The sequence below is a fragment of the uncultured Parasphingorhabdus sp. genome (genome assembly GCF_963975735.1).
Lineage (GTDB): Bacteria > Pseudomonadota > Alphaproteobacteria > Sphingomonadales > Sphingomonadaceae > Parasphingorhabdus.
In genome coordinates this window covers 56803-155000 of the sequence record NZ_CAXBIA010000005.1, presented here as the reverse complement: position 1 = coordinate 155000, position 98198 = coordinate 56803, and the positions used below count along the sequence as shown (strand labels likewise).

Below are 98198 nucleotides of genomic sequence, written 5' to 3'. Positions count from 1 at the left end.
AGCCGCGTCGTCCTGATGAAATGTCCTCTAGATGGATGAACTGATTCGGTCAACAGCGCTGACGCAAAATAATCATTCTTCTTTTCTCGCTCTGCCTGGCGGGGGACTCTCACCTCTGCCAGGACTGACAAAACGAACTTGAGTGCAGCAGAATTCCGCCGTTTGCAAAAGTCTGTTGTGAAGAAGAGATCGCCCTGTGCTGCGGGGCCAAAGTCACAGGACGAAAGATTGAAAGCACATCCCCTGCCCTAGACTCCGAGCCGATCATCACCGCCGTGACGTTGAAGCTCGCGACTCACGAAAGCGATGGAGCCGGCACACCTATCCCGATTCACCCGGAAGGAAAGTAACCGGGCACCCCAAGGCGTTGCTCCATGAATCGAATGGCCAGCTTTGCCGGATGCCCTCCATTGATCAAATCCATTCTCTCATTCCGCGATTTCAGTTGCAGAACCATTGATTTGCTATAATCGTAGTATTTACTATCTTATAAGGGAGGGGAGTGAAATGCGCGGGTTACTAACAGCGGTTCTGTTGCTGTCAGCATGCGGTTCCAACACCGGAGACAGTTCTTCAGGCGGAGCGGGTGTTAAAGCGGTTGATCTTACACCCAGCGCAGAGCAGATCCACTTTGCCCGTACCGCGGTTCCGGCAGACAGCAATCTGGCCGCAAAATATGAACGGTCCTGCCGGACCTGTCACAGCGCGGTCGATGCTGCAGCGCCGTTAACCGGTCACAAGGAAGCGTGGACCGGCAGGTTAAGCGAAAGAGGGAAAGCGGGTCTGCTTGCACACACGAAAACTGGATTTAATGCGATGCCGGCCATGGGTCTCTGCAATGATTGTAGCGACGAGGACCTGAACGCGATGATTGAATTCATGTCGGGGAGGACAGAATAATGTCAATGTCACGCAGAGCGGTTTTACTGGGGGGCGGTGTTGCAGCCGCAGCTGTAGCTATTCCGGTCGGTAGCCATCTGGTCTGGCGTTCAAAAGAATTCCAGCGTCCCGATTTCAATCCAGACTGGCCCACGGCACCTGCCGGCGAGCGGTCCTGGATGAATTGGTCGGGGATCGAACGTGCCACGCCGAAACAGATTGCCGCTCCGACCAGCGTCGACGAGATTATCGAGGTTCTGAAGTCTTCGCCCGCCCCCATCCGTGCGGTCGGAAGCGGGCACAGTTTTTCCGCCCTTGTTCCATCCGAAGGTACTATATTGGATATTGGCGCGATTGCCGGTCTGCAAAAATATGACATCGCCGCGCAGACAGCATCTTTCGGTGCCGGCACCCGTCTTCAGCACGCTGCTCGCGCGCTGAGCGAACATGGCCTCGGGTTCGAGAATATGCCGGATATCGACATACCGACCTTCGCCGGAGCCTGTTCGACCGGCACCCATGGTACCGGCTATGATATGACGGCTATTCATGATTATGTCGAAGGCTTCCAACTGATTACCGCCTCTGGCGAGATCAAGGAAGTCAGTCGCAGCAGCGATCCCGATCTTTTCGCAGCAGGCAAGGTTTCGCTGGGCGCTTTGGGCATTATCACGCGTTATGACCTTAAGGTTTCAAAGGAGGTAAATTTACGCAGAAAGGTAACCGTCCTACCCATCGGTGAATTGCTGGAGCAGTTTGAAGACAATTTCAAAAAGCACAGGAATTTCGAATTTTATTATCTGCCGAACACCGGCATGGCTGCCACGATCGTCCTCGATTTGCACGAAGGCGAAATTACCGGACGCGCACCCACTCAAGATGATGATACGCTGGAACAGCTACAGTCTCTCCGCGATAATTTTGGATGGGCACCGTGGCTGCGATCAAAAATCGCACAAAGCGCTCTCAAGCCCGGGGTTTTCGAGGATGAAAGCGACAAGAGCTGGAAATTGCTTTCTACCGCACGGCCCACCAAGTTCAATGAAATGGAATATCATATTCCACTGGATGAAGGCTTGAAAGCCGTCCGAAAAGTGATCGAGATGGCCGACGCACGGAACTTCTTCTTCTTCCCGATCGAAGTCAGGGTCACGGCACCCGACGATGCCTGGCTGAGCCCGTTTAATGATGGACGGAGGGTTTCGATTTCCATTCATGCTGCACGCAACGAAGAATATGATTATTTCTTCTCTGATTTCGAACCTATGTTTCTGGAAACGGGAGGCAGACCGCATTGGGGAAAATTGCACAGCCTGGAGGCCAGGCAACTGGCAGGCATCTATCCCAAGTTCGAACAATTTGCCGAACTACGCCGCGATCTGGATCCCGGCGGCAAGTTTGCCACCCCCTATATGAGAAAAATCTGGGGCATTGCATGATCAGTCACTGGAGGGTGTTACGATGGGAATGAAAATCACGAGAAGAAAAATACTCGCAGGCAGCGCTGCACTGGTCACCGCGGCGATTATCGTGAACCGGCCTGCTGATGCCAGCGGTCCGCGAGATCCGTATTTTCTGGATATGCAAAAGGCATTAAAAGCTGCAGATATTGCGCAACCGACGCTGGTTGTGGATCGTGCACGGCTGAATGCGAATATCGATCAGCTGATGTCGGACCTCCCTCCCGGCATGGGTTATAGAATAGTTGCGAAGTCCCTGCCCTCCACCGAACTGCTCCAGCACGTCCGGACCCGGACCAAAACGGATCGGTTGATGACGTTCAATTTGCCGATGCTGATGACATTGTCGGAAACAATGCCCACAGCAAGCCAGTTGATCGGAAAACCGTTCCCCGCTCAGGCGGCGCAAAATTATCTGGAAAAATTGCCCGTCGAATATGCCGAGGCCACGCAGAATGTCCAATGGCTGATCGACACGCCGGAGCGTCTCGCGAAATATCAGGCGATTGGCGAAGCCGCCGGTTCTATCATGCCGATCAATATCGAACTGGACGTCGGCCTGCACCGGGGGGGTATGAAGCCGGGTTCGGAACTCGACGCGATGCTCAAAACAATAAAGGCCTCGAACAATCTCAAATTTGCCGGCTTCATGGGCTATGAACCCCATGTCGCGAAAATACCGGTGATAATGGGCTGGCAAGCACGCGTTAAAAATGAAGCCTGGAATATTTATCGCGCCGCGATCAACAATGCCCAGTCGGTATTTGGCCAAGATGTTCCTGAAACGATGACCCGCAACGCTGCTGGAAGTCCGACCTACCGCCTTTATAAGGACACCGGCATTGCAAATGAAATTTCAGCCGGCTCTGCTCTGGTCAAGCCTGTGGATTTCGACACCGAGTTGCTTCGCGATTTTCAGCCAGCCTCCTTTGTCGCAACCCCGGTTATAAAGAGTAGCAAGGATATGCAAACAGCGGGTCTGGAATTCGCCGATGGGCTGAAAAATGCATATGATCCGAATCTGGCGCAATCAGTCTTCATCCATGGCGGACACTGGCTTGCCGCTCCGGTCGATCCTCCAGGCCTGCGGCTGAACAGCACTTTCGGAAGATCCAGCAATCAGGAATTGTTAAACGCCGGGGCCTCTGCTGATATTGCGCCGGACGATTTTGTCTTCCTGAGACCAACCCAGAGCGAAGCGGTGTTTCTGCAATTTGGCGATATTGCTGTTTATGAAAATGGTCAAATTGTCGAAAAATGGTCGGTATTTCCGGCATCGGCATAGAATTGCAAAGGACCTTTCGACGGGCGAGTATTCTCCTCGATCGCCACGTCCAGGTTGGCTGATATCTTTACCCTGAAAGCGAAACAACCAGAAGGTAAGCATGCCCAAATCTACAAACCAGAAGACAGTTCCGGTGCAGGCGCGCGCCAGAGAAACTTACGAGCTACTGCTGACCTCCGCCCAGGAAATATTGGATGAATTGGGTTTCGAAGCTCTCAATTCGAATATTGTCTGTCAGCGCGCGGAGTTGACGCCGCCGGCATTTTACAGATATTTCAGCGATAAATATGATATTTTGGCTATCCTCGGCAACAGGCTGATGGATGTGCAAAATGCTGTTCTGGAAGCTGGAGACGATAGCATTTCTTTTACCAGGGAGAGCTTTATCAAGCGATCCATCGCGGCCCAACATGCGACAATAGCGGTGACGAAAGAATTTATGGGTGCCTATCCGCTGCTGGTGTCGATGCGCGCCATTCCCGAACTGCGTCCGGTTCGTATAAATTCACACGATAAAATGTCTGCTGTTGTTGCTGCGCAGCTCCACGCACAGGGGGCCCAAGGGGGATTCACCGAGTTGCAGGCAAAATGCCGGCTTGGGATTGAAATGGGATATGCATCGCTGGAGATGCTTTTTGAAACGGATTTCGAAAATCAGGAAATGGTCATACTTGGTACAGCCAACGCGTTGTTTGGAATAATCGATATGGCTTAAGCGTTCCGCAATGCTCCGAGCCGCCCGCCAGCCGACAACGCCGTGGCGGCGACTAACCTCGCAATTGCTGTAGGGACCAAGTTGACCGCTTCGGTTAAATCCTGCATCGATTGGTGATAATATCGGAAAGGTCCACGATGCCTGACATTCTGTTTCATCAATATGATAGCTCGCCCTTTTCAGAGAAAGTGCGCGTTTGCCTGGGCATCAAGAATCTCGCCTGGGCCGCAGTTGATCAACCGGTCATCATGCCCAAACCCGAACTTGTCGCGCTGACGGGCGGCTATCGCCGTATTCCGGTCATGCAGATCGGTGCAGATATTTACTGCGACAGCCAGCTCATCGTCAGGGAGCTTGAGCGACGTTCTCCCGAACCATCTCTGTTTCCGCAGGGCGACCACGGTCTGGCACACGCCAATGCGATGTGGTCGGACCGCGCGCTATTCCAGACAGCGGTCGCGATCATCTTCGGTGGGCTCGGCGACAAAGTCCCGGCAGCTTTTATAAACGACCGCGCAGCCCTGTCCGGACGTCCGTTTGATCCGGCTGCGATGCAGGCGGCTGTCCCCCATATGGAAGCGCAGTTGCGGGCACATGTCGCCTTGCTGTCCGACCAGCTTGCGGACGGGCGCAGGTTCCTGACCGGTGACCGCGCCGGACTGGTTGACGCGAACGCCTATTACAACCTCTGGTTCATCCGGTCTGCCTATCCGCCAGCGACAAGCCTGTTCGAGAGCATGGCTCAAGTCCCGGAATGGTTGGAACGGGTACGGGCGATTGGTCATGGCGAGCGATCAGCGGTTAGCCGCGAGGACGCGCTCGATATTGCGCGGACATCCGAGCCGGTGCCCGGCACAGTTGCGCCCCGGGACGCCGAACTCGAAGGCAAGCGAGTGACCGTTGCCGCCGACGACTATGGGCGCGACGCGGTCACCGGCCTGCTTGTCGGCTCGTCCGAACATCATGTCTCGATCAGCCGCGAAGATCCCCGGGCCGGCCAGGTCTTTGTCCATTTCCCGCGCATAGGATTCTCCGTGCAGAGTTAACGCAGCGTACTGCGTGAAGAATTCGCGGCTGCCGGTTTCCAAGACCGGCGCCAAAACCGTCCATTTTTTTCATGGACTTCCGCGCTTGTTATCAATTTGACCAGATATCTAAGATAACCGACCGAGGCTCTCGTGAGGTCGAAAGAAAGCCTTCACGCGAGCATTGCTGCGTAAATTGAATCCATCCCAGCTAGCGCCCCCTTCTTCGACTTTGATTTCGGGGTACGACAAATCACGGTTTATACATAGATCCGGACATTATTTCTGCCCGTTCAGCACCAGCACCCAGTCTTTCCCGCGACCTCTGGATGGCGGAACAAAGCTCTGGATACCCTGGCTCTGCTCGGTCCGGAAAGCATAGCTTACGCCGTAGCGCGGATCGAACCACGCCTGGCTGTGCATATTGTCCTTCCCCGGGGTCAATGCGCCAAGATCGAGCGTGAACGGCTCCCCGCGCGGAGTATAAACCAGAATGGTGGATCCGCCATTGGTGGTCGCGGCGCGTATCTTGGCCGGACCGTCTCTGGGGCCGTCCTTGATCAGATCCTGCCGGGGCTCCATTGTCTCAAAGTGATTTTCCTCCATCAGCCGCCGCAGATAGCCCATCTGCCGCGCACCGGGATCATCGAGCGCAACATACCACGGACGGTTCGCGCCGATTGCGGGATCACGCCCCGGCTGCCACATCTGCCAGATATTGTTGTTGCCATAGCTATGGCCGGCGGCACCGGCCAGAACGGCCCACCATGCAGCCTGACGCACGTCGTCGTCGTCGAAGCGAAGGCGCGGGTCATGGCCCTGATTGTAAAAACCTACTGCTATGCCTTCGTAGCGCGGCTCGCCGTCGATTACCGGACGCTTCGGCTGCACTGCACGGTCATGTTCCACATAGAGCCCGGTATCGAGGTCCGCTGCGGCATGGGACGACTGGTTCATATAAAAATCCAGCCATGGCGCATCGCTCACCTGAACCGATGACATCCCGGGACCGCGCGGGTGGAAGGTGATCAGATGCTTCCCTCCGTCACCGCTTCGCAGGCCGTTGGCCAAGGCATCGATAATCGCGCGCTCGTTCTTGGAGCGGATGTTGGAATCGCCGCCAAGAATCCAGATCACGTCGGCGTCGCGGTAGCGCTGGCCCAGAAACCGGCCATAGGTTTCGGCATTTTTGGTATCAAAAATCTGCGTCTCGCCATCGCGCCAATAGCGGCCCCAGGACGGCAGGAAACCGACGACCAGGCCCAGCTCGTTGGCGCGCCGGACCACATGATCGACATGGGCGAAATAGGCTTCATTCGGCTTTGACGGATTCAGGTCTGCCAGAGGCAGGTCGCCATATGCGTTCGGTTCGACCAAGCCGTTCAGTTCGGACAGCGCTACCGCCTGAATAACGCTGAACCCCTTTTCGGCGCGGTCCCTGAGATAGCGATCCGCTTGCTCCCGATCGAGACGGTGGAACAAGGCCCAGGCGGTGTCCGCCATATAGAAGAAGGGACGTCCGTCCGCCCGCTCGAGATGTCGCATATCTTTCGATATTCTGATCGCTTCCTGCGACTTTTGCGCCGACACCGGCGTCGCGGATATGATCGCTGCAGCCAGCGTAAGAGCGGCGATAAAACCAGTCAGGGTGGGCCTCATTCACTATCTCCCGAGAAGTGTCGTTTTAGGTAACCAGTGTCAAAATATCCGGTCCCGGATTGTCTCCGGACTAGTTAAGCAGATTGGGCAGCGCCATCGACAGCGAAGGAATATAGCTGATCAACATGAGCGCCAATATCAGCGTCAGATAGAAGGGCCAGATCGTCCGAACGGTTTCCTCGACCGATATCTTGCCGACCGCCGCACCGACGAAAAGCACCGACCCAACCGGAGGTGTCACCAGACCGATGCCGAGGTTCAGCATCATGATCACGCCAAAATGCACCGGATCGATACCGAGCGCACTGACAATCGGCAGGAAAATCGGCGTCGTGATCACGATCAGCGGCGACATGTCCATGAAGGTCCCGAGCAGCAGCAATATGATATTGATGATCAGCAGGACCAGTATCGGATTGTCGGTCGCCGAATTTATCAGGCTCGCCAGATCCGCAGGCACCTCCAGAATCGCCAGCACATAGCCGAAACTGCCGGCAGCACCGATGATCAACAGCACCATCGAGGTGATCCGGATCGACGAAATCGCCGATTCGACAAATTTCCGGTAGCCGATCGTGCGATATACGAGCACGCCGACCATTATCGTGTAGAGCACCGCGACTGCCGAGGATTCGGTCGCCGTGAAAATCCCGCTCAATATACCGCCAATGATGATGACCGCCGTCAGCAGGCCCGGCAGCGCGAATGTTACCGCGCGCAGAAACGGCCGCCATCCGGGAAAGATGCCTGCCGGATAGCCGCGTTTTGTGGCGACCAGCCACGCTACCACCATCAACATGGCGCCAGTGACAATGCCGGGGATGATGCCGGCGAGAAACAGGTCGCCGATCGAGACACCCGTCCCCGAAGCGGCGGCGTATATGATCATATTGTGCGAAGGCGGGATCAGAAGCCCGACGATGGCCGCCGTGATATTCACATTGGCGGCATAGTCGCGATCATAGCCTCTTTTCTCCATCAGTGGGGAGATGGTCGAGCCCATGGCCGACACATTGGCGATGGCGGAACCCGATACCGCACCGAACAGCATCGACGCGCCGATATTGACTTGCCCGAGCCCGCCTCTGGCCCGGCCCAGCGAGGCCTCGGCGATATCGACAAGTCGTCCGGCGATGCCGGACCGGTACATCAGGTCGCCGGCGAAGATGAAGAAAGGGATCGCCATCAGCGAGAATACGCTGATCCCGGCGACCATTCTCTGGAGAGACACGGCGAGCGGAATATCGAGCGCAAGCAAGGCCGCGGCGCTTGCCGTCAGCAAGGCAAAGGCGACCGGTACGCCCAGCGCCAGCAACAGGAGAAGAACCCCGAGCAAAATGACCAGTTCCATCATATATCTCCCGCGTCTGCCAGAACGGCCTCGATCGGTTTCTCCGCGGTCCAGCCGGGCCTCAGCAATTCCCCGGCAAATCTTGTGGTGCAGAACAAGATGATCGCGGCGCCGGCAAGCGGCAGTGGCAGATAGGCCCATGAGCGGGAGATCCCGAGCGAGGGAATCACATGGCTTGAGATGATATCGGTCAGCTCGACCCCCCAGATCAGCATCATGAAACCGCAGGCGATGACCACCAGCTCGGCGGCCAGCCGCATGAGCCGGGCAATCTTTTCCGACATCGCATTTTGCAGTGCCAGGATACGGATATGAAAGCCCTCGTTAAATCCGGCGGCAGACGCGAGCACGGCGTACCAGGTCATCAACAGGAGCGCCGTCTGTTCCGACCAGCTTGGACTGGCGTTGAGAATATAGCGGGCATAAACCTGCCAGCCGACAATCAACGTCATCGCGACGAGACCGGCGGCGGCTATCCACAAAATCACCTGGCTTAGTCGTGCGTTGAATGCCGTAATTTGATCAAGCATGATCCACTCCCATTTCCGCGATTTCGTCGACGAGCTTTTGCTCCGCCGGCGTTTTTATATATTCGCTCCACACCGGCTGCACCCGATCAACAAAGGCCTGCTGGTCGTCGACTTCGTTGACCTCTACCCCGCTGGCGCGGACCGCCTTTTCCGCATCGAGCGTTTTTAAATCCCATAATTTGCGCATATAGGGGACCGATTCATCGGCAGATTTTCGTACAATTTCCTGTTCGGATGCCGACAGCTTTTCCCACCGCTGCCTCGACATGACCAGCAGTTCCGGAGCGATAACATGCTGGGTCAGGCTGTAATATTTCGCGGCCTCGAAATGTCGTCCCTCGAAATAGGACGGCCAGTTATTCTCCGCCCCGTCGATCACGCCCTGCACCAGCGACTGGTAAACTTCTCCCAGCGGCATCGGCGTCGGATTCCCGCCCAGCTCCTGAATCAGCGAAACGAACAGATCGCTGTTCTGGACGCGCAATTTCATGCCCTTCATATCTTCGGGCTTTCGGATCGGGCGTTTGGTATTGTAGAAAGATCGCGCCCCGGAATCATAAAAGCACAAACCGATCAAGCCATGCGGCTCGAGCGAGCGCAGGACTTGGCGTCCGGGCGCTCCATCCATCGCGTCGCGCATATGCGCCACATTTTTGAAGATGAAGGGTAGGCCGGGAATATTGGTCATCGGCTCTATCGAATTGAGCGGGCCTAAGCTGACGCGGTTCATGTCGATCCCGCCGAAGGTGGTCATCTCGAGCGTATCGCGTTCCTCACCCAGCTGACCGCCGGCATAGAGTTTCATCGAAAGCTTGCCGTCAGAATAGCCTTCGATCAGCCGCCCCATTTCAGTAATCGCCATGGATGTCGGATAATTTGAGGGATGGATTTCGGCGACCCGGAAGGTCGTTCCCGATGCCTTGCTGCACCCGGCCAGAAGCATGGCGGAAAGCCCGCTCGCGATCATCTGCCGCCGCGAGAGACCGGGTTGCGGGAATGAAGCCAGACCCCTTCCCCTTCTTATAATCCTGTCGCCCATCAGTCCCTCTCCCTCGATCACACCGCTGCGTTTTTTAACGCTATTCGGCAGTATTTATCACCGTTGCACGCGCCCCGAACCATCTCCGCCCATCAGCTTTTCCACTTCATCCACAGAGACCCGGTTGAAATCGCCGAGAATGGAATGTTTCAGACAGCTCGCGGCGACCGCAAATTCCAGCGATTGCTGCCTGTCGTCATAGGCATTGAGACCATAGATGAAGGCTGAAGCAAAACTGTCGCCGCCGCCGACCCGGTCGACAATATCGGTCATCTCATAATGGCGCGAAAGCTTGAACCCTTGTTCGCGGTCGCGCAGACAGGCGGACCAGCCGTTACGGTCGGCGCTGTGGCTTTCCCGCAATGTGATCCCGATCGTGCTCATGTCGGAATAAAGTTCGAGAACTTTCTCAGACAAGGCTTCATATTTGCTGGTGTCCAGCTCGCCGGTCTCCACATCGACGTCGACGCTGATGCCGAGCGACTTCTGGCAGTCTTCTTCATTGGCTATGCCGACATCGACATATTTGACCAGCTCGGTCATTACCTCCGGCGCGGTCTTGCCATATTTCCAGAGCTTGCCACGGTAATTGAAATCGCAGGACACGGTAACGCCCGCCTTTTTCGCTTCCTTCAGACATTCGAGGCTGAGATCGGCGGCAGACTGGCTGAGCGCAGGCGTGATGCCAGTGATATGCAGCCACTTGGCGCCTTTGAAGATTGTCGGCCAGTCGAAATCACCGGGGCCGCATTCGCAGATTGATGACGCCGCGCGGTCATAGATGACCTTCGACGGCCGCTGGTTCGCGCCTGATTCCAGATAATAGATACCGACCCGGTCGCCGCTTCGACGGATCAGCGAGGTGTCGACACCAAAGCGGCGCACTTCATTGATCGCATGCTGGCCGATATCATTATCGGGCAAGGCGGTGACAAAGCCCGACGACAGGCCGTAATTGCTCAGCGCCACCGCGACATTGGCCTCGCCTCCGCCAAATGTCGCTTCAAAAGCGGGCGACTGGAAAAACCGCTCGTGCCCGGGTGTTTTCAGACGAAGCATGATTTCCCCGAATGACAGAAATTCCGCCATGACTATTCCTCTCCTTATGGTCGCGCGGCGCGGGCCAGTTCGACGGCCTCGCGCGCAAGTTTTGTTATCTGTTCAAAATCGCCAGCGGCGATCGCATCCTTCGGCGTCAACCAGCTGCCGCCGCAAGCCACCACAGACGGAAGCGCAAGAAACTCGCCAAGATTATCCGCAGATACGCCGCCGGTTGGCATGAACTTCATCTCGCGGAACACCGAAGAGAAAGCCTTCAGCATCGGCACGCCGCCGGCAAGTTTTGCCGGGAAAAATTTCACGCTGCGCAGGCCAAGCGCATAGGCGCGCTGCACTTCGCCCGCGGTCATGGTGCCGGCGAAAAAAGGCAGGTTCTTGTCGATGCAAAAACGCGCGACATCGTCGACAAGCCCGGGGGAGACGACAAATTGGGCACCCCGCTCCGCTACCGCTTTGGCTTGCTCTACCGTCAAAACGGTGCCTGCTCCCACAATGATGCCCGATGTTTCCTGAACGATCGCCGCCATGCAGTCGAGCGCGGCATCGGTGCGCAGAACGACCTCGACCACGTCGAGCCCGCCCGCTTGCAGCGCATTTGCAATGCGCACAGCCGTCGCCGGATCATCTGCCTCAATAAGCGGCACGACCGGTGCTGCCAGGAATTTTGCCGCCAATTCTGCAGCAATATCGTCGGTCATTTCATATTTCCCTTTCCAGAATATCTGCGTCGAGACAGTTTGCTATCATGCTGATGCTTCGTTCGTCAGCCACCCAATATGCCGCAAAAATACCGCTCCGTCCGAATAGGCTCGTCACAATTCCCTCATGGCCGACATTCCGCCACAGGGCCGCAAATTTTTCCGCCATCGGGTCGTCGACAATATCCCGGTCGCCGCGAATATGGATGATCCAGGCTGCCAGTGCCTCCAAAATTGCGGGGCAGATTCTTCTGGCAGCCTGATGGAAGGACAATGTTTCAAGCCAGCGTTGCGGGATTTTCTGGCTTCCGTCCATCGCGATCTGGATCAGCCTGTGTTGCAGGGCATGGTTGCCGAAGCGCACCAGCAAATCATCGGCATATCCCTGCAGATTCTGCCCTGGAGCAGCGCTCACACTCGGCGCCGCTTCGTCACGCATGATCCGCTCGACGACAGGCCGTATATGGCGATCAGCGACGGCCTCGTGCACGAATATGTGGCCGTGCAACAGGCCCAGATAAGCGAGCGCGGAATGGGCTCCGTTGAGCATCCGGAGCTTCGCCGTTTCGTACGGCGCAACATCGGATACAAACTCCGCGCCACCCATTTCCCAGCGGGGACGGGGACCGGCGAAATTGTCTTCGATCACCCACTGGCTGAATGGCTCGGTAAAAACGCAAGCTTCGTCGCGGCTTCCGGTCAGCCTCTCTACTTCGTGCCGATCAGCTTCGGTGGTAGCCGGAACGATCCGGTCGACCATGGAAGACGGGAAGGCGCAATTCTCCGATATCCATCGCAACAATATTGGATCACGATCAGCAAGATATCCGCCCAATAAATGTTCGAGCTGGGAACCATTATCGGCCAGATTATCGCAGCTGAGCAAGGTTACGCCGCTCTGCCCTTCGTCCATCCGCTTTTTCAGGCCTGCAGCAAGATAGGCGTAGATGCTGTCACCATCTGCCTTTTCGCTAGCAAGTGATCCGTCGTCGGCGCGGCAATAACCTTTTTCGGTAACGGTGAAGCTGATGATCTTCGTGTCAGGATGGGCAACGGCCTCGACGACCGTATCTCCGTCTCTCCTGGCAACAAGCACTCGCGATTCAGAACCGATCAGCCGGATGGTGGTCCGGTCGCCATCACGGGTGACGACATTATATAATCCGTCTTGCGGATTCATCTGCATAGCAACATTGTCCAAGCGCAAAGAAACTCCGGTTATCCGCCAGTCCCTGTCGCCTGCATTCATTGCGTCATCCGTGTAGACCGCCTGATGCGCCCGGTGAAAAGCACCGATACCGAAATGGACGATGCCGCAAGCCTGTGCTGCCGGACCATATTCCGGGATTTGAACGCTGGCGGGCAGCCGGGATCGCTCGTTCAGCCTCATAATTTATAGGCCGCTTTGGCGAGATTATAGGCAAGGTCGACGGCAAGCTCTGCCGCCTCCCATTCTTCAATCCGGTGCTCCGCGACCAGCTGTGCCAGAAAACCACAGTCGATGCGGCGTGCGACATCATGGCGCGCCGGGATCGACAGAAACGCCCGCGTATCATCGTTGAACCCGACGGTATTGTAGAAGCCCGCCGTTTCCGTAACCTGCGAGCGGTAGCGCCGCATGCCTTCCGGACTATCATGGAACCACCAGGCCGGGCCGAGTTTCAGAGCCGGATAATGACCGGCGAGCGGTGCCAGTTCGCGTGAATAGCTGGTTTCGTCGAGCGTGAAGAGAATGATAGCGAGATTCGGCTCGTTGCCATATCTGTTCAATAAGGGCCGCAACGCATGGACATATTCTGTTTGTACCGGAATATCGGCGCCCTTGTCCCGACCGAAACGTTCGAACAATTTGCGATTATGATTGCGGAACGCCCCGGGGTGGATTTGCATCACCAAGCCGTCATCCAGGCTCATCCCCGCCATTTCCGTCAGCATCTGGGCGCGGAAGAGTTCTGCGTCTTGCGGAGCGACATCATCCGCGATCACCCGCTTGAACAAAGCTTCAGCTTCGCCGGCCGACAGATCAGCGGTCGCCGCACTGGGGTGACCGTGATCGGTCGAGGTTGCGCCCATGCTGGCGAAATAGTCGCGGCGTTTGCGATGCGCCGCAAGATAGCCCTGCCAGCTGAATATGTCCTCCCCCGTGAGATCGCCGAACTTCTGCAGATTGTCCTGAAATCCTTCGAATTCCGGGTCGACCACCGGGTCGGGTCGATATGCGGTGATGACTCGCCCGCCCCACTCCCCGCTCTCGTTGGCAGCGCGGATTTTCGCGTGATGCTCGAGACTGTCGAGCGGCGACTCTGTTGTCGCTATGGCCTCGATATTGAAACGATCAAATAAAGCTCGTGGCCGGAAATCATCCGTCTCCAATGTAGCGCTGATATGGTCATAATGGTGATCCGAGCTGTCAGCCGAGAGCGGCTGCTCCAGACCGAAAACCTCGGCAAAAACCCAATCGAGCCACATGCGAGAAGGAGTGCCGCGAAACAGATGATAGCGCTCGGCAAACAGCCGCCAGCTTTCGCGCGGATCGGCTGCTCCGCCGCCCTCGCCGATCCCCAAGGCCTCCATCGACACACCCTGCGAATAGAGCATGCGGAAGACATAATGGTCAGGGTGCAGCAAGAGCTCGGCGGCGTTACCGAAATTCTCGTTGTCCGCAAACCAGACCGGATCGGTATGGCCGTGCGGACTGATGATCGGGAGCCCGGACACTTCTGCGTAAAGCCGGCGCGCGATAGCACGCTGAGCGGGATCGCTCGGCAATAACCGGTCCGGGTGCATTAGCGGCATCGCGTCAGGTTGCCCTGACTTTGACGACCACTTCAAGTTCTTCGCCAAAACAGGCCTTGACCGTCTGCCCGCCCGTAACCTCGTGAACTCCGGTGATTGCACCGGCGGAAACCCATGTCCCGGGAGCAGCTTCTATGCCCCTTCGTCTGAGTTCTTTGAGAAGAAACACCACCGAGCCAAATGGCCCGTCGAGCATGTTGCTCATCCTGTCTGCACCGACCGTGCTGCCGTCTATCTGCAAACTGACAGGCATCGAAAGAAGATCGGCATGGCGCCAGTCTGGCACCGCGGGACCGAGAACAATCCCCTTGTTATTACCAAAATCCGATACCGTTACTGCCGCGCCAAATTTATTGATTCCGGGAAAAGGCGAGCTGGCAATTTCCACCCCGACACGGACATCATCAATATGATCGGTGATCGTATCGAGGCTGATCTCGCCATCCGGGACCGAAGCAATGCGCAGCAATATTTCCGCCTCTGCCGCAGCAAAGCCTTTTCCGAAAATGGGCATGACCGGGACATGCCCGTCCACGGCATCGACTATTTCATCGACAAATATCGGGCCCGCCAGTCGCTTTGCATTATATTTTGCAACCTGTTCCCCGGGTATGCGGCCGACTTTCCATCCGCCGACCCTTCGCCCGTCGAGCGCTATAGCCAGATCCTGAATGACATAGCCCTCTTCCATCGTCTGAGGAATTTCGCCGGGGTATGAATGCAAGATAGTGCTGGCCTTTCGTGCTTCAACGAAAGCCGCCGCAATATGTTGATGACCGGATTTTGTCCTCATGACTCTAATTTTCCTTATCCTTGAAATTCCCTAATAGACACCGGTGTCAAAAACAAGTTTATTTCTCTGGAGGCCATTGCTTTTTTGCTGTCGGCAGGCCAATAATGAAAGCCAGCGGACCTGCATCAACAACCAAGGCTGTTTGTGTGTGCAACATTGGAAAACGAACGGACATAATCCTGATGCCCCAAAAAACTGACCGTTCCTCGTCCAAGCAGCCCACCATCAACGATGTTGCCGCACTCGCCGGTGTTTCAAAGAAAACGGTCAGCCGGGTCATCAACAACTCCGCTCTGATCAGCGACAAGACCCGGAAGAATGTTCAAGAGGTTATTGCCAGTCTCGGATTTGTCCCAAATCCACAGGCGCGGGCCCTTGCGTTCCGGCGCAATTTCCTGATCGCGCTTCTGCACGACAATCCGAATGCCCAGACGGTGCTGAATTTTCAAAATGGTGTGCTGGATGCAATCAAGGACAGCGACCTTGCGCTGCTGGTCCGCCCGATTGACCGGGGGAGCCCGGACATGCTGGAGGATGTCCGCATCTTCCTCGAAAAACAGAGGCCGATTGGCGCATTATTATTGCCACCAATATCCGAAAATGACGATTTGACCGCATTGTGCCAGTCACTGGGCGTCCGTTATGTCCGGATCGGTTCAACCGCGCTCGATGAACCCGGAAAATGCGTATCATCAAATGACCGGGAAGTGGTCGCCGAAGCATGCCGTAAATTGATCGAAATGGGGCATCGACGGATCGGATTTGTGCGCGGGCCGGAGGGATTCCGGTCAGCCAGAGAACGCGAGCTGGGATTTCTGGATGCATTGCATAGCGCCGATCTGACGCTGGCAGACGAACTTTGTGTCAAAGGCAATTATCGCATAGATTCCGGCACCGAGGCTGCCCACAAATTATTGTCGCTTGCGAACCGGCCAACGGCGATATTCGCGAGCAATGACGAGATGGCAGCCGGCGTGATGCAAGTCGCGCTCGGACTGGGAATCAAGGTTCCGGAGCAGCTTTCGATTATTGGCTTTGATGACTCACCCACCGCCACGCATATCTGGCCGAGACTTACCACAGTACGCTGGCCGATAAGAGAAATGGGTTCTCACTCCGCCCACATGCTGGTTTCCGATTTCCTGCCGCCGGTCGAGGGTATCGATGAGCCTGAATATGCCATGCTTCGCTCCCGCTTTATCGAACGCCAATCGGTGGCGCCGCCCGAAACCGACAAGGGTGAATGACCGGCTCGCCTGCGATGGACCATGATCCAGCGGCAGCGCCTCTGGCTCTGCAAATTTACGAATCCGATAATGTCGCGACGATGCTCGCGGATGGCCGGACGGGAGACACGGTTTTTCTCGCCGGCGGGCAGATAGGCTTGCGCTCGGACGTTGCTAAGGGTCACAAGCTTGCTATCCGCCCTATCACTGCCGGGACGAACATAATCAAATATGGCTTTCCGATTGGACTCGCCACCGCCGATATTGCAGCGGGCGAGCATGTTCACAGTCACAATCTGAAAAGCGGACTATCGGCGACCGGAAGCTATGAATATCGCCCGGCTTCTGCCGCGAAGCCTGCGCCGGCGGAAAACCTACCGGTGTTTCGCGGATATCAGCGCGCCGACGGCCGGGTTGGCACACGAAACGAGATATGGATCATTCCTAGCGTTGGCTGTGTCGGCAATCTGGCGGAGCGGATCGCCCGCAAGGCAGAAGTCCGATATGCGGGGAAAGTCGACGCGGTTCGGGCGTTCAAACATCCTTTCGGCTGTTCGCAACTGGGGAAAGACCTGTCACGCACCAGCAAGATACTGGCATCGCTGGCACAGCATCCCAACGCTGGCGGTGTGCTGATGCTCGGGCTCGGCTGCGAGAGCAACCAGCTTGCCAAAATGCTCGAAATGATTCCCGAAGCCCGGCGCGCCACCATCCGTTCGATGACAGCCCAGGCCGAAGCCGATGAAATGGAAAGCGCACTCGCTCTGGTCGATGAACTGGTACAAGCAGCATCCGCCTGTCAGCGAACCGAAGTCCCGCTTTCCAAACTGGTACTGGGCGTCAAATGTGGCGGCTCGGACGGCTTCTCCGGCCTGACCGCCAACCCGCTCGTCGGCCGAATGGCAGACCGCGTCGGCGAAGCCGGAGGCAAGGTGATATTGACGGAAATTCCGGAGATATTCGGAGCGGAACAATTGCTGATGAATCGCGCGACGAACGAAGATATATTCCGGCGCACGGTTGATCTGATCAATGATTTCAAGGCCTATTTCACCCGCCATGGCGAGGGGCTGAGCGACAATCCCTCGCCCGGCAATATCGCCGGCGGGATCACCACGCTGGAAGAAAAGTCGCTCGGTGCCGTGCAAAAGGGTGGGCATGTGCCAGTGGTCGATGTGAAGCTATACGGGGAACAGGCAGACCGCCCCGGCCTGACCTTGCTCGAGGCACCGGGCAATGATGCGGTCTCGTCGACCGCGCTGACGGCTGCCGGAGCAACCATGATATTGTTCACCACCGGGCGCGGGACGCCACTCGGCTTTCCCGCTCCGACCATCAAAATCGCCTCGAACAGCGAATTGGCGCGGCGCAAAAAGAACTGGATCGATTTCGATGCCGGTCAGGTTCTCGCCACAGGTTTTGATAAGGCTTCGGATGATTTACTGGCAAAGATTTGCGCGGTGGCTTCCGGCGAGGAAACCGCTGCCGAGCGCAATGGCGAACATGACATCGCGATCTGGAAAACCGGCGTGACGCTTTAGGTCTATAGCGCCCGGTAAGTAAAGTTGCGAAAGCGCACCTCGCCATCGCCTGCGGCATATAGCGCTGGACGCAGCGACAGAAAATCATAGGCGACATTGTGATGATAGCCGGACAATTCCATCTGCACATCGAATTTCTGCCAGGTCGCGCGTTGATCTCTGCTGGTGTGGATGGTCAGAATATTATGGTCGTTGGTCAGCCGGATGCTCAGCTTCGAAATCGCCTCGGCCTCCGGTTCGATCTGGCCGGGTATGGCCCCGCGCGGTCGTTGCAATCCATAGCGGTGCATCATCAGTCCGTCAGCGCCGAAGCCCAGTCCGGCATAAAGACGGCGGTTGTAGAATAACAGCATTCCCCCTTCGGCTCCGGGTTCAACCTCGATATCGGCGCTGACTTGATAGGCTTGATCGCCAGTGATACAGCATAGCGGCGAACAATCGGAAGGCGTCATTCCTTTTGCCTTGATGATTAGCGCGCCCTTGTCACGGCTGACACGCTTCGCTTCACCCGGGCCGGGATCATAAAAGGCCCATGTTGTTCCCATCCGGTCGGTGGAGAAATCGTCGGACAATGGCATTCCATGCGGTTGCGCTTCTAGCTCGATCGGCTTGTCCATCGGCTTGGACAGATCACCACCCTGTGGAACCGGCCAGCCATCATCACCCCAGACCACGGGCTCGAGCAGCGCCTGCCGGCCGAGCGTCCAATAGCCGTTTTCATAGCCATGATAGAGCATCCACCAATTGCCGCCCGGCCCTTCAAATAATGTAGCGTGGCCGCGCGACCACCATTTTTCGCGCGCTGACCCTGTGCGGATAAGAGGGTTTCTGGGACAATCCTCCCACGGGCCGCCTAGCGATTTGCTGCGCGCCATGATCACCATATGTCCGGTGGGCGGGCCGGCGGTTCCGCCGACCGCCGTGGTCATGTACCAATAGTCGCCGCGTTGGACGATTTTCGGACCTTCGGGCGCAAATGTTTCGACCACCCACTCTTCGGGATAACGCCACGGATCGTAGACATGTTCGACGTCCCCCTCTATTCGCAAGCCATCGGCCGACAGACGGACCCTGTCGCCGCCGGAAAGGAAAAGCCAGCGTCGCCCCTCTTCGTCAACGACATGCTCGGGATCAATATGCAGGGGCAGGTCGAGATCGACCGGATCACTCCACGGGCCTTCGATATGCTCCGCCGATATCACATAAATCGAGCGCTTTTCAGCATTGCGCGCGGGGATATAACAAAAGAACCGGCCTTCATGTTTTGCCAGTCCGGGTGCCCATACCGACCCTATCGGCTGGCTAAGTGCAGCAGTCACGGGCCGCCAGTTGACCAGATCACGGCTGTGCCAGATCAGCAGACCCGGATAGGCATCAAAACTGGAAAAAGTCAGATAATAGTCATCGCCATCCCGGAGAATCGCGGGATCGGGATGGTCACCGGCAAAGACCGGGTTGAGGAAAGTTCCATCGCCAAGATCGGCCTTGCGTTGTCCTTCGAAGCCGCGACTCCATTGCATTTCGCCATAAGGATCAAGCGAAGACGTTGCTGCCGAACCCTGAGCCAATAATCGCGTCGGAAACAAAGCCGCGACGGCTGCGATTTTCAATGTGTGGCGGCGATCAATCATATGCGCTCTGCTTCTTTGAAAAAAAGGACCGACTCCCTGGAGATTGGAAATCGGTCCTTCGTTTGCGACCCTGTCGACGAAATTACTAAACTAGAGCTCACATTTTATAGCGCGCACCAAACATGAAGGTCCGGCCATAATGGTTGTTTTCATAATTACGGTTTGCTTCGAGATCGGTGAAACGATAGCGATAATCGTCAGTCAAATTGCTACCCTCGACCGAGAGCTCGAGATTGTCGGTCAACTGATAGCGGATCGATGCATCCACGTTGAGCGAACTACCATAGCCCTCAAACACATTGTTGTTGCCGCTCGTGCTATCATTATAACCGCTACGATAGGCGACCGACGATCGTACGGAGAATTTGCCGTCATCATAATATGCCGTCGCATTCCAGGCTCGCTTGGCAAGACCCAATAACGGCTGGGTATAGTCACCATTTGGTTGAGCAACGAGGCGATTTGTCCCGGGATCATAAGCCAGCGGCCCCGCAACGCTGTAGTCGACGTCGCTTTTTACCAAAGTCAGATTGCCCAGCACGCCGAAATATTTCAACGATTCCGAAAATACGGAGAATGGCAATTGCAGCGAGATTTCCATACCCTTGAGATTTGCTCCAGGGCCGTTGCCGGTCGTCCGGAATTCAAACTGACGATTTGGATCTGTTCCCGTAACAATCGCGTCATAAGCTGGCGTTCCTGGTGTCAGCAGCGAAGTCGGCAGGCCACTCGATGCGTAGGTTCCCTGTAACGATGTCGAGATCGGGAAGCTGACGATATCTTTCGAGAAAAGTGCGATTGAAGCAATCGCCCCCGGAGCAAAATACCATTCCGCCGCCACATCATAGGTCGTTGCCCGATACGGTTCCAGGAAAGGATTGCCCGAAGTGATCCGGAAGTTGAACGGATCGATCGTCCCCCCTGGTGTCAGGCTGCCAAGCGTTGGCCGCGTAATGACCTTGGCGATCGCACCGCGCAGGATGATATTGTCCGCGGGAAAGAAATTGACGTTGAAAGATGGCAACCAGTCATCATAGCTGCGTTTCACAGTCACGAAGGTGCCGTCGGTAAAACCGGACGATGACTGGTTCGTCTTCGCATAGCGTACGCCGGCATTACCGGTCATTCTCATCCCGAAGACACTGCTTTCGAAATTGGTCATGAACCAGCCACCTTTGGTTTTTTCGGTGACAGAACGCTGCTCGCCCTGCTGAAGAACCCCGGGAATATTGTACAGATCGATAAATGCCGTCCCTGCCGCCAGATCCGGAACGATCCAGCTATTGGTATTTCCGGCCGGCTGACCAGCATCACCCAGGTTGAACATCTCGGAAAGTGCAGCCGTCACCGGCGCACCATAAGCACCGGGTGCGCAGGTGAATGCCGAGCAATACTGGTTGTCCCGGCGGAAACCGATCGTCTCGAAATCGAACTGACGATAGAAACCGCCAGCCAGAAGCTGAAAGCCTTCCGTTACATCCCATTCCAAATCACCCGCAAAGGTTTTGAACTTGTTGGTGAGGAACGAAGGCCGGTCACGAAATTCGGCCAGCTGGAATGCGGCAGGATCATCTATTCCGGGGCCAAATGACAATACCGGTGTTTTCATATTGGTATAGTCATAACTATAGCCGGTCGCGTCCCTGTCATCAAATGCCAAAGTAGTCTCGACCGGAATATCGGCCGTGGATTTTGAAAATCCGCCGAGCAGATTGACTTTCAACACATCTGTCAGCGCTTGCTCGATCTTGCCCGAGACCTGATAGAATTCCGTCTCGCTCTCACGTGAATAGCGTTCGGTACGCACATAAACATTGTCGAGATCAGCAGAGATCAAATTATTATTTGCATCGATTGTATAGTTGGAAATATCGATCGTGCGTTCGTTGCTGCGCGCCAATACTTCTCCCCAATATTCGTCGCGGGTTTCCTTGAAATTGGAATAGAGACCGTCGATCGAGATTTTGGTGCTGTCGCTGGGTTCCCATTGCAGTGAACCGGTTGCACCGAGCCGCTCGCGGTCATGACTGACCAGACCATAGCGCGGAATTCGCGGATGGAAGGCTTCGGCGACCTCGATGCACGCAGCCGAAGGATTGGCTACAAAATTGGACCCGGCCATGCAGGTAACGCCGTCAACGCTGCGGAAAGGTGCTTGCGCCCAACGGACGGTGTTATTGCCAAGTTCTTCGGTCGTATATTTCGACCAAGCCACCGATGCCGAGACACCAAAGGTCTGATCTGCGTTGGACCAGGCAACCAAGCCGGCGAGGCGCGGCGACAATTCTTTCGACAGGTCATTGTAACGGCCTTGTGCGGAAGCCACCAAGGTGAGGCCCTCTTTGCCCCCCAGCGGATTTCCCGTGTTCAAATCAACAACTGCGCCCAGCGAGCCTTCATCAAGCGATGCCGATGCCGTCTTGTGGACAACAAGCGAGGAAAAAAGCTCCGAAGCAAACACGTTAAAGTCAAAAGCGCGGTCGCGGTTTGCGGAAGCGCCGTCGGTCGAAGTCGCGATTGTTTCCATCCCGTTCAGGCGGACGCGGGTAAATTGTGCACCCAGGCCGCGAACGGTAATTGCCCGTCCTTCGCCAGCATCCCTCTGGATCGAGATGCCAGGAATACGCTGCAATGATTCAGCCAGGTTTTGATCAGGAAATTTGGCAATATCTTCTGCGATAATGACGTCGACGGCTGCCGTGCTGTTGCGTTTTTCATCAAGCGCCTTGTCGAGCGAGGCACGAAAACCGGTAACAACGATCACATCATTTTCGGCGACTGCTTCATCCGCAGCATCTTCGTCTTGCGCGAATGCCGGCATAGTAGCCATCGCTGCCAGCGATACACCGCCAACCAGCTTGATCAGGCAGCGAGAGCGCGCATGTCCAAAATTATTTTTCATCTTATTTCCTCCCAAAAATTTTTCAAAATTCCGCCATGCTAGCAAAAATGACACCGGTTACTTACCGAGTCAAAAAAACAGCTGACAGGTTGCTACATAATTTTCAGAAAAGTGGAACCAATTGGTCATGCCTCTCCTCCATTCACGCTAATTTCGATCCGGCTTTATACGGTAACCGGTGTCATTCTTATTGCTGCTTCTTAAAACTTATGTCAAGGGAGAATTATTGGGAGAGAAAAAATGATCAAAAAACTGATGCTATTATCACTCACATTGGCAGGAATAATCGTCCTGCAGCCGTCGAATGCAAACGCGCAAGACAGTTCCGCATTTCCCGGTGCCGTAGGCCCGGCAGCGCAAACCAGAGGCGGAGCCGGTGGAAAAATCGTCCGGGTTACGACGCTCGCCCCAGATGGTCCAGGGTCGCTAAAAGCGGCTATCGCGCAAAAAGGTCCGCGAATCATTGTCTTCGAAGTTGCCGGTGTTATCGACATGGGCAGGACAAATCTGGCGATTGACGAACCTTATGTCACGATAGCCGGTCAAACAGCGCCCGGACCAGGCATAACCATTATAAAAAGCGGTATCGATGTCAGAACCCATGATGTGATTATCCGTCATTTGCGCGTCTATACCGGTGTCGACGGACAACCCAAACGCAGCGGGTGGGAAGCAGACGCTTTTTCCACCGTAAGCGCCCGCAATGTGATCGTCGATCAATGCACCTTCCTGTGGGCGATTGATGAGAATATGTCCGCGTCGGGTCCCCGCTTTACCGGCAACTCTGTCGAAGAATGGCGGCAGGGAACCAGTCGCAACATCACTTTTTCGAACAATCTTGCCGCCGAAGGCCTGGCCGATGCCAGCCACCCCAAAGGCGAGCACAGCAAGGGATCGCTGATCCACGACAATGCCACCGGCATCGTCTTCTATCGCAACCTGTGGGCGCATAATGTCGAACGCAATCCGCTTTTGAAAGGTGGCGCGCAGGGCCTGATGGTCAATAACGTCATTTATAATCCCGGCCATCGTGCCGTGCACTATAATCTGATGAACCTCGAATGGGCGGGGCATGAATATGTGACCGGAGAGATAACCGCGATCGGCAATGTCATGCGCGGCGGTAATGATACCAACGAAGGATTGCCGTTCCTGATGCTTGGCGGCGATGGCGACCTGAAATATTATGGTCGGGACAATCTGGCGGTCGACCGGCATGGCGAGGCGCTGCCGATGTTCGGTCGATATGGTGAAACGCAAGCCAAGCTGGTCACAGTGAAAACACCAATGGCATCGACTGACGATATGCGCATCCTGCCCTCACGCGATGTCGAAACGTCGGTGCTGGCAAGCGTCGGCGCCAGACCATGGGCACGGGACAAGGAGGAAATCCGCATATTGTTTTTCGTTGCGGAAGGCCGCGGGGACATCATCGATGACGAAAATGAGGTCAGCGCTTATCCCGAAGTGACAGAGCCCGTCCGCGCGGTGTTCGATGAAAGTCTCTGGGATCTGGCCACAATGGAACCCTTGTCCGGACTATATCCCGGCCAGACATCCCCTGCTCCGGCGGAGAACCTGAGCGAACGTGACGCGGCGATGCGCGAGACGGGCAAATGAGCACCCCGGAAGTGCTGTGAGAGCATGATGCTCAATCGGCGAACATTATTGGGCGGATCATTGGCCAGTCTTGCCATTGTCGCAGGCAGCCGCCGGTCCGAGTCGCAGACGCCATTGGCTGATAGCTGTTCTACCGGCAAATCCGGATGGAACAGGCCCGACGATATACACCCGGACGACAGCCTGTTTCTCTGGCCGGACGACGCGTTGGATATCCCGGACGGACTTGCCGAGGAAATCGTTCAACGCAGCGATGATCCCCTGGCCAGTGACCGCATCGCACAGAATATTGCCCGACCGGGTCTCGATATTTTCCGGCCAGACGTGCCCAATGGCGCGGCGGTGATCATCGCGCCGGGCGGGGGATATCGTTACTGCGTGATAGACAAGGAAGGTTATGAACTGGCTCGGTTTTTGCGGGACCGCGGAACCACAGTCTATGTTCTATTCTATCGTTTGCCCGCAGACGGCTGGGCAAACGGCAAGGACGTGCCGCTGGCCGACGCCCAGCGCGCGGTTCGGCTGGTCAGAAGCCGTGCGGAACTGGACCGGATCAATCCGGCGCGCGTTGCATTCACTGGTTTTTCGGCGGGCGGGCATGTTGCCGCCAGCCTGCTGACACGCTTTGATACTGGCGTCTATGATCCAGTAGATAGTGCGGACGCGGCCCCCGCCCGCCCTGATGCGCTGGTAGCGATTTATCCGGTCGTATCGATGGATCCGGCGATCGCCCATATCGGCAGCCGCGACCGGCTGATCGGCGCAAAGCCGGATGCCGCCCTGACCGCACTTTATTCTCCCGAGCAAAATGTCCGCAAGGACATGCCACCCCTGTTCCTGCTCCATGCCGAGGATGACGATGTCGTTCCTGTCGCCAACAGCAAGCGTTTGCACGAAGCGACCAGCAGCATCGGTACACCGGTAGAGGCGCATTATTTCGAGAAGGGCGGACATGGCTTCGGACTGATGAAAACCGCGGGGCTACCGGTTGCTATCTGGCCGGAGCTTCTATGGAGCTGGATGGGCGCCCAGAAGCTGCTCTGAGCGCCGCATCCCGCTTGCGATCAATATTTCCAGCGTTCGGTGAGCATTTCCGCCTTGCCGTCTTTCACGGCAATTTCAGCAGATGGTTCTTTCGGATTGCCGTCCTGAAACAGTTCATAAATCACCGTTCCGTCCCGCTGCAGGCTCTCGATCACCCGCACCGGCGTGAACAGGCCTGCTGGCGCCGCCGCACGGGCGGTTTCAGGGACATCGGCCCAGGCCAGATCGCGCTGCACCTCGACCACCACATAGGCGCCGTTTTCCTCCAGCATGTCCAGCTCGACTTCGCTGCCATCGGGCCGCGTTCCTTCCACATCATAGAAGACCATGCCGTCACGCTCTTTCCGTTCGGCCTCGCTGATCACCATACCCGGAATTTCTGCCAGCGCAGCAGAGCGCACCGCATCGGGAATATCATCGACTTGCGTGATCGTGGCTTCCGGGCCGGCTTCCAGTATCGCCGGCTGCTCGGCTTCATCGGCCTGCTTTGAACAAGCGGCCAGCATCGCGCAGCCAATTGCAATCGGAATCATATATTTCATTATCTCTCTCCTGTGTTTTCAACTTCCCGGCTGGATATAGGGCACGGTCGCAAACAGCTCCCGTTCCCATTTTCGCGGATCGCGCTCGACCCGGCTATCTTCATCGAAAATCATCGTCTTGCGCATCGCCATGTCATAGGGCGCCCAACCGGGATTACCGGTGCGGGCGAAGGTAACAAATGCGGCCATCAAGTGATCACTCATCGCCCGTTGCGCAGCCGTGGGGTCGGCGACTGTCCCGAAAGACAGGGCAATATCATCGGTATGCTTGGCCTGCTCGAAATTCAGCTGGTAGACGAAGGTCCGGTCCGCAGCTGGCGGTCCTGCCTTTGCCCGGGCTTCGGCTTCCTCGACCTGCCCGCGCCAGCTGCGCGCGGCGGTAACGATGCGGTGGAACAGTTCGAGTGGCTTGGCATCGGGATAGCGGGCACGAAATTGTGCCACTACCCAGTCGGGCCGGATATCGACCCGCATTTGCGGCGCGATCCGTTCGGCCAGATTATCCATGGTCAGGCCTGCAATCGGAGGTTTGTCCGGGTTGTAAAAAGCGCGCGTCTCCATGATCGTGTTGCCGAGCATCATCGGGATATGGTTGGATTGCGGCGCGGCATCCGGCCAGAAAGGGTGCCGCATCAAATGCTGCATATCCAGCACCGGCCCCATGTAGACACCGCCACCTAGAACTGGATCGATCGCGGAAAGCGCCTCTGTCAATTGCTCGACCGGCGCCGTTGCCGGATCGACATTTTCGCCGAGCGCTGCGAGAAACGCCCGCCTGCGTTCGGATGCGTTGAGCGGCCCTGAAGCCGTCACCTGCTGACCCGACATTGTGATCGCTTTGTGGAACAGACCTTTTGCTGCGGGCATGGCCATCAGCGTAGCGATTTTTGCGCCGCCACCCGACTGGCCAAACACAGTGATATTGCCGGGATCACCGCCGAATGACGCGATGTTGCGTTGCACCCATTCCAACGCGACAATCAGGTCCAGTTGCCCGTTGTTGCCGCTGTCCGGGAAACGCTCGGGCATATAGAGATAGCCGAACGCATTGAGCCGGTGGTTAACGGTAACGACGACCACGTCGCCGCCCGCCGCCAGGTTCGTGCCATCATTGACCGGATCGGTCACGCTGCCGTTCGAATAGGCACCGCCATGGAAATAGACCATGACCGGCCGTGCCTTTTTTGAGTCAGCAGCGGGTGTCCAGACGTTGAGGAACAGGCAGTCCTCCGATTGCGGCTGGTATCTGCTGCCGACTTGCGGGCAGGCCGGGCCAAATCCGCCGCCCGCCGCCTGGTCCGCGCCGATGACCGGCTGCGGTGCCCGAAAGCGTTCCGCTCGCGCATAGCGGATACCGGCAAAGCGCTTGGCCTTGATTGTCAGCTTGTCGACCGGGTCATATTGGACGCTCCCCAGATAGCGGCCGGCCGGCGCATCGATCGTGGGAGACGATATTGTTGTAGCATGGACGCCGCCAGCACTCGCGACAAAGGCCGCGATCCCGCCAAGCACGGCTCGGCGGGTCGAGCGAAATCTAGCGTGCGAGCCAGCCACCATCGACCGCCAATATGTGCCCCTGCACATAGTTGGACGCGCTTGACGCCAGGAAGACAGCCGCTCCGCCCAGATCGGAAGGATCGCCCCAGCGGCCTGCGGGTATCCGCTCCATAATCTGCCGGTTGCGGCTTTCATCGGATTGCAGGGCGGCGGTGTTGTTGGTCGCGATATAGCCCGGGGCGATTGCGTTGACGCAAACCCCCTTGGAGGCCCATTCATTGGCCAGCAGCTTGGTCAGCCCGCCCACGCCTGATTTGGACGCGGTGTAGCTGGGCACGCGTATGCCGCCCTGAAAGGTCAGCATCGAGGCGATATTGATGATCTTGCCGATGCGGCCGTTCGCCTCGTGCGCCGCAATCATCTCGCGCCCTGCGGCCTGACACAGGAAAAACAGGCTTTTCAGATTGGTGTCGATCACCGCATCCCAGTCATCCTCGGTGAAATCAACCGCGTCGTTGCGGCGGATGATACCGGCGTTGTTGACGAGAATATCGATGCTACCGAGCTTTTCTTTTGTCTCGTCGACGATCCGGTCGACGGGCTCGATGGTCGAAAGATCGGCAGAGACAACCTCCGCCTGACGGCCAAGCGCCCGTGCTTTCTCGACCGTCTCGGTCGCTGGCGAGCGGCCAACCGCCGCGATATTGGCACCGGCCTCGGCAAGAGCCAGAGCGATGCCCTGACCGATGCCGGTATTGGCACCGGTCACAATAGCGGTCTTCCCGCTCAGATCGAACATAGTGGTCATTTCAACTGGCAGATATCCAGAACATTCATGTCGGTATAGTCCAGATTTTCGCCGCCCATCGCCCAGATGAAGGCATATTTCTTGGTCCCCGAACCCATGTGGATCGACCAGGGCGGACTGATCACAGCCTCTTCATTGGCGATAACGATATGCCGCATGCTTTCCGGCTCGCCCATATAATGGAACACGCGGTCGCTTTCTTCGGGCATGTCGAAATACATGTAAATCTCGCTGCGCCGGTCGTGCAGATGCGGCGGCATGGTGTTCCATACGCTGCCTTCTTCAAGCACGGTCAGTCCGAGCAGCAGTTGCGCGCTGTCACAGACGCCCGGGATGACGAGCTGATAGATAGTCCGCTGGTTTGAATTGGCGAGATCACCGCGCTCGAGCGGATTGGCCTGATCGAGCGTGATATGCTTGATTGGCAACGTCTTGTGTGCGGGCAGCGAAGCCAGATAGAAACGCGCGCCTTGGCCTTCGAACCTAATGTCCTTCGACCCCATCGGAATATAGAGACATTCCTTGTTGCCCATCGCAAAGCTTTCGCCATCAACAGTGATCTTGCCCGCCGTGCCGATATTCACTGCGGCCATTTCGCGACGCTCGAGAAACGGATGGCCCTTGGCCGATTCAGGCTCTGACTGCACAGGCATATCCAACGGCGCTGCCCCCGGAACCGCGCCGCCGATCACAAAGCGCTCGTTATGCGAATAGTTGAGGTTGACCTTGCCTTCCTCGAACATGCCGCTGACCAGATGACGGTCGACAAGCGCGTCATTATCCACAGATTCCATCATGTCCGGATGGGTTGCATGGTAGGTTTTCTTGAACATCGCGGATATTTCCCTTGTCTATTGGCGGTCAGTCGAAGCGTATCTTGCGCACCTTTCTATTGGCCTTGGTAACCGGTGTCAATTTCAATCTTGATTTGCTCTTCACCGTAAACATGCTGATCGAGATTACACGCAGGACGCGAATATTTAGATACATTTTTCCACGGCCAGTCGCCCCCGGACGGTAAATGTCTGAAAACGCAAGACGCCGACGCTCCACCAAAACCCACAGAATGTGTTTCCAAGTCGGGTAGCGGGCATTGACATGCGCCATGCAGAGTGCACCGATGCGCGTCAGCCCAACTGCCCCGCTCCGGTTAATGCCAGGGCGAGATCGGACGGACTATCCACGATTTTTCGATACGCTTCGCAAGAATACTGTTGGCAGCGAGGCGTATAATGTTTTGATACCTTGGGAATGTTGGTTGCGGGAGTAGGATTTGAACCTACGACCTTCAGGTCATCAGCCTGACGCTGATCCGGAAGTCCTTCGCCTGAGGGCTCCGACAGGGCCAAGACTCTCTTTTTTGCCTACCCAGATAAAAAAATGGCCGGGATGTTATACATCACCGGCCATAAAGTTGTTTGTTCGCAGGAGGAACAATGTGAGGCGCCGACCTCAATTTGGGAGGAGAAGGCCGGCGCCAAACTCGGGAATTAGTAGTTGTAAGCGCGCTCACCATGTTCGCCGAGATCGAGACCTTCTTGCTCGACTTCTTCGGAAACCCGCAGGCCGGTGACCAGCTTGGCGACAAACATCGCGATAGCCGTACCGATGCCAGCCCAACCGATTGTGACCAACACACCGATGATCTGGGTGACAACCTGTGCGCCCATGGCAGTAGAACCGTCGCCAGGTCCGCCAAACATTGGCTGATAGACGATGCCGGTACCGATCGCACCGACCATGCCGCCGATGCCGTGGATGCCGAAAGCGTCCAGCGAGTCATCATAGCCAAGTTTCGGTTTCAAGAAGGAAACCGCATAGTAGCACACCAGCGATGCAACCGCACCGAGGACAATGGCGCCGAAAGGTCCGCTGTTACCCGCTGCAGGTGTTACCGCAACCAGACCGGCGATTACGCCTGAACAGAAGCCCAGTGCCGATCCCTTGTGACCGCTCAGCTTTTCAGCCAGCATCCAGAACAGGGCGCCCGAAGCGGTGGCAACGAAGGTGTTGATCATCGCAAGGCCGGCTGTGCCGTCTGCTTCCAGTTCGGAACCAGCGTTAAAGCCGAACCAACCAACCCAGAGCAGTCCGGTACCGATCATGGTCAGCGTCAGACTGTGGGGAGCCATTGGTTCTTTTGGATAGCCCTTGCGGTTACCGAGAATGAGAGCAGCAACCAGAGCCGATACACCGGCGTTGATGTGCACCACAGTACCACCGGCAAAGTCGAGAGCGCCCATTTCAAAGAGCAATCCGCCGCCGGCCCAGACCATATGGGCAATCGGGAAATAGACGATCGTCAACCAGACCGCGCCGAACACCATGACCGCAGAGAATTTCATCCGCTCAACAACCGACCCGAGCACGAGCGCCAGGGTGATGGCCGCGAAGGTCATCTGGAAGGAGATGAACACATATTCCGAGATCACTTCGTCGGAGAATGTTGCTGCCGTGCTGGAACTATCTACGCCAGAGAGGAAAAACTTGCCCCAACTGATGAAGGCATTGCCCTCCGGTCCGAACGCCAGACCATAGCCGTACATAACCCAGATCAGCATGGCGAGACAGGCTGCCCCACCGATTTGCGTCATCGTCGACAACATATTCTTCGTGCGTGTCAGACCGCCGTAAAATAAAGCGAGGCCCGGCAAGATCATCAACAAGACCAATATGGTAGCGGTCATCATCCAGGCGTTATTTCCCGGGTTTGCCACCGGGGCTACCGCCTCGGCAGCCTCCTGGGCAAATGCCGGGACCGAAACGCTGGCTAGCGCCGCCGTCCCGGTCAGTTTTGTGAAAAATTTTCTCATGAGTATCTGTTTCCCCGATTAAATTGCTGTGTCGCCGGTTTCACCGGTGCGAATGCGGACGGCGCCTTCGAGACCGATCGTGAAGATCTTGCCGTCGCCAATCGACTCCGTGCCCGCCGCCGCCTGAATGGCTTCGACCGCCTGGGCCGCGACAGCGCTGCTGCACGCCACTTCGATTTTCAGTTTCGGGACCATGTTGGTGGTATATTCCGCGCCGCGATAGACTTCGGTCTGCCCCTTTTGTCGCCCGAAGCCTTTGACTTCGGTTACGGTCATGCCGGACACGCCGACACCGGTCAGTGCCTCACGAACATCGTCAAGCTTGAACGGTTTGATTATGGCTATGATAAATTTCATTACGCCCCCTTTGGTTGTTGCACGGGGACTCATCGCAAGGCTTGTGCCAGAATCGTAAGCCTAGGGATTCAAAGGATTTCTTTAAAAAGCATCGTCTTAAAAAAGAGTAAATTTTGTGCAGCGCAGCACAAGTGCACAATAATTAGGCACGACTCTCGGCCAGCTTGGCCAATATTTGCGGGATGACCTTTTCGGTTTCGCGCCGGCCAATATCTATCAATTCCTCGGCGCGAGTGAAATTCTGGATATCGATATGGCCGACTGGCGGCGACATCGCAAAATCGGGCGGGTCGAGGGCCAGGGAATAGCGTCCGAGATTGCGTAGTGACAGACCGACAGATGCCTTGACGATGGCGAGGCTATTCGGTTCCTTGCCATTATTGACCGCAATTCCGGCTGCGATGGAACGGTTGATGAAATCATCCTGCAGGTTAACCGACAGGCATAAGGCCATGGGTGCCAGTTCGCGCACTGGCGAGACAGGAACCGGCAAGGCAGCCCCTCCGTCGACCAGCAAACGTCCTTCATGCTGCACCGGCTTGAATATGCCGGGCAGCGACATCGAGGCACGGATCGCCGGTACCAGCTTGCCAGATTTCATCACAATCGTATCGCCGGTGCGCAGGTCGGCAGCGACTGCCGCGACCGGAAAGGGCAGATCCTCGAAATCGAGATCGCCGAACTCGGACTCCAGTTCTTTCTGGATATTGCGCGCACCCATGACGGCACCGCGCTTGAAATGCGGGTCCATGAACCGCAGCATGTTGCGGAAATTGACGTTGCGCGCCATGTCTTCGATATAGTCGAGCTTGCCGACAGCATAGCTGGCGCCGACAATCGCTCCCATCGATGTGCCGGCGATGGCGGCAATTTCCAGCGGTGATTTGTCAATTGCCCGCAACACGCCGATATGGGTCCAGCCAAGACCGGCTCCGCCGCCCAGCGCGAGCGAAATCTTTCCGGCACCGCTCATAAAGATACATCCTCGGCCAATATCGCCTTTGCTTCGGCCAGATCCTCTGCCAGCACCATCACCCGGGCGGGCAGCGCGATACCGGCGCCTTCGACAATATTCACTCCGCTGTCGAAACAGACCGCACCGATCCCGGCGGCTTCCAGCCGACCACGGATGATCTCGGCTTCGACGCCGTGCATGTGCCGGGACAGTTCCACCAGACTCATGATCTATTGCTCGCCAAAATAGCGGTCCGACGCGCGTGTCGGCAGACCGTCGATACTTGTCACCCGCTCGGCGGTTTTTTCCACCCATGCTTCTGGATCGGCCTGGCGATGATATTTGACCAGGGTTTCGCGCTCGGCTTTCATGTCCATTTGCGGCACGCCCCAGCCGCAGCTGGTCTGTATGCTGTCTACATGGATGTCGAAAATCTGGCGGGTGCCGGGAAGAATGTCGAAATGCGTGGCCAGTTCCTCCCAGCCGCTATCCTGTGGCAGAACCGGCTGTCCGGTTCCATAGAGGCGCATGATCAGCGCCGGATTGGCAAAATTGTTGAACATGATGGTGATCCGGCCATCGGCGACCAGATGGGCATGGGTTTCGTTACCCGAGCCCCCGAGATCCAGATAGGCAACCCGGTCAGGAGCAAGCACCCGAAACGCGTCATAGCCCTTGGGCGACAGATTGATCCGGCCGTCCGCCGCAGCGGTGGCGACAAAGAACATCGGCTGCTTGGCGATAAAGGCTATATGATTGTCATTCAGCGCATCAAAAAAATCGGCCACGACAAATTCCCGTTCAGTAAAATGGACCGCCGAAAAACAGTTTCCAAGCCAGTACCAATATCCAGTGGATCGCGATCACGGGCCACAACGACTGCGTAACAATCCGGATATGGGTCAATATAATGCCCAGTATGAACGTAGCAAACAGAAACGACGGTTGCAGGAAAATGGCGGACCATGGGGGACCGAAGGTCAGCGCCTGCAACGGATGCCAGAGCATGAACAATATGGCCGAAAGCCAGCTCCCCCAGCGTTGCGAGAAGCGCGCGAGCCAGGATAGCAGGACACCGCGAAAGATCAGTTCCTCGATAAAGGCCGGAACGAAGAACAGGGCAAAAGCTGCAATCAGTGCCGCAGAAATATCGCCAACGGGATCAACGACGAGCCAGCCGCCGAGAAATCCGGCCAGCGCCATAATTGCTGCCGCCGGGAGCGCGATGCCGAAAGCGGCTTTCCACCGCCCGATATCCGGCCAGAGCTTCAATGCTCGCCAAGTCTGTTTAACAGCCACGGTCAACATATGGCCTACCAACTCGCCCCGTCATCGATCGCGGACTGTTCTCCGGGTCGGAAGTGCCGCCCCAGGACCTCGTTACGGTGGGGAAATCGACCGAATTTTGCGATCACATCGCGATGTTCATTGGCAAATTTCTGGTTGCTGCCGAGTTTCGTGAACAGGGCGACGGACTTGTTCTGCAGGCGGATATCCTCCGCGTGCATGAATGGCATGTATAGAAAAGCGCGCTGTTCCTCGGGAAGTTGCTGGTCGATTTCCAGATTGACCGCCATCTCCGCAATCTGCTGCGCCAGAGGGTCGGTGGAATAGGCCTTGGCGCTATCGCGGAACATATTGCGCGGAATTTGATCGAAGAGAATGACAGCGGCAAGCACGGTTTCAGGCAACGTCAGAAAATCTGACGCGATCTTGGATTTCTGTTCGTCCCACAGTTCGAAAAAACGGACTTCGCAAATTGTGTCCAATGCGACGCTTTTGGTCCACCAGTCCTTCGGATCGAGCTCGCGAAACCAGAATGACAATATCTCCTCGGGCCAGTTCAACGGGACATCCTTGGTCTTGTCATTCCAGATTCGGACTCAAGCCGTCCCTCCAACCGTCAAGCTATCGACCAGCAAGGTCGGCTGTCCGACGCCAGCGGGTACGGATTGCCCGCCCTTGCCACACATGCCGATGCCTTCATCGAGCGCCATATCATTGCCGATACCGCTGACCTTGGTCAGCACGGTCGGACCGTCGCCGATCAGCGTGGCACCCTTGATGGGCGCACCGAGCTTGCCGTTTTCGATTTTATAGGCCTCGGTGCAGGAAAAGACGAATTTGCCCGAGACGATATCAACCTGTCCGCCGCCAAAGCTTTTGGCGTAGATGCCGTTCTTCACGCGGCTCATCAGCTCGGCCGGATCGTCATTGCCCCCGCGCATGAAGGTATTCGTCATTCGCGGCATCGGGGCATGGGCATAGCTTTCGCGCCGTCCGTTGCCCGTTGCAGGCACACCCATCAGGCGCGCGTTCAGGCGGTCCTGCATGTAGCATTTCAATATGCCATCCTCGATGAGGACATTTTCCTGCGTCGGTGTGCCCTCATCATCGATGCTCAGCGAACCGCGTCGTTCCCTGATCGAGCCATCGTCGACCACGGTAACGCCGGGCGCAGCCACACGCTGGCCGATCTTGCCGGAAAATGCGCTAGTGCCCTTGCGGTTGAAGTCACCCTCGAGACCATGGCCGATCGCTTCGTGGAGAATGATTCCGGGCCAGCCGGGGCCGAGCAGCACTGTCTGTTCTCCCGCTGGCGCGTCGACGCTTTCGAGATTGACCAAAGCCTGCGCCAGAGCCTCGTCGACAGCGCGGTTCCAGCGCGCTTCCTCGAACAGATCGTCATAGAGATAACGCCCGCCCATGCCAAAGCTGCCGCTTTCACGACGGCCATTTTGTTCTGCGACAATCGATACGTTGAGCCGCACCAGAGGCCGCACATCCGTCGCGACAAAGCCGTCGGGACGGACGATTTCGACAACACTCCAGCTGCCGGATAGGCCGACAGAGACCTGGGATACGCGGGGATCGCGCGCGCGCGCCGCGGCGTCAATCTGCTGACAGAGCGCCACCTTTTTCGCAAAGGGTATAGCTTCCAGCGGATTGGCTTCACCATAAAGATGCCGGTTGTTGCCGCGCGGTGGCGGGGCTTTTTCGCCTTTGGCCGGATCGAGCAGTTGCAATGTTTGCGCAGCGCGTTTGATCGCCGCCTCGCTGATTTCGTTGCTATGGGAAAATCCGGTCATCTCGCCCGACACGCCGCGCAGGCCAAAGCCGCTGTCAGTGCTGTAGTCGGCGGTCTTCAGACGGCCATCGTCAAAACCGAAGCTCTCAACCGCGCTATATTGCAGATAGAGTTCACCATCGTCGCAAGCAGACAGGCTGCCCGCGACCAGCGCTTTGGCGCGCTCCGGGTCGAGACCATCTGGACGATATAGGAATGAGCGGGGATCAAGGTTTTTTATCATCCCGTACATATAGAAATGATTCGGGAGCCTTGCACCCCTTATGTCGGATTATTCTTCGGGCAGCGCTGAAGTGACGTCTGCGGGACCACCAACCAGAACGAATCGCCGGTCACAATAGCCGCAATCGACATAGCCTTTTTCGTCTATCTCGAGCCAAACACGCGGATGGCCGAGGGCTGCACCGCCGGGGATATCCGTGGCGCCATCGCAAGCGTTGCGTTTCTTGGCAGTTCTGACAATTTCAGGTGCGTCTATCATGCTAGTGCGATTAGCAATGGATCGACCATCGCGCAATCCTGCAAATATCAGTAATAGTTCATGGTGATCGGGAAGGTCGCTTCGTACACACCGGATTGTTGGCTGGCACCTACGTCCAGCGTGGCACCGATACGAAGCGTAATCACATCTGTACTGGCGATCCGGAACAGACCGGGAAGGAATGTCGGAGTCAGATTGTCTGCCTGCAACGTCAGCGACCGCATCGTCATGTTGGCGCCGCCGCCAATCCGGTTGAGGAGATAGGTGCCAGAGCCCGAGGTGATATATACGAACCGGTTACGCGTTCCATAACCCTGAAACTCTGCGTTACTTACCGTTCCGCCTGCAGCGACAACCGATCCGGTCACGGTGCGGACGCCGGCGGTGCTGACTCTTGCGGTCCCGCCAGTCAAACCCGGGATCAGATTCCCGAAATTCAGATCATGGACCGGGACGAGAGAAAGCGGACTGACAACCACTGCATCTGTCTCGGCTGTATCGGTTTGCGCAAGGACAGCGGGTCCACTTGTCAGTACGACAAGTAGGAACAGCAGGCAGCCGATCAGGCGTGGTATGGTGTGGTCTCTGGTCTTCACAAAAACTGCCCTATATCGAAAGCTACAAATTTGCATTTACAGCTATAGTTAATTTCATGGTAACCGAATTGATGATCGAAGCGCAGGCTATTGATAATCAATCGTAATGTTAAACGTACCGACATAGGCTCCGGCAGCCTGATTGGCGTTGATGGTGAGTCTTCCGCCGAGCTTGTAGTCAACCGAGCCGCTGGCACTCAGATTCCGGTTCCGTGTGCCGTTACCGCCGTCCAAGCGAAATTGATCCACGCGCATCGTTTGGGTGCCACCCACACGGGTCAGATTAATCTGGTTCTGGCTAACGGTCATGCGAACCCGCTCTAGCGGAGAGCCATAAGCCGAGAACCATGCCGCTGTATGGGTTCCTCCCAGCGAGACCGCATTGCCGCTCAACTGGGCCAAAGCATCATTGTCTGGATCGATGGTAAACCGGCTCTGGGTCGTGCCCGCGGCAAAATTCCCAAAATGCAGGTCTGCATTCTTGGTGATGTTGACGCCCTGGTTAATCTCGGTCCGGCTCTGACCATTGCCGGATGCGGCGTCCCCAGCCGTAGAAGAAAGAATGGCAGCAGCGAGGACCGGCAGAATGGCCGCGCTGTTTATTGACCGCCATCCGGTCCGCTTTTGATCATCTCTGTGTCCCACCGAAATCCCGATATAGAAAAGATAAGCAAATAGGATTGAACAATATGGTTAAATCAGCGTTAACCGTCACTGGGTCCGAGCGCGGACTATATCCGGAATGGACTCAAAGATAATTGACCGTGACCGAAAAGCTGCCCTCATATTCGCCGGGTTCCTGGTCAGCGCCGACAGTCAGTCGACCGCCCACCTTGAAATTGCCAATCGAGGTAAAAAGCGGCAACAGGCGAATAGACGCACCGTTCAGCGTAAAATTGTCCACGAGCATCGTTTGCGAACCACCATTGCGGGTCAAGGTCGTCGAACTCGGCACATTGATTTGATAGTAGATCAGCGGACGAGCCGATACCTGAAAGCGGGCCGCCGATACGGTACCGCCAAATGCGGTAGCATTGCCTGTCGGTATCGAACGGGCGTCAGAGAAAGGATTGACCACGACAGTCGAAACCGTACTACCGGCAATAATGTCGCCAAATTGGAGATCTTGCAATCTTTGCACCGTACTTGGCTGGGCAATCTCGGCAACCGACTCTCCTGCTGCCGTCTGCGCACAGAGCGGCCCTGCAGCGGCACCCCCCGCTATCGCCAAGGCGACCCCTGACAGTTTGCGCAAAACTAAACGCATGTTCGAATTCCCTATTCTGGCCAATATTTCGGAATATATGCGGTAAGATTGTTTCATCAACTACAAAGATTTTGCGTTAAAATTTGATTAAGGCGCTGATTTTACATGTTTTATCATTTGTTGACAACGGAGGTTTGCGCGGCACAGGCAAACGGGCTATGCGACAAAAATGACCGACGCAGCAATCTCGATCCAGAATCTCTCCAAAACCTACGCCGGCGGAAAACAGGCGCTAGATAATATCAATTTTGATGTGCCCCGTGGTTCGATTTTCGGACTTCTCGGCCCCAATGGAGCGGGCAAGTCGACGCTGATCAACATCCTCTCCGGCATGGTCCGTAAAACCTCAGGTAGCGCGAGCATCTGGGGCTTCGATATAGATGATAGTCCCCGCAACGCAAAAGCCTCGATCGGAATCGTGCCGCAGGAGATCATTTTTGACCCCTTCTTCACACCTTCGGAGGCGCTCGAAGTGCAGGCAGGACTCTATGGTGTCCCGAAAGCAAAGCGCCGGACGATGGAGTTGCTGCGCGCCGTCCACCTGGAAGACAAGGCCGATGCCTATGCCCGCACATTGTCTGGCGGGATGAAACGACGGCTTCTGGTAGCCAAGGCCATGGTCCACTCTCCGCCGATTCTGGTACTCGACGAGCCGACAGCGGGCGTCGATATCGACTTGCGGCAACAGCTTTGGGAATATGTCGTGGATCTCAACAAGGCCGGTGTGACCATCGTGCTGACCACCCATTATCTCGAAGAAGCGGAAAATCTGTGCGACCGTATCGCGATTATCAATCACGGCAAGCTGATCGCCAACAAGCCGACGCCGGAACTGGTCGATATGGCGCGCGAAAAGCTGGTCGAGCTGACGCTGGATCGCGATATCAGCGAGGCACAGGACGCCGTTTCCTTCGCCAATGATCTGTTCGAGAAAGCCGAGATCATCGGTCCCCGTACGGTGGCAGTCACCTATAACAAGGACCGCACCAACGCCGGCGGGGTGATGGCAGCGATACAGGAACGCGGCTTTGCAATTGTCGATGTCACGACAAGGGAAGCGGATCTCGAGGATGTGTTTCTCAATCTCACCCGCGCCAAAGCAGCATAAAACTGGTGTGCGACCCAAAGATCGTAAGCGGTGAACCTGTCGAACCACCCCTGTCAGCCGGAAGCGGTCGTTCACCTGCGGTAGCCTGCGGCGCTACAGGCTCGGGACGAACGGAATTTATCAATTGACCTACGACGTAATCATTGTCGGTTCCGGCGCGGCTGGACTGAGCGCGGCGATCACATTGGCCCGCACCCACAAGGTCCTGGTACTTGCCAAGGGTGAATTGACCGGTGGCTCCACGTCATGGGCGCAGGGCGGAATTGCTGCGGTGCTCGACGCTGGCGACACGTTTGAAAATCATATCAACGACACGATGGTCGCCGGTGCCGGCCTGAATCGCCGCGAGACGGTTGAATTTGTGGTTGAAAATGCACCGGCCGCGATCGAACGGCTGGAAGATATGGGCGTCCCGTTCAACAAGGAAGCGGAAGTCCTCCACCTCACGCGGGAAGGCGGACATAGTCACCGGCGGATTGTTCATGTCGACGACGCCACTGGCTGGGCGGTGCAGGAAGCCTTGCAGAATACGGCGGCGGCGAACCCGAACATCACTTTGCGACCGCATATGGTGGCGATTGACCTGATCGTCGATCGCAATGCGGAAGAACCCACCGGTGCCAAAAATGTCTGGGGTGTCTACGCGCTCAACAATGAAACCGGCCATGTCGAAACGCTGACCTCGCGCGCGACAATCATGGCGAGCGGCGGCGCGGGACGGACCTATTTATTCTCCACTGCACCGCGCGGCGCAACCGGCGACGGCATCGCCATGGCGTGGCGCGCAGGCGCACGCGTTTCCAATATGGAGATGATGCAGTTCCATCCGACCTGCCTCTATAATCTCGAGGTCAAGAATTTCCTGATTACCGAAGCGGTGCGCGGCGAAGGCGGGCATCTCAAACTGCCGGCCGATGCAGGCGATGAAGCCGGGGATCGTTTCATGCAGCGCTTTGATCCGGAACGTATGGAATTGGCCCCCCGCGATATTGTTGCGCGCGCCAATGACCATGAGATCAAGCGGCTTGGGCTCGACTATGTCGATCTCGACATCTCCCACCGCGATCCGGAATTCGTCAAGGGTCATTTCCCCAACATCTATGACAAGCTGATCGGGCTGGGCATCGACATGACGAAGGGGCCGATCCCGGTCGTGCCGGCGCAACATTATACCTGCGGCGGGATATTGATCGATCTCGCGGGCCGCACCGACCTGCCGGGTCTTTATGCAGCGGGAGAATCCAGCGAAAGCGGCCTGCACGGCGCTAACCGGCTGGCATCAAACAGCCTGCTCGAATGTTTCGTCTTCGGCGACGCCGCAGCGCGGGATATCGCCGAACATTGGGATGACCTCCCTGCCCCGCCCGCGATCCGGCCATGGGATGAAAGCCGCGTCACCGACAGCGACGAGGAAGTCGTGATCAAACAGACCTGGACCGAAATCCGCCGCTTCATGTGGAATTATGTCGGCATCGTCCGCACCACCAAACGCCTCGAACGCGCACAGCATCGCATTGATCTGCTGCGCGGCGAGGTCGAGGAATATTACGGAAATTTCCGTGTAACACAGGATCTCATCGAGCTGCGCAATCTGATCGAGGTGGCGGACCTGATTGTGAAATCGGCTCTGGCAAGGAAGGAAAGTCGGGGATTGCATTATATTACCGATTATCCGGATTTGTTGCCGGAGGCGGCGGATACAGTACTGGTGCCTTAGGACGACGATCTCGCCGATATTCGCGTCTGTTGCGATGCACTTCGCATCAGACACAGAGCGCTAGCTTGATATCGATGACGCGTTCATCGATGCTGTACGGCCACGCCGTCAATCCAAATCGTTGATGATCAGTTCCATCGCGGCGACGACCGTGGCAATTGTTTTTTCGCCCAGCAGCGCATCAACCTGTATGCTGGTTTGATCAACGGCGGCGCTTGCTCTTTCGACAGTCTCCGAGCCCGATTTGGTCAGCTTCAACAGCCATGCCCGGCCATCCTGATCATCCCGCACCCGTTCGACCAGATCGAGATCAATCAGCCGACGCATCATCGCGGTGATCGCGCTATCATTCAGACCAAGTCTTTTTGCCAACAAGGTCTGGGTAGATGCTTCTTCGGAAGCTATCAACGCCAGAGCGGACATTTGAGCTGTCGTAACACCTGCGACGTCGAGCAACTGGCGATCAGAAATTTTCTTGAGCGCATGGGCAGCTAGCTGGAGCCGCGAGTAGAATCTCTGATTTCTTGCCGACATGTATTTTTATTAACGCATCGCCGGACAATTGTGAACCACTTATAAGTTCAACTGTGAATTATAATCACTCCTCGATCTGGCAGGTCGAAAATTATCAATCCCTATCTACCTCAGCAATATCGTGATATTGTCATCCACATCGATTATGATATAGTTTAATACTGAAATAAATAACGACTCGCGCCTTCACCTTCGGCAATCCGGATGTGACCGCCCAGACAGACTAGAAAAGGAACGACAATGACCCACGATCCCAATGATTCAGAAATGAATGACCTGAGAATGTCAGACAGCGGCCGGATATTATATGACAAGGTAAAACGCTTTGTTGCCGAAGAAGTAGATCCGATAACCGAGAAATTTTACGCCATGGGCGAAAATCGCGAAGAGCGTTGGAGCTACGCGCCCGGACAGCTGGAACTGCTGGAAGGCGTGAAAGACAAAGCGCGCGCGCAGGGGCTCTGGAATTTCTTCCTTCCCGACGCAGAATCCGGCGAAGGCCTCAAGAACCTCGACTATGCATTCATTGCCGGCATTCTGGGCCAAAACTCGTTGGCATCCGAATGCATGAACTGCAGCGCGCCCGATACCGGCAACATGGAAGTGCTCGAGCGGGTCGGTACGACAGCACAAAAACAGGAATGGCTCGTCCCCCTGCTCGAAGGAAAAATCCGCTCCGCTTTCGCCATGACCGAACCTGGCCACCCTTCTTCCGATGCGCGGAATATTCGCACCGAAGCTGTTCTTGAAAAAGGCGAATGGGTGATCAACGGAGAGAAATTCTATATTTCCGGCGCTGGCGACCCGCGTTGCAAGGTCATGATCACCATGGTCCGCACCAATCCCGACGGCCCGTCGCACTCGCAGCAATCACAAATTCTGGTGCCAATTGATACGCCAGGCGTTGAAATCGTCGGACCAATGCATGTCTTTGGCGACGACGATGCACCCCATGGCCATATGCATATCAAGTTCAACAATGTTCGGGTGCCCGAAGAGAATATCCTGCTCGGCGAAGGACGCGGCTTCGAAATCTCCCAGCTGCGCCTCGGCCCCGGACGTATTCACCACTGCATGCGTAGTGTTGGCGTCGCAGAACGGGCACTGGACCTGATGATCCATCGCGGCGGAAGCCGGGAAGCCTTTGGCCAGCCTTTGGCACTGCTGGGTAAAAACCTTGAAGTTATTTCACGCGCCCGCATCGATATCGAAGCGATGCGCCTGATGGTTCTCAAAGCCGCCAAGGCAATGGACGTCATGGGCAACAAGCAGGCCCGCGTCTGGGTTTCCATGGTCAAAGCCTATGTCCCTGAAATCACATGCCGGATCATCGATGAAGCGATCCAGATCCACGGCGCAGCCGGGGTGTCACAATGGACACCGCTTTCCCGCATGTATGCCAACCAGAGAACATTGCGCCTCGCTGATGGTCCGGACGAAGTCCACCATATGGTCGTTGGCCGCAACGAAATGGCCAATGCAGGCTACAAGCCACAACGTTAAGCTCATCACCACATGATATAAGAAAGGCCGGACATCATGTCCGGCCTTTCTGCTGTACGGGCTATTGACTTCTCGATCCTAGCGGGCAGGCGTTCTGACCACCTTGTCACTCGTTTTGTGCTTCTCCAGATCCTTCGGATCAAACCACACCGGTTTCAGCTTCTTGTCGACAAACAACTGCATCTGGTCGGTATAATGCGGTGACTCCGGCCGCGTGGTTGCGGCGCCGAAGGGCTGTATCGAGCGCGAATAGACCGCGCCGTCCTTGCCCCATTCCATGAACATGATGAAGCTGTCGCCATGGCGCACTGATAGCCGCCCGTCATCCTCGACATCCCAGAGGGTCGAGGCGCGGATCGTGTCGTTGCCACCGTCCACCGGTAGATCAACCTTGCCCTGCCGCATCCGCAACACGTCCATCATCGGCGGATCGATCCTGTCGAAATATTTCGCCAGATGGTCGACCGTTTCCTCCAGTATCTCGCGAGGCTCGGGCATTTTGCCACGGTTATAATGCGACTTGTTGGCGGGGCGGAGCACCATCAGCGCGAGCGCGTCCGCCGGCCCCTTGCCATCGAGATTCCAGTCCCACTGGCCCAGCAATTGCTGCGCCTTGAGCAGTTTTGCGCTCTCCTTCAGGTCGAGCGCGGCGATCTTGTCGAGCCAGTCTTTCGCATAGCCGGCTTTTTCATAGCCGGTGTCATATTTAATGGCCCATAATTCGGCATCGGTGATCTTGCCATCATCATTGGCCTTTTCCAGCAAGGCGATCGACCGGCGCGATCGGTTGGTCTGGTCATCCTCGACACCGAGAAGCGGCGAGAAATTATCCGGATTGAGTTCGTCGCCCGGACCCGCGGCAATATAAGGCGTGTTATTGGAGTTCATGACATAGCCCGAGGCCGGATTGACCAGTGCGGGAACGCGCGTAAACGGCAAGGTTTTCTGCCACAGCGCTTTGGAGACATCGCCAGGCAGCACTCCGCGCCAGTCATAGCCCTCGGGCCGGTCGGGGAACATCGCGTTATAATAGAGACCGATATTGCCCTTGGCATCGGCGTAAATGAAATTGGTCGCCGGAACGCCCTGCCCCGCCATAGCCGCCTGCCATTCATCGAAATTCCTGGCCTTGTTGATCCGGTAATATTGGGTCAGCATATCGAGCTCGTCGATACCGGAATAGCGGAGCGCATAGGCACCATTTTCGTTCATGATCACCGGTCCGTGGATCGAGCGATAAGCGACCTGTGGATAGGGTATGACAAGGGGACCAAATTTGATCTTCAGCCAGACGCGTTTCTTTTCGAGCGGCTTCCATTCGCCGTCGAAACGATAGGCGTCTTTCTTGTCGTTCAGCGTCAGCTTGTAGATATCGACCAGATCCGGCCGGTTGACGGTGTTGGTCCAGCCGAGATATTTATTGTGGCCAAGGAATGGGAAAGGCGAGCCCGGGAAGTTTGCACCGGCGAAGTCCCAGCCTTCGTCGCTGTGCACGACCAGCTCGTACCAGGCAACATTGCCGCGCAAGGGCTGGTGCGAATTGGAGATCAAGCGGGTCTTGCCTTCCGGAGAGCGTTGCGGCGCAATCGCATAGGCGTTGGAACCATTTTCGTCGGGGTCCGGGCCGACCGGTGTTGCGGAGTCCTCCTCGATCAGCTTGTCGGGGCTGAGCGGATGGATAGAGGTCTTGACCGGCTCGTCGGAGAGACGCGGGCCGCCCTCGCGCGGCAGCGGCTTGTTCTGCACCAGTGCTTCGATCGGATTGTTCAAACCAAAGAAAAACGGTGAACGCAGCACGAAACCTGCGGCAATATCCTGACCGTTGACCGGGAATAATTTGGCCAGCTTGACTTCTTCAGGGTGCTCTTCAGCATAAGCGTTGAGCCCGGACGCATAACCGGCAAGCACCGCACGTACATCGGCCGGAAGATCGTCATATTTGCGGTTCACCGTACCGCGCACATCAAGCAGGGCTGCAATATAGTCAATTGGCGCGCTGTCTGCGCCGTTGAGCGTCGCCATCCGGCCCCGCGTCATCGCGGTCACTTCCTGCAGCGTCGAGAAATCATCCTCGCTATGGGCGTAGGCAACCCCATAAGCGACATCGGCATCGGTCTTGCCGAATATATGCGGCACACCGAACTCGTCGCGGACAATGCGCGTTTCATAAGAGGCTTCCGGCGGCGGAGTGGTTGTTTCAACGCTCATCGGCTCCCAGACCGAGAGGCCGATTGCCAGCAGCACAATGAAGATGAGCAGCCCGATGCCCGCCCGCTTAAGTGTTTTCACGTATTTTTTCCTCTCCGGCAGCATCATATGCTGCGTGTATCTTCACGCTGGTTAGCGCTTACCATATCAACCCGACGGAAAAAGTCATCAATATGGTTGTGTTGCACGAGTACAACACCATATTTATGACAAGACACTGAGATTGAACAGGATGAACCGATGAACCTTGAGAAATTCACTGACCGCGCCAAGGGCTTTTTGCAATCCGCCCAGACCGTCGCAATCCGGATGAGCCACCAGCAGATTACCGCCGCGCATCTGGCAAAGGCATTGCTCGAAGACGACCAGGGCATGGCAGCGGGTTTGATCACCAAGGCGGGCGGCGATGCCAAAAAGGCGCATCAGGAAATCGATGCGGTGCTAGCGAAGATTCCAGCGGTATCCGGCGGCGGGGCTCAGCAGACGCCCGGATTGAATAATGACGCGGTTCGCGTGCTCGATCAGGCCGAGCAGATCGCCGAGAAGGCCGGGGACAGCTATGTCACGGTCGAACGGCTGTTGCTCGCGCTGTTGCTCGCCAAGGACACGGCAGCTGGCAAGGCGCTGTTGTCGTCCGGCGTTACAGCCGAAGCACTCAATACGGCAATCAACGATTTGCGCGGCGGCCGCTCGGCTGACACCGCATCGGCCGAGGACGCCTATGAAGCGATGGAAAAATATACCCGCGACCTGACCCAGGCGGCGCGCGACGGCAAGCTAGACCCGGTCATCGGCCGCGACGAGGAAATCCGGCGCACGATCCAGATACTGGCGCGCCGGACCAAGAATAATCCGGTCCTGATCGGTGAACCCGGCGTCGGCAAGACCGCTATCGCCGAAGGCATGGCGCTGCGCATTGCCAATGGCGATGTGCCCGACAGTCTGAAAGACCGCCGATTGATGGCGCTCGACATGGGCTCTCTCATTGCCGGCGCGAAATATCGCGGCGAGTTCGAAGAGCGGCTCAAGAGCGTGCTCGACGAAGTGCGCGGGGCGGAAGGCGAAATCATCCTGTTCATTGACGAGATGCACACATTGGTCGGCGCTGGCGCGTCGGAAGGCTCGATGGATGCCTCCAACCTGCTGAAGCCTGCACTGGCGCGCGGTGAACTTCACTGTATCGGAGCAACCACGCTCAACGAATATCAGAAATATGTCGAAAAAGACGCGGCCCTGCAACGTCGGTTCCAGCCCGTATTCATTGGTGAACCGACGGTCGAGGACACGATTTCGATCCTCCGCGGACTGAAGGAAAAATATGAGCTGCACCATGGCGTGCGGATTACCGATGCCGCTCTGGTGAGCGCAGCGACACTCTCTAACCGCTATATTTCAGACCGGTTCCTGCCCGACAAAGCCATTGATCTGATGGATGAGGCGGCATCGCACATTCGTATGGAGGTGGAATCAAAACCCGCCGAAATCGAAACGCTAGACCGGCGGATCATCCAGCTCAAGATCGAGCGCGAAGCTTTATCGAAAGAAACCGATGACGCCTCCAAGGGCCGTCTGGAAACGCTCGAAAAAGAACTGGCCGAGCTTGAACAGCATAGCACAGAATTGACCACCCGCTGGCAGGGCGAGAAGGACAAGATCAACGCCGAGGCGCAACTCAAGGAGCAACTGGATCATGCGCGGCTTGAGCTGGAACAGGCCCAGCGTGCAGGCGATCTCGCCAAGGCAGGCGAACTGAGCTACGGCACTATCCCCAATCTCGAAAAAGCGCTCGAAGAAGCCGCCGACGATACGGTAGGCGCGATGTTGCGCGAAGAAGTTACCCCCGCAGATATTGCGGCGGTGGTCTCGAAGTGGACCGGCATTCCGGTCGACAAAATGCTCGAAGGTGAGCGCGAGAAGCTGCTGGCGATGGAAGAGCTGATCGGCAAGCGCGTGATCGGCCAGAAGGACGCCGTCGCCGCAGTGTCCGCTGCCGTCCGCCGCAGCCGGGCCGGCTTGCAGGATCCGAACCGTCCGCTGGGAAGCTTCCTCTTCCTCGGCCCCACCGGCGTCGGCAAGACCGAATTGACCAAGGCGCTGGCCGGGTTCCTGTTCGACGATGATCAGGCGATGGTCCGCATCGACATGTCCGAATTCATGGAAAAGCACAGCGTATCACGGCTGATCGGCGCCCCTCCCGGCTATGTCGGCTATGATGAAGGCGGCGTGCTGACCGAAGCGGTTCGCCGGCGTCCCTATCAGGTGATCCTGTTCGACGAGGTCGAGAAAGCGCACAGCGATGTGTTCAACGTTCTGCTGCAGGTACTCGACGATGGGCGCCTGACCGACGGTCAGGGACGGGTCGTGGATTTCTCCAACACCCTGATCATCCTGACTTCCAATCTGGGCAGCCAGTATATGGCGAACATGAAGGATGGCGAGACGGTCAAGGATGTTGAACCGCAAGTCATGGAAGTCGTTCGCGCCCATTTCCGCCCGGAATTCCTCAACCGGCTCGACGAGATCATATTGTTCCACCGGCTGGCCGAGGAACATATGGCACCGATCGTCGATATCCAGGTCCTGCGGGTACAGAAATTGCTCAAAGACCGGAAGATCGAGCTCGACCTCACCGATGCCGCAAGGCGCTGGCTGGGGCGGGTTGGCTATGATCCTGTCTACGGCGCACGGCCACTGAAGCGGGCGATCCAGAAATATCTTCAGGACCCGCTTGCCGATCTTATCCTTCGCGGTGAAGTGCCGGATGGAACCACGGTCAAGATTGACGAAGGCGATGGCGCGCTGAAAATGGAAGTGGCGAAATAGCGACTATCGCTGTCCTGACTTACGAAGCCAACCGGTTATAGCATAGCGGCGGTAAGGGGCGGACTGCGTCACTTCCGTCACGCTATGCATCTGCGGCACTTTGAAAAGATTCAAGCGATTGAATCCGGGAACCAATCCGCTGACACCATTCGCGTCATCGTGAAAAAGAAGTAGTCCGCCCCATTCCGTCCGCCACACAGGCGTCAGATTGAAAACATAAGCAGCAACTCGATTCTTACCCGGGAAATCATCATCATGTCCGGTCAGAAAATGGCCCGGTGAATAAGCGGTAGCCTGTGCGTCAGCAAAGTCGATATCGTTTGATCCGGTAATTTCACGGAAAAAGGCACGCGCCTCGCCACCGGAAATCCAATCCGCAAAACGAACGATCACATCATCCAAGGCAGCACGGATATCTGCTTCGTCCGGAACCCTTATTGTTTCATAGCGATACTGGAATCCTTCCCTCGCCTGGGCATATATCGCCTGCGAGAGTTCGTCCCGTTGCCCATCTGTCAGATTTTGTTGAGCCGCTCGGTCGAGCTCAATAAGCTTGTCACCGCTATTCAGTATTTCCATCCAGTCGGCACGCGAACGCAAGTTGGCATATAACGCGTCAGCTGCTTTACCTGCGAAAAAACCTTCAATGCTCAGTCGGCCTTCGTCCTGAAATTGACGCTGTAACTTTTTGCGGTCGAGCAAAGAATTAAGTGTGAACATGGTTTCTCTTTATAGCTGACGGCACTTTATCGAATGTGCTTAAGCTGTTAGAAGCTCTCAAACAGCGCAACAAGCGGAAATTTTTGGGATATTTATGACAACGGTCGCCCTTTTCGAGATTAATCCAGAACTGGACCGCCGGGCGTTGGCGACTAAGTTCTCGGCTGACGGGCGGTTGCAAATTCGCAATATTTTGACAGATCAGACGGCGCAGGAAATTCAGAAAATACTGATCAAGCAAACGCCGTGGGGGATCGGCTGGCAAGGCGGGACGAACGGCCCCCATGGCGCAAGAGCCGATGAAATTGCCGCCATGACCGATGGGCAACGTCAGAATATTGGCGAGACGGTCAATCAGGCCATGATAGACGGCGACTACGCCTTCATGTTTGGCCAGTATCGGATGCTTGATGCATATCTGGGTCAATGGGATAGCGGCGGCCCCCACGACCTGTTGCTCGAACATCTCAACGCCGACCCATTTCTTTCTCTGGTTCGCGAAATTACCGGAGATGAAAGTCTGATCAAAGCGGATGGGCAGGCTACGCTCTACGCTCCCGGGCATTTTCTGGGAGTCCATGATGACAGTCATGTCGCTGAAGGCTGGAAAATAGCTTATGTGCTCAACCTCACAATTGGCGACTGGCGTCCCGAATGGGGCGGGTATCTAAATTTTCTTGATGAAGACGGCGATGTCATCACGGGATTTCGACCCCGGTTCAATGCCTTAAACCTGTTCCGCGTACCGCAGCGACACGAAGTAACTTTTGTACCGCCATTTGCTCCAGCGGGCCGACTTGCTATTACGGGGTGGCTGCGTGATCGATAGTACATTAAACCAAGCGGCAGCAGCATATCAGAATGGTGCCCCCGGCGCTGCGTTGGAGATTTTAAACAATCTCGAAAAAAATGGTGCCGGTTCGGCAGCTAGCGCGCATCTCTCGGCGCTATGCCTGAGAGCATCCGGCGATTTGGATTCTGCAATCGTGACCTTTGGCACAGCGCTTGATCGTGCGCCCGGCGACCTCAATATTATCTCCGATCTCGGCTATACGCTTTTGGCCAGGCTACGCTACGGCGATGCGCTAACGGCGTTCAACGCTGTTCTAGAGAAAGACCCTAGCCACCTCCTCGCCTTGAAAGGCACAGGCCGCACATTGCTCGCGCTGGGTCGATCCAGAGATCTCTTGGCGCTATTTGCGCCTTACGAGGGAGCTGCGGAAAAAGATTCAGCATATTGGAATCTGCGCGCGGCTGCGGAGGAGCAGCTAGACAATGTGGAACAGTCGCAATCAGCTTTTGCCAAAGCACTATCCATCGAGCCGCGCGATCGCGATGCCCTGCTCGGCCAAGCCCGCCTTGCCTTGGCTAGCGGACGTGATCAGGCTGCTGATTTATATAAATCCGGCTTGGCTATCCACGCCAACGACCCGGATATGATCATCGGATATGCTGAAGCTCTGGAGGCGGGCGGAGATGCGGAAGCCGCAACTGAACTCGTCAAACATGTCCATAAACACCCCGAATGGGTTGAAGGTCAGGCCGTATTGATGCGGATGCGGTTTGAAGCGGGTGACCCGGATTATGACCGCGACATAGCATCCGCAGCTAAACTTTATCCTGGCAATATAGTCCTGCAAGACCGCTATGCTGCCTTACTCGCAGGCGCCGGCGAAAACTTGAAAGCGGCCGAAGCCTTGGCCCATGCACGCAAAGTTTCGCCGGGCCAGCCTGCGCTGCTGCTTCGAGAAGCCACGTACCGAGCGGCGCTCGGAGAGCTCGATTCTGCCGATGCGCTCATAAACTCCCTGCCAGCCGATGCACCAGAGGTTCAAAAACTCAAAGCGCGCCAATTTCTGCGTCGTGGCGATGCATCGCAAGCAGATTCGATTTTGGAAGGACTCCGTCGCGCGACCGATACAGACGTGGAGACCTGGGCGTTGACGGGTATCACTTGGCGATTGCTGGACGATGACCGAGCCCTATGGCTGCATGGCCAGGACGGCCTTATCGCCCTGAGATCGATCGAACTCGACCCGCCTGAACTCGAGCAAATCCAGGCCTTTCTACAGCGCATCCACAAGACCCAAAATCACCCGATTGGTCAATCACTACGCAGCGGGACCCAAACACGCGGGCGCCTGTTTATCCGATATGAACACGAGGCAAAAATGCTGGCGACGAAAATTCGTTCGGCGGTGATTGATCACTGGAATGGCCTTCCCAAACAAGATCCACAGCATCCGCTGCTGCGCTACAGGGACCGCCAGCCCCGCATTACTGGAAGTTGGTCCGTGCGGCTTTTGGGTAGCGGATTTCACGTACCACATATTCATCCGCAAGGCATATTCAGCTCTGCATCCTACTGGATACTACCTGCTGGCGATAACGATGCAGAGGGACAGCTTGAAATTGGCCGCCCGCCATCAGACTTGAACGTCGACCTAGAGCCTGTTGTCACATTAACGCCCAAAATTGGCCATCTCGCGCTCTTCCCGAGCAGCCTTTATCATGGCACGACAAAATTCCGGTCTGGCGAGCGGATTACCGCAGCCTTTGACGTGATTCCAGAATGACGGGAGCCCATAAATAATATTGGAAGCGGTGAGCATCATATGAGCAAACAAGCTAACCAGGGATGGTCAGATTACTGGACCTCTGGCACAAAATCTGCGCCATCCAGTTGCCTGCCCTCTGGTAGCGATGCAATACAAAACAGGCAGCAACACATCTGGCGCGAATATGGAAGCAAGCTTCCAAGGAAGGCATCCGTACTCGATCTCGCAACCGGGGATGGAATTGTCTTAAGAATGATACGACAGCATCGTCCTGACCTACGGCTCATAGGCATTGACGCATCCCCAACATTGCCGCCAGCTCCAAAAGGAATTAAGCTCAAATCCGGCATGTCGATGGAGAAACTCTCCTTCCAAAGCGAAAGCTTTGACGCCATCACCAGCCGCTTCGGCTTTGAATACGCTGGCAATAAACAAAGTGTAGATGAAATCGTTCGTGTCTTGCGGCCTACTGGCAGCTTCCTATTCATCATCCATCACCGCGACGGTCCGATCGTCCGGTTTAATATGCGTCGGCGCGCTGCGTTGCACTGGGTCGTTGATGAGCAGCGGCTGATTGAAAAGGCTATGATATTTGTGCGAAATCCGCTGGCGGTCAATCTTCCGGTACCGGACTTGTTCAAGTCAGCGGTCGGCGTTGCCAGCCAGCTACATCCTCAATCCACAGCGTCAGCAGAATTAAGCCAAGCGATCTGGCTTACGCTAAGCAATCGAAACAACGGCCCGATTCAGAACGCACAGGGCGCGCTATTGGAGCTCAAACGGAGGGTGCAGGCGGAATTGCAGCGTCTCGATGATCTCGAACGTGCCGCTTGCGACGAAGAGAGAGTGACGAAATATCAAACATGGTTTGAAACGTACGGGTTTTCGGTAGAAAAGAGTACCGATCAGGACGGCGTCGATCCCGCACCATATTGCTGGATATTAAAAGGGCATCGGGAACCATAGCGGCACTTGCCGTCTGAATTTCCAACCTCTCCGACTTCTATTACCTTAGGCACAAAAAAGGGCGACGCGATAACGCGCCGCCCCATTTTTTTCGTAGCGACTTAACTTAGAACTTAAGCGCTGCGGAAACGAAGAAATCACGGCCCAGCACGTCATATGTGCTCGGATAGGTATTTCCTTGTTCCTGATTGTCGCCAATCGCAAAAGGTTTCTTGTCGAACAAGTTGTTCACACCCGTCGACAGTGTCACGTTATCATTCACATCTACTGCGAAGCTCAAATCAAAGAGATTGTAAGCAGGCAGACGTTCGGTGCTGTAAACAACATCTGGATCATCGTCGGAAACAGCCGACATGTGGCGCCAGCGAAGCGAGGTGGTCAGAGGGCCGTCGATGAATGACAGACGGCTTGTCCACTTATACTTCGGTGTAGGGTTACCACATGCAAGCTGACCAAATTTGCCAGCACATTCGTTCACTTCATCCGGCAAATCTTCAACTGGCGTCAAAGAATTGGTGTGAGTGTATGTACCCAAGAAGTTGAAGTTCAGACGGCTTTCTCCAGCACCCGTCAGCGAAAAACCGACTGGCGTCGAATAGTTCACTTCAAGATCGACACCATTCACAGCCAGTCTGGCGGTGTTTGCATTGAGGATCTGTGCAGGATTTGCGTCGTCAAGAACACCAGCAGCGTTACGTGCAGCCGCAAAAACCTGACAATATACGCTATTAACGTCCTGAATGACATTATAGCAAAGGTTCAGAGAGTTTGCGAGACCGCCGCCCAAGGTACTGATGGCACCGTTGACTTCAATATTGAAGTAGTCAACCGAGACCGTCAAGCCAGGTACAAAGCTAGGCTGTAGGACAGCACCAAATGTGTAGGAAGTTGATTTTTCTTCCTGCAAATCAGGGTTACCACCAAACAGGCCCTGGATCTGGGTGTTCAGCTGAAGGCCAGGCGTAAACAACGCAGGGCTGGCAGCTGGCACGCCGGTAGCGATACAAAGCGCGCGGATCGTTGCGTCGCCTGCATTTGCCGGAACCGCACAAGGGTCGGTGGCACCAGGGAAGCCCTGAGCTTGACCGCCGAACAATTCGCCGACGTTTGGAGCCCGAACAGCACGCTGATACTGGCCACGCAATTTGACATCGCGAATTGGAGCGAATTCAAGTCCGCCAGCATATGTCCAAACACCGCCAACTGCTTCCAGCGAGTAGTCGGAATAGCGAACTGCGCCAGTAGCTTCCAACATATGAATGCCGGAATCAGGTCCAAGGATTGGCAAACGGAGTTCGGCGAATGTTTCTTTCACATCATACGAACCGGAGGTTGGCAAACCGCCGTTAAAGCCGATAACGTCGCCCGAAGACAATGCAGTGTCCGGAATGAACTCTGACGCCATTTTGCGATATTCTACACCGACAGCGAAACCGATATCATCGGCACCCATTCCAAAGTTACCGAGCGTACCGTTGATGGCAGCTGAAGCAACCTGAAGAACAGAAATGTCAGTATTTTGAGCGAGAATCGAGATTTGATTAACAGCCGCTGGTGTCAATGTACCTAGACCGAAGATGTTAATCGGAGTCCCAGTACCGTCAAGGCCCGCTGCGAAAGCAGAACGCGATACGTTGCCGGCCTGGATGTTACCATTGCGAGTGCGTGCATAGGAATAATATGCATCATAGCTCAGATTGTCAGTGATATCGCCGCGGAAACCAATCAACGTGCGGAACGCGCTACGTTCATCAAGGCTGTTACGCGAACCGGTTTCAACAACACGACGCTGCAGGAACAAGTCAATATTGTCATCGCCGGGGTTAACCGATTCCGAAGCTTCAAGCTGAACCAACTGCGCATAGTCTGCGGCGCTGAGGAAGCTCTGGATCGTAGGCAGGTTAACCGTGAACGTACCGGTGACGGGCGTTGCAGCCAATTCGTTAGGAACGCGGTTGTTAACAAACGAGACTTCAGCGTAGACAGTATGGCCGTCGCTGAATTCATAATCTGCAAAACCACCCATCAGATAACGCTCTTGCGGAACCTGAAGATAGTTGGCTGGACCATAGTTATACAAAGAACCATCCCACGAGCTGAAATCGCCTGGTTGGTTGAATTTTACGATACCATTCGCGTCAAATTCCGTACCGGCAGTATTGCCGTCACCAAAGTAGCGAATGAGACCTTCTGGCAGAGTGGAAGAACCACCTGCAACAAATCCACCGGCGCCGTCATCACCGAGAACCTCGGAAGTGTAGCTGCGGGCGCCCTGCAAAATTGCTTCACGCTTGTAATATTCAGCATAAACCGTTGCATGACCGCGTCCGTCGGCAAATCCGCCGCCGATTGCAACATAAGCGTTATAGCGCGAGCCATCGCCTTCTTCGGTCAAGCCGTACTGACCACCAGCGATTACGCCTTCGAGGTCCTGTTTCAGTCGGAAGTTTACAACACCGGCAACAGCATCAGAACCGTAAACAGCTGAAGCACCACCGGTAACAACGTCGACCGAATCGATCAAGAAGCTAGGAATGGTGTTAAGGTCAACAACTTGGCTGGTATCAAAGAACATCTGACGACGGCCATTGACCAAAACCAGCGAACGGGATGAACCGAGACCACGCAGGTTAAGCGTTGCAACGCCGCCACCTGGGTTGTTGGAGAATGATGTCGTTCCAGGAATAACCTGCGGCAAGGTGTTGATTACGTTTTCAACGTTCACCGTGCCGGACAGTTTGAATTCTTGATCGCTAACAACAGCAATAGGCGCTGCGCTTTCAACATTGCGGCGTGCGATACGCGAACCGGTTACGACGATGTAGCCAGAGTCGTCGGAAGCCGACTCATCAGCAACCTGATCTTGAGCGTATGCCGGAGCAGCTATGAGCGCGACGCCCAATACTGCGGGCGCAACACTCGCCTTTAGAAATGAGTATTTATTCATGTTTTCCAGTCCCTTATTCTGGAGAGGTAGCAATTAAGGCAGCCACCTCAGATTATAGCCAGTGCCCCCTTGGCTGCACTACGCATGCCATTTAACACCGGAATAGGCGTTCGTTGCCGCATGACGGGGAGGCTGTAAAGCGCGCGTTCAGGTTGCAGCGATTCTTTTGTTGCAACTGTAACAAAATGGCAACAGTGGAGAAATGGCAGGAAAGACCGGAAAATTTCAAAGCAATTACATTGCAATATGCCGTGGAAAATGCGCTATAGAAAAATGAAATAGGCTATAAAGGACTTTCGGACATGATGTCGAAACAGCAATCCGACAAGTCGTTGCGGCGACTGATTATGATTGGCGGACTGTCGCTGACCATGTTGGCACCAACGGCTCTGGCGCAGGACAAAGGTCTTGACCGCCCACAACTTTTTAACGACCTGGTGGAATGCCAAACCATTACCGACAGTGCCGCACGTTTGGCATGTTACGACCAAAAGGTTGCTCAGCTGGACAGTGCTCAGAAGAATAATGAGCTGCTCGTCGCAGACCGTGCGGAAGTTCAGGAGGCTGAACGTGGAGTATTCGGACTTCAACTGCCCCGCATTAAATTGTTTAGTGGCAATGACGACGATCAGCAGATTACCGAAATCACGTTAACCGTTGTTTCTGCAAAACAAATGGGCAGAGGAAAGTGGTTCCTGATACTGGATGACGGCGCGACATGGGTACAAACCGACACCACAATGCTATCATCTTATCCGAAGAAGGGCTCGTCGATATTAATCAAACGAGCGGCGATGGGCAGTTTCCTGGCCAAGGTAAATGGCGGTAGAGCGTTTCGTATAAAACGCGTCGTCGAATGACGCTTAATCTCGCTTAACCGCAAAAGAAACTCTTCGGCATTACGACGTCAACCTACTCCATCGGCCCGGTAAGCAATATCGGGTCGATTCTGGCGCTGTTCCATTTCATCGACCAGTGCAGATGCGGGCCGGTAGCGCTGCCGGTCGAGCCGATCCGGCCAATCGGTTCGCCGCGCTTCACTGCTTGGCCTTCTTTGACCAATATCTCCGAACTGTGCAGAAACGCGCTGTTCAGCCCCATGCCATGGTCGATCATCAGCAAATTGCCTTCCAGCGTGAACGGGCTGGATGCGGCCAGTGTCACAACGCCGTCAGCGGGTGCTACATAATAAGTGCCGGTCGGGGCGGCGATATCGATACCGCTGTGATAGCTGCCGGGATCGCCATTATAGACGCGCTGCGATCCGAACTGCCCCGATATTCTGCCTTTGACCGGCCAGACAAAGGTCTCTCGCCAGCCCTTGCTGTCGCTGGTGACGGAGCGAGCGGCGTTGATTTGCTCCAGCTCCGGCCCGCGACGCGCCATGAAGGCGGCGCTGCGGGTGGTAGCGCGGCGGTTGATGCTGACATGCTCTATCTTCCAGTTACGGGGAGCGATGTTGATGAATTTTCTGACCGTCTCGCCATTGTCGAGGGTCGCCACCAGATTGGCGGCCTGACCGGCATCACGGTTGAAGGCGATGATGAACTTGCCGTCTTCGTCAAACGGGACGGCCTCGCCGTCAAAAGTCAGGCTGCGGGTGCCGGCCGGTGCATCGCCGATCATCACCCCGCCCTGGATTGCTTCGCCGCTAAAGCCGAATTTTACTGCTTCGCGGAAAGCCGACTGTTCGGTGTCGTCGGTTCCGGCATGGACGATGGCCGCTGGCGCAGCGACTGCCGCGATCGCCAGAGCGCATAATGTTGTTTTCAATCCGCCGATCACTTTTCGCTTTCCGGCAGATGGGCGTGCGCGGAAATCTGCGCCGTGGCATAAGGCTCCTGCTTTTCCACGCTCCAGTAGCGAAGCTCGTCGAGCGGAATCGCTTCTCCGGTCACCGCACACAGGACATGGTCGCCGGACGAAAGCGGTCGGAAGCCGTTGGGCATATAGTGCAGCTTTGCCACCTTGTTGCGATTGGACATTAACATAGGACGTTTATACTCCCTGGATCCTTTACCTGCGATTTACGGTCATGATTGTCACAGTCGGCCAATCCTACCGCAATTTCCCCCTAGAATAAATCCTTCTGCCTGTCATCCGACGGTTTTTTGACTCGGCTGGGCGGGGCTGGCGCAGGCTTTGGCTTGGCAGGAGCGGCATCGGTTACAGTCGCACCGACCGTCCCGTCCTGGAAGTGCAGGTCGAGATCGCCGGCCTTTATCGCTGCAGCGCGATTGGCGATCAGACTGCCATCCGGTCCGGACACGCGGGCATAGCCGCGTTTCAGCGGACCATCGGGAGAGACTTGCTGCGCCAGCCGCCAGAGCGCGTCTAGCCGCTGCTTCGCGTCGTCCAGCGGGCGCTGCACCAGGCTGACCGGCAGATCGAGCCGTTTCAACTGCTCCTGCGAACGCGTCAGCCGCTGCTGCAATATTGACGGTCGCAAAGCCCCGGCACTTCTCTCGAAGCGGCTGCGGGCGTGCGCGATATTCTGGCTCATACCATATTTCATCCGCTCGGACACTTCATCCACCCGCTGCTGATGGGGGCGGAGCAAGTCGGTCAATGCGGGCATCAGACGGCGCTGCGCCTCCAGCCGTTCCTGAGCGGTGTTTAGACTGCGCTGCACGCTGCGCGCCATCCGGGCCTTGCTTTCCGACAAGGTGGCCAGCCATTCCGCGCGAACCGGTACCGCCATTTCGGCAGCGGCGGTCGGCGTCGGCGCGCGCAGGTCGGCGGCAAAATCGCAGAGCGTCGTATCGGTCTCGTGGCCCACGGCGGAGATGATCGGGATCGTGCAATCCGCGACCGCCCGCACCACGATTTCCTCGTTGAAGCTCCACAAGTCCTCGATCGACCCGCCACCGCGGGCGACAATCACCAGATCGGGCCGGGCGACCGGACCATCCGGGGCCATCTCCGAAAAGCCGCGAATGGCGTGGGATATCTGCTTTGCCGCGCCCTCGCCCTGCACCAGCACCGGCCAGACGATCACATGGCTGGGGCAGCGATCGGCGAGCCGGTGCAGGATGTCGCGGATCACCGAGCCGGTCGGGGATGTGACCACGCCGATGGTCTTGGGCAGGAACGGGATCGCTTTCTTCCGGTCCTGATCGAACAGGCCCTCGGCGAGCAGCTTGGCCTTGAGCTTCTCGAACAAGGCCATCAGCGCGCCCTCGCCCGCCAGCTCCATCTTGTCGATCACGACCTGATATTTCGAGCGACCGGGATAGGTGGTCAGCTTGCCCGAGACCACGACCTCGATGCCGTCCTCGGGCCGGAACGGCAGCCGCCCGGCATTGCCCTTCCACATCACCCCGTCGATCACCGCCTTGTCATCCTTCAGCGCCAGATAGACATGGCCGGAGGCCGCGCGTTTGAAGCCCGATATCTCGCCCCTGATCCGGACATAGCCGAAGCGATCCTCGACCACCCGCTTGAGCGCTCCGGATATTTCCGAAACCGACAGCGGCGGGGCGTTGTCACCCTGCCCGCTCTCGGCTAGGAGCTTCGCGTCTAATGAGAGGGAATCGTCCATGAATATCCTGTTGATTGGCTCCGGTGGCCGCGAACATGCCTTGGCCTGGAAGCTGGCGCAATCCCCTTCTCTCGAGAAATTCTACGCGACACCGGGAAATCCCGGCATCGCGCAACATGCCGAGCTGGTCCAGCTCGACATCGCCGATCATGACGCGGTCGTCCGCTTCTGCCAGGGCAAGCGGATCGATCTGGTCGTCGTCGGCCCCGAAGCGCCACTGGTCAACGGGCTTGGCAACAGCCTGCGCGCCGCCGACATAGCGGTGTTCGGTCCCGACAAGGCAGCCGCCCAGCTAGAGGGCTCCAAGGGCTTCACCAAGGACCTGTGCAGCCGCGCCAATATCCCGACCGCCGGCTATGTCCGGACCAGCAGCGCCGCCGACGCGCTCAAGGCACTCGACGGCTTCTCCATTCCCGTCGTGATCAAGGCCGATGGCCTGGCCGCCGGCAAGGGCGTGATCATCGCCGAGACCCGCGACGAAGCCGAGGCAGCGATCACCGACATGTTCGGCGGCGGCTTTGGCGCGGCCGGCGCGGAAGTGGTGATCGAGGAATTTCTGACCGGCGAGGAAGCCAGTTTCTTCGCGATCACCGACGGCAAGTCGGTCGTCCCCTTCGGCACCGCGCAGGATCACAAGCGGGTCGGCGAAGGCGATACTGGCCCGAACACCGGCGGCATGGGCGCCTACAGCCCCGCCCCTGTCCTCACCGCCGCCCTGCAACAGCAGGTGATGGACGAGATCATCCAGCCGACCGTCGACACCTTGGCCGCCGAGGGCACGCCCTATAGCGGCGTGCTGTTCGCCGGGCTGATGCTGACCGGGACCGGCCCGCAGCTGATCGAATATAACGCCCGCTTCGGTGACCCGGAATGCCAGGTACTGATGATGCGGCTGGAAAGCGATCTCGCCAAGCTGCTGATGCGCACCGCCAAGGGCGACCTCGCCCAGACCAGCGCCCCGGTCTTTGCCCCCGAAACCGCGCTCACCGTGGTTATGGCCGCCAAGGGCTATCCCGGCACTCCGGAAAAAGGCGGCAAGATCCAGAATCTGGCGCGAGCCGAACGCGAGGGCGCCAAGATATTCCACGCCGGTACCACCGAGGTGGACGGCGCACTGGTTGCCAGCGGCGGCCGCGTGCTCAACGTCACCGCGCTGGGCGACAGCGCCACCGAGGCGCAGGCCAAGGCTTATGCCGCGGTCGACCAGATTGATTTCGAGAGCGGCTTTTGCCGCCGCGACATCGGTTGGCGCGAGGTTGCGCGGGAGGCCGGGAACTAGTTTTTTCGACGCGCTTATACTCCAAAGTTTGTCAAACTTGGGGCCAAGGAGCGGTTCTCGCCTGCCCGTTTGCGGGAGCGGCGTGATGGGATTCACGCGAAGCCGCGAAGACGCTAAGAGATTGCGCTTTGTGGCTTCGTGTCTTCGTGCGAGCCTGACCATTTTGCGTGGTGCCGTGAACTTTACACAAACATCCGCTTTTATTTTCTGTAATCTTTGCCGCCAGGCCTCAGAATTCCGGCATTTGTAGGAAAACAACCGGTCATCGAGTGTAATCTTCCAGATTGCCGCCGAAACCGGTCCGTTTGGAACACGCACCCCGCCGCCAGCGCCGCGATCATATCCAGATTGTCAAAGAGCCCGTCCCGCCCATGGCGCGGAGCGGGTTCGATCATACCGGATTGAGTCAGATGTAGGACAGCATTTTCCCACCTTCTCCCGTGAGGGAGAAGGATACGAAGCCTTATCTGAAGGATTAGGCGAAGTTGGATGAGGGCGTTCCGCTGGTGGGGTACCTTGCCACTACGGTCCGGCAAACCCTCACCCTTGCCGCCTTGATCGCCAGCGCAGTACCCCGGTTACGAACAATATGCTCGGCAACAATCCGCACAGCGCGACCAATATTCGTCCCGTCAGGCCGCCGGCCGACCCGTCGTGCAGCGGGTGCAGCCAGTTGTTGATCGTGCTGCCGGTCCGGGCCTGTCGCGCGTCGTGGATCGCCACTACCTTGGCGCTGCCGCTGTCCACCCAGACATAGCTGTGCGGGAAGCGAAAGCTGGGGTCGCCGGGGACCTGCATGCGCAGGCGGAAATGGCCGCCCTGTTCCGGTGGTGTTTCGATCCAGGCGAGGCGGGCTTGCGGCAGGGCCGCGCGGCCAGCACGCACGATATGGACGACGCTGACCGGCTGTACGGATGGGGTTGAGGCGGAATGAACATGGGGCATCGGGTCGACCGGCAATCCGATCGAGGCGAGCACCGTGTCGCTTTCCTCCGGCAGCGCCAGCATGATCCCGGTCACCGTCAGGATCAGCAGAAACACCAGGCCGGACAGTCCGGTAAGCTTGTGCCAATCCCGCAGGCTGCGGTGCGGATGGGCGCCGGGTTTGAGCCGCAGTGCCTTTCGCCAGGAACCTTTGGGCCACCAGGCCCATATACCGCTGAGCAACAGCGCGAGCAGGACGAAGCCCAGCCAGCCGAGCACGGTACCGCCGGTCTCCCCGAGCAACAGCCGGTAATGCAGATCATAGATGAAGGTCACCGCATATTCGCCCCAATAGTCGCGGCGCAGTAGCTGCGAGCCATCGGGGGAAAGCCAGACCATCATCGGCCGGAAATCATGGCCGGCCCGCTCCGGTGGATTATAATAGCGCGCGGGGATCGCGCCGGGCTTGCCGGTCACTTCAAACCGCCACGGTCCCTGTTTTTCCGGATAGGCCTGACGAACCGTGTTCAGCGCGCGGTCCCAGTCGGGCGCGCCGGCCTCCACCCGGATATCCGGATGCAGCAAAGCATCCAGTTCCGGGTAGAAGGTGAGGACCGAACCGGTCAGGCCGAGCAAGACCAGCAGGCCGCCGATGCCCAGCCCCAACCACAGATGGAGCGCGCGCACCGCGCGGCGCAGCCGGTCTCCTCTGATCTGCATCAGAAGCGCAGCCGGGCGCTGGCGGTGACGTTGCGGCCATTGGCCGGGCTGTGCAGCGTCTGCGAACCGTCCCACCAGACATATTCATAATAGCTGTCGCCCAGGTTCTTGACCGTCAGACCGAGTTCGACATTCTGGTTCAGCCGATAGGCGATGCTGGCGTCGAATATGTTCAGATCACCCCATTTGCCCTCCGCATTGGCGGTGGTGAGATAGTAAGAGGATTGCCCGCGCCCGGTTAGCGACAGGGTGAGCGGCTCCAGCGGAGAATATTCGATACCGCCGGACCAGAGCCAGCGCGGCGTGTGGTTGATTTCGTTGCCGGCCAGTTCCGGCGTCGCCGGCGATGGCACCGATATAACGGCCTTCTGCCAGGACAATGCGCCCCACAAAGACAGGCCCGCCATCGGCTTGACGCGCAACTGCACATCGACGCCATTGCGGTCGGTGCCGCCGACATTCTCGAAATCGCCCAGCGGATCGTTGAGCTTGCGGGCGATTTCTCCGGTGGCGCTCTGCTCCCAATAAGCGACACGCGCCTCTACCCTGTCACCCAGCTGATATTTTGCGCCCAGTTCCCAGCCGCTGTTGATCGACGGGGCCAGATCGATCTGGCGCGGCGGGATCAGATAGGCTCCGGACCCCAGACCAATCTGGAAGGTCTTGCCCCAGTTGCCATAGAGGGTGACACCATCGCTCGGGAAAATGGCCACCGACAGTTTCGGCTGGTCGATGCTGCCATAATCATTGGTCGGCGCGGACGTATCGCTGAGCAAATTGTTGAAATCGCCGCCGACCCAGTCGATCCGATAGGCGGGCGTGATTCGCAGCCAGTTCGCCGGTTCGATGATCGCCTGGACATAGGCGCCGCCGACCGAAAGGTCGAACTGCTGGTCGCGGGTCTGGCTGGTCGGCACGCGTTCGACCGAGAGCCAGCGGGCCGAGCGATTGTCCTGCCATTCGATATTGCCGCCTGCCTCCAGCATCAATGCTACGCCGGACAGATCGCCATGCCAGTGGAGCGCGGTGGAGACACCATATTGGTCTTCCTGCGTCAGGCGGCGCTGCTGCGAGGCTCCGGCGGAGAATTTGACAAAACGATCGTCGCGGAAGCGGTTGTAATAGGCCATGTTCGACCAGTCGAGCCGGTCGGACAGGGCGGCATCGAGCGTCAGCGCATATTGTTGCAGACCGCGGGAATCGCCGTCGGACTCGTTATAGTCGTTGGTCATGCGCGGGTTGGAACGGCTATCGGCGAAAGTCAGATAGCCGGGCTCTTCCGCGTCCGCATCATAATAGCGCGCGATGGCGCTCAGCTTGACGTTTTCGTCCAGCGCCAGCCCCCATTTGCCGGACAGGCTGAACCGCTGGCTGTCGCTATGATCGCGATAGCCGTCGCTCTCGCGATAGGCGATCTGGTAATTTTGCGTGATATTGCCGCTTTCCAGTCCGGCGACCAGCTGCCCTTCGAAACTGTCGTAACTGCCGACCGAACCCCGCGCGTCGACATAGGTGCCGCCGGAGCGGGTGATGATATTGGCGCTGCCGGCAATGGCATGCAGGCCATAGCGCGGGTCGGAGGTGCCGCGGACCACCTCGATACCGGCAATGTTCAGCGGAAAGGCCATATCGATATAGGGCATATTGCCGTCGTTGCTGTTCGAGGGGATGCCGTCGATCAGTAGCTTGACCGCGTTGATATTGCCCTCGCCATTGAAGCCGCGCATCGAAAATTTGCCGCTGGTCGTGCCCTGGTTAAAGTCGGTCACCAATATGCCCGGCATCCGGCCGATCAGTTCGTAGACATTGTCGACATCGGCATTTTGCGCGATGTCACCGCCCAGCCGGTCGACCGAAGTCAGGACATTGTCGGTGCTGCCGGCCATGCCGCGCGCGGTGACGACGATTTCGCCGACCGAGAAGCTGGTGTCGGGCTTGCTTATGGCGGCTGTAGAAGCGTCGCTGCCCTCTTCTGATACTTCGGCCAGAGCGGGGACGGCATTGACGGCAAACAGGAGGCCTGCGGCCAGCGCAGGATAGGAAATCTTCATTATGGGTATCCGATATTGATGGGTTCAAACATGATATTGCGGTTCGAACGCAGCCGGATCGGGCTAGATGAATGGCGCATGGCGATACGGACCTTGCCGGTCCGCCACCGTTTTTGCGCATTGGATTTTGCCGAGTAGCTGCGTCAGGCAGCCAGCGGTGGCCCTCTGGAGGGCGGGCGCAGGCGTGGCGTATCGCTTGCCCCGGACGATATCTGCGGCGCGAATGCGAGCGCCAGAACAAAAGCGATGGCCGAAGCCAGCAGCGCGAGGTCCACGCCAGCAACCGCGCTTTTTGCCAAACCGGTATAAGGGCAATCGTTCTTGCCCTTTTCATGCTCCGCACCGGCGGACCCTTTCATCGGGACCGATATCTCGCGAGTGAGCTGTTCGCCGGTGGAATCGGAGCAGATGATGACGGTCAACACCATATTGTCGCTCGACACCATATAGCCGGCCGGAACCAGCAACTTGAACAGCAAAGTCGCAGCGAGCAGACAAGCTGCCAGCGTGCCGTTGCGGCTGATCAAAGTGCGGATCGAATCCATCGGTGCCTGTTAATTGCTTCGGTCCCGCTTGTCATCAGCGAAAGACGCTCCAACCCCGCCAAGCTAAGCTACGCCACCGGCAACCAATGCTTACTTGCTGGGCGCGGGTCGGGATCGCTAGGGACGCGCTCCGGCGAACACCCTCTCCCGTTCCGCCGATGCACCAAAAGAAAGTAATATAGTCATGTCCCGTTTCACTACCCCTGCCGCCAATCGCCGGATCCGTTCGCTGGCCAGTATCCTGCTCGCAGGCGCGGCGCTCTGCATGCCGGGTGCGGCGCAGGCGACGGACGGCTATTTCCTCAACGGTGTCGGTGCCAAGGCCAAGGGCGCGGGCGGCGTGGCTATTGCGATGCCTCAGGATGCTTTCTCGATCGCCAGCAACCCGGCTTCGGCGACTGTCATCGAACACCGGCTGGATGTCGGCTTCGAAGTTTTCATCCCTGATCGCGGAGCCGAGATTGTCGGTAATCAAGCAGGGCTCGACGGTGCTTATTCCGGCAATGGCGCCAATCCCTTCATCCTGCCCGAATTTGCCTATGTCCGGCCGCTGTCGGACACGGTGTCGATCGGGATTGCGGTCAACGGCAATGGCGGCATGAACACCGATTACGAGACCAACCCCTTCGCCAGTTTCGGCGCGACCGGTCCGGCGGGCGTGAACCTGCGGCAGATTTCGATTGCGCCAACCATTGCGGTGGAATTTGCCGAGGGCCAGAGCCTTGGCCTGTCGCCGCATTTCGTCGTGCAAAGCTTTGAGGTCGAGGGCATCCAGCCGTTCGCCGCCAATTCACAGGACCCGGCGAATTTCACCAACCGCGGTGAAGACTGGGCCTTTGGCGCGGGTTTCCGTGTCGGCTATCTCGGCAGCTTTGGCGATGATGTCCGCGTCGGCGCTTTCTACCAGTCGAAGGTCTGGACCACCGAGTTTGACCGCTATGCCGGATTGTTCGCCGAACAGGGCGGCTTCAACATGCCTGCATCCTGGGGCGCGGGCGTTTCGGTCGACGCGACGCCGAAGCTGACATTGGGTGTGGATTTCAAGCATATCGAATATTCGGGCGTGAACTCGGTAGGCAATCCGATTGCGTCGCTGTTGCAGGGCGTCCCCTTTGGCGCGGACAACGGCCCCGGCTTCGGCTGGGACGATATCGACGTGTGGAAGGTCGGCGCGGTCTATCAGGCCAGCGACAAGCTGACCCTGCGCGCAGGCTATGGCCGCTCCGACAACCCGGTCCCGCAGTCGGAGACATTGCTCAACATATTAGCGCCGGGCGTGGTCCGCGATCATTATACATTGGGCGCGACAATCAAGGCATCCGACAATCTGGAGATCACCGGTTACGCGATGCGCGCGCCGCGCCAGACGGTTTACGGCTCCGGATCGATCCCCGCACCCTTTGGCGGCGGCGAAGCGAATATCCGCCTTGCCGAAACCGCGATCGGTTTTTCCGTCGGCTTCGGTTTCTAGACCGGTCGCGCCCGGGGCAGACTGTCGATGATCAGCTTCTGACCCCGAGCCGGTCGGCCGCCCATTTGATCGTCGGCCCCTGGATGACGCTGGACAGCAGCACCACGAAGAAGACGACATTGAAGATCGCGAAAGCCCCCGGCACGCCCGCGACCATCGGGAATGTCGCAAGGACAATCGGTACCGCGCCGCGCAGACCGGCCCAGGACACGAACAGCTTGGATCGCCAGTCAAACTGGCGGAAGGGCGCGAGGCAGATGAAGACGCTCAGCGGCCGGGCAACGAACATCAGGATGAAGGTAATCGAAAGTCCGGGGATGATCACCGGAACCAGATTTGACGGTGTGACCAGCAGTCCGAGCGTGAAGAACATCACCACCTGGGACAGCCAGGCCATGCCGTCCTGAAAGCCGGACACGGTCTTTTTCGCCGCATAAGTCCTGTTCCCGGCCACGATACCGGCGAGATAGCTGGCCAGAAAACCGTTGCCGGCCAGCACTTCGGCAAGTCCGAAAGCGATCAGGGCGGCTGCTATCGAAATGACAAAGGCCAGACCGCCTTGCTGATAGCCGCCGCGTTTCAGGATTTCCGGCATGGCAAATCCGACGCCGACACCCACTATCGTGCCCATCACCATCTGGATGACGAAATCGGGCGCAAGCTGCAGCGGAGAGGCAGAGGGACTTTCTATCAGAAACAGAATCGCCCCGACCAGGAATATGGCCATGGGATCGTTCGAGCCGGACTCGGTTTCGATCAGCGCCGGGACGTCGCCATGCAGATCGAGCCCCGATGAACGCAGCACGGCAAAGACCGCCGCCGCATCGGTCGAGGCGATCACCGCGCCCAACAAGGCACCTTGCAGCGGACCGAAACCCAATATGAAGATCGCGGAAAGCGCGACAATTCCCGCGCTGATCAGAACCCCGATGGTGGCTAGCAGCAAAGCCGGTGCCGCCATGCGCCGGACGTCGCGCCAGGCGGTGCCCATGCCGCCAGAGAACAGGATGAACAGCAGACAGGCGATGCCGATCCCCTGGGTCAGTTCGAAATTTTCAAAATAGAAGCCGCCGGGCCCTTCGACGCCGGCCAGGATACCGAGACCGATAAATCCGATCAGGGCGGGAAAGCCGAACCGGCTGGACAAGGTCCCGGCGAGAACGGTGGTAAGGAGAATGACACCCAATATGAGCAAGGTCAGTTCGGTGTTGAAGAAAGTCATATATCTCCTGACCATTGGCGGGGCTGATTAATGATATTTAATAGCACCGGGAACAGGATGTCGAAAGGCGAAACGTCGTGAGTCGCTTCGGTTGACACTGACGGTGCCGCCGGTCATAATTCGCCCTCGCCTCACATCCCCCAAAACGGAGACAGAGCCCGCACCCTTGCGGGCATGACACCATGCAGCAGTTCCAGAGCGAAAGCCTCTCCATCATAGACAGCATCCCCTTCCTTCCCAACCTCGCGCCCTCGGGCCAAACGCTGGTCGGAATTTGCATACTCCTCGCCATTGCGTGGATCGCCAACTTCATCATCAAGCATATCGTGCTGCGGGTCGTCACGCGCTGGATGCCCTATGACGACATCACGCCGGTACCGGTTGCGGCACGGCTGGCCAATATCGTGCCGGCGCTTATCATCTCGAACGGTATTGGCGCGGTTCCCCACTTGTCGACGCCGGTGGTCACTCTGGTCAGCAACGTCGTGTCCGCCTCGATCATCCTGTTCATCGGGATGGCGCTCAGCAAGGCGCTCACGCTCGCCAATGACATTTACGACCATCGGCCGAGCTCCGCGACCCGGCCGATCAAAGGCTATATCCAGCTGCTCAAGATCATCCTTTATGTCGGCGCGACGATCCTGATCATAGCGGCGCTGATGGATGAATCGCCATTGCTTCTCCTGTCGGGCCTCGGCGCGATGGCAGCGGTCGTGCTGCTGGTATTCAAGGACACTTTGCTGTCGCTGGTGGCCTCGGTGCAGCTGACCTCGAACGACATGCTGCGCGTCGGTGACTGGATCGAGATGCCGGCGCTGAATGCCGACGGCGATGTCATCGATATCGCGCTGCACACGGTCAAGGTGCAGAACTGGGACAAGACGATCACCACCATTCCCACCCATCGCCTGATCTCGGAGAGCTTCAAGAACTGGCGTGGCATGGCCGAAGCGGGCGGGAGACGGATCAAACGGTCGCTCTTCATCGACCAGAACGGCATCCGTTTTCTGACGCGCGATGAAAAGGACGGGTTTCGCCGTTTCCAGCTGCTCGACGAATATCTCGGCCACAAGCAGGCCGAACTCGGCGAATGGAATGCCGCGATCGAGAAAGCCGGGCGCGACGAGGTCAACGCCCGCCGCGTCACCAATATCGGCACATTCCGCGCCTATGTCGTCGAATATCTGCGCGCCAACAGCCATATTGCCGACGGCATGACGTTGCTCGTGCGCCAGCTCGACCCGACGACGCAGGGATTGCCGATCGAGATTTACTGTTTCACCAACACGACCGACTGGAACGCCTATGAAGATATCCAGTCGGATATTTTCGACCATATGCTGGCGATCCTGCCCGAATTCGGGCTGCGCCCCTTCCAGGAACCGAGCGGCCTGGATTTGCAGCGTGGGCTGGCAGCATAATAGCCGAAGTCGCGACAAGCCCAGCTTGCTTCAGCGCATAAAATCTATCGCCAGCTCCAAGTCACGGACAAATTTTGCATATTCGACCTGTCGCCCCTGCTCGTCGGGGATGCGCAGCAGATAGGACGGGTGCACGGTTATCAGGATTGAACGGTCTTCTGCGCTGGACAAGATCTCGCCGCGGTGACGGGAGATTGTGACAGCCTTCCCGGCCAGACTGCGGGCGGCGGTTGCGCCGAGCGCCACCACCAGCTTCGGATTGACCAGCCTTATTTCCTGTTCGACCCACCAGCGATAGTAATTGATCTCGCCGGCATTGGGTGTTTCGTGGATGCGCCGCTTGCCGCGCGGGGTGAATTTGAAGCGTTTGACGGCGTTGGTGAGGAAGGTCTGCTGCCGGTCGATATGGGCTTGCTCCAGCGCACGGTCGAGCAACTGGCCCGCCGGTCCGACGAAAGGCTTGCCCTCCCTGTCTTCCTGATCGCCGGGCTGCTCGCCGATGATCATGATGTCAGCATGGTCCGGCCCGATACCGCGTACCAGCCGGTCGGAGAATTTTTCTCTTGGCGCGTCCGGTTCCTGTTCCAGCAGCGCATAGAGCTGATCCAGAGAGGTCGGCAGACTTGCGGCCGGTTCATCCATCCTCGGGTCAAATAGCATATCTGCCTGCGCGCCCGCCACCATCGCCTCGACCCGCATGCCGGCCTGCTCCAGCAGCGACGGAATAAGCTCCGCTTCCGGCAGGTTTTTCCAGTATTTCATCGGCATTTCGGACTTCATCGCGCTGATCTTGACCCGGGCGGGATTGAAAATATTGGCATAATAGGTCCGCCATTCGGCCTCGACCACATCTTCCTGCGGCACGTCTTCCTTGCAGCCGCCGGGGCCGACCGAGAGCTTCTGCCCGTCCCAGGCGATGCTCGCGCCGGGGGTGACGATCAGCCAGTCCATGCCGGTGAAGCGGTTGCGGAAAAACGGGGCTACCGCTTCGGTGATGTGATGGTCCGGTTCGAACCACGCGACAAATTGCTCGCGGCCCTCGCTGTCACCGATTTTGCGGAAGCGGACAAAGGCGTGCATCTTGTGGATATCGCGGCGGATCGCCTTGGCGTAGCGGTTGAGTTTCAGCACGTCGGCATCAGCGGGATTGCGGTGCAGGCTCGGAACGGACTGAGCGCGATAGAGGAGACGGTAAGCGAGATCGAACCGATCTTCATTGCTGTGCAGCAGAGCGGTGTTGATCAGCGAGAGCAAAGTCTTTGAAATGCGGACTTGGCGCGCAATTTGATCGCGGCACTGCTCCGGCAAGGCGGCGGGTGGAGACAGATCAAGTTCGCCGCTGGTGCTACGCCCTTCGACCGTCCAGATTACCTGTTCCGGCGCGATACCTGCCTGCAACAGCCGCCGCGCATGGTCGCGCCAGCCATCCAGATCGACTTCGCTGGAGAGCGATATCCGGTAGATGCTTTTAGCGGGTGCATTGCCGCTGCTGAAATCTGGCACCATATTCACGACCGTCAGGCGGGAAACAGACTGAGCTGTTCGGGTGGCGGTTTCAGCCGGTCGTAGAGATTCAGCGAATCCAGCTGCTTGCCCGGATGCCAGTCCGCCGTGGTGATAAACGGCAATATCTTCTTCACCGACTGGCAGATACGTTCGAGATCGGTCAGGCGCAAGGCGGTGAACCGGCGGGCCTGGAGTATCTTGCCTACTCCCTTGCCGCCCAGTCCGGGAATGCGCAGCAGGCTTTCCTGATCGGCCAGATTGATATTGACCGGAAAGCGCGCGCGGTTTTGCAGCGCCCAGGCGAGCTTCGGATCGATGTTGAGGTCGAGCTGGCCCGCGCTGCCGCCCTGCATGATTTCCGCGACGGAAAAGCCGTAGAAGCGCAGCAGCCAGTCGGCTTGATAGAGACGGTGCTCTCTCAGCAAAGGCGGCGCCTGCACCGGCAAATTGCTGCTGGAGTCGGGAATCGGGCTGAAGGCGGAATAATAGACGCGCTTCAAACCATAGCTGCCGTAGAGGCCATCGCTGGTCGTCAGGATTTTGGCGTCGTCGGAAGCGTCGGCGCCGATGATCATCTGGGTGCTGTGGCCACCCGGTGCGAACAGCGGCGCCTTGCGAGAGGTCTTGCGTTCGGCCTTTGCTTCGCGCACCCGCTTGCCGAGATTATCCATGGATCGGCGGATCAGCTTGCCGTCTTTTTCGGGCGCCAGCCGCGCGATCGACTCATCGTCGGGCAGTTCGATATTGATCGACAGGCGGTCGGCATATTGCCCGGCCTGTTTGAGCAGCTCCGGGTCGGCCTCGGGAATGGTTTTGAGATGGATATAGCCGCCGAAACGATGGACAACCCGCAGCCGTCGCGCGACTTCGACCAGTTGCTCCATCGTATAATCCGGACTGCGGATGATGCCGGAGGACAGGAACAGCCCCTCGATATAATTGCGCTTGTAAAAATCGAGCGTCAGGTCGACGATCTCCTGCACCGTGAATGCGGCGCGCCGCACATTGCTCGACGAGCGGTTGATGCAATAGAGACAGTCGAACATGCAATAGTTGGTCATCAGGATTTTCAGAAGCGAGATGCAGCGGCCGTCCGGCGCATAGCTGTGGCAGATGCCCATGCCGCCGGTCGACCCGATGCCCCCCGATTTCGCGGAATTGCGCTTTACAGAGCCGCTCGACGCGCAGGACGCATCATATTTTGCGGCGTCCGCAAGAATCGCCAGTTTTTCGGATCGGGAGAGTTTGGACATATCCCGACCGTAGGGTATGTTCTTGGTTTGTTCAATAACCTAGATCAAGTTCGAGCGCTATTATTATGGCCCAAGCGGTAGCCTGATCCCTCAAGACCGGAACAGATTATCCGGATCGAAGTCGCACCAATGGGCGATCTTGAGATAGGTGGCGGTAAAGCCGGACAGCGAGAAGTCGTCGACGATCACGTTCACCTCCCCGCTATGCTCGACCCGCACCGACAGATTATCGCCCTTGCGCATTTTGGTGATCAGATCGGGGACAAAACCGCCGGGCAGCGACGCACCGACCATGAAGCGGCCATAAGCGTCCGGGCCGTCGTAATAAGACATTTCCTCGCCGACGCCCACCAGGCTGTTGTCGATGATCAGCGCGAATTTGTCGTCCTCCCGCAGCGGCAGAGGTTCGCTGCTATAAACAATCGGCAAATAACTGGCAGAGCTATTGAGGCCACCCTTTTCCAATTCGATGCGGAACCAGCCCGACCCGTCGCCACCGGTCGAGATGGCGCATCGGCCGTCCCTATATTCGGCATGCCAGTCCTTGTGCGACCATTGCCGCTCGGGATTGTCCTGAGCGGAAGCGGGCGCGCTGGCCATTGCCAGGAGCACCCCGGCTGACAATCCGCCAAACAGACGGGAAATTCGGGAGTTACAGATTTTCATATAAAGCCTCTTGCAGAATTAACCGACGCAATCGAACCAGCCTCGAGGGAGAAAGCGCATTCGTCCGAGACCCGCCCTTACTCCGCCAGCTTCTTCAGGATCCAGTACCAGTGATCCAGCCCGCCATAGAATGACGCAACCGGCAGGCGTTCGTTCAGGCCATGGGCGAACATGTCGGAGGCTTTCATCGCGGCACCCGAAAGCGCCACCGTGTCGTAGCCCAGCGCGCGGTAATGCATGCCGTCGGTGCCGCCCGACTCCATATATGGCAGGATCGGCAGCCCCGGATAGCGCTTGTCGATACTGTAGCGGATCGCCGCTCTGACATCGTCGCGGAGTTCGGATTCGGGACTTTCCGTCACATCGGTGATCAGCTTGAAGCTGGCATTGTCATTGCCGATGATCTCTTTCAGCTTCGCCTCTGTCGCGGCAGCTCCCACTCCCGGAAAAATCCGGCAATTGACGGTTGCCGTCGCGGATTGCGGCAGGGCATTTTCTGCGTGGCCGGCCTGCAACATGGTGGCGACACAGGTCGTTCCCAGCGTGCCGACGGACTCCGGATCGGCCTGCAGGATCGCAATCGCCGAAGCGTCCGACGGGTCCGCCGCGAAGCGCAGCATTGCCTGCCCCATCTCGCCAGGAGTCAGTTTGCCGGCTGTGGCAAAATAGCTTCTGGTCAAATCCGTCGCCTGTACCGGAAATTTATAGGCCGCGATCTTGCCCAGCGCCTCGGCCAGTTCATAGATCGCATTGTCCGCGCGCGGGCGGGATGAATGACCACCGGGATTATTCACGGTCAGTTCGAACGTGGCGTAGGTCTTCTCCGCAGACTGTACCTGGAACGCGACCGGCGTTCCATCTTCCGCCAGAGAGACCCCGCCGGCATCGCTGTTCAGGATGAAGGCCGGATCGATATTTTCCGCCACATATTTTGCCTGTGCCTCGGTCGAGACCATGCCGGTTTCCTCGTCGCCCGAAAAGACCAGAACCAGGTCGCGCGACGGCTGCCAGCCCTCCGCCTTGAGCCGGAGGAAAGTCGATGTCAGATTTGTGATGCCATATTTGTTGTCCATCGTGGCGCGGCCGAAGAAATAGCCGTCCTCTTCGGTCAGGGTGAAGGGCGGACGCACCCAGTCCTTTGCCAGCGCGTCGACCACGTCCATATGGCCGAGCAGGACAATCGGCTTGTCGGTGCTGCCGGCTTTTGCGCGATAGGTAACCATCAGCCCCTGGGTTTTTTCACCGTCGCTGTCATAATCGGTGATCTGGATATCATCGTCGCCGAATCCCGCCTTCTTGAAGCGGTCGACAAGATAGGAGACCATCGCCGGAACCTGTTCCTGACCGCGCGCAGTCCGAAAGGCGATGACATCGCGGTATATATCACGCGCCAGTTGCTGGTGCGCTGTCAGCGCGGCACCCTCTTGCGCCAGAACAGGCTGGGCAGCGAAAACGCCCGCCAATAATGCGACCGCCATCCGGCCAGAATATCTTTGTGTCATTTTCTTTGCAGTCACAGCAGTTCTCCCCTGAAAATCGTATCTTATCTGATGGATAAGGAATGTAAATCATTCTATCTGTATCGGCTGGAAGGGCAATGCCGCGCCCCATTGTCGAGGGCCTGGCCACGCGTTTTCCCGGTCAATCCAGCATCCCGATGTATGTAACAACATATCATGCGTTCATTTTCCAGTCAGACATGATCTGTCAGCTTTGCGGTCGGGTCGGAACAATGGAGGGAATTATGCGGCATTTCAATTTTCCAGGAAAAAGCCTTTCGGTGCTGGCCGTTGCCGGCCTTGCGCTGACATCCGCTACACCGTCACTCGACGCGCGTTCGATCGCCCGTCCGGCCCCTCACCATCCGGTAAACTGCAGCATATTCTCGCGGATCAACGATGATCGCTACAGCAATCGGCCGACCGGCGCGCTGCGCGCCTCGCCCTCTGTGGCACCACCTCCGCCTCCGCCGCCCTCGTCACAAATCGTGACAACCGGCAAGGCCGTGGCCAGCGGCGCGATGGCCGCCGAACGCAGCATGGCGCCCTATCCCTACCCCCGACCGCTGCCTTATCCCCAAGCCCGGCCGCAGGATCGCGAACGCTATGACGGCAAGGAAGTCGCCAGCATCAAGCGTGTCGCCGACGAACCGGTTTCCACCTTCGCCGTCGACGTCGATACCGGCAGCTATTCCAATGTCCGGCGCTTTCTGAATGAAGGACGGCTGCCGCCGGAAGCGGCTGTGCGGACCGAAGAGATGATCAATTATTTCCGCTATGATTATCTAAGACCGCAAAACCGCGACACGCCGTTCAGCGTCTCCACCGACATTTCCACAACCCCGTGGAATGACGCCAGCCGGCTGCTGAGAATCGGCCTGCGCGGCTATGATGTCGACAGCAACGAACGGCCCCGCGCCAATCTGGTTTTTCTGGTCGACGTGTCCGGATCGATGAACAGCCAGGACAAGCTGCCACTGGTCAAATCGACTCTGACCGCGCTTGCCAATGAACTGCGTAGCGACGACCGGGTTTCGATCGTGGTCTATTCCGGCACGGTCGGCCTGTTGCTCGCGCCAACCTCGAACAAGGACTATGTCAAACAGGCGGTCGATTGCCTCTCGGCCAGTGGGTCAACCGCCGGCGGCGACGCGCTCAAACTGGCTTATTCGACCGCTCGCGGCAATTTCCTCGACGGCGGGATCAACCGGATCATCATGGCCACCGACGGTGATTTCAATGTCGGCACATCGAACACCGACGAGCTCAAGAAATATGTCGCCGAGCAGCGCAAGAGCGGCGTGACGCTGACCATGCTCGGCTATGGCAGCGGCAATATCCGCGACGAGTTGATGGAGGGCATCGCCAATGTCGGCAACGGCAATTATGCCTATATCGACAGTGCGATGGAGGCCCGCAAAGTGCTGGGATCCGAGCTCAGTTCTACCCTGTTCACCATCGCCAAGGATGTCAAAATCCAGATCGAGTTCAATCCGGCGCATGTGAAGGAATATCGCCTGATCGGCTATGAAAACCGCCTGCTCGCCGAGGAGGATTTTGCCAATGACAAGATCGACGCCGGTGATATCGGTGCCGGTCATCAGGTCACCGCGCTTTATGAAGTCATGCCGACCAACGCATCCGGCTGGCTTCCCGAACGGCGCTATCCGGCCAACCGGGTGGTTGAACGGCAATCCGATTTCAACGGCGAAATGGCGCAGGTCAAGCTGCGCTACAAATTGCCCGAGGAGGACAAGTCGCGACTGATCACCCGATCGATCGCGGCGCAGGACCTGCGCTCGGCAAGCCGCCCGAGCGGGGACATGGCTTTTGCCGTCGCGGTTGCTGCCTTTGGCCAGAAGCTGCGCGGCGACAAATATCTCGGCGACTATGATTTCCGGAACATCGGATTGCTCAGCGGCAATGGCGGGGATTACTGGCGTCAGGAATTCCGCAAGCTCAACGATCTGGCCAGCAGCAACAGCGGCTGAAAAGAGGGGAGGACAACACGATAGCCAGAAATAGTTATCGAAATTAACCTAATTTGGTAACCTTTTGTATCATATAGGAACAGTTTCAAGGGAAAAGCCTTCGGATGGTGGAGCGTCCTAACTGGACTCGCGCTTCATTATCCGCCATTTTGCTCAATCATTTCGAGAAAATGGCGTTGGGCCGAAAAGGGACTGAGGTTAGCTATGGAATTCCGAGGCAAGATATTGACCGGTGTAGCGGCGACGGTGGTGTTGGCACTGGCTGGCCATTTCGTGACCGGCGAGAAGTTCATTTCCGGTCTGGAGCAACAGGCAGAGACAGAATTGGCCGCACGGGGTCTGGATAACACAAGCGTCAGCTTCAGCCGCGATCCCCTGTCGCGCAGCGCCGTTCTGGATGGCGACATGCCCGACGATATGAAACAGGAAGCCCTTGGCGTGGTCACAGCCATCTCTGGCGTTTCCGGTGCAAGCTGGAAAGGCGAGGAAGATGCCGGGACCGCTGACGACGGCAATGACATCGCGCCGGCTGTAGACTCGGGCAACCCGGAAGAGGTTACCAAATGTCAAAATGGTGTCGACAAGATTCTCGAAAGCAGGAAAATCAGTTTCCGTTCCGGTAGCGCTTATGTGTCGCCGCAATCCAACAAGATTCTCGATGAACTCGCCAGTGCTTTGAAAAACTGTGCGGGCCTGTCGATAGCGGTCGAAGGCCATACCGATGACAATGGTGACAGCGCCGTCAACCGGATCATGTCGCAGGAGCGGGCTGATCGCATCAAGGCCGGTCTGGTCGAGCGCGGAATTCCTGCAAGCCTGATCACCGCTAAAGGATATGGATCAGCGCGACCGCGCGCAACGGGATCGGACGCTGCGGCTGACGCAAAAAATCGCCGGATTGAATTCCGGATCGGCGCTGCCAATGGCGCATCACAAGCTGATGCCAAAGCGCCACAGGGAGAATGAACTATGCCACTTTTGCTTGAAAATCTGTTGCTCCTTCTGGTGACTTTTGCGATTGGCCTCACTATCGGCTGGTTTATCTGGGGCCGGAACACAGAAGAATATTAGGCCAGACCGGCAACAAACAGGATTCAAAACGGGGTTTTGATAAGATGATTACGCTGATTACCGCCAATTGGCTGTTATACCTGATTGCACTCTTGATTGGTGTGGTCACGGCTTTCTGGATCTGGGCTGCAACCGGCCGCGATGCTTCTGCCCTCGACGATTTCAATGCCGATGACGGACTGCTAGCGAAAGCGGGAGAACCGGTGCCGCCGGCAGAACCGAAAGCACCGCCCCCGGTGGTAGCTGCCCCTGCCCCGGCGACGCCACCCGCGCCGCCTGTCCAGAAGCCCGTCGTCAAACCGGTCGCCGCGGCAATCGCACCGAAACCAGCGAAAAAGCCGGTAGAGGCTGCACCGCCACCCGCGGGCAAACCGAACATACCACCGGCAGTCGGTGAACCGGACAACCTGCGCCTGATCAAGGGTGTCGGTCCGAAACTGAATACGCTGCTGATCAGCCTTGGCGTTACCCGGTTCGATCAGATCGCCGAATGGAAAGAAGCCGAAATCACCGAAATTGACCAGTATCTCGATACGTTCAGCGGACGGATCACGAGAGACGCATGGATCGATCAGGCCAAGTTTCTCGCCAAGGACGATATCGCCGGATTTGAAAAGAAATACGGCAAGCTCTAGCGCCTGAAGCCGGTCAATCCACTTCGGGATTGCCGGCCCTGACGATCAGCTTGTCGATCTTCCGGCCGTCCATATCGACAATCTCGAATATCCAGTCCTGATCTTCAAAGGTCTCGCCTTCTTCCGGCAGGTGGCGCAATTGCGCCAATGCATGGCCGGCAACGGTCGCATAGTCACGGTCTTCCGATAGCCTGATCCCCAGCCGTTCGGCCAGCGCATCAATCGCCATCGCGCCGGACACCAGATAGCTGCCATCGGCCCGCTCGATCAGGCTACGCTGGGTTCTCTCGTCCTGGTCCGACACAAATTCACCGGCGATGGAACTCAGCAGGTCGTTGGGCGTGACGATGCCTTCGAAATGGCCATATTCATCGTGCACCAGCACCATCGGCACTTCGGCTTCGCGCAAGATATCCAGCGCGTCGAGGGCATCGAGCTGGTCAGGCACTTTCTCGAGCGCGCGCATCAATTTGCGCAGATCCAGAAGCTCGCCGCTCAATTGTGCCGCGACAATATCGCGCGCCTGAACAACACCGCAGATATCGTCGACAGATTCCTCCGCCACCGGAAAGCGGCTGTGCGGCGACGCGATCAGCAGTCTGTGTATTTCCTCGGTTGTCGCATCGATATCGAGCCAGTCGACTTCGGTCCGCGGAGTCATCACCTCGCGGATCGGCCGGTCTGCCATCCGGACCACCCCGGCGATGACCGCCCGTTCATGTTCCTCGATCACACCGGAACGCGTCGCTTCCGCAAAGACCATCTGCAACTCGTCCGCGGTCACATGGCTTTTCTCGTCCCGCTTCATCCCCATCATCCGGAAGATCAGGGCGCTGCTATTGTCGAGCAACCAGACGAGAGGCGCTGATACGCGCGCCAGAAAGGCCATGGGCTGGGCCATGACTATCGCGATCCGCTCTGCCGAACGCAGCGCAATCTGCTTCGGCACCAGCTCACCGACGACCAGCGAGGCATAAGTGGTCAGGCCGATGACCAATACGAAGCCGACGGTGCCCGAAAGATCTTTCCCCATCCCCAGCGCCTGCAACCGCTCCGCCACCGGTCCGCCAAGACTGGCGCCGGAGAACGCACCGGCAACGATACCGATCAGGGTGATGCCGATTTGCACGGTGGAGAGAAACTTGCCGGGATCGCTGGCGAGAAGCAGCGCGGTCTTGGCGCCACGATTCCCCTGATCAGCGAGGCTGTGCAGGTTCGCCTTGCGAGCAGAAACTATTGCTAGTTCCGACATGGCAAATACACCATTGATCAGCACCAGCATTATTATGATCGCGACGTCAAACCAGGGAAAGGGTGTCATATTGTCCATTGAAAGGGCGAAATGCCATACCCCCTTTAGCAGCATGTTTTACACAATCTCAAGTTTGCTGTCAGTTGTCGTTCATTTATCGTGCGTTAAGTGGAACCTTCTGGTCGGCGGAGCGTTATCTTGATCGAACAGGAATATCTCAAAGGGGAATGAAAATGCGGATAAACAGATCAATAATTACGGCAGCTTCGCTCGGTGCTTTGGCGCTAACCAGCGGCTGCGTGACCAATCCGGAAACCGGAAATCGGACCATCTCCAAGGCAGCCATTGGTGGCCTCGGCGGCGTTGTCGGCGGCTATCTGCTCGGTGACGTGCTCGGCGGCAAGAATGACCGTACCGCCAAGATCGTCGGCGCCGGCCTCGGTGGCCTCGCTGGTGCAGGCATCGGCTATTATATGGACGAGCAGGAAAAGAAATTGCGCGAACAGACAGCCGGCACCGGTATCGATGTCACCCGCGAAGGTGATAACCTGATCCTCAACATGCCATCCAACGTGACATTTGGCGTCGACAGCAGCGCGATCAGTCCCGCATTCCAAAGCACATTGGGCAATGTCGCCAATACGCTTTCAAGCTACGAAAAAAGCTATGTCGACGTGCTCGGCCACACCGACAGCACCGGCAGCGATGCCTACAACCAGTCCCTGTCCGAACGGCGGGCGGAATCGGTTGCCAACTTCCTTGCCAACAGCGGCGTGCAGCGCGCGCGTCTGGCGACAAGAGGCTATGGTGAAAGCCAGCCGATCGCTTCGAACAGCACCGAAGAAGGCCGGGCAGCCAATCGCCGGGTCGAAATCAAGATTGTTCCGATCGAACAGGCCGATCTGTAGAACCAATATAGCGCTTGCGCTAAACCATTGATTACGGGCATCCTCTTCAAAAATCAGAAGAGGATGCCCGTTCATGACTACACCCAATTTTTCTATCGACCTGACAGGACATACCGCCATTGTGACCGGCGCCTCCGCCGGACTGGGCCGACGCTTTGCCAAGGTGCTGGCAGCTTGCGGGGCAAAGGTCGCCTGCACGGCCCGCCGCAAGGACAAGCTTGACGCACTGGTTGACGAGATCACCGCCGAGGGCGGTACGGCCAAAGCCTTTGCGCTAGATGTTCGCGATGCTGCACAACTTCAGGCAATCATTCCCGCAGTTACCGAGGCGCTCGGCCAGCCCGACATTTTGGTCAACAATGCCGGGATCGTCGATGCCGAACACGCCACCCGGATGTCGGTCGACCTGATCGACGATGTTCTGGATACGAATCTGCGCAGCCTGTTCATCTTGTCGAACGAGTTTGCCCGTCCGCTGATCGCCAAAAAAACGCCGGGACGGATCGTCAATGTCGCGTCTATCGCAGCGACCAGCTATAGTGGTGGCGGGGCAGCTCTCTATTCAATAACCAAGGCCGGTGTGGTTCGTGTCACCGAAACCCTGGCAGTCGAATGGTCGAAATTTCACATCAATGTAAATGGCATTGCGCCGGGTCTGTTCGCCACCGACATGGCCGATGGCATGATCGAGCGCGCGGGCGATTTTTCGGTCCATTTCCCGCGCAAGCGAGTAGCTCAGCCGGAGCAGATGGACAGCACCCTGCTGTTTCTGGTGTCCCCGTCTTCGGATGCGGTTACCGGCACCGTGATCAAGATCGATGACGGCCAGGGTTCGCGCTAGACCAGTTCACCCTTGAGCAATTTCGGCAGATCGCCGGTCTCGCCTTTGGCTTCCGCCATGAATTGCGCCTTGAGCGGCGCGATGCGCTGGACCAGTCCGATACCCATACGCCGGATTTTCGAGGAGGTTTCTCCCGGCAGGCCGAACAGACGGGTCAGCAGGTCGGTGGCAGCCGATACCATCATATTGTCGAGGCTGCGCCAGCGGTCATAGCGCGCGAGAATTTGGCTATCGCCAAGATCGAGACCGGTGCGGGCGCCCTCGACCAGACATTCTGTCAGCGCGGCAACGTCGCGCAAGCCGAGGTTGAGCCCCTGCCCCGCAATCGGATGGATACCATGCCCGGCATCGCCGATCAGCACCAGCCGGTCGGCGGTCAGATGGGAACTGTGGTGGAAACCCAGAGGATAGGTCTGGCGGTCGGTGAGCAGTTCCAGCTCGCCGAGAAAACCGCCGGTCTTCTTCATCATTTCGGCAACAAAGGCGCGCTTGTTGATCTTGGCAAAGGCGGGACCGTCTTTTCTTGATACCGTCCACACAACCGCCGAACGGTGCTTGCCGTCGGTATCGTCGAGCATCGGCAATATAGCGAAGGGACCGGCAGGGAAGAACAGTTCATAGGCGGTGTTGCCATGCGGCTTTTCATGCGCAATTTTGCAGACAATCGCGCTGTGATCATATTGCCAGTGCGCCATGATGATGCCGGCTTCCTCGCGCATCCGGCTGCCGCGGCCATCGGCGGCGATCAGCAGCGGAGCGGAAAGCTGTTCGCCATTGGCGAGCAGGATATCGACAAGATGACCCTCGCGATCACAGGTTGCGACCTGCGTCGACAGATGCAGCCTAATATTCTCGCTGGCGCTGACGGCTTCGTACAACAGCCGCCGCAGCACGGCGTTTTCGACCATGATCCCCATCGGGCCTTCGTCCTCGCCGGGAACAAAGTCGAGGGTACCGGGTTTCAGCCCGTCGTTCACGAGTATCTTGTCGATGTCACAACCGTGCGGCCGCAATTTCCCGGCCAGCCCGATCGCATCGAACATATTCCAGCTGGCGCTGTTTATCGCCGAAACCCGCGAGTCATTTTGCGGATTGGTCAGATCCTCCGGTTCGGCGCGGTCGATGATTGCGACGCGCAATCCATGGGCAGCAAGAGTCAGCGCCTGGGTCAGGCCGATCATGCCTGCTCCCAATATGATGATATCGCTATTTCGAGAATCAGATCCCATGGATACGCCTTTCCGAGCCCAGATATGGGATATAGTTAGGCATCGATGGTCTGGAAAGAAAGGCAAATCCGGTAAAATAAAGCCAAGAAACTTGACGGAGAGTCCCCGATTCGCGCAAAGGAGCCTGTAGTGAATGCGCGCCTTCGGCTGGGGTGACGCACGGGAGTATATGATGGCGGAAAAAGCCAATGAAGCAAACTGGCGCGAGATCATGCGCCTCAGCCTGTTGCGCAGCGGTGCCCTGATCGGGGCCGTGACGATTGTGCTGTCGACCCTGTTCCTGTTTCTGGCGCTGGTCAGCTATTCGCCCAGTGATCCTTCGTTCAATACGGCTGCCGGCAGTGTCGAACATAACTGGATGGGGATTTTCGGTGCCTATCTGTCCGATCTGTCCTTGTCGCTGATCGGCCTGCCCGTCCTCCTGTTCCTGCCACTGCTGCTGGTGTTTGCCAGTCGCCTGTGGCGCGATATTCCCCAGCCCGGCTGGAAAAAACAATTGCTCTGGTGCCTGCTCGCGACCTTGCTGGTCGGTACCAGTCTCGCATTATGGGTCCCGGAACCGGAAATGGAATTGCCCTCCGGTCTCGGCGGACTCGCCAGCATGCTTCTGGCCAACGGAACCAGCGCCGGCCTCAACGCAATCTCGACCAGCTGGAGCGGTCTGGTCTCCGGCGTCCTGATCGCCCTCACCCTGTCTGCCGGACTGGTCCTCAGCTATTTGAGCTTACGGCTCGAAGGGCCTCTGTTTGCCGGAAAATCCCTGAAAATCCCTGCGGTCAAGAATCCTTTCGTCCAGAAAGACGAGGGCCTGGTGATCGAGCCCGATCGTTCCGGCACCGTCAAACCCAAGAAAGATCCAGCCCCACGCAAAGAGGTCAAGCCCGACAACCGGCCACCACCGGAAATCAGCGACCGCGCCCTGCCGCCCAAGAAAGCCGGCACCAACAAGGCCAAGCAAGGCGATTTCTTCGGACCTTATGTGCTGCCCTCGCTGGATCTTCTCACCCCTGCTCCAGAGCAGAATAACAATGTCATCGACAAGGCCGGGCTCGAACGCAACGCACGGCTGCTCGAATCCGTACTCGACGATTTCCACGTCAAGGGTACGATCAACGCGGTCCGTCCCGGTCCGGTCGTCACCATGTACGAGCTGGAACCGGCACCGGGCATCAAGGCCAGCCGCGTCATCCAGCTGGCCGAGGATATTGCCCGCAACATGTCGGCCCTGTCGGCGCGTGTCGCCGCCATACCCGGACGCACGGTCATGGGCATAGAATTGCCCAATGCGACCCGCGAGATGGTGGTGTTGCACGAGATGGTCGGCAGCGACAGCTTCGCCGAACAGACCGGCAAGCTGCCGATCATTTTGGGCAAGAATATCTCCGGCGATCCGGTCATCGCCGATCTGGCGCCGATGCCGCATCTGCTCGTCGCCGGTACCACAGGCTCGGGTAAATCGGTCGGCCTCAACTGCATGATATTGTCGCTGCTCTACCGGCTCACCCCCGACGAGTGCAAAATGATCATGATCGATCCGAAGATGCTGGAACTCAGCACCTATGACGATATTCCGCATCTCTTGTCTCCCGTCGTCACCGAACCGGCCAAGGCGATCCGCGCGCTGAAATGGGCGGTCGAGCAGATGGAAGAACGCTACCGGATGATGTCGTCGATATCGGTGCGAAATCTCGCCAATTATAACGAGAAGGTAAAGGGCGCCAAGGCGAAGGGGCAACCGCTCGGCCGCCGCGTCCAGACCGGCTATGATCCCGAGACATCACGTCCGATTTACGAGGAAGAGCAGCTCGATTTCGAAGTGCTACCGCAGATCGTGATCATCGTCGACGAGCTTGCCGACCTGATGATGACCGCCGGCAAGGAAGTCGAATTCCTGATCCAGCGGCTGGCGCAAAAAGCGCGTGCCGCCGGTATCCACCTGATCATGGCCACCCAGCGACCTTCGGTCGACGTCATCACCGGCGTGATCAAGGCCAACCTGCCGACACGGATCAGCTTTCACGTCACCTCGAAAATCGACTCACGCACCATTCTTGGCGAACAGGGCGCAGAACAGCTGCTCGGCAAGGGCGATATGCTCTATATGCCCGGCGGCAAGCAACTGACCCGCGTCCACGGTCCGTTCGTCTCCGATGACGAAGTCCGGAGGGTCGCCGACCACTGGCGCTCGCAGGGAGCGCCGGCCTATATCCAGGCGGTGACCGAAGAACCCGAAGATGGCAGCTTTGCCCTCGATGGTGCAGACCTGAGCGACAATAAGGAAGACCGGCAATATACGCAGGCCTGCCAGATTGTCTTCGAAAGCCAGAAAGTATCGACCAGCTGGCTGCAGCGGCAATTGCGGATCGGCTATAATACCGCCGCCCGGATCATCGACCGGATGGAGGAAGATGAATTTATCACCGCGCCCAACCATATCGGTCGCCGCGAAGTGCTGCGCGACCAACATGGCCAGCCGCTCTAGAGAGATCTGGCCTTTTTGCTGACGAAGTGATTAAGCCATCGTTCAATCGCCACTGGCTAGGCGGATATCTGGATTATCTGGAGTTTTCTTAATGTTGAAATATGGTTTCGCCTTGATCGCTGCGCCTCTGGCCCTGACAGCAAGCCTGCCCGCCACAGCACAGCAAAGCCCTGCCGACAGTCTGTCCAAAATTTCCGGCCATTTGCGTGCCATGTCGACGATGACCGCAAATTTCAGCCAGACCGACCGCAGCGGCCGATCTATGAACGGAACGCTGACAATCAAACAGCCCGGAAAGATTCGCTTTCAATATCAGAAAGATGCCAATCTGCTGATCGTCGGAGACGGAAAAGCCCTGACGCTGATCGACTATGAAGTGAACCAGGTCCAGCGCTGGCCGATCAGCAACAGCCCGCTCGCGGCGCTGCTCAACCCGGAACGCGACCTGTCGAAATATGGGAAAATCGTTCCGACTCGCAATCCCAACGTGCTGAGCGTCGAGGTCAGCGACCCCAAACGTCCGGAATATGGCGTAATAACAATGGTTTTCACCAAAAAAGCCGGTGCACCGGGTGGATTGAGTCTCGACGGCTGGGTATCGCTGGATTCGAAGAATAATCGCACATCGATCCGCCTTTCAAACCAGAAATTCGGTGTTCCGGTGGCCAATAGCAGTTTTAACTGGACCGATCCGCGGCGAAAAAGCCGCAGCAAGCGATGAACCGAGACGGACTACCGATCAGCAGAACATGATCTTTCATCCGTTCATATTCGCGACAGAAATACAGAGCTATAACCGAACACAGGATGAGAAGAGACGGTCAGGTCTTCCCCCCTGTTACCTGACGTAAAATGTCTCAACCCATCCTACTGCGTGACGAACGCGAGTTAGCCCCCACCTCCTTAATGCCCCCGGAGGTGGGGGTTTTACTTTTCCCCGACCAGCAAAATTACTACACAGCATGATTGCCTTTAGGCTTGGGTTTCTCGGCGAGCGTGGCTATCAGGCTCGGCATGAGTGATAGTCTGAAAATCGTCAGCTGGAATATTAACAGCATCCGTGCCCGTCTCGACATCGTCGAGCGCTTCCTGACCGAGGAAGCACCCGATGTTCTGTGCCTGCAGGAAACCAAGGTTCGCGATGACCAGTTCCCCGAAGGAATGTTCCGTCGCCTCGGCTATAATCATATGATCCTGCACGGCCAGCCAATGCACCATGGCGTTGCGATCATCAGCCGCGTGCCGCTGCACAAGGACGAACGCTTTGACTGGCAGAATAACGGCGAAGCCCGTCATGTCGGCGCGGTGCTGCAAAATGGCATAAGAATCGAGAATGTCTATATTCCTGCGGGCGGCGAAATCGCTGATCGCGAGATCAATCCCAAATTTGGCCAGAAACTCGATTTCTTCGGGCGGATGACCGAATGGTCGGCCAATCTCAAGGAGCCGACGATCCTGATGGGTGACTTTAACGTCGCGCCGCTCGAGTCGGATGTGTGGAGCCACAAGGCGCTGCTCAAGGTTGTCAGCCACACCCAGATCGAGATCGACCATCTATACGCAATGCGCGATGCCCATGGCTGGGTCGACGTCGGTCGCAAGCTGATCCCGGATCCCGAGCGGCTGTTCACCTGGTGGAGCTACCGCGCCAAGGACTGGCGGGCATCGGACAAGGGCCGCCGCCTCGACCATGTCTGGGTCAGCCCCGAACTCGGCGACAAGGCGGTCAGCCATTCGGTCCTCGAAGACGCGCGCAGCTGGGGCAAGCCATCGGATCACGCGCCATTGATCACGGAATTCAAATTTTGAACGCAGCGCCTCTGGACGAGGCCGACAAGGCTGCAGCCCGCCGGGCGGCACGCGCGATTGACGCGCTGCGACGCGGCTGGCCCATCGGCGTGGAAGCGGGGCGTGAACGCCTCAACCTGCTGCCGGTCGAAACCGGCAATCTGGAAGCGGCCTTGCCCTCTTCCGGTACGATATCCCTGCTCATCTCCGCCAGCCGCGCGGCGACGCTGAAACTGCTCAACCAGTTTGCCGCCGCCGACCCCAATCTGCCGATCCAGATCAGCCTGCCCGCGCCGGTAACGGCGGCCGAGATTATCGCCATCGTCGATCCGGTGCTCGACATGCAATATCCGATGAAGGGTCCTTTCCGCAGCGAAACATTGACCAATGCGCCAGCCGCCAGCGCAGCGATGGAACTGGCCCGCCACGGCGGTCTTCTGCCTGCGTTCGTCATTGTCGAAGATGCGGAAGATATCGCGCAGGCAGAGGATGCCGACGCCTATGCCGATTCCACCGCGCTGACGATCAGCGCCCATGCAAGACTTCCCGTCGCCGCCAATAGCGAAGCCCATATCTACGGCTTCCGCAGCGATGCCGACGCCACCGACCATATCGCGCTGGTCGTCGGCAAGCGCGACAACAGCACGCCGGTCGTCCGCCTGCACAGCGAATGCCTGACTGGCGATGTCCTCGGCAGCCTGAAATGCGACTGCGGCCCGCAACTCCACGCTGCGCTCGGCCAGATGACCGAGGCAAACTGGGGTGTCCTGCTCTATCTGCGGCAGGAAGGACGCGGGATCGGCCTGATCAACAAGCTGCGCGCTTATGCGCTGCAGGATCAGGGCTTTGATACGGTCGATGCCAACCAGCGGCTGGGCTTTGCGATTGATGCGCGGGATTTTTCGATCGCGGCGCGGATGCTGGATTTGCTCAACGTGCCCAAAGTCAAATTGCTGACCAACAATCCGGAAAAAGTGGAAGGGTTGGAAGCATGCGGCGTGACGGTCGAAGAGCGCCTGCCGGTCAAGATCGCCGCCAATCCCCACAATGAATTTTATCTCGACACCAAGCGCGACCGGACCGGGCACCAGTTGTGACATTCTAACGCCTGCTGTGGACGGACAACGCGGGCAAGGCTGACCATCAGCGGTCGCGGCATAATGGTCCAAAAGCTGCCTGGAGGGTGCCGAATTGAGCGATCAACACGGACTGCCGGTCTTGCTCAGCAAGCCGGCTCGCCCGTTACTTTTCCTCACATTGAGTTTACCTCACCAATGCCCGCTTGGTCAGCCTTCTATGAAAGCCAGCAAATCGGCGTTGATCGTGTCTGCGTTCACGGTCGCCATCCCGTGTGACAAATCCGGATAGACCTTGAGCTCGCCCTGGCTGAGGAGGTCGATGGCGAGCCTTGCGCTATTGTCGATGGGGACGATCTGGTCGTCGTCGCCGTGCATGATCAATGTCGGCACGTTCATGGCCTTGAGATCGTCTGTAAAATCGGTCTCGGAAAAGGCCTTGATGCCGTCATAATGGGCCTTGGCACCGCCCATCATCCCCTGTCGCCACCAATTGTCGATCACCGCCGGAAGCGGTTCCACATCCGGGCGATTGAAGCCGTAGAACGGCCCCGCGGCAAGGTCGCGGTAGAAGCTGGCGCGATCGGCGGCGAGCGAGGCGCGAAAGCCATCGAAAACCTCCATCGGCAAACCATTGGGATAGCTCTCCGTCTTGAGCATGATCGGCGGCACCGCCCCGATGAGAACCGCCTTGGCCACTCGTCCGGGTTCTGCCTGTGCAACATAGCGGGCGACCTCGCCGCCGCCGGTTGAGTGGCCGATATGGACCACGTCGCGAAGGTCAAGCGCTGCAACGACAGCCGCGACGTCCGCCGCATAATGGTCCATGTCATGGCCATCGGCGACCTGCAGCGAGCGGCCATGACCGCGGCGATCGTGCGCGACGACGCGATAGCCCTTGTTCACAAAGAAAAGCAGCTGCGCATCCCAATCATCCGAGCTCAGCGGCCATCCGTGATGAAACATGATTGGCCGGGCGTCCCTGGGGCCCCAGTCCTTGAAAAAGATTTCCACGCCGTCCTTGGTAGTAATGTAAGTCATAGTGTTGGTCCTTTTTGCACGAGTTAATTTGGGAGTGATTTCTAGCTTGTCGGTATCGTTCCACCGTCGATGACATATTCCGTGCCGGTAATGGTGGCGGCACGGTCCGAGGAAAGGAAGGCGACAAGGCTGGCTATTTCTTCCGGCGTCGATGGCCGGCCGATCGGCACGCCGCCAAGCGAATCCATGATCATCTGCTTGCCCTGATCGACGTCCACATGATGCTCGGCAGCGAGCCGTCTGGCCAAATCGACAGACGATTCGGTTTCGATCCAGCCGGGAGAGACACGCACCACACGAACTCCCCGGGGTGACACTTCCTTTGAAAGGCTCTTGCTATAGGTGGACAAAGCCGCCTTTGCCGCGGCGTATGCCGTCGTCGCCTCCGGCAGGGGCATTTGCCGTTGGATCGAAGTGACATGAATTACCACTCCCGAGCCGCGCGTCACCATGTCCGGCACGAGTTTGCGATCGAGCCGGACCGCTGGCATAAGATTCAGATCGAGTTCCTTTGACCATTGCTGGTCGTCGAGAGCGGCATAGCCCCCGGCCTGCGCCGACGAGCCGCCAAGCATGTGAACGATGATATCGACTCCTCCGAGTCGCTCGCGGACGGCAGCAGCCACGGTGGCGCAGCCGTCTGCCTGCGTAAGATCGGCTGCAACGAACTGTTTTTCCGGCATTCCGGCCGGCTTGCTGCGGGCTGTTGTGAGCACGCGCGCGCCAAGTTCTTCGAACAGGGTCACAGTTGCACCTCCGGCACCACGCGTGCCGGAAGTAATGAGAGCCCTTTTACCGTCCAGGGTCAAGAATTCTGTCATGGCACGATCTGCAGTTCGGCGATCTTGTCATCCCGGAGCATGAAGACGTAGCGCAGGTCCACCGGGCTTCCGGGAAAGTTGCCGACTAGATGACTGGAGACGACCACTCGGCCGCCCTCCTCGGCAATCGAAAATGGCTCGACCGTATAGCTATATTGCGTCGACGCATTCGCCATCCACTGCTCGATTGCATCGCGTCCGGCATAGGTATTGCCCTCGTCCACGACGACTGCGTCCTTGGTGAAACATTCGGATATTCCCTTCGGATCGGATTTCTTGTCTGCTGCAAAATATCGCGCGATCGCGTCTGGTAGTTCGATGGTCATGATGCGGTTCCTCTTGCATTGTTTGTCGTACAAACTCGATTTAGCGCGTTGACGTCGTCCGGATAAGTGGGATAAAACGGGATGAACAATTGCAAATTTAAGGATAATGATGAGCCATAATCTCACCGACTTCGATGCTGTGCTTGCGATAAGCCGCCGGGGCTCTTTTCGGGCGGCCGCGCTTGATCTGGGAATGTCGACAAGCGCCCTCAGCAATGCGATTGCCAAGCTGGAAGGCACGCTGGGTGTGCGCCTTTTCAACCGCACGACGCGAAGCGTGGCGTTAACCGAAGCGGGAAGACGATTCGTCGAGCAGGTGACCCCTGCCCTGAAAAACATCCATCAGGCCCTCGACGCTGTGCGTTCGCAGCAGACGACACCGTCAGGCACGCTCCGCATCAACACATTCCCTACGGCCGGGCGCGAAATCTTCTCCCCACTGGTGATCGAGTTTCTGCGGCGCTTTCCCGAGGTTCATATCGACGTGGTCACCGAGGGAAAGCTGGTGGACATCGTGGCGGATGGCTTCGATTTCGGCGTGCGAAGCGAGGAACTCGTCCCCACAGACATGATTGCGATCCCCCTAGGCCCACCGAGACGATACGCCGTGGTAGCCTCGCCAGCATATCTCGAAATGCGGGACAGGCCTCGCTCGCCAGCCGACCTCCTTGCACATCCCTGCGTGCGGGTACGGTTGCCGAATGGCGCGCTGTTTCGCTGGCTGTTTGAGGCCGAAGGGCAGCCTGTCCAGATCGACATCGACGGCCCTGTCACCCTGGACGAAGCCAGCCTCGCACGAATGGCCGTGCTCGAATCCGTCGGCATAGGCTTTTTGATGGAGTCCGACGTGCGCAGCGATATCGAGGAAGGTCGACTTGTGCGCCTTCTTGACGAATGGACGCCCCCTCTCTCGCCTCTCTGTCTCTACTATCCGAGCCGTCGCAATCCGCCTGCGGCCTTCCGGTTGTTTGTCGATCTCGCGCGTGAACTGGCGCGTTCGGCTAGCAATCCCTGACCGGCTACCAAACAGATTGGGTTGGCACTTTAGGAATGCTTCTTCGCGCGCCCTAGAACGGAACGTCGTCGTCCAGATCGCTGTCAAAAGCGCCACCGCCCTGACCGCCGCCGGAACCGCCGCCGGTCTGGCCCCAGCTGTCGTTTCCGCCGCCACCGCCGCCGGACGGTGCGCCGCCGCCTTGGCCGCCACCCCAGCCGTCGTTGGAGCCGCCACCCTGACCGCCGCCGCCCGGCTTGCTGTCGAGCATTTCCATTTTCGCGTCAAAGCCCTGCAGCACGACATCGGTCGAATAGCGGTCATTGCCGGACTGGTCCTGCCATTTGCGGGTCTGCAGCTTGCCTTCGAGATAGACCTTGCTGCCCTTGCGCAGATATTTTTCGGCAACGCCGGCCAGGCCTTCGTTATAGATCGAGATATTGTGCCACTCGGTCTTTTCCTTGCGTTCGCCGGTGGACTTGTCTTTCCAGCTTTCCGATGTCGCGACGCTGAAATTGCAGACTTTTCCGCCATTGGCGAAGGTACGCACTTCCGGATCCTTGCCCAGATTGCCTACGATGATGACTTTGTTGATGCCGCCGGCCATTTCAAATTCCCCAAAAATATTACGTGATTATCGATTCTTGAGGACTCTATAGACCGAGGGCGACGGCACTCCAATATGTAATACCGGCCGCAACGTAAGCGAGCGCAAAAAGATAGGCGAGCATGAAGATCGGCCAGCGCCAGCCGTTGGTCTCGCGCTTGGTCACGGCAATGGTCGAGATACATTGCGGGGCAAAGACGAACCAGGCGAGAAAGGCCAAAGCGGTCGGCAACGACCAGCGGCTTTGCAGACGCTCGGTCAGGGATTTGGCTTCTGCTTCCTCATCCGGCGCATCAATCGCATAAGTGGTGGCCAGCGCGGCGACCGCGACTTCGCGAGCGGCCATCGCCGGGATCAGGGCAAGCGCGATATCGCGATTGAAACCGATCGGTTCGACCACAGGGGCAATGACGTTGGCGATCCGCCCGGCGACGCTATAGTCGACCTGGCTCATTGCGCTGTCTTCCGGCACTTTCGGAAATGTGAGCAGGAGCCAGAGAACCACGGTGGCGGCGAAGATGATCGTACCGGCGCGGCGCAGGAAGATCCAGGCGCGCTGCCACAGGCCGATCAATATGTCGCGCAGGTTCGGCAGCTGATATTTCGGCATCTCCATCAGGAAACCGCTGTTCGGCCCCTTGGTCACCGTCGACCGCAGCACCAGCGCCACGATCATCGCGCCGACGATTCCCAGAATATAAAGCCCGAACAGCACCAGTCCTTGCAACCCGATACCCGGGCCGACGGTGGTTGGCGGAATGAATGCGCCGATAATAATCGCATAAACGGGCAGACGCGCCGCGCAGGTCATCAAGGGAGCGACCAATATGGTGGTCAAACGGTCCCTGGGATCGGAAATGCTACGTGTCGCCATGATGCCGGGAATGGCGCAGGCGAAGGAGGACAACAGCGGAATGAAGCTGCGGCCCGACAGGCCGACGCTGGCCATCAGCCGATCCATAATGAAGGCGGCGCGGGTCATATAGCCGCTGGCTTCGAGCAGCAGGATGAACAGAAACAGGATCAGAATCTGCGGCAGGAACACCACAACCGAACCGACACCGGCAATGGCGCCTTCGATGATGAAGTCACGCACGAAGCCAGGCATCATATTCGATTCGACGGCTGCAGCGACCCATTCGCTGGCGCTTTCGATCCAGCCAATCGGCGCCTCTGACCAGGCGAACACCGCCTGAAACATGATGAAAAGCACCGACAGCAGAATCAACGGTCCGACAAAGGGATGGAGAAACAGACTGTCGGCTCGCTCTGACCAGCGGCGGCCAGCGGTTTCGGAAATAATCGCTTGGTTGGCAATCAGCTTGGCCTGCTGGCGCAAACCGTGATCGCGTTCCTGCGCGACGATCGGTTTGAAACCGTCCTGCTTGAGCTTGAGACGGTTGTCCACGGCAGCAGATAAATCATCCAGACCGCGCCGGCGTACCGCGACGGTCGGAACCACGGGAACGCCGAGGGCTTTCTCCAGCTTCGCCGGGTCGAGCGTCAAACCGTCCCGTTCCGCCAGATCCATCATGTTCAGCGCCACCACGACCGGATGGCCGAGCGCGATCACCTCGAGTGCGAAGCGCAAATGATTGTCGAGGTTGGCGGCGTCGAGCACCAATATGATCATGTCGGGCCTGCGCTCGCCCTTTTGCAATCCCATGATGACGCCGCGCGTCACCTCTTCGTCGGGACTGGTCGGATCGAGACTGTAGCTGCCGGGCAGGTCGACCAGTTCGGCAGGTCGGCCATCGGCAAAGGCAAAATGACCGGATTTGCGCTCGACGGTGACGCCGGGATAATTGGCGATCTTCTGCCGGGCACCGGTCAGCGCGTTGAACAAGGCGCTTTTGCCAGAATTGGGGTTGCCCGCGAGGACAATGAGAGGAGCGATTTCAGACATCAATCAGGCGGCGATCGTTACCGCGACCGGCTGCACCGATATCGCCTGCGCGTGCGCTTTGCGGATTGCTATCATCATCCGCCCGACTTTCAGCGCAATCGGATCATTCAGACCGAACATGCCCTTGTGCAATTTCTCGACCGACACGCCTTCGTCAATGCCGAGCGCCCGCAAGCGGCGGCCCTCGCTATCGGAGATGGCTGCCCAGTCAATCGCCACTATTTCAGCATTTTGCTTGAGTGACAGCTGGTCGAGGGTTGTCGGTATTTGCATATCTCGCAACGAGGCCTTTCTAATTGCGATTGATTATCAATATTGATTACGCTTGGCGAGTCTTTTTGTCAGATTATGCCGGGTTGCTAATGCCAAGTCGGGGCAGGAAGCCACACTATGTCGTATCAGGCGCCGCGATAGCGTAGCCGGCCGACGAAGCGCGCCATGCTGAACCGGTCACCGCCCCGGCCTGTGACCTTGGCTTTGACCTTCTCGAACTGCATGACATTTTCGATCCGGCGATCCAGAAACGCGCGGGTTTCGGAATAGCCTTCGCTTTCATCATCCAGAAAGACGCTGATCGTGCTGCCGTAAACCCCGGACAATAGAGTCCGCTTGGTATAATGATTATAGTCGGTCGCGGTATCGCCGGCGAGCCGCCACATCTTGTCGGCCGCGCGCCAGCCCATTTTTGCCGCCCTGCGCAAATGGGGCGGAGCCGCCAAAATCGCGAGGGCACGCCGTAATCCTTCGCGATCTGCCTCGAGCGCTTCCAGACGGGCTTCGACCAGCGCCTTGATCCGTTGCCGTATTTTCATCGCGCCAAGTTCGTCGGCGCTATATTTCGCCGCCATTTGCGCATCAACTGCCTGAAACCACGCGTCGATCATATCGACCGGTCCGTCATTAAACGCGAGTCTTGCAAGATCTTTATCGACGCCAGCCAGTTCCGCGGCGGACAAGACCGCCTTCTCGTTCCAGCCGTCAAACGCCGCCTGTGCGGCCAATCCCGGCGCCAGAAAGGCGCGCACTTCATCCAGGGTAGGATCTTCGGGAAGCGATACGGACATGGGTGTTCCTTTGAAATCAGAGCTATCAATATAGACAGAAATTGCTTCGGTTCAAACCATTGCATTCGGATGCATGGTCTCTTAACTGTCTGATTAACAATTCAGGCCTTCAGTTTCAGGGAATTCCATCTTGACCACATTGTTCGATCCGATCACCATTGGCGCCATCGAGGCCCAGAACCGCATGTTCATGGCTCCGCTTACCCGCTGTCGCTCGACAATGGAATTTGTCCCCACGCCGATCATGGGTGACTATTATACCCAGCGCTCCGGCGCCGGCATCATCATTTCAGAAGCCACCGGAATCAGCCAGCAGGGCCTGGGCACACCATTTGCGCCGGGCATCTGGAATGAGGCGCAGACCGAAGCGTGGAAACCGGTTATCGAGCGGGTTCACAAGGCCGGTGGCAAGATCATCTGTCAGCTCTGGCACATGGGCCGGATCGTCCATCCCGATTTCCTCGGTGGTGAGAAACCCGTCTCCGCTTCCGCGACGACCGCACCGGGCAGCGTCCGGACCTATCAGGGCAAGAAAGACTATGCCGAAGCGCGGCCATTGGAAATCTCCGAAATCCCCGCTCTTCTCGATGATTATCAGAATGCCGCAGAGAACGCCAAAAAGGCCGGATTTGACGGGGTGCAGCTGCACGCCGCGAACGGCTATCTGATCGACCAGTTCATCCGTTCCGGCACCAATTTGCGGACCGACGAATATGGCGGACCGATCGAAAACCGTATCCGCCTGCTCGGCGAAGTGACCCAGCGACTGGTCGATGTCTGGGGCAGCGACCGGGTTGCCGTGCGCCTGTCTCCTAATGGCGATTCCCAGGGTGCGGATGATGCAACCCCGATCGAAACCTTCACCGCTGCGGCCAAACTGCTCGACTCGATCGGCATTGCCTTTCTCGAGCTGCGCGAGCCACCTGCCCACGGCACTTATGGCAATACCGATGTGCCACCAGTCAGCCCGAATATCCGTCCGGTGTTCAAGGGCCCGCTTGTGCTCAACAGCGACTATTTTTATGACAATGCGACGGCAGCGCTGGCCGAGAACAAGGCCGATGCGATCAGCTTTGGCCGGACGTTCATGACCAATCCCGATCTGCCCGAACGGTTCCGCAAGGGTGCCGAACTCAACCCGATCGACTTTACGCCGACATGGTATAGCCAGGGTCCCGAGGGATATACCGACTATCCGACGATGGAAGAAAAAGAGACGGCGTCTGCCTGAACGAATATCGTTCGGCTAGAAGCTGTTTTCCAGACGGCGGAACATGTCCTGAACCGCTGACTCGGCTTCCATTTCCTGCTGCAGGCGCGCCGAAAGGCGTTGCAGGCGCTGGAACAGTTCCTCGCTCGCCACAATGATCTGACGGGCTTCCTCCGGAAAGCGATCGACCATCGGCTGGTCGGTCGCCGGCGCATAGCCGAGCGCGCGATCGTGATTCCACATTTCGCCTTCGGTCAATTCTCCGCTGTGCAAGGCTTTCTGGTTCAGCAACCACGCGATGCAGTGCATCAGCCGTGTGGTCACTTTCAGCGACTCACAGGAAAAGGCAACGGCAAGATTGGTGTCATCGCTGCATTCGTCGCTGAATCGGCCCGATTCAAAATAGGACCGGGCTTCATCTGCCAACACCATTGCTTCGGTGTAAAGCGCGTCCATCAATTTCACGGTCAATAGTGATTCACGATCTGCCATTTTTGCTACGTAGCAAAATATTACCCTTTATGGACAGATGATTTCGAGCATCAGACTGGCCCCGGAGAGTGCTGTTCCAAACTGATACGCGGGCGCTGATGGAGTTAACTGGTGGATAGTTATAGTTAACAAATCTACAACCCGCCAACAGCTTGAGCCTCAGGCAATAATGTCGGGAATGAGCTGATTTTCAATCAATATAATGCGGTCGCGCAATTGCAATTTTCTCTTCTTGAGACGGGCCGCCCGGAGCTGATCGGCATTGCCTGCCTCGACCAGCGCGGTAATGGCCTCGTCGAGATCGCGATGTTCAATCTTCAGCAGTTCAAGCCGCATTTGCAACTCTTCATCGCTCATCCCCATTCCGGTTCAATCTCACCCCTTGCGTAGTTCCACCAATTTTGTAATCTTACCCCTATTCATGGTTCATGTCGAAACCAAGACAATAAAATCATGAAGCCAAATCCGCACCGGAATTTGGCAACAGCAGCAGGAAAGGAAGCTTTCGTCCTCTTTCAATTCCAAGTTCAACATTTTTGAGGAGACTTTAATGATTCAGAATCACATGTCAGCACTGCGCGACAAGCATGAAGCGCTCGAACGCCAGATCAATGAAGAAGAAACCCGCCCCCTTCCCGACACGATTCGAATCCACAATCTCAAGAAAGAAAAACTCCGATTGAAAGAAGAACTGCTGAATTGAGCGGGTATCGGCAAGGCCGCTCAAACTGACCAGATAGCGTATATCTGTTTTGTCGCCGGGCCGTTTTTCGATATCGCACTTACTTAGCCTTTCTGCTAGGCGAACGTCATGCCCGCAACAGATCCCGCCAGTACCAAGACCGCCCGCAGCATCCTGACCGGCCTGCGGGCGATCATGGCGTCGCGCAGCCATCCCGAAGCCAAACTGAACCAGGTGGTCGAAACGATCGCCGACGCGGTGAGCAGCGAAGTCTGCTCGATCTACCTGCGCCGGGAAGGCGTTCTGGAACTGTTTGCCACCCACGGACTCAACCCCAAAGCGGTTCACGTGACCAAGCTCGCGATGGGCGAAGGCCTTACCGGCTATATTGCCAAAAATGTCGAAACGCTGAATCTTGACGAGGCGGCCAGCCATCCCGATTTCCAATATCGTCCGGAAACCGGCGAAGAAAAATTCCACAGCTTTGCCGGCGTGCCGATCATCCGCAACCAGCAGGCCATCGGTGTTCTATGCGCCCAGCATGCCGAACCGCGCCGCTATTCCGAAGTAGAAATCGAAGCGTTCCAGACCGCCGCAATGGTCTTGTCGGAACTGATCACCAGCGCCGAATTTGTCGACGACAATTTCGCTGACGAAACCGCGACGCTCGACAATGCCGCCAATCGCCTCAGCGGGTTGCAACTGGTCAAGGGCAAGGCCAGCGGTCACGCGGTTTTCCATCAGCCACGGGTCAAAATCGAACATACGGTCGCGGAAGATACCGAGGCGGAACGCCATCGGGTCTATTCCGCGTTCGACAAGATGCGGGCCCAGATCGACCTGATGACCAGTCAGGCGGAATTCGGTGTCGGCGGCGAGCATGAGGAAGTGCTCCAGACCTACAAGATGTTTGCTTATGACGAAGGCTGGAGCCGGCGCATCAATGAAGCGATCGACAGCGGCCTGACCGCCGAAGCGGCGATCGAAAGAGTGCAGCAGCATACAAGGATGCGGATGCGGCAGATTGATGATCCGCTTCTGGCCGAGCGCATGCATGATCTGGAAGATCTGGCCAACCGGCTGCTGCGCACCGTTTCCGGCCAAATGGGCACTGCGGCAAAAATGGGTTTGCGGCAGGACACGATCCTGATTGCCCGCAATCTGGGTCCGGCAGAGCTGCTCGAATATGACCGGCGCAGGCTGAAGGGCGTGGTCCTCGAGGAAGGTTCGCTAACCGCCCATGTCACGATCATTGCCCGCGCGATGGGCATCCCCATACTCGGCCAGGTAAAGAACATCCGGCAAGTCGTCCGCGAGGACGATCATCTTTTGCTCAACGTCGATGATAATGTCGTGTTTGTAAGACCTGGCCCGTCGGTCGAGGAGGCGTTTGAAGCACAGCTGGAGCTAAGCCAGAAGAAACGTGCCGCATATTCCGAATTGCGCGACAAGGAAGCCATTACCAAAGACGGCGTCCGGATCACCGTCAATGTCAACGCCGGCCTGCGGGATGACCTGGCGCTGCTCAATCTGACCGGTGCCGACGGCATCGGACTGTTCCGGACCGAATTCCAGTTTCTCGTCGCCGCGACCATGCCCGGCCGAACCGCGCAGACCCGCTTCTACCGCGATGTGCTGGACGCCGCAGGCGACAAACCGGTCATATTTCGCACCGTCGATATCGGCGGCGACAAACCGCTCCCTTATTTTCAGGCCAGCGAATCCAAAGAAGATAATCCAGCCATGGGCTGGCGCGCGATCCGGATCGGTCTTGAACGGGATGCGCTGATGAAAGTTCAGGCGCGGGCCTTGATAGAGGCGGCGGCTGGGCGGAAGCTGAATATCATGTTCCCGATGATCGCGGAGCCATGGGAATTTGATGAAGCCAAGGCGGTATTCGAACATCAGCGCGCCTATCTGCAAGGTCAGAAAAAACGCCTGCCGTCGCAAATCCGCTATGGTGCCATGCTCGAGGTCCCTGCCCTGGCAGAATGTCTGGATCTGATGGCAGACCGGCTCGATTTCCTTTCGATTGGCACCAATGATCTGACCCAGTTTCTTTTTGCTGCAGACCGGAGCAATCCGAAACTTGCCGAGCGGTTTGACTGGATGAGTCCGGCAATTCTCAGATTCATACGGCGCGCCTCGGAAAATGCAGAACGCTACGCTATTCCTCTCGGCATTTGCGGAGAAATGGGTGGTCGTCCTCTGGATGCACTGGCGCTTCTCGGGCTGGGCATTCGCAGCCTGTCGATCACACCGGCGTCGGTTGGACCGATCAAGGCGATGGTTCGTTCACTCGACCTCGGCCAGGCAAAAATCGAGATCGAAGCGATTTTGAAAGAAGCGCCAGCCCAACCGCGAGCGCGGCTCGAACAATGGGCAATTGAGCGCAACGTCGACCTGGATTGATCCCTGTTCCGGCAATTAGCGGCAAATCGGTGACGGAAGAGATCAAAATCGTAAAATGCGGTACATATACCACGATAGTCATTGACTTTTGTCGCCCAAACTGGCTTTTTTTGTAAATTATCCGGGGGTGTGCGAAAAGGGTCGCAGAATGATCCGGCCAAAGGAGTATGAAGTGGCCGAAGAAACCAAAGATGACGAGAATGTCGAGCTGACTTTGCACGCCACAGGCGCATTATTACGCCAGGCGCGCGAGCAGAAAAACATGTCGCTGGAAGAGATCGCAAAAAAAACCAGAATTCCGCAACGCCATCTGGCGTCGCTGGAAAGCGGTGATTTTGAAGCGCTTCCCGGACGAACTTATGCAATCGGCTTTGCCAAATCCTTCGCCCGAACGGTCGGACTGAGCGACGCATCCATCGGCAGCCAGTTGCGCGAGGAAATGGAAGAACAGGGACACGGGACCTACCAGCCGGAGCTGAGCGAATATGATCCCGCCAACCCCTCCAGTATTCCGCCTCGCTATCTGGCATG

General features: G+C 57.4%; 88 protein-coding genes (1 of these 88 running past the window's edge). 34 read left to right on the top strand and 54 right to left on the bottom strand.

From position 1 onward, the window contains the following. The first annotated feature begins 507 nt into the window (after positions 1-507). The 5 genes from AACZ86_RS08710 to AACZ86_RS08690 all read left to right on the top strand — a co-directional run bounded on the left by AACZ86_RS08710 (position 508) and on the right by AACZ86_RS08690 (position 5385). Entirely contained in the window at positions 508-900 is a 393-nt protein-coding gene (locus AACZ86_RS08710; protein ID WP_339691459.1) for a c-type cytochrome, read from the top strand. Continuing rightward, entirely contained in the window at positions 900-2318 is a 1419-nt protein-coding gene (locus AACZ86_RS08705) for a D-arabinono-1,4-lactone oxidase (RefSeq protein WP_339691457.1), read from the top strand. Before AACZ86_RS08710 ends, AACZ86_RS08705 begins: the two co-directional genes overlap by 1 nt. A 28-nt stretch (positions 2319-2346) precedes the next feature. Then, a complete protein-coding gene (locus AACZ86_RS08700; RefSeq protein ID WP_339691455.1) occupies positions 2347-3624 on the top strand; it encodes an alanine racemase in 1278 nt (425 codons plus the stop codon). 100 nt (positions 3625-3724) lie between these two features. Further along, on the top strand, positions 3725-4339 hold the full coding sequence (locus AACZ86_RS08695) for a TetR/AcrR family transcriptional regulator (protein ID WP_339691453.1): 615 nt from the start codon (positions 3725-3727) through the stop codon (positions 4337-4339). A gap of 137 nt (positions 4340-4476) precedes the next feature. Beyond that, positions 4477-5385, top strand: coding sequence for a glutathione S-transferase family protein (locus AACZ86_RS08690; protein ID WP_339691450.1), 909 nt, complete (start codon positions 4477-4479; stop codon positions 5383-5385). 258 nt (positions 5386-5643) lie between these two features. On the opposite strand, the gene AACZ86_RS08685 is transcribed toward AACZ86_RS08690, so the two are convergent. From AACZ86_RS08685 to AACZ86_RS08645, 9 genes are all read right to left on the bottom strand, one after another. Further along, positions 5644-7023, bottom strand: a complete 1380-nt coding sequence (locus tag AACZ86_RS08685; protein ID WP_339691448.1) for a glycoside hydrolase family 140 protein — start codon at positions 7021-7023, stop codon at positions 5644-5646. Positions 7024-7093: 70 nt separating this feature from the next. Continuing rightward, positions 7094-8374, bottom strand: coding sequence for a TRAP transporter large permease (locus AACZ86_RS08680; protein WP_339691446.1), 1281 nt, complete (start codon positions 8372-8374; stop codon positions 7094-7096). After that, positions 8374-8904, bottom strand: a complete 531-nt coding sequence (locus AACZ86_RS08675; RefSeq protein WP_339691444.1) for a TRAP transporter small permease — start codon at positions 8902-8904, stop codon at positions 8374-8376. The genes AACZ86_RS08680 and AACZ86_RS08675 overlap by 1 nt, the downstream gene beginning before the upstream one ends. Further along, positions 8897-9943, bottom strand: a complete 1047-nt coding sequence (locus tag AACZ86_RS08670; protein WP_339691442.1) for a TRAP transporter substrate-binding protein — start codon at positions 9941-9943, stop codon at positions 8897-8899. The genes AACZ86_RS08675 and AACZ86_RS08670 overlap by 8 nt, the downstream gene beginning before the upstream one ends. 57 nt (positions 9944-10000) lie before the next feature. Then, positions 10001-11032 (bottom strand): sugar kinase, encoded by a 1032-nt coding sequence (locus tag AACZ86_RS08665; RefSeq protein ID WP_339691440.1) that lies wholly within the window; start codon positions 11030-11032, stop codon positions 10001-10003. Between the two features lie 14 nt (positions 11033-11046). Continuing rightward, the gene (eda, locus tag AACZ86_RS08660; RefSeq protein WP_339691439.1) at positions 11047-11700 is read right to left on the bottom strand and encodes a bifunctional 4-hydroxy-2-oxoglutarate aldolase/2-dehydro-3-deoxy-phosphogluconate aldolase; all 654 of its coding nucleotides are present in this window, start codon (positions 11698-11700) and stop codon (positions 11047-11049) included. 1 nt (position 11701) lies between these two features. Continuing rightward, positions 11702-13090 carry a mannitol dehydrogenase family protein gene (locus tag AACZ86_RS08655; protein WP_339691437.1) on the bottom strand — a complete coding sequence of 463 codons (1389 nt, stop codon included), beginning with the start codon at positions 13088-13090 and terminating at the stop codon, positions 11702-11704. Further along, positions 13087-14496 (bottom strand): glucuronate isomerase, encoded by a 1410-nt coding sequence (gene uxaC, locus AACZ86_RS08650; RefSeq protein WP_339691434.1) that lies wholly within the window; start codon positions 14494-14496, stop codon positions 13087-13089. The genes AACZ86_RS08655 and uxaC overlap by 4 nt, the downstream gene beginning before the upstream one ends. Before the next feature lie 4 nt (positions 14497-14500). Continuing rightward, positions 14501-15220 carry a 2-keto-4-pentenoate hydratase gene (locus AACZ86_RS08645; RefSeq protein ID WP_339691431.1) on the bottom strand — a complete coding sequence of 240 codons (720 nt, stop codon included), beginning with the start codon at positions 15218-15220 and terminating at the stop codon, positions 14501-14503. A 251-nt stretch (positions 15221-15471) separates the two neighbouring features. Here AACZ86_RS08645 and AACZ86_RS08640 point away from each other — a divergent pair, with 251 nt between their 5' ends. Next, the gene (locus tag AACZ86_RS08640; RefSeq protein WP_339691430.1) at positions 15472-16536 is read left to right on the top strand and encodes a LacI family DNA-binding transcriptional regulator; all 1065 of its coding nucleotides are present in this window, start codon (positions 15472-15474) and stop codon (positions 16534-16536) included. Next, positions 16533-18056, top strand: a complete 1524-nt coding sequence (locus tag AACZ86_RS08635) for an altronate dehydratase family protein (protein WP_339691429.1) — start codon at positions 16533-16535, stop codon at positions 18054-18056. Before AACZ86_RS08640 ends, AACZ86_RS08635 begins: the two co-directional genes overlap by 4 nt. 2 nt (positions 18057-18058) lie before the next feature. Here AACZ86_RS08635 and AACZ86_RS08630 read toward each other — a convergent pair whose 3' ends face one another. Together AACZ86_RS08630 and AACZ86_RS08625 are read right to left on the bottom strand one after the other, a co-directional pair. Next, positions 18059-19687: a family 43 glycosylhydrolase gene (locus AACZ86_RS08630; protein ID WP_339691428.1), complete on the bottom strand. Its 1629-nt coding sequence runs from the start codon at positions 19685-19687 to the stop codon at positions 18059-18061. A gap of 97 nt (positions 19688-19784) precedes the next feature. Next, positions 19785-22589, bottom strand: a complete 2805-nt coding sequence (locus AACZ86_RS08625) for a TonB-dependent receptor (RefSeq protein ID WP_339691426.1) — start codon at positions 22587-22589, stop codon at positions 19785-19787. Between the two features lie 240 nt (positions 22590-22829). Between AACZ86_RS08625 and AACZ86_RS08620 the strand changes: the two genes are divergently transcribed. Further along, positions 22830-24209: a pectate lyase gene (locus AACZ86_RS08620; protein ID WP_339691424.1), complete on the top strand. Its 1380-nt coding sequence runs from the start codon at positions 22830-22832 to the stop codon at positions 24207-24209. A gap of 24 nt (positions 24210-24233) precedes the next feature. After that, on the top strand, positions 24234-25253 hold the full coding sequence (locus AACZ86_RS08615) for an alpha/beta hydrolase (protein WP_339691421.1): 1020 nt from the start codon (positions 24234-24236) through the stop codon (positions 25251-25253). Positions 25254-25273: 20 nt separating this feature from the next. Here AACZ86_RS08615 and AACZ86_RS08610 read toward each other — a convergent pair whose 3' ends face one another. The 17 genes from AACZ86_RS08610 to AACZ86_RS08530 form a co-directional block, all read right to left on the bottom strand. Next, positions 25274-25795: a PepSY domain-containing protein gene (locus tag AACZ86_RS08610; protein WP_339691418.1), complete on the bottom strand. Its 522-nt coding sequence runs from the start codon at positions 25793-25795 to the stop codon at positions 25274-25276. Between the two features lie 18 nt (positions 25796-25813). Next, positions 25814-27349 carry a carboxylesterase family protein gene (locus tag AACZ86_RS08605; RefSeq protein ID WP_339691415.1) on the bottom strand — a complete coding sequence of 512 codons (1536 nt, stop codon included), beginning with the start codon at positions 27347-27349 and terminating at the stop codon, positions 25814-25816. Continuing rightward, on the bottom strand, positions 27330-28100 hold the full coding sequence (gene kduD / locus AACZ86_RS08600; RefSeq protein WP_339691414.1) for a 2-dehydro-3-deoxy-D-gluconate 5-dehydrogenase KduD: 771 nt from the start codon (positions 28098-28100) through the stop codon (positions 27330-27332). Before kduD ends, AACZ86_RS08605 begins: the two co-directional genes overlap by 20 nt. Next, entirely contained in the window at positions 28097-28933 is an 837-nt protein-coding gene (gene kduI / locus AACZ86_RS08595; RefSeq protein WP_339691412.1) for a 5-dehydro-4-deoxy-D-glucuronate isomerase, read from the bottom strand. The genes kduD and kduI overlap by 4 nt, the downstream gene beginning before the upstream one ends. 28 nt (positions 28934-28961) lie before the next feature. Beyond that, positions 28962-29207: a hypothetical protein gene (locus AACZ86_RS08590; protein ID WP_339691410.1), complete on the bottom strand. Its 246-nt coding sequence runs from the start codon at positions 29205-29207 to the stop codon at positions 28962-28964. Between the two features lie 383 nt (positions 29208-29590). Next, positions 29591-30913, bottom strand: a complete 1323-nt coding sequence (locus AACZ86_RS08585) for an ammonium transporter (RefSeq protein WP_339691408.1) — start codon at positions 30911-30913, stop codon at positions 29591-29593. Positions 30914-30931: 18 nt separating this feature from the next. Next, positions 30932-31270, bottom strand: coding sequence for a P-II family nitrogen regulator (locus AACZ86_RS08580; protein ID WP_176278083.1), 339 nt, complete (start codon positions 31268-31270; stop codon positions 30932-30934). Between the two features lie 142 nt (positions 31271-31412). After that, positions 31413-32243 carry a patatin-like phospholipase family protein gene (locus AACZ86_RS08575; protein WP_339691403.1) on the bottom strand — a complete coding sequence of 277 codons (831 nt, stop codon included), beginning with the start codon at positions 32241-32243 and terminating at the stop codon, positions 31413-31415. Beyond that, on the bottom strand, positions 32240-32452 hold the full coding sequence (locus AACZ86_RS08570) for a DUF2007 domain-containing protein (RefSeq protein WP_335652069.1): 213 nt from the start codon (positions 32450-32452) through the stop codon (positions 32240-32242). The genes AACZ86_RS08575 and AACZ86_RS08570 overlap by 4 nt, the downstream gene beginning before the upstream one ends. Before the next feature lie 3 nt (positions 32453-32455). Next, positions 32456-33013, bottom strand: a complete 558-nt coding sequence (locus tag AACZ86_RS08565; RefSeq protein ID WP_339691398.1) for a pyridoxamine 5'-phosphate oxidase family protein — start codon at positions 33011-33013, stop codon at positions 32456-32458. 13 nt (positions 33014-33026) lie between these two features. Beyond that, on the bottom strand, positions 33027-33524 hold the full coding sequence (locus tag AACZ86_RS08560) for a CPBP family glutamic-type intramembrane protease (RefSeq protein WP_339691396.1): 498 nt from the start codon (positions 33522-33524) through the stop codon (positions 33027-33029). 14 nt (positions 33525-33538) lie between these two features. After that, entirely contained in the window at positions 33539-34072 is a 534-nt protein-coding gene (locus tag AACZ86_RS08555) for a DUF924 family protein (protein ID WP_339691394.1), read from the bottom strand. Positions 34073-34108: 36 nt separating this feature from the next. Further along, complete coding sequence (tldD, locus tag AACZ86_RS08550) at positions 34109-35536, bottom strand: metalloprotease TldD (RefSeq protein ID WP_339691391.1); 1428 nt, start codon at positions 35534-35536, stop codon at positions 34109-34111. A 48-nt stretch (positions 35537-35584) separates the two neighbouring features. Then, the gene (locus AACZ86_RS08545; protein ID WP_339691389.1) at positions 35585-35794 is read right to left on the bottom strand and encodes a zinc-finger domain-containing protein; all 210 of its coding nucleotides are present in this window, start codon (positions 35792-35794) and stop codon (positions 35585-35587) included. A 47-nt stretch (positions 35795-35841) separates the two neighbouring features. Beyond that, entirely contained in the window at positions 35842-36390 is a 549-nt protein-coding gene (locus AACZ86_RS08540; protein WP_339691387.1) for a DUF4402 domain-containing protein, read from the bottom strand. An 87-nt stretch (positions 36391-36477) separates the two neighbouring features. Beyond that, positions 36478-37035: a DUF4402 domain-containing protein gene (locus tag AACZ86_RS08535; protein WP_339691385.1), complete on the bottom strand. Its 558-nt coding sequence runs from the start codon at positions 37033-37035 to the stop codon at positions 36478-36480. Between the two features lie 103 nt (positions 37036-37138). Beyond that, complete coding sequence (locus tag AACZ86_RS08530; RefSeq protein ID WP_339691383.1) at positions 37139-37657, bottom strand: DUF4402 domain-containing protein; 519 nt, start codon at positions 37655-37657, stop codon at positions 37139-37141. Positions 37658-37826: 169 nt separating this feature from the next. On the opposite strand from AACZ86_RS08530, the gene AACZ86_RS08525 reads away from it, so the two are divergent. Both AACZ86_RS08525 and nadB read left to right on the top strand, forming a co-directional pair. Further along, on the top strand, positions 37827-38765 hold the full coding sequence (locus AACZ86_RS08525; RefSeq protein ID WP_339691381.1) for an ABC transporter ATP-binding protein: 939 nt from the start codon (positions 37827-37829) through the stop codon (positions 38763-38765). 115 nt (positions 38766-38880) lie between these two features. Further along, positions 38881-40482, top strand: coding sequence for an L-aspartate oxidase (nadB, locus tag AACZ86_RS08520; RefSeq protein WP_339691469.1), 1602 nt, complete (start codon positions 38881-38883; stop codon positions 40480-40482). Between the two features lie 108 nt (positions 40483-40590). Here nadB and AACZ86_RS08515 read toward each other — a convergent pair whose 3' ends face one another. Next, on the bottom strand, positions 40591-41016 hold the full coding sequence (locus AACZ86_RS08515) for a MarR family transcriptional regulator (RefSeq protein ID WP_339691378.1): 426 nt from the start codon (positions 41014-41016) through the stop codon (positions 40591-40593). Positions 41017-41256: 240 nt separating this feature from the next. Between AACZ86_RS08515 and AACZ86_RS08510 the strand changes: the two genes are divergently transcribed. Beyond that, positions 41257-42519 carry an acyl-CoA dehydrogenase family protein gene (locus AACZ86_RS08510; RefSeq protein ID WP_339691376.1) on the top strand — a complete coding sequence of 421 codons (1263 nt, stop codon included), beginning with the start codon at positions 41257-41259 and terminating at the stop codon, positions 42517-42519. Between the two features lie 78 nt (positions 42520-42597). On the opposite strand, the gene AACZ86_RS08505 is transcribed toward AACZ86_RS08510, so the two are convergent. Continuing rightward, positions 42598-44808, bottom strand: a complete 2211-nt coding sequence (locus AACZ86_RS08505) for an acylase (protein ID WP_339691373.1) — start codon at positions 44806-44808, stop codon at positions 42598-42600. Positions 44809-44967: 159 nt separating this feature from the next. Between AACZ86_RS08505 and clpB the strand changes: the two genes are divergently transcribed. After that, entirely contained in the window at positions 44968-47550 is a 2583-nt protein-coding gene (gene clpB / locus AACZ86_RS08500; protein ID WP_339691372.1) for an ATP-dependent chaperone ClpB, read from the top strand. Positions 47551-47553: 3 nt separating this feature from the next. Here clpB and AACZ86_RS08495 read toward each other — a convergent pair whose 3' ends face one another. Next, entirely contained in the window at positions 47554-48270 is a 717-nt protein-coding gene (locus AACZ86_RS08495) for a 2OG-Fe(II) oxygenase family protein (protein WP_339691370.1), read from the bottom strand. Between the two features lie 94 nt (positions 48271-48364). Here AACZ86_RS08495 and AACZ86_RS08490 point away from each other — a divergent pair, with 94 nt between their 5' ends. From AACZ86_RS08490 to AACZ86_RS08480, 3 genes are read left to right on the top strand one after another with little or no spacing between them, the layout of a single operon-like run. After that, positions 48365-49099, top strand: a complete 735-nt coding sequence (locus AACZ86_RS08490; protein WP_339691367.1) for a 2OG-Fe(II) oxygenase family protein — start codon at positions 48365-48367, stop codon at positions 49097-49099. Next, positions 49089-50846, top strand: coding sequence for a putative 2OG-Fe(II) oxygenase (locus AACZ86_RS08485; RefSeq protein ID WP_339691365.1), 1758 nt, complete (start codon positions 49089-49091; stop codon positions 50844-50846). Before AACZ86_RS08490 ends, AACZ86_RS08485 begins: the two co-directional genes overlap by 11 nt. A gap of 39 nt (positions 50847-50885) precedes the next feature. After that, positions 50886-51794 (top strand): class I SAM-dependent methyltransferase, encoded by a 909-nt coding sequence (locus AACZ86_RS08480; protein WP_339691363.1) that lies wholly within the window; start codon positions 50886-50888, stop codon positions 51792-51794. Positions 51795-51900: 106 nt separating this feature from the next. Here AACZ86_RS08480 and AACZ86_RS08475 read toward each other — a convergent pair whose 3' ends face one another. Continuing rightward, positions 51901-54741, bottom strand: coding sequence for a TonB-dependent receptor (locus AACZ86_RS08475; RefSeq protein WP_339691362.1), 2841 nt, complete (start codon positions 54739-54741; stop codon positions 51901-51903). A gap of 302 nt (positions 54742-55043) precedes the next feature. Here AACZ86_RS08475 and AACZ86_RS08470 point away from each other — a divergent pair, with 302 nt between their 5' ends. Beyond that, complete coding sequence (locus AACZ86_RS08470) at positions 55044-55601, top strand: hypothetical protein (RefSeq protein WP_339691360.1); 558 nt, start codon at positions 55044-55046, stop codon at positions 55599-55601. Positions 55602-55653: 52 nt separating this feature from the next. Here the strand turns inward: AACZ86_RS08470 and AACZ86_RS08465 are convergent, their stop codons facing one another. The 3 genes from AACZ86_RS08465 to xseA form a co-directional block, all read right to left on the bottom strand. Beyond that, positions 55654-56526, bottom strand: a complete 873-nt coding sequence (locus tag AACZ86_RS08465) for a M23 family metallopeptidase (RefSeq protein ID WP_339691359.1) — start codon at positions 56524-56526, stop codon at positions 55654-55656. After that, positions 56523-56732, bottom strand: coding sequence for a DUF2093 domain-containing protein (locus tag AACZ86_RS08460; RefSeq protein ID WP_089134538.1), 210 nt, complete (start codon positions 56730-56732; stop codon positions 56523-56525). The genes AACZ86_RS08465 and AACZ86_RS08460 overlap by 4 nt, the downstream gene beginning before the upstream one ends. Positions 56733-56815: 83 nt before the next feature. After that, the gene (gene xseA, locus AACZ86_RS08455; RefSeq protein WP_339691355.1) at positions 56816-58282 is read right to left on the bottom strand and encodes an exodeoxyribonuclease VII large subunit; all 1467 of its coding nucleotides are present in this window, start codon (positions 58280-58282) and stop codon (positions 56816-56818) included. Between xseA and purD the strand changes: the two genes are divergently transcribed. Then, positions 58281-59561 carry a phosphoribosylamine--glycine ligase gene (gene purD / locus AACZ86_RS08450; protein ID WP_339691353.1) on the top strand — a complete coding sequence of 427 codons (1281 nt, stop codon included), beginning with the start codon at positions 58281-58283 and terminating at the stop codon, positions 59559-59561. The genes xseA and purD overlap by 2 nt on opposite strands. Positions 59562-60101: 540 nt before the next feature. Here the strand turns inward: purD and AACZ86_RS08445 are convergent. The 3 genes from AACZ86_RS08445 to AACZ86_RS08435 all read right to left on the bottom strand — a co-directional run bounded on the left by AACZ86_RS08445 (position 60102) and on the right by AACZ86_RS08435 (position 63801). Further along, the gene (locus AACZ86_RS08445; RefSeq protein WP_339691352.1) at positions 60102-61205 is read right to left on the bottom strand and encodes a PepSY-associated TM helix domain-containing protein; all 1104 of its coding nucleotides are present in this window, start codon (positions 61203-61205) and stop codon (positions 60102-60104) included. Beyond that, on the bottom strand, positions 61205-63256 hold the full coding sequence (locus AACZ86_RS08440) for a TonB-dependent receptor (RefSeq protein WP_339691349.1): 2052 nt from the start codon (positions 63254-63256) through the stop codon (positions 61205-61207). The genes AACZ86_RS08445 and AACZ86_RS08440 overlap by 1 nt, the downstream gene beginning before the upstream one ends. Positions 63257-63399: 143 nt before the next feature. Continuing rightward, on the bottom strand, positions 63400-63801 hold the full coding sequence (locus tag AACZ86_RS08435; RefSeq protein ID WP_339691346.1) for a DUF2946 family protein: 402 nt from the start codon (positions 63799-63801) through the stop codon (positions 63400-63402). Between the two features lie 184 nt (positions 63802-63985). Between AACZ86_RS08435 and AACZ86_RS08430 the strand changes: the two genes are divergently transcribed. After that, positions 63986-65272, top strand: a complete 1287-nt coding sequence (locus AACZ86_RS08430) for a porin (RefSeq protein WP_339691344.1) — start codon at positions 63986-63988, stop codon at positions 65270-65272. A 31-nt stretch (positions 65273-65303) separates the two neighbouring features. Here the strand turns inward: AACZ86_RS08430 and AACZ86_RS08425 are convergent, their stop codons facing one another. Next, complete coding sequence (locus AACZ86_RS08425; protein WP_339691343.1) at positions 65304-66494, bottom strand: potassium/proton antiporter; 1191 nt, start codon at positions 66492-66494, stop codon at positions 65304-65306. Between the two features lie 182 nt (positions 66495-66676). On the opposite strand from AACZ86_RS08425, the gene AACZ86_RS08420 reads away from it, so the two are divergent. Beyond that, complete coding sequence (locus AACZ86_RS08420; protein ID WP_339691342.1) at positions 66677-67915, top strand: mechanosensitive ion channel family protein; 1239 nt, start codon at positions 66677-66679, stop codon at positions 67913-67915. 30 nt (positions 67916-67945) lie between these two features. On the opposite strand, the gene AACZ86_RS08415 is transcribed toward AACZ86_RS08420, so the two are convergent. The 4 genes from AACZ86_RS08415 to AACZ86_RS08400 form a co-directional block, all read right to left on the bottom strand. Beyond that, positions 67946-69421 (bottom strand): UdgX family uracil-DNA binding protein, encoded by a 1476-nt coding sequence (locus tag AACZ86_RS08415; protein WP_339691341.1) that lies wholly within the window; start codon positions 69419-69421, stop codon positions 67946-67948. An 11-nt stretch (positions 69422-69432) separates the two neighbouring features. After that, on the bottom strand, positions 69433-70674 hold the full coding sequence (locus tag AACZ86_RS08410; protein WP_339691339.1) for a putative DNA modification/repair radical SAM protein: 1242 nt from the start codon (positions 70672-70674) through the stop codon (positions 69433-69435). Positions 70675-70764: 90 nt separating this feature from the next. Further along, positions 70765-71340: a hypothetical protein gene (locus AACZ86_RS08405; RefSeq protein ID WP_339691337.1), complete on the bottom strand. Its 576-nt coding sequence runs from the start codon at positions 71338-71340 to the stop codon at positions 70765-70767. Between the two features lie 77 nt (positions 71341-71417). Then, entirely contained in the window at positions 71418-72842 is a 1425-nt protein-coding gene (locus AACZ86_RS08400; RefSeq protein WP_339691335.1) for a M20/M25/M40 family metallo-hydrolase, read from the bottom strand. A 242-nt stretch (positions 72843-73084) separates the two neighbouring features. On the opposite strand from AACZ86_RS08400, the gene AACZ86_RS08395 reads away from it, so the two are divergent. The 3 genes from AACZ86_RS08395 to AACZ86_RS08385 all read left to right on the top strand — a co-directional run bounded on the left by AACZ86_RS08395 (position 73085) and on the right by AACZ86_RS08385 (position 76536). Beyond that, entirely contained in the window at positions 73085-74830 is a 1746-nt protein-coding gene (locus AACZ86_RS08395) for a VWA domain-containing protein (RefSeq protein WP_339691333.1), read from the top strand. A 204-nt stretch (positions 74831-75034) separates the two neighbouring features. After that, complete coding sequence (locus tag AACZ86_RS08390) at positions 75035-75796, top strand: OmpA family protein (RefSeq protein ID WP_339691330.1); 762 nt, start codon at positions 75035-75037, stop codon at positions 75794-75796. Between the two features lie 149 nt (positions 75797-75945). Then, positions 75946-76536: a hypothetical protein gene (locus AACZ86_RS08385; protein WP_339691328.1), complete on the top strand. Its 591-nt coding sequence runs from the start codon at positions 75946-75948 to the stop codon at positions 76534-76536. 13 nt (positions 76537-76549) lie between these two features. Here the strand turns inward: AACZ86_RS08385 and AACZ86_RS08380 are convergent, their stop codons facing one another. Next, positions 76550-77866 (bottom strand): hemolysin family protein, encoded by a 1317-nt coding sequence (locus tag AACZ86_RS08380; RefSeq protein WP_339691325.1) that lies wholly within the window; start codon positions 77864-77866, stop codon positions 76550-76552. Between the two features lie 155 nt (positions 77867-78021). On the opposite strand from AACZ86_RS08380, the gene AACZ86_RS08375 reads away from it, so the two are divergent. Then, positions 78022-78696: an OmpA family protein gene (locus AACZ86_RS08375; RefSeq protein ID WP_339691323.1), complete on the top strand. Its 675-nt coding sequence runs from the start codon at positions 78022-78024 to the stop codon at positions 78694-78696. A 73-nt stretch (positions 78697-78769) separates the two neighbouring features. Next, on the top strand, positions 78770-79537 hold the full coding sequence (locus tag AACZ86_RS08370) for an SDR family NAD(P)-dependent oxidoreductase (protein WP_339691321.1): 768 nt from the start codon (positions 78770-78772) through the stop codon (positions 79535-79537). On the opposite strand, the gene AACZ86_RS08365 is transcribed toward AACZ86_RS08370, so the two are convergent. Continuing rightward, positions 79534-80766, bottom strand: coding sequence for a UbiH/UbiF/VisC/COQ6 family ubiquinone biosynthesis hydroxylase (locus tag AACZ86_RS08365; protein ID WP_339691319.1), 1233 nt, complete (start codon positions 80764-80766; stop codon positions 79534-79536). The two genes, AACZ86_RS08370 and AACZ86_RS08365, sit on opposite strands and share 4 nt — an antisense overlap. Before the next feature lie 169 nt (positions 80767-80935). Between AACZ86_RS08365 and AACZ86_RS08360 the strand changes: the two genes are divergently transcribed. The 4 genes from AACZ86_RS08360 (at position 80936) to ribA (ending at position 86133) form a co-directional block, all read left to right on the top strand. Further along, positions 80936-83248, top strand: coding sequence for a DNA translocase FtsK 4TM domain-containing protein (locus AACZ86_RS08360; RefSeq protein ID WP_339691467.1), 2313 nt, complete (start codon positions 80936-80938; stop codon positions 83246-83248). Positions 83249-83339: 91 nt separating this feature from the next. Next, positions 83340-83969, top strand: coding sequence for an outer membrane lipoprotein carrier protein LolA (locus AACZ86_RS08355; RefSeq protein WP_339691318.1), 630 nt, complete (start codon positions 83340-83342; stop codon positions 83967-83969). 293 nt (positions 83970-84262) lie between these two features. Beyond that, on the top strand, positions 84263-85057 hold the full coding sequence (gene xth / locus AACZ86_RS08350) for an exodeoxyribonuclease III (RefSeq protein ID WP_339691316.1): 795 nt from the start codon (positions 84263-84265) through the stop codon (positions 85055-85057). Beyond that, complete coding sequence (gene ribA, locus AACZ86_RS08345; protein ID WP_339691315.1) at positions 85054-86133, top strand: GTP cyclohydrolase II; 1080 nt, start codon at positions 85054-85056, stop codon at positions 86131-86133. The genes xth and ribA overlap by 4 nt, the downstream gene beginning before the upstream one ends. 189 nt (positions 86134-86322) lie before the next feature. On the opposite strand, the gene AACZ86_RS08340 is transcribed toward ribA, so the two are convergent. The 3 genes from AACZ86_RS08340 to AACZ86_RS08330 are packed head-to-tail and all read right to left on the bottom strand — an operon-like array spanning position 86323 to position 88300. Then, positions 86323-87153 carry an alpha/beta hydrolase gene (locus tag AACZ86_RS08340; RefSeq protein WP_339691313.1) on the bottom strand — a complete coding sequence of 277 codons (831 nt, stop codon included), beginning with the start codon at positions 87151-87153 and terminating at the stop codon, positions 86323-86325. A gap of 41 nt (positions 87154-87194) precedes the next feature. Further along, positions 87195-87974, bottom strand: coding sequence for an SDR family oxidoreductase (locus AACZ86_RS08335; protein ID WP_339691311.1), 780 nt, complete (start codon positions 87972-87974; stop codon positions 87195-87197). Continuing rightward, entirely contained in the window at positions 87971-88300 is a 330-nt protein-coding gene (locus AACZ86_RS08330; protein ID WP_339691309.1) for a nuclear transport factor 2 family protein, read from the bottom strand. Before AACZ86_RS08330 ends, AACZ86_RS08335 begins: the two co-directional genes overlap by 4 nt. Positions 88301-88406: 106 nt before the next feature. Between AACZ86_RS08330 and AACZ86_RS08325 the strand changes: the two genes are divergently transcribed. Continuing rightward, positions 88407-89315 (top strand): LysR family transcriptional regulator, encoded by a 909-nt coding sequence (locus AACZ86_RS08325; protein ID WP_339691307.1) that lies wholly within the window; start codon positions 88407-88409, stop codon positions 89313-89315. Positions 89316-89367: 52 nt separating this feature from the next. Here AACZ86_RS08325 and ssb read toward each other — a convergent pair whose 3' ends face one another. From ssb to AACZ86_RS08305, 4 genes are all read right to left on the bottom strand, one after another. Beyond that, on the bottom strand, positions 89368-89901 hold the full coding sequence (gene ssb / locus AACZ86_RS08320) for a single-stranded DNA-binding protein (RefSeq protein WP_339691304.1): 534 nt from the start codon (positions 89899-89901) through the stop codon (positions 89368-89370). 46 nt (positions 89902-89947) lie between these two features. Continuing rightward, positions 89948-91807, bottom strand: coding sequence for a ferrous iron transporter B (locus AACZ86_RS08315; protein WP_339691302.1), 1860 nt, complete (start codon positions 91805-91807; stop codon positions 89948-89950). A 3-nt stretch (positions 91808-91810) separates the two neighbouring features. Beyond that, positions 91811-92080: a FeoA family protein gene (locus AACZ86_RS08310; protein ID WP_339691300.1), complete on the bottom strand. Its 270-nt coding sequence runs from the start codon at positions 92078-92080 to the stop codon at positions 91811-91813. A 125-nt stretch (positions 92081-92205) separates the two neighbouring features. Then, a complete protein-coding gene (locus tag AACZ86_RS08305; RefSeq protein ID WP_339691298.1) occupies positions 92206-92871 on the bottom strand; it encodes a COQ9 family protein in 666 nt (221 codons plus the stop codon). A gap of 130 nt (positions 92872-93001) precedes the next feature. Between AACZ86_RS08305 and AACZ86_RS08300 the strand changes: the two genes are divergently transcribed. Next, positions 93002-94102, top strand: a complete 1101-nt coding sequence (locus tag AACZ86_RS08300) for an alkene reductase (protein WP_339691296.1) — start codon at positions 93002-93004, stop codon at positions 94100-94102. A 15-nt stretch (positions 94103-94117) separates the two neighbouring features. Here the strand turns inward: AACZ86_RS08300 and AACZ86_RS08295 are convergent, their stop codons facing one another. Both AACZ86_RS08295 and AACZ86_RS08290 read right to left on the bottom strand, forming a co-directional pair. Continuing rightward, a complete protein-coding gene (locus AACZ86_RS08295; protein ID WP_339691294.1) occupies positions 94118-94573 on the bottom strand; it encodes a DUF1465 family protein in 456 nt (151 codons plus the stop codon). 159 nt (positions 94574-94732) lie between these two features. After that, positions 94733-94930: a DUF465 domain-containing protein gene (locus tag AACZ86_RS08290; protein ID WP_339691293.1), complete on the bottom strand. Its 198-nt coding sequence runs from the start codon at positions 94928-94930 to the stop codon at positions 94733-94735. A gap of 193 nt (positions 94931-95123) precedes the next feature. Here AACZ86_RS08290 and AACZ86_RS08285 point away from each other — a divergent pair, with 193 nt between their 5' ends. From AACZ86_RS08285 to AACZ86_RS08275, 3 genes are all read left to right on the top strand, one after another. Continuing rightward, positions 95124-95276 (top strand): YdcH family protein, encoded by a 153-nt coding sequence (locus AACZ86_RS08285; protein ID WP_339691290.1) that lies wholly within the window; start codon positions 95124-95126, stop codon positions 95274-95276. Between the two features lie 108 nt (positions 95277-95384). After that, positions 95385-97667: a phosphoenolpyruvate--protein phosphotransferase gene (ptsP, locus tag AACZ86_RS08280; RefSeq protein ID WP_339691288.1), complete on the top strand. Its 2283-nt coding sequence runs from the start codon at positions 95385-95387 to the stop codon at positions 97665-97667. Between the two features lie 172 nt (positions 97668-97839). Next, a protein-coding gene (locus AACZ86_RS08275; RefSeq protein WP_339691286.1) for a RodZ domain-containing protein crosses the window boundary here: on the top strand, positions 97840-98198 show its start. The gene runs 478 nt beyond the window's last position; 359 of the gene's 837 nt are visible here — the first part of the coding sequence; it begins with the start codon at positions 97840-97842; its stop codon lies beyond the right edge, outside the window.

Coding starts and splice junctions, on each gene's coding strand:
- AACZ86_RS08710 (WP_339691459.1), top strand. CDS start 508: ATGCGCGGGTTACTAACAGCGGTTCTGTTGCTGTCAGCATGCGGTTCC.
- AACZ86_RS08705 (WP_339691457.1), top strand. CDS start 900: ATGTCAATGTCACGCAGAGCGGTTTTACTGGGGGGCGGTGTTGCAGCC.
- AACZ86_RS08700 (WP_339691455.1), top strand. CDS start 2,347: ATGAAAATCACGAGAAGAAAAATACTCGCAGGCAGCGCTGCACTGGTC.
- AACZ86_RS08695 (WP_339691453.1), top strand. CDS start 3,725: ATGCCCAAATCTACAAACCAGAAGACAGTTCCGGTGCAGGCGCGCGCC.
- AACZ86_RS08690 (WP_339691450.1), top strand. CDS start 4,477: ATGCCTGACATTCTGTTTCATCAATATGATAGCTCGCCCTTTTCAGAG.
- AACZ86_RS08685 (WP_339691448.1), bottom strand. CDS start 7,023: ATGAGGCCCACCCTGACTGGTTTTATCGCCGCTCTTACGCTGGCTGCA.
- AACZ86_RS08680 (WP_339691446.1), bottom strand. CDS start 8,374: ATGGAACTGGTCATTTTGCTCGGGGTTCTTCTCCTGTTGCTGGCGCTG.
- AACZ86_RS08675 (WP_339691444.1), bottom strand. CDS start 8,904: ATGCTTGATCAAATTACGGCATTCAACGCACGACTAAGCCAGGTGATT.
- AACZ86_RS08670 (WP_339691442.1), bottom strand. CDS start 9,943: ATGGGCGACAGGATTATAAGAAGGGGAAGGGGTCTGGCTTCATTCCCG.
- AACZ86_RS08665 (WP_339691440.1), bottom strand. CDS start 11,032: ATGGCGGAATTTCTGTCATTCGGGGAAATCATGCTTCGTCTGAAAACA.
- eda (WP_339691439.1), bottom strand. CDS start 11,700: ATGACCGACGATATTGCTGCAGAATTGGCGGCAAAATTCCTGGCAGCA.
- AACZ86_RS08655 (WP_339691437.1), bottom strand. CDS start 13,090: ATGAGGCTGAACGAGCGATCCCGGCTGCCCGCCAGCGTTCAAATCCCG.
- uxaC (WP_339691434.1), bottom strand. CDS start 14,496: ATGCCGCTAATGCACCCGGACCGGTTATTGCCGAGCGATCCCGCTCAG.
- AACZ86_RS08640 (WP_339691430.1), top strand. CDS start 15,472: ATGCCCCAAAAAACTGACCGTTCCTCGTCCAAGCAGCCCACCATCAAC.
- AACZ86_RS08635 (WP_339691429.1), top strand. CDS start 16,533: ATGACCGGCTCGCCTGCGATGGACCATGATCCAGCGGCAGCGCCTCTG.
- AACZ86_RS08630 (WP_339691428.1), bottom strand. CDS start 19,687: ATGATTGATCGCCGCCACACATTGAAAATCGCAGCCGTCGCGGCTTTG.
- AACZ86_RS08625 (WP_339691426.1), bottom strand. CDS start 22,589: ATGAAAAATAATTTTGGACATGCGCGCTCTCGCTGCCTGATCAAGCTG.
- AACZ86_RS08620 (WP_339691424.1), top strand. CDS start 22,830: ATGATCAAAAAACTGATGCTATTATCACTCACATTGGCAGGAATAATC.
- AACZ86_RS08615 (WP_339691421.1), top strand. CDS start 24,234: ATGATGCTCAATCGGCGAACATTATTGGGCGGATCATTGGCCAGTCTT.
- AACZ86_RS08610 (WP_339691418.1), bottom strand. CDS start 25,795: ATGAAATATATGATTCCGATTGCAATTGGCTGCGCGATGCTGGCCGCT.
- kduD (WP_339691414.1), bottom strand. CDS start 28,100: ATGACCACTATGTTCGATCTGAGCGGGAAGACCGCTATTGTGACCGGT.
- kduI (WP_339691412.1), bottom strand. CDS start 28,933: ATGTTCAAGAAAACCTACCATGCAACCCATCCGGACATGATGGAATCT.
- AACZ86_RS08590 (WP_339691410.1), bottom strand. CDS start 29,207: ATGGCGCATGTCAATGCCCGCTACCCGACTTGGAAACACATTCTGTGG.
- AACZ86_RS08585 (WP_339691408.1), bottom strand. CDS start 30,913: ATGAGAAAATTTTTCACAAAACTGACCGGGACGGCGGCGCTAGCCAGC.
- AACZ86_RS08580 (WP_176278083.1), bottom strand. CDS start 31,270: ATGAAATTTATCATAGCCATAATCAAACCGTTCAAGCTTGACGATGTT.
- AACZ86_RS08575 (WP_339691403.1), bottom strand. CDS start 32,243: ATGAGCGGTGCCGGAAAGATTTCGCTCGCGCTGGGCGGCGGAGCCGGT.
- AACZ86_RS08570 (WP_335652069.1), bottom strand. CDS start 32,452: ATGAGTCTGGTGGAACTGTCCCGGCACATGCACGGCGTCGAAGCCGAG.
- tldD (WP_339691391.1), bottom strand. CDS start 35,536: ATGATAAAAAACCTTGATCCCCGCTCATTCCTATATCGTCCAGATGGT.
- AACZ86_RS08545 (WP_339691389.1), bottom strand. CDS start 35,794: ATGATAGACGCACCTGAAATTGTCAGAACTGCCAAGAAACGCAACGCT.
- AACZ86_RS08530 (WP_339691383.1), bottom strand. CDS start 37,657: ATGCGTTTAGTTTTGCGCAAACTGTCAGGGGTCGCCTTGGCGATAGCG.
- AACZ86_RS08525 (WP_339691381.1), top strand. CDS start 37,827: ATGACCGACGCAGCAATCTCGATCCAGAATCTCTCCAAAACCTACGCC.
- AACZ86_RS08515 (WP_339691378.1), bottom strand. CDS start 41,016: ATGTCGGCAAGAAATCAGAGATTCTACTCGCGGCTCCAGCTAGCTGCC.
- AACZ86_RS08510 (WP_339691376.1), top strand. CDS start 41,257: ATGACCCACGATCCCAATGATTCAGAAATGAATGACCTGAGAATGTCA.
- clpB (WP_339691372.1), top strand. CDS start 44,968: ATGAACCTTGAGAAATTCACTGACCGCGCCAAGGGCTTTTTGCAATCC.
- AACZ86_RS08495 (WP_339691370.1), bottom strand. CDS start 48,270: ATGTTCACACTTAATTCTTTGCTCGACCGCAAAAAGTTACAGCGTCAA.
- AACZ86_RS08490 (WP_339691367.1), top strand. CDS start 48,365: ATGACAACGGTCGCCCTTTTCGAGATTAATCCAGAACTGGACCGCCGG.
- AACZ86_RS08480 (WP_339691363.1), top strand. CDS start 50,886: ATGAGCAAACAAGCTAACCAGGGATGGTCAGATTACTGGACCTCTGGC.
- AACZ86_RS08475 (WP_339691362.1), bottom strand. CDS start 54,741: ATGAATAAATACTCATTTCTAAAGGCGAGTGTTGCGCCCGCAGTATTG.
- AACZ86_RS08470 (WP_339691360.1), top strand. CDS start 55,044: ATGATGTCGAAACAGCAATCCGACAAGTCGTTGCGGCGACTGATTATG.
- AACZ86_RS08460 (WP_089134538.1), bottom strand. CDS start 56,732: ATGTTAATGTCCAATCGCAACAAGGTGGCAAAGCTGCACTATATGCCC.
- purD (WP_339691353.1), top strand. CDS start 58,281: ATGAATATCCTGTTGATTGGCTCCGGTGGCCGCGAACATGCCTTGGCC.
- xseA (WP_339691355.1), bottom strand. CDS start 58,282: ATGGACGATTCCCTCTCATTAGACGCGAAGCTCCTAGCCGAGAGCGGG.
- AACZ86_RS08445 (WP_339691352.1), bottom strand. CDS start 61,205: ATGCAGATCAGAGGAGACCGGCTGCGCCGCGCGGTGCGCGCGCTCCAT.
- AACZ86_RS08440 (WP_339691349.1), bottom strand. CDS start 63,256: ATGAAGATTTCCTATCCTGCGCTGGCCGCAGGCCTCCTGTTTGCCGTC.
- AACZ86_RS08435 (WP_339691346.1), bottom strand. CDS start 63,801: ATGGATTCGATCCGCACTTTGATCAGCCGCAACGGCACGCTGGCAGCT.
- AACZ86_RS08430 (WP_339691344.1), top strand. CDS start 63,986: ATGTCCCGTTTCACTACCCCTGCCGCCAATCGCCGGATCCGTTCGCTG.
- AACZ86_RS08425 (WP_339691343.1), bottom strand. CDS start 66,494: ATGACTTTCTTCAACACCGAACTGACCTTGCTCATATTGGGTGTCATT.
- AACZ86_RS08420 (WP_339691342.1), top strand. CDS start 66,677: ATGCAGCAGTTCCAGAGCGAAAGCCTCTCCATCATAGACAGCATCCCC.
- AACZ86_RS08415 (WP_339691341.1), bottom strand. CDS start 69,421: ATGGTGCCAGATTTCAGCAGCGGCAATGCACCCGCTAAAAGCATCTAC.
- AACZ86_RS08410 (WP_339691339.1), bottom strand. CDS start 70,674: ATGTCCAAACTCTCCCGATCCGAAAAACTGGCGATTCTTGCGGACGCC.
- AACZ86_RS08405 (WP_339691337.1), bottom strand. CDS start 71,340: ATGAAAATCTGTAACTCCCGAATTTCCCGTCTGTTTGGCGGATTGTCA.
- AACZ86_RS08400 (WP_339691335.1), bottom strand. CDS start 72,842: ATGACACAAAGATATTCTGGCCGGATGGCGGTCGCATTATTGGCGGGC.
- AACZ86_RS08395 (WP_339691333.1), top strand. CDS start 73,085: ATGCGGCATTTCAATTTTCCAGGAAAAAGCCTTTCGGTGCTGGCCGTT.
- AACZ86_RS08390 (WP_339691330.1), top strand. CDS start 75,035: ATGGAATTCCGAGGCAAGATATTGACCGGTGTAGCGGCGACGGTGGTG.
- AACZ86_RS08385 (WP_339691328.1), top strand. CDS start 75,946: ATGATTACGCTGATTACCGCCAATTGGCTGTTATACCTGATTGCACTC.
- AACZ86_RS08380 (WP_339691325.1), bottom strand. CDS start 77,866: ATGGACAATATGACACCCTTTCCCTGGTTTGACGTCGCGATCATAATA.
- AACZ86_RS08375 (WP_339691323.1), top strand. CDS start 78,022: ATGCGGATAAACAGATCAATAATTACGGCAGCTTCGCTCGGTGCTTTG.
- AACZ86_RS08370 (WP_339691321.1), top strand. CDS start 78,770: ATGACTACACCCAATTTTTCTATCGACCTGACAGGACATACCGCCATT.
- AACZ86_RS08365 (WP_339691319.1), bottom strand. CDS start 80,766: ATGGGATCTGATTCTCGAAATAGCGATATCATCATATTGGGAGCAGGC.
- AACZ86_RS08360 (WP_339691467.1), top strand. CDS start 80,936: ATGATGGCGGAAAAAGCCAATGAAGCAAACTGGCGCGAGATCATGCGC.
- AACZ86_RS08355 (WP_339691318.1), top strand. CDS start 83,340: ATGTTGAAATATGGTTTCGCCTTGATCGCTGCGCCTCTGGCCCTGACA.
- xth (WP_339691316.1), top strand. CDS start 84,263: ATGAGTGATAGTCTGAAAATCGTCAGCTGGAATATTAACAGCATCCGT.
- AACZ86_RS08340 (WP_339691313.1), bottom strand. CDS start 87,153: ATGACTTACATTACTACCAAGGACGGCGTGGAAATCTTTTTCAAGGAC.
- AACZ86_RS08335 (WP_339691311.1), bottom strand. CDS start 87,974: ATGACAGAATTCTTGACCCTGGACGGTAAAAGGGCTCTCATTACTTCC.
- AACZ86_RS08330 (WP_339691309.1), bottom strand. CDS start 88,300: ATGACCATCGAACTACCAGACGCGATCGCGCGATATTTTGCAGCAGAC.
- AACZ86_RS08325 (WP_339691307.1), top strand. CDS start 88,407: ATGATGAGCCATAATCTCACCGACTTCGATGCTGTGCTTGCGATAAGC.
- ssb (WP_339691304.1), bottom strand. CDS start 89,901: ATGGCCGGCGGCATCAACAAAGTCATCATCGTAGGCAATCTGGGCAAG.
- AACZ86_RS08315 (WP_339691302.1), bottom strand. CDS start 91,807: ATGTCTGAAATCGCTCCTCTCATTGTCCTCGCGGGCAACCCCAATTCT.
- AACZ86_RS08310 (WP_339691300.1), bottom strand. CDS start 92,080: ATGCAAATACCGACAACCCTCGACCAGCTGTCACTCAAGCAAAATGCT.
- AACZ86_RS08305 (WP_339691298.1), bottom strand. CDS start 92,871: ATGTCCGTATCGCTTCCCGAAGATCCTACCCTGGATGAAGTGCGCGCC.
- AACZ86_RS08295 (WP_339691294.1), bottom strand. CDS start 94,573: ATGGCAGATCGTGAATCACTATTGACCGTGAAATTGATGGACGCGCTT.
- AACZ86_RS08290 (WP_339691293.1), bottom strand. CDS start 94,930: ATGAGCGATGAAGAGTTGCAAATGCGGCTTGAACTGCTGAAGATTGAA.
- AACZ86_RS08285 (WP_339691290.1), top strand. CDS start 95,124: ATGATTCAGAATCACATGTCAGCACTGCGCGACAAGCATGAAGCGCTC.
- ptsP (WP_339691288.1), top strand. CDS start 95,385: ATGCCCGCAACAGATCCCGCCAGTACCAAGACCGCCCGCAGCATCCTG.